104 protein-coding genes (2 of these 104 only partly in view) are annotated in these 115,343 nt (G+C 58.2%); 71 read left to right on the top strand and 33 right to left on the bottom strand.

The window, feature by feature from the left end; genetic code table 11:
- Positions 1–471: the 5' portion of a ribonuclease T gene (gene rnt, locus NAT21_RS09040; protein ID WP_250937533.1), read on the bottom strand. Its footprint begins 198 nt before the window's first position; 471 of the gene's 669 nt are visible here — the first part of the coding sequence; it begins with the start codon at positions 469–471; its stop codon lies off the left edge, out of view.
- Positions 472–692: 221 nt separating this feature from the next.
- On the opposite strand from rnt, the gene NAT21_RS09035 reads away from it, so the two are divergent.
- Positions 693–1,913, top strand: coding sequence for an argininosuccinate synthase (locus tag NAT21_RS09035; RefSeq protein WP_250937532.1), 1,221 nt, complete (start codon positions 693–695; stop codon positions 1,911–1,913).
- Between the two features lie 70 nt (positions 1,914–1,983).
- Here NAT21_RS09035 and lexA read toward each other — a convergent pair whose 3' ends face one another.
- Complete coding sequence (gene lexA, locus NAT21_RS09030; RefSeq protein ID WP_250937531.1) at positions 1,984–2,613, bottom strand: transcriptional repressor LexA; 630 nt, start codon at positions 2,611–2,613, stop codon at positions 1,984–1,986.
- Positions 2,614–2,711: 98 nt separating this feature from the next.
- Here lexA and NAT21_RS09025 point away from each other — a divergent pair, with 98 nt between their 5' ends.
- The 5 genes from NAT21_RS09025 to NAT21_RS09005 are packed head-to-tail and all read left to right on the top strand — an operon-like array spanning position 2,712 to position 7,049.
- Positions 2,712–3,377 (top strand): TetR/AcrR family transcriptional regulator, encoded by a 666-nt coding sequence (locus tag NAT21_RS09025; protein WP_250937529.1) that lies wholly within the window; start codon positions 2,712–2,714, stop codon positions 3,375–3,377.
- Positions 3,374–4,411: a beta-N-acetylhexosaminidase gene (nagZ, locus tag NAT21_RS09020; protein ID WP_250937527.1), complete on the top strand. Its 1,038-nt coding sequence runs from the start codon at positions 3,374–3,376 to the stop codon at positions 4,409–4,411. Before NAT21_RS09025 ends, nagZ begins: the two co-directional genes overlap by 4 nt.
- A gap of 25 nt (positions 4,412–4,436) precedes the next feature.
- Positions 4,437–5,690, top strand: a complete 1,254-nt coding sequence (locus NAT21_RS09015; protein ID WP_250937525.1) for a mechanosensitive ion channel family protein — start codon at positions 4,437–4,439, stop codon at positions 5,688–5,690.
- Complete coding sequence (locus NAT21_RS09010) at positions 5,683–6,267, top strand: hypoxanthine-guanine phosphoribosyltransferase (RefSeq protein ID WP_407658241.1); 585 nt, start codon at positions 5,683–5,685, stop codon at positions 6,265–6,267. Before NAT21_RS09015 ends, NAT21_RS09010 begins: the two co-directional genes overlap by 8 nt.
- A 26-nt stretch (positions 6,268–6,293) precedes the next feature.
- Positions 6,294–7,049 (top strand): S-methyl-5'-thioinosine phosphorylase, encoded by a 756-nt coding sequence (locus tag NAT21_RS09005; RefSeq protein ID WP_250937523.1) that lies wholly within the window; start codon positions 6,294–6,296, stop codon positions 7,047–7,049.
- Between the two features lie 78 nt (positions 7,050–7,127).
- On the opposite strand, the gene mfd is transcribed toward NAT21_RS09005, so the two are convergent.
- Positions 7,128–10,598 carry a transcription-repair coupling factor gene (gene mfd, locus NAT21_RS09000; protein ID WP_250937521.1) on the bottom strand — a complete coding sequence of 1,157 codons (3,471 nt, stop codon included), beginning with the start codon at positions 10,596–10,598 and terminating at the stop codon, positions 7,128–7,130.
- Positions 10,599–11,068: 470 nt separating this feature from the next.
- On the opposite strand from mfd, the gene NAT21_RS08995 reads away from it, so the two are divergent.
- The 11 genes from NAT21_RS08995 to NAT21_RS08945 all read left to right on the top strand — a co-directional run bounded on the left by NAT21_RS08995 (position 11,069) and on the right by NAT21_RS08945 (position 21,367).
- On the top strand, positions 11,069–12,514 hold the full coding sequence (locus NAT21_RS08995; RefSeq protein WP_250937519.1) for a glyceraldehyde-3-phosphate dehydrogenase: 1,446 nt from the start codon (positions 11,069–11,071) through the stop codon (positions 12,512–12,514).
- 286 nt (positions 12,515–12,800) lie between these two features.
- On the top strand, positions 12,801–14,147 hold the full coding sequence (locus tag NAT21_RS08990) for a Na(+)-translocating NADH-quinone reductase subunit A (protein ID WP_250937517.1): 1,347 nt from the start codon (positions 12,801–12,803) through the stop codon (positions 14,145–14,147).
- 3 nt (positions 14,148–14,150) lie between these two features.
- Positions 14,151–15,386 carry an NADH:ubiquinone reductase (Na(+)-transporting) subunit B gene (locus tag NAT21_RS08985; protein WP_250937515.1) on the top strand — a complete coding sequence of 412 codons (1,236 nt, stop codon included), beginning with the start codon at positions 14,151–14,153 and terminating at the stop codon, positions 15,384–15,386.
- Positions 15,386–16,168: a Na(+)-translocating NADH-quinone reductase subunit C gene (locus tag NAT21_RS08980; RefSeq protein WP_250937512.1), complete on the top strand. Its 783-nt coding sequence runs from the start codon at positions 15,386–15,388 to the stop codon at positions 16,166–16,168. Before NAT21_RS08985 ends, NAT21_RS08980 begins: the two co-directional genes overlap by 1 nt.
- Positions 16,169–16,170: 2 nt before the next feature.
- Entirely contained in the window at positions 16,171–16,839 is a 669-nt protein-coding gene (locus tag NAT21_RS08975) for an NADH:ubiquinone reductase (Na(+)-transporting) subunit D (RefSeq protein ID WP_250937510.1), read from the top strand.
- Positions 16,839–17,459 (top strand): NADH:ubiquinone reductase (Na(+)-transporting) subunit E, encoded by a 621-nt coding sequence (gene nqrE / locus NAT21_RS08970; RefSeq protein WP_250937508.1) that lies wholly within the window; start codon positions 16,839–16,841, stop codon positions 17,457–17,459. The genes NAT21_RS08975 and nqrE overlap by 1 nt, the downstream gene beginning before the upstream one ends.
- 36 nt (positions 17,460–17,495) lie before the next feature.
- Positions 17,496–18,728 carry an NADH:ubiquinone reductase (Na(+)-transporting) subunit F gene (gene nqrF, locus NAT21_RS08965; protein WP_250937506.1) on the top strand — a complete coding sequence of 411 codons (1,233 nt, stop codon included), beginning with the start codon at positions 17,496–17,498 and terminating at the stop codon, positions 18,726–18,728.
- Positions 18,728–19,246, top strand: a complete 519-nt coding sequence (locus NAT21_RS08960) for a hypothetical protein (protein WP_250937504.1) — start codon at positions 18,728–18,730, stop codon at positions 19,244–19,246. The genes nqrF and NAT21_RS08960 overlap by 1 nt, the downstream gene beginning before the upstream one ends.
- A gap of 120 nt (positions 19,247–19,366) precedes the next feature.
- The gene (gene nqrM / locus NAT21_RS08955; protein ID WP_250937502.1) at positions 19,367–19,627 is read left to right on the top strand and encodes a (Na+)-NQR maturation NqrM; all 261 of its coding nucleotides are present in this window, start codon (positions 19,367–19,369) and stop codon (positions 19,625–19,627) included.
- A 28-nt stretch (positions 19,628–19,655) separates the two neighbouring features.
- Entirely contained in the window at positions 19,656–21,047 is a 1,392-nt protein-coding gene (gene sthA / locus NAT21_RS08950; RefSeq protein ID WP_250937500.1) for a Si-specific NAD(P)(+) transhydrogenase, read from the top strand.
- A 38-nt stretch (positions 21,048–21,085) separates the two neighbouring features.
- The gene (locus NAT21_RS08945) at positions 21,086–21,367 is read left to right on the top strand and encodes a YrhK family protein (RefSeq protein WP_250937498.1); all 282 of its coding nucleotides are present in this window, start codon (positions 21,086–21,088) and stop codon (positions 21,365–21,367) included.
- A gap of 8 nt (positions 21,368–21,375) precedes the next feature.
- Here the strand turns inward: NAT21_RS08945 and NAT21_RS08940 are convergent, their stop codons facing one another.
- From NAT21_RS08940 to NAT21_RS08930, 3 genes are read right to left on the bottom strand one after another with little or no spacing between them, the layout of a single operon-like run.
- Positions 21,376–22,257, bottom strand: coding sequence for a DNA replication terminus site-binding protein (locus NAT21_RS08940; RefSeq protein WP_250937496.1), 882 nt, complete (start codon positions 22,255–22,257; stop codon positions 21,376–21,378).
- 49 nt (positions 22,258–22,306) lie between these two features.
- The gene (locus NAT21_RS08935) at positions 22,307–23,206 is read right to left on the bottom strand and encodes a carbon-nitrogen hydrolase (RefSeq protein WP_250937494.1); all 900 of its coding nucleotides are present in this window, start codon (positions 23,204–23,206) and stop codon (positions 22,307–22,309) included.
- A complete protein-coding gene (locus NAT21_RS08930) occupies positions 23,203–24,276 on the bottom strand; it encodes an agmatine deiminase family protein (RefSeq protein ID WP_250937492.1) in 1,074 nt (357 codons plus the stop codon). The genes NAT21_RS08935 and NAT21_RS08930 overlap by 4 nt, the downstream gene beginning before the upstream one ends.
- A gap of 160 nt (positions 24,277–24,436) precedes the next feature.
- Between NAT21_RS08930 and NAT21_RS08925 the strand changes: the two genes are divergently transcribed.
- Complete coding sequence (locus NAT21_RS08925; protein WP_250937482.1) at positions 24,437–25,681, top strand: lipoprotein-releasing ABC transporter permease subunit; 1,245 nt, start codon at positions 24,437–24,439, stop codon at positions 25,679–25,681.
- Positions 25,674–26,357 (top strand): ABC transporter ATP-binding protein, encoded by a 684-nt coding sequence (locus NAT21_RS08920; RefSeq protein WP_250937480.1) that lies wholly within the window; start codon positions 25,674–25,676, stop codon positions 26,355–26,357. The genes NAT21_RS08925 and NAT21_RS08920 overlap by 8 nt, the downstream gene beginning before the upstream one ends.
- 29 nt (positions 26,358–26,386) lie before the next feature.
- Here NAT21_RS08920 and NAT21_RS08915 read toward each other — a convergent pair whose 3' ends face one another.
- Positions 26,387–26,923: a DUF2062 domain-containing protein gene (locus NAT21_RS08915; RefSeq protein WP_250937478.1), complete on the bottom strand. Its 537-nt coding sequence runs from the start codon at positions 26,921–26,923 to the stop codon at positions 26,387–26,389.
- Between the two features lie 84 nt (positions 26,924–27,007).
- On the opposite strand from NAT21_RS08915, the gene NAT21_RS08910 reads away from it, so the two are divergent.
- From NAT21_RS08910 to murB, 7 genes are all read left to right on the top strand, one after another.
- Positions 27,008–29,326: a DNA internalization-related competence protein ComEC/Rec2 gene (locus NAT21_RS08910; protein ID WP_250937475.1), complete on the top strand. Its 2,319-nt coding sequence runs from the start codon at positions 27,008–27,010 to the stop codon at positions 29,324–29,326.
- 81 nt (positions 29,327–29,407) lie between these two features.
- Positions 29,408–31,174: a lipid A export permease/ATP-binding protein MsbA gene (gene msbA / locus NAT21_RS08905; RefSeq protein ID WP_407658240.1), complete on the top strand. Its 1,767-nt coding sequence runs from the start codon at positions 29,408–29,410 to the stop codon at positions 31,172–31,174.
- A complete protein-coding gene (gene lpxK / locus NAT21_RS08900; protein ID WP_250937470.1) occupies positions 31,171–32,154 on the top strand; it encodes a tetraacyldisaccharide 4'-kinase in 984 nt (327 codons plus the stop codon). The genes msbA and lpxK overlap by 4 nt, the downstream gene beginning before the upstream one ends.
- A gap of 16 nt (positions 32,155–32,170) precedes the next feature.
- The gene (locus NAT21_RS08895; protein ID WP_250937468.1) at positions 32,171–32,362 is read left to right on the top strand and encodes a Trm112 family protein; all 192 of its coding nucleotides are present in this window, start codon (positions 32,171–32,173) and stop codon (positions 32,360–32,362) included.
- Positions 32,359–33,141: a 3-deoxy-manno-octulosonate cytidylyltransferase gene (gene kdsB, locus NAT21_RS08890; RefSeq protein WP_250937466.1), complete on the top strand. Its 783-nt coding sequence runs from the start codon at positions 32,359–32,361 to the stop codon at positions 33,139–33,141. The genes NAT21_RS08895 and kdsB overlap by 4 nt, the downstream gene beginning before the upstream one ends.
- Positions 33,128–33,628 (top strand): low molecular weight protein-tyrosine-phosphatase, encoded by a 501-nt coding sequence (locus NAT21_RS08885; RefSeq protein WP_250937464.1) that lies wholly within the window; start codon positions 33,128–33,130, stop codon positions 33,626–33,628. Before kdsB ends, NAT21_RS08885 begins: the two co-directional genes overlap by 14 nt.
- On the top strand, positions 33,625–34,653 hold the full coding sequence (gene murB / locus NAT21_RS08880; protein WP_250938046.1) for a UDP-N-acetylmuramate dehydrogenase: 1,029 nt from the start codon (positions 33,625–33,627) through the stop codon (positions 34,651–34,653). Before NAT21_RS08885 ends, murB begins: the two co-directional genes overlap by 4 nt.
- An 89-nt stretch (positions 34,654–34,742) precedes the next feature.
- Here the strand turns inward: murB and rne are convergent, their stop codons facing one another.
- On the bottom strand, positions 34,743–38,270 hold the full coding sequence (gene rne / locus NAT21_RS08875) for a ribonuclease E (RefSeq protein WP_250937462.1): 3,528 nt from the start codon (positions 38,268–38,270) through the stop codon (positions 34,743–34,745).
- 637 nt (positions 38,271–38,907) lie between these two features.
- Here rne and NAT21_RS08870 point away from each other — a divergent pair.
- Genes NAT21_RS08870 through sppA form a run of 3 tightly spaced genes read left to right on the top strand, consistent with a single transcriptional unit; the run spans position 38,908 to position 41,647 of the window.
- Complete coding sequence (locus tag NAT21_RS08870) at positions 38,908–39,855, top strand: RluA family pseudouridine synthase (RefSeq protein ID WP_250937460.1); 948 nt, start codon at positions 38,908–38,910, stop codon at positions 39,853–39,855.
- Positions 39,856–39,903: 48 nt separating this feature from the next.
- Positions 39,904–40,566, top strand: coding sequence for an HAD-IA family hydrolase (locus tag NAT21_RS08865; protein WP_250937454.1), 663 nt, complete (start codon positions 39,904–39,906; stop codon positions 40,564–40,566).
- A 43-nt stretch (positions 40,567–40,609) separates the two neighbouring features.
- Positions 40,610–41,647, top strand: a complete 1,038-nt coding sequence (sppA, locus tag NAT21_RS08860) for a signal peptide peptidase SppA (RefSeq protein WP_250937452.1) — start codon at positions 40,610–40,612, stop codon at positions 41,645–41,647.
- A 15-nt stretch (positions 41,648–41,662) separates the two neighbouring features.
- Here sppA and NAT21_RS08855 read toward each other — a convergent pair whose 3' ends face one another.
- Positions 41,663–42,280, bottom strand: a complete 618-nt coding sequence (locus NAT21_RS08855) for a Maf family protein (RefSeq protein ID WP_250937450.1) — start codon at positions 42,278–42,280, stop codon at positions 41,663–41,665.
- 92 nt (positions 42,281–42,372) lie between these two features.
- Between NAT21_RS08855 and NAT21_RS08850 the strand changes: the two genes are divergently transcribed.
- The 15 genes from NAT21_RS08850 (at position 42,373) to NAT21_RS08780 (ending at position 55,417) form a co-directional block, all read left to right on the top strand.
- Positions 42,373–42,900, top strand: coding sequence for a YceD family protein (locus NAT21_RS08850; protein WP_250937448.1), 528 nt, complete (start codon positions 42,373–42,375; stop codon positions 42,898–42,900).
- Between the two features lie 28 nt (positions 42,901–42,928).
- Positions 42,929–43,105, top strand: a complete 177-nt coding sequence (gene rpmF, locus NAT21_RS08845; protein ID WP_250937446.1) for a 50S ribosomal protein L32 — start codon at positions 42,929–42,931, stop codon at positions 43,103–43,105.
- Between the two features lie 20 nt (positions 43,106–43,125).
- Positions 43,126–44,142: a phosphate acyltransferase PlsX gene (gene plsX, locus NAT21_RS08840; protein ID WP_250937444.1), complete on the top strand. Its 1,017-nt coding sequence runs from the start codon at positions 43,126–43,128 to the stop codon at positions 44,140–44,142.
- Positions 44,143–44,287: 145 nt separating this feature from the next.
- On the top strand, positions 44,288–45,247 hold the full coding sequence (fabD, locus tag NAT21_RS08835) for an ACP S-malonyltransferase (protein ID WP_250937442.1): 960 nt from the start codon (positions 44,288–44,290) through the stop codon (positions 45,245–45,247).
- Between the two features lie 9 nt (positions 45,248–45,256).
- Positions 45,257–46,000, top strand: a complete 744-nt coding sequence (gene fabG / locus NAT21_RS08830) for a 3-oxoacyl-ACP reductase FabG (RefSeq protein WP_250937439.1) — start codon at positions 45,257–45,259, stop codon at positions 45,998–46,000.
- A 95-nt stretch (positions 46,001–46,095) separates the two neighbouring features.
- Positions 46,096–46,329, top strand: coding sequence for an acyl carrier protein (gene acpP, locus NAT21_RS08825; protein ID WP_250937436.1), 234 nt, complete (start codon positions 46,096–46,098; stop codon positions 46,327–46,329).
- A gap of 257 nt (positions 46,330–46,586) precedes the next feature.
- The gene (fabF, locus tag NAT21_RS08820; protein ID WP_250937433.1) at positions 46,587–47,819 is read left to right on the top strand and encodes a beta-ketoacyl-ACP synthase II; all 1,233 of its coding nucleotides are present in this window, start codon (positions 46,587–46,589) and stop codon (positions 47,817–47,819) included.
- Between the two features lie 5 nt (positions 47,820–47,824).
- On the top strand, positions 47,825–48,649 hold the full coding sequence (pabC, locus tag NAT21_RS08815) for an aminodeoxychorismate lyase (RefSeq protein WP_250937431.1): 825 nt from the start codon (positions 47,825–47,827) through the stop codon (positions 48,647–48,649).
- 9 nt (positions 48,650–48,658) lie between these two features.
- Positions 48,659–49,666, top strand: coding sequence for an endolytic transglycosylase MltG (gene mltG, locus NAT21_RS08810; protein ID WP_250937428.1), 1,008 nt, complete (start codon positions 48,659–48,661; stop codon positions 49,664–49,666).
- A 2-nt stretch (positions 49,667–49,668) separates the two neighbouring features.
- On the top strand, positions 49,669–50,313 hold the full coding sequence (gene tmk / locus NAT21_RS08805; RefSeq protein WP_250937426.1) for a dTMP kinase: 645 nt from the start codon (positions 49,669–49,671) through the stop codon (positions 50,311–50,313).
- On the top strand, positions 50,304–51,296 hold the full coding sequence (locus tag NAT21_RS08800) for a DNA polymerase III subunit delta' (RefSeq protein WP_250937423.1): 993 nt from the start codon (positions 50,304–50,306) through the stop codon (positions 51,294–51,296). The genes tmk and NAT21_RS08800 overlap by 10 nt, the downstream gene beginning before the upstream one ends.
- A 36-nt stretch (positions 51,297–51,332) precedes the next feature.
- Positions 51,333–51,668 (top strand): PilZ domain-containing protein, encoded by a 336-nt coding sequence (locus NAT21_RS08795; RefSeq protein ID WP_250937421.1) that lies wholly within the window; start codon positions 51,333–51,335, stop codon positions 51,666–51,668.
- A gap of 95 nt (positions 51,669–51,763) precedes the next feature.
- Positions 51,764–52,639: a TatD family hydrolase gene (locus NAT21_RS08790; RefSeq protein ID WP_250937418.1), complete on the top strand. Its 876-nt coding sequence runs from the start codon at positions 51,764–51,766 to the stop codon at positions 52,637–52,639.
- A gap of 22 nt (positions 52,640–52,661) precedes the next feature.
- Positions 52,662–53,204, top strand: coding sequence for a DUF1285 domain-containing protein (locus NAT21_RS08785; RefSeq protein ID WP_250937416.1), 543 nt, complete (start codon positions 52,662–52,664; stop codon positions 53,202–53,204).
- The gene (locus tag NAT21_RS08780) at positions 53,201–55,417 is read left to right on the top strand and encodes an ATP-dependent helicase (RefSeq protein ID WP_250937414.1); all 2,217 of its coding nucleotides are present in this window, start codon (positions 53,201–53,203) and stop codon (positions 55,415–55,417) included. Before NAT21_RS08785 ends, NAT21_RS08780 begins: the two co-directional genes overlap by 4 nt.
- A gap of 58 nt (positions 55,418–55,475) precedes the next feature.
- Here the strand turns inward: NAT21_RS08780 and NAT21_RS08775 are convergent, their stop codons facing one another.
- Positions 55,476–57,131: an electron transfer flavoprotein-ubiquinone oxidoreductase gene (locus NAT21_RS08775; RefSeq protein ID WP_250938045.1), complete on the bottom strand. Its 1,656-nt coding sequence runs from the start codon at positions 57,129–57,131 to the stop codon at positions 55,476–55,478.
- Between the two features lie 357 nt (positions 57,132–57,488).
- Here NAT21_RS08775 and NAT21_RS08770 point away from each other — a divergent pair, with 357 nt between their 5' ends.
- The 8 genes from NAT21_RS08770 to NAT21_RS08735 all read left to right on the top strand — a co-directional run bounded on the left by NAT21_RS08770 (position 57,489) and on the right by NAT21_RS08735 (position 64,420).
- Positions 57,489–58,238 (top strand): electron transfer flavoprotein subunit beta/FixA family protein, encoded by a 750-nt coding sequence (locus NAT21_RS08770; protein ID WP_250937412.1) that lies wholly within the window; start codon positions 57,489–57,491, stop codon positions 58,236–58,238.
- Positions 58,238–59,164, top strand: a complete 927-nt coding sequence (locus tag NAT21_RS08765; RefSeq protein WP_250937410.1) for an electron transfer flavoprotein subunit alpha/FixB family protein — start codon at positions 58,238–58,240, stop codon at positions 59,162–59,164. Before NAT21_RS08770 ends, NAT21_RS08765 begins: the two co-directional genes overlap by 1 nt.
- Positions 59,165–59,361: 197 nt before the next feature.
- Complete coding sequence (locus tag NAT21_RS08760) at positions 59,362–60,177, top strand: DUF3450 domain-containing protein (RefSeq protein ID WP_250937408.1); 816 nt, start codon at positions 59,362–59,364, stop codon at positions 60,175–60,177.
- Complete coding sequence (locus tag NAT21_RS08755; protein ID WP_250937406.1) at positions 60,174–61,547, top strand: MotA/TolQ/ExbB proton channel family protein; 1,374 nt, start codon at positions 60,174–60,176, stop codon at positions 61,545–61,547. Before NAT21_RS08760 ends, NAT21_RS08755 begins: the two co-directional genes overlap by 4 nt.
- Positions 61,531–62,067 carry a MotA/TolQ/ExbB proton channel family protein gene (locus NAT21_RS08750; protein ID WP_250937404.1) on the top strand — a complete coding sequence of 179 codons (537 nt, stop codon included), beginning with the start codon at positions 61,531–61,533 and terminating at the stop codon, positions 62,065–62,067. The genes NAT21_RS08755 and NAT21_RS08750 overlap by 17 nt, the downstream gene beginning before the upstream one ends.
- Entirely contained in the window at positions 62,060–62,470 is a 411-nt protein-coding gene (locus NAT21_RS08745; protein ID WP_250937402.1) for an ExbD/TolR family protein, read from the top strand. Before NAT21_RS08750 ends, NAT21_RS08745 begins: the two co-directional genes overlap by 8 nt.
- On the top strand, positions 62,467–63,195 hold the full coding sequence (locus NAT21_RS08740; RefSeq protein ID WP_250937400.1) for an energy transducer TonB: 729 nt from the start codon (positions 62,467–62,469) through the stop codon (positions 63,193–63,195). The genes NAT21_RS08745 and NAT21_RS08740 overlap by 4 nt, the downstream gene beginning before the upstream one ends.
- A 4-nt stretch (positions 63,196–63,199) precedes the next feature.
- Entirely contained in the window at positions 63,200–64,420 is a 1,221-nt protein-coding gene (locus NAT21_RS08735) for a tetratricopeptide repeat protein (RefSeq protein WP_250937398.1), read from the top strand.
- Positions 64,421–64,426: 6 nt separating this feature from the next.
- On the opposite strand, the gene xthA is transcribed toward NAT21_RS08735, so the two are convergent.
- Together xthA and NAT21_RS08725 are read right to left on the bottom strand one after the other, a co-directional pair.
- The gene (xthA, locus tag NAT21_RS08730; protein WP_250937396.1) at positions 64,427–65,263 is read right to left on the bottom strand and encodes an exodeoxyribonuclease III; all 837 of its coding nucleotides are present in this window, start codon (positions 65,261–65,263) and stop codon (positions 64,427–64,429) included.
- Positions 65,264–65,265: 2 nt separating this feature from the next.
- Complete coding sequence (locus tag NAT21_RS08725; protein ID WP_250937387.1) at positions 65,266–65,508, bottom strand: hypothetical protein; 243 nt, start codon at positions 65,506–65,508, stop codon at positions 65,266–65,268.
- Between the two features lie 291 nt (positions 65,509–65,799).
- Between NAT21_RS08725 and NAT21_RS08720 the strand changes: the two genes are divergently transcribed.
- The gene (locus NAT21_RS08720; protein ID WP_250937385.1) at positions 65,800–67,113 is read left to right on the top strand and encodes a DEAD/DEAH box helicase; all 1,314 of its coding nucleotides are present in this window, start codon (positions 65,800–65,802) and stop codon (positions 67,111–67,113) included.
- A gap of 9 nt (positions 67,114–67,122) precedes the next feature.
- Positions 67,123–69,258, top strand: a complete 2,136-nt coding sequence (gene dinG, locus NAT21_RS08715) for an ATP-dependent DNA helicase DinG (protein WP_250937383.1) — start codon at positions 67,123–67,125, stop codon at positions 69,256–69,258.
- A 77-nt stretch (positions 69,259–69,335) separates the two neighbouring features.
- Here dinG and NAT21_RS08710 read toward each other — a convergent pair whose 3' ends face one another.
- Positions 69,336–70,409, bottom strand: a complete 1,074-nt coding sequence (locus NAT21_RS08710) for a 3-deoxy-7-phosphoheptulonate synthase (protein ID WP_250937381.1) — start codon at positions 70,407–70,409, stop codon at positions 69,336–69,338.
- 290 nt (positions 70,410–70,699) lie between these two features.
- Between NAT21_RS08710 and rpoE the strand changes: the two genes are divergently transcribed.
- From rpoE to NAT21_RS08695, 3 genes are all read left to right on the top strand, one after another.
- Positions 70,700–71,305 (top strand): RNA polymerase sigma factor RpoE, encoded by a 606-nt coding sequence (rpoE, locus tag NAT21_RS08705; RefSeq protein ID WP_250937378.1) that lies wholly within the window; start codon positions 70,700–70,702, stop codon positions 71,303–71,305.
- Between the two features lie 96 nt (positions 71,306–71,401).
- Positions 71,402–72,079, top strand: coding sequence for a sigma-E factor negative regulatory protein (locus NAT21_RS08700; RefSeq protein WP_250937376.1), 678 nt, complete (start codon positions 71,402–71,404; stop codon positions 72,077–72,079).
- A gap of 199 nt (positions 72,080–72,278) precedes the next feature.
- Positions 72,279–73,730, top strand: coding sequence for a DegQ family serine endoprotease (locus NAT21_RS08695; protein ID WP_250937374.1), 1,452 nt, complete (start codon positions 72,279–72,281; stop codon positions 73,728–73,730).
- 52 nt (positions 73,731–73,782) lie between these two features.
- Here the strand turns inward: NAT21_RS08695 and NAT21_RS08690 are convergent, their stop codons facing one another.
- Positions 73,783–73,971 (bottom strand): hypothetical protein, encoded by a 189-nt coding sequence (locus NAT21_RS08690; protein WP_250937372.1) that lies wholly within the window; start codon positions 73,969–73,971, stop codon positions 73,783–73,785.
- A gap of 366 nt (positions 73,972–74,337) precedes the next feature.
- Here NAT21_RS08690 and lepA point away from each other — a divergent pair, with 366 nt between their 5' ends.
- The 12 genes from lepA to NAT21_RS08630 all read left to right on the top strand — a co-directional run bounded on the left by lepA (position 74,338) and on the right by NAT21_RS08630 (position 89,377).
- The gene (gene lepA, locus NAT21_RS08685) at positions 74,338–76,155 is read left to right on the top strand and encodes a translation elongation factor 4 (RefSeq protein WP_250937370.1); all 1,818 of its coding nucleotides are present in this window, start codon (positions 74,338–74,340) and stop codon (positions 76,153–76,155) included.
- Positions 76,156–76,173: 18 nt separating this feature from the next.
- Entirely contained in the window at positions 76,174–76,926 is a 753-nt protein-coding gene (gene lepB / locus NAT21_RS08680) for a signal peptidase I (protein ID WP_250938044.1), read from the top strand.
- A gap of 69 nt (positions 76,927–76,995) precedes the next feature.
- On the top strand, positions 76,996–77,694 hold the full coding sequence (gene rnc, locus NAT21_RS08675) for a ribonuclease III (RefSeq protein ID WP_250937368.1): 699 nt from the start codon (positions 76,996–76,998) through the stop codon (positions 77,692–77,694).
- A complete protein-coding gene (gene era / locus NAT21_RS08670; RefSeq protein WP_250937366.1) occupies positions 77,687–78,640 on the top strand; it encodes a GTPase Era in 954 nt (317 codons plus the stop codon). The genes rnc and era overlap by 8 nt, the downstream gene beginning before the upstream one ends.
- A gap of 16 nt (positions 78,641–78,656) precedes the next feature.
- Entirely contained in the window at positions 78,657–79,379 is a 723-nt protein-coding gene (gene recO, locus NAT21_RS08665; protein WP_250937364.1) for a DNA repair protein RecO, read from the top strand.
- 32 nt (positions 79,380–79,411) lie between these two features.
- Positions 79,412–80,230 (top strand): pyridoxine 5'-phosphate synthase, encoded by an 819-nt coding sequence (gene pdxJ / locus NAT21_RS08660; RefSeq protein WP_250937362.1) that lies wholly within the window; start codon positions 79,412–79,414, stop codon positions 80,228–80,230.
- 63 nt (positions 80,231–80,293) lie between these two features.
- Positions 80,294–81,211, top strand: a complete 918-nt coding sequence (gene cysM / locus NAT21_RS08655; RefSeq protein ID WP_250937360.1) for a cysteine synthase CysM — start codon at positions 80,294–80,296, stop codon at positions 81,209–81,211.
- A 1-nt stretch (position 81,212) separates the two neighbouring features.
- Positions 81,213–82,580, top strand: a complete 1,368-nt coding sequence (gene rlmD, locus NAT21_RS08650; RefSeq protein ID WP_250937358.1) for a 23S rRNA (uracil(1939)-C(5))-methyltransferase RlmD — start codon at positions 81,213–81,215, stop codon at positions 82,578–82,580.
- A 64-nt stretch (positions 82,581–82,644) separates the two neighbouring features.
- On the top strand, positions 82,645–84,930 hold the full coding sequence (gene relA, locus NAT21_RS08645) for a GTP diphosphokinase (protein ID WP_250937357.1): 2,286 nt from the start codon (positions 82,645–82,647) through the stop codon (positions 84,928–84,930).
- Positions 84,927–85,754, top strand: a complete 828-nt coding sequence (gene mazG / locus NAT21_RS08640) for a nucleoside triphosphate pyrophosphohydrolase (RefSeq protein ID WP_250937355.1) — start codon at positions 84,927–84,929, stop codon at positions 85,752–85,754. The genes relA and mazG overlap by 4 nt, the downstream gene beginning before the upstream one ends.
- A 170-nt stretch (positions 85,755–85,924) precedes the next feature.
- Positions 85,925–88,576 carry a phosphoenolpyruvate carboxylase gene (ppc, locus tag NAT21_RS08635; RefSeq protein ID WP_250937353.1) on the top strand — a complete coding sequence of 884 codons (2,652 nt, stop codon included), beginning with the start codon at positions 85,925–85,927 and terminating at the stop codon, positions 88,574–88,576.
- A gap of 171 nt (positions 88,577–88,747) precedes the next feature.
- The gene (locus NAT21_RS08630) at positions 88,748–89,377 is read left to right on the top strand and encodes a superoxide dismutase (RefSeq protein WP_250937350.1); all 630 of its coding nucleotides are present in this window, start codon (positions 88,748–88,750) and stop codon (positions 89,375–89,377) included.
- 42 nt (positions 89,378–89,419) lie between these two features.
- Here the strand turns inward: NAT21_RS08630 and NAT21_RS08625 are convergent, their stop codons facing one another.
- On the bottom strand, positions 89,420–91,393 hold the full coding sequence (locus tag NAT21_RS08625) for a DNA topoisomerase III (RefSeq protein WP_250937348.1): 1,974 nt from the start codon (positions 91,391–91,393) through the stop codon (positions 89,420–89,422).
- 65 nt (positions 91,394–91,458) lie between these two features.
- Positions 91,459–93,360 (bottom strand): hypothetical protein, encoded by a 1,902-nt coding sequence (locus tag NAT21_RS08620; protein ID WP_250937346.1) that lies wholly within the window; start codon positions 93,358–93,360, stop codon positions 91,459–91,461.
- A gap of 175 nt (positions 93,361–93,535) precedes the next feature.
- On the opposite strand from NAT21_RS08620, the gene NAT21_RS08615 reads away from it, so the two are divergent.
- Complete coding sequence (locus tag NAT21_RS08615) at positions 93,536–95,356, top strand: SEC-C metal-binding domain-containing protein (RefSeq protein ID WP_250937344.1); 1,821 nt, start codon at positions 93,536–93,538, stop codon at positions 95,354–95,356.
- Here the strand turns inward: NAT21_RS08615 and NAT21_RS08610 are convergent.
- The 10 genes from NAT21_RS08610 to NAT21_RS08565 form a co-directional block, all read right to left on the bottom strand.
- Positions 95,353–96,540, bottom strand: a complete 1,188-nt coding sequence (locus tag NAT21_RS08610) for a nucleotidyltransferase family protein (protein ID WP_250937342.1) — start codon at positions 96,538–96,540, stop codon at positions 95,353–95,355. The two genes, NAT21_RS08615 and NAT21_RS08610, sit on opposite strands and share 4 nt — an antisense overlap.
- Before the next feature lie 26 nt (positions 96,541–96,566).
- Complete coding sequence (locus NAT21_RS08605; protein WP_250937340.1) at positions 96,567–98,051, bottom strand: WecB/TagA/CpsF family glycosyltransferase; 1,485 nt, start codon at positions 98,049–98,051, stop codon at positions 96,567–96,569.
- Complete coding sequence (locus tag NAT21_RS08600) at positions 98,048–99,079, bottom strand: glycosyltransferase family 2 protein (protein ID WP_250937339.1); 1,032 nt, start codon at positions 99,077–99,079, stop codon at positions 98,048–98,050. Before NAT21_RS08600 ends, NAT21_RS08605 begins: the two co-directional genes overlap by 4 nt.
- Positions 99,076–100,359, bottom strand: a complete 1,284-nt coding sequence (locus NAT21_RS08595) for an oligosaccharide flippase family protein (protein WP_250937338.1) — start codon at positions 100,357–100,359, stop codon at positions 99,076–99,078. Before NAT21_RS08595 ends, NAT21_RS08600 begins: the two co-directional genes overlap by 4 nt.
- Positions 100,346–101,584, bottom strand: coding sequence for a glycosyltransferase family 4 protein (locus NAT21_RS08590; protein WP_250937337.1), 1,239 nt, complete (start codon positions 101,582–101,584; stop codon positions 100,346–100,348). The genes NAT21_RS08595 and NAT21_RS08590 overlap by 14 nt, the downstream gene beginning before the upstream one ends.
- Positions 101,581–102,834, bottom strand: a complete 1,254-nt coding sequence (locus NAT21_RS08585; protein ID WP_250937336.1) for an O-antigen ligase domain-containing protein — start codon at positions 102,832–102,834, stop codon at positions 101,581–101,583. Before NAT21_RS08585 ends, NAT21_RS08590 begins: the two co-directional genes overlap by 4 nt.
- Complete coding sequence (locus NAT21_RS08580; protein WP_250937335.1) at positions 102,789–104,141, bottom strand: GumC family protein; 1,353 nt, start codon at positions 104,139–104,141, stop codon at positions 102,789–102,791. The genes NAT21_RS08585 and NAT21_RS08580 overlap by 46 nt, the downstream gene beginning before the upstream one ends.
- A gap of 95 nt (positions 104,142–104,236) precedes the next feature.
- Entirely contained in the window at positions 104,237–105,370 is a 1,134-nt protein-coding gene (locus tag NAT21_RS08575; protein ID WP_250937334.1) for a polysaccharide biosynthesis/export family protein, read from the bottom strand.
- Positions 105,367–105,753, bottom strand: a complete 387-nt coding sequence (locus NAT21_RS08570; RefSeq protein WP_250937332.1) for a hypothetical protein — start codon at positions 105,751–105,753, stop codon at positions 105,367–105,369. The genes NAT21_RS08575 and NAT21_RS08570 overlap by 4 nt, the downstream gene beginning before the upstream one ends.
- A gap of 124 nt (positions 105,754–105,877) precedes the next feature.
- Positions 105,878–107,104: an AmpG family muropeptide MFS transporter gene (locus NAT21_RS08565; protein ID WP_250937331.1), complete on the bottom strand. Its 1,227-nt coding sequence runs from the start codon at positions 107,102–107,104 to the stop codon at positions 105,878–105,880.
- Positions 107,105–107,468: 364 nt separating this feature from the next.
- On the opposite strand from NAT21_RS08565, the gene NAT21_RS08560 reads away from it, so the two are divergent.
- Positions 107,469–107,975 carry an FKBP-type peptidyl-prolyl cis-trans isomerase gene (locus tag NAT21_RS08560; protein ID WP_250937327.1) on the top strand — a complete coding sequence of 169 codons (507 nt, stop codon included), beginning with the start codon at positions 107,469–107,471 and terminating at the stop codon, positions 107,973–107,975.
- Here the strand turns inward: NAT21_RS08560 and NAT21_RS08555 are convergent, their stop codons facing one another.
- From NAT21_RS08555 to NAT21_RS08525, 7 genes are all read right to left on the bottom strand, one after another.
- Positions 107,976–108,620, bottom strand: a complete 645-nt coding sequence (locus NAT21_RS08555) for a lytic transglycosylase domain-containing protein (protein WP_322974099.1) — start codon at positions 108,618–108,620, stop codon at positions 107,976–107,978. It lies immediately after the preceding gene.
- On the bottom strand, positions 108,556–110,262 hold the full coding sequence (locus NAT21_RS08550) for a proline--tRNA ligase (RefSeq protein ID WP_250937326.1): 1,707 nt from the start codon (positions 110,260–110,262) through the stop codon (positions 108,556–108,558). Before NAT21_RS08550 ends, NAT21_RS08555 begins: the two co-directional genes overlap by 65 nt.
- Before the next feature lie 97 nt (positions 110,263–110,359).
- Entirely contained in the window at positions 110,360–112,072 is a 1,713-nt protein-coding gene (locus NAT21_RS08545) for an ABC transporter ATP-binding protein/permease (protein WP_250937325.1), read from the bottom strand.
- 93 nt (positions 112,073–112,165) lie between these two features.
- Positions 112,166–112,912 carry an RNA methyltransferase gene (locus tag NAT21_RS08540; RefSeq protein ID WP_250937324.1) on the bottom strand — a complete coding sequence of 249 codons (747 nt, stop codon included), beginning with the start codon at positions 112,910–112,912 and terminating at the stop codon, positions 112,166–112,168.
- 136 nt (positions 112,913–113,048) lie between these two features.
- Positions 113,049–114,692 (bottom strand): chaperonin GroEL, encoded by a 1,644-nt coding sequence (gene groL / locus NAT21_RS08535; protein ID WP_250937323.1) that lies wholly within the window; start codon positions 114,690–114,692, stop codon positions 113,049–113,051.
- Between the two features lie 55 nt (positions 114,693–114,747).
- A complete protein-coding gene (locus NAT21_RS08530) occupies positions 114,748–115,041 on the bottom strand; it encodes a co-chaperone GroES (RefSeq protein ID WP_250937321.1) in 294 nt (97 codons plus the stop codon).
- A gap of 157 nt (positions 115,042–115,198) precedes the next feature.
- A protein-coding gene (locus NAT21_RS08525) for an FxsA family protein (RefSeq protein WP_250937319.1) crosses the window boundary here: on the bottom strand, positions 115,199–115,343 show its end. Its footprint extends 332 nt past the window's final position; only the last 145 of its 477 coding nucleotides appear in the window; the start codon falls outside the window, past its right edge; it ends in the stop codon at positions 115,199–115,201.

The following is a 115,343-nucleotide window of genomic DNA, read 5'->3' as shown; positions in this document are numbered from 1 at the left end:
ACCCAGAGTAGCCGTGTCGAAGCTCGAGAAGGGATGAAAGGGATTGCGTTTGAGTCCCTGGCGTTCGATAGCGGCATTTAAAAAGCCGTGATCGAAGGCGGCATTATGACCTACCAGAATGGCTCGTGTGCAGTTATGTGACTTAATGGCCTTGCGTACAGGCTTGACCAGTGCATCGAGCGCTTCCTTTTCACTGACGGCAATGTCCTTTCGAAACGGGCTGTCCAGCTGAATGCCGGTGAAATCAAGAGCGGCCTGTTCGATATTGGCGCCCTCAAAGGGCGTGATATGAAATGCCCATGTTTCGTCGGGCATCAGGTTGCCCTGGTCATCCATGGTCAGGGTGGTGGCCGCAATCTCGAGAATGGCATCTGTTTTCGAGTTGAAGCCACCTGTTTCGAGGTCCATTACCACCGGCAGGAAGCCACGAAAACGACGAGCCATTAAAGCTGCCGGGCTGGCATCGGTCATAAAGTATCCTTACTGGGAGGCCGCGCTGGGCACACACATGAAACGTGAAGTGAAATGGGTTAGTGCAAAGTGTAACAGGTGATCATGGGGCCGTCTCACGTGCGTAGGCAGAAGCGGTGTTCGCCACGGGAGAGGGACGTTATAATCATTGAAACTGGCGCCTGCGCGTAATAAAGCGATACGCTATTTTCGTGAGCTTCATCATCAACGAGGAGAAAAGCATGTCCGATGTGAAGAAGGTCGTTCTTGCCTATTCAGGTGGATTGGACACTTCGGTAATTGTCAAATGGTTGCAGGAAACCTATGACTGTGAAGTGGTGACCTTCACTGCCGATCTGGGGCAGGGCGAGGAAGTAGAGCCGGCCAGGGCCAAGGCTGAAGCATTGGGCGTGAAGGAAATCTACATCGAGGATCTGCGTGAAGTCTTTGTGCGCGATTATGTATACCCGATGTTTCGCGCCAACACCATCTACGAGGGCGAGTACCTGCTGGGTACGTCCATCGCCCGCCCGTTGATTGCGCGTCGTCTGATTGAAATTGCCAATGAAACCGGTGCCGATGCCATTTCACACGGTGCGACCGGCAAGGGCAACGATCAGGTGCGTTTCGAGTTGGGTGCCTATGCCCTCAAGCCTGGCGTCAAGGTCATTGCGCCCTGGCGTGAGTGGGATCTGAATTCGCGCGAAAAGCTGATGGGGTATTGCGAAGAGCATGATATCCCGGTTGATTTTGCCAAGAACAAGAAGAAGTCACCTTATTCCATGGATGCCAATCTGCTGCACATCTCTTACGAGGGTGGCAATCTGGAAGATCCGTGGGAGGAAGCAGAAGAAGACATGTGGCGCTGGAGCGTCAGTCCGGAAGCGGCACCGGACACGCCGACCTATGTCGAGCTTACCTACGAGCACGGTGACATTGTGGCCATCGATGGTCAGCCGATGAAGGCGCATGAAGTGCTGTCCTGGCTGAACCGGGTCGGTGGCGAAAACGGCATCGGCCGCCTTGATATCGTTGAAAACCGCTATGTTGGCATGAAATCACGTGGCTGCTATGAGACACCGGGAGGCACCATCATGCTTCGTGCTCATCGGGCCATCGAGTCTCTGACGCTGGACCGTGAAGCGGCGCATCTGAAGGATGAGCTGATGCCGCGTTACGCCGAGGTGATCTACAACGGTTACTGGTGGAGCCCGGAGCGAAAAATGCTGCAGGCTGCAATCGATGAAACGCAGAAGGTAGTCAACGGTGTGGTTCGCCTCAAGCTCTACAAGGGGAATGTGATCGTGGCTGGCCGAAAATCGGACGACTCCCTGTTCGACGCCTCGATTGCCACCTTCGAAGATGATGCCGGTGCCTATGACCAGAAGGATGCTGAGGGCTTTATCAAGCTCAATGCCCTGCGTCTGCGCATTGCCGCTTCACGCGGCCGTGACACTGACTGAGTCGTGGTATGCCCTGTGTAAAAAAAGCCTCCCGGAAGGGAGGCTTTTTTATGCAGTCGGCAAGGGCAGGTCAGTGCAGCCCACCATTCTCACCGCCTCTGATGATGCCAACACCGATTCCTTCAATGGAAAAGCTGTGGGTTGTCGGATCGATGCAGATGGGGTCGAAATCAGTGTTCTCGGCCAGGAGATACACTGTGTCGTCGCGCCGATCCAGACGCTTGACGGTGACTTCATCGTCGATGCGGGCCACAACGATCTGGCCATTTCGTGCTTCGCTGGTACGATGAACCGCCAGTAAATCACCGTCCAGGATGCCGATATCCTTCATTGACAGGCCGCGGACACGAAGAAGGTAGTCTGCGCCGGGACTGAAGTAATTTGCCGGCAGGGGGCAGTAGCGGTCGATATGGGCCTCTGCCAGAATCGGTGAGCCAGCGGCCACTTCGCCGATGACCGGAAGGCCGCTCTCGGCCGTGTCCTCGGTCTGCGGCAGGCGAATACCGCGAGACGTACCCGGAATCATGTCGATGGCACCCTTTTTCTGCAGGGCGCGAAGATGTTCTTCCGCGGCATTGGCGGAACGAAAGCCCAGCGCCCGTGCAATTTCTGCTCGAGTGGGCGGGTAGCCATACTCCTGGAGTGTTCGCCTTATAAAGTCGTACACTTCCTGTTGTCGCGCAGTCAGCGGGCGTGCCATGGAAACTCCATATTGAAAGGGTGTACAGCCTGTGATTTTATCCAGTCCTTTACGCTCTGCCAAGCAACATTCAAGGGTGACAGGACGGAAAAGAACATATGGAGCAGACAACTACTTCGGAGCGGATCCTCGATGCCGCCGAGGCGCTCTTTGTGGAGCACGGGTTTACCGAAACCTCGTTGCGTGTGATCACGCGCAAGGCCGACGTTAATCTGGCGGCAGTGAATTATCATTTTGGTTCCAAGACGGCCCTTATCCAAGCGGTCTTTGCGCGCCATTTCGATCCGTTCGCCGAGTTGTTTGGCGCCGCTCTGGAGCGTTTGAAAGCTGATTCGCCGCCGTCTCTGGATGTGCTGATAGATACCCTGATTCACTGCGCGCTCAACACCTCCTCATCTCACGGTGATCTTCGCGTGTTCATGAAGTTGCTGGGAATGGCCTATACCCGCCATCAACCGAATCTGCGCGAGTACCTGCAGGATCATTATCGTCCACTGTTTGCCGACTTCATTGATCTGGTTACACAGGCAACTCCGAGGCTGCGGCGTGAAGATCGATTCTGGCGCCTGCATTTTCTACTGGGATCGATCGTGTTTACCCTGTCCAGTCTGGATACTCTGCGCGGCATGCATCCCGGTGAAACCGGCCATATGCCCGTACGTGCTCTGGCCGGCCAGGTTCGGCCAATGGTGCTGGCCACTCTGCAGGCACCTTCTACGGACTCCGCAGCCATTAGCCCCTTTTCTCAAGAGACTTCCTTATGACGTTATCCATTGGCCCGGTCATGCTCGATATCGCCGGTACGCAGTTGACTGACGAGGAGGCGACGCTACTGGCCTCGCCGGCAGTGGCGGGTGTCATCCTCTTTTCTCGAAATATTGATGACGCCTTTCAGGTGCGTGAGCTGTGTGCCTCGATTCGACAGGTCAATCCGGCACTTCTGATTGCCATTGATCAGGAGGGGGGGCGAGTTCAACGGCTGGTGACGGGGGTTACCCGTTTGCCGCCCATGGCAGGTTTCGGGCAGCTTGCACAACGGGAAGGGCAAACTGTAGCGGTGAGTGTGGCGCGTGATACCGGTTGGCTGCTTGGTATGGAAATGGCCGCTGTCGGGGTTGATTTTTCCTTCGCGCCGGTTCTGGACGTTGACAGCGACCGGTGCCCGGCCATCGGCAACCGCGCCTTTTCCGATGACCCCGATATGGTGGCTGCGCTGGCCGGAGCCTTCATCGAAGGGTTGCGTGAAGCCGGTATGGCCAGTGTCGGCAAGCATTTTCCGGGGCATGGTCATGTAGCACTGGATTCCCATTTGACCCTGCCGGTAGATGATCGGTCCTTCAAGGAAATCGAGTCCATCGATCTGGTGCCTTTCAGGCATCTGGCGCCGCATTTGACCGCCATCATGCCGGCACACGTCTGTTATCCGGCATTTGATGACCGGCCCGCCGGATTTTCGCCAAGCTGGCTGGGGCTTTTACGGGAAAGCCTGGGGTTCAAGGGTGTGGTGATTTCCGATGATTTGTCCATGAAAGGGGCGCACGGCGCTGGTACACCGCTGGCACGCGCGGAAATGGCACTGGCAGCAGGTTGTGACATGGTACTGATATGCAATGATCCTGACGGCGCTCGCCAGGCGGTTGCCGGCTTCGAGGGGCGTGAGCTGGGCGGTCGTGGTCTGTCCCGTCTACGGTTCGGCCGGGCCCGCCCTTCGCTGGAGGCGCTGGAAGCCCTTGGTCGATGGCGCAAGATTCATGCGCGGTTGGCTGCCATGTGCGAGCTCGCCGAGAGACAACACTAATGCTTGAGCAGGCGGGATGGATGGCATGGATGGTTTCTTTTCGATAATCAACGAGCTCCGGGGCTGGATAGACAAGGTAGGAGTGCCGGACTGGCTTGTTACGCCGCTGATCGCGCTGGGGCTGACCATACTGGTGGACCTTGTATTCTGGCTGTCGCTCAAGCCCCTTGAGCGTCGCCTGAAAGCCACCCCCAATCGTTGGGACGATGTGCTGGTGGCCGCTGTGCGTGCGCCGCTGCGCGCATGGGTATGGCTGGTGGGATTAACCATCATTGTCATGACCGTGGGGCTTCACTTTGACCAGAGCTGGCTGACCGAGCGTGCGCCCATGGTCAGCAAGTTGCTGACGCTGGTGCTGATCGGTTGGCTTGGCTGGCGATTTATCGGGCGCATCGAGCGGCGCATGGTATTTCCCCCCGGTAACAGCAAGGGCCGAGCGCTGGAAAAAACCACCACTGATGCGTTGACCAAGATATTTGGCGCAGTGCTTCTGACCATACTGGTACTGTGTGCGCTGAATGTGCTGGGTGTGTCGATTTCCGGGGTGCTGGCCTTTGGCGGGTTTGGTGGGCTGGTGGCAGGTTTTGCCGCACGGGACCTGCTGGCCAACTTTTTTGGCGGCATGGTGGTGCATGTGGACCGTCCCTTCAAGGTGGGAGACTGGATACGCTCGCCGGATCGTGACATCGAAGGGGTGGTCGAGGACATCGGGTGGCGTTTGACCCGGATAAAAACCTTTCCCGGGCCGCTGTTGTATGTTCCCAACGCAATTTTCAGCCAGGTCGTGGTTGAAAATCCCAGTCGGATGACCAATCGGCGGATCTGGGAAACCCTGAGCATCCGTTACGAGGATGCCGGCGTGGTGGATGCCATTACACATGACATCGATGAGATGCTTAATAACCTGGACGGCATTGATCGCAATGACGTGATCACGGTCAAGCTCACCGGCTTTGGCCCCTACTCGCTGGACATCATGGTGTATGCGCTCACCGAGATAACGGACTGGCAGCATTATCACGAAATCAAGCAGCATGTCCTGCTGAAGGTGCGTGATATTGTCGAGGAGCATGGTGCAGCGCTGGCGCTGCCTGTTTCAAGGATTCAGATGGCCTCGAATGTGGCTGTCGAGATGCCTGAGCGTTCCGATTCAAGTAAGATGGCCGGTTCTACACCATCCGCGCCTTCTTCTTCCCCTCGTGATCGCCAGCGTGGCGGGCAGGGCAGCGAGGCGCCGGATGATTCGACCACTTCACAGCAAGATGCCGATGATGCCTGATAACGATCTTACCCCGGACCATGAACGTCATTACATGGACATGCGTACCCTGATGGAGCAGTCGGACTGTCTTGTGACTCAATCACAGCTGGAAGCCGCTCTGGACAGCATGGCGCAGCAGCTTGAGCAGCAGCTGGGTGACAAGCTGCCGGTCTTTTACTGTGTCATGAATGGCGGGCTGATCACGACCGGTCATCTGCTGACGCGGCTCGGGTTTCCCCTTGAGGTGGATTACCTGCACGCGACGCGCTATCGCGGTCGTACCCGGGGGGGGGAGCTGTTCTGGCGTGTCTCGCCTGAAGTCCCCATGTCCGGGCGTCACGTGGTGATTGTCGATGACATTCTGGATGAGGGGACCACGCTGGCCGCCATTCTCAAGTACTGCCATGAGGCCGGAGCGCGCAGTGTGTCCAGCGCCGTGCTGGTTGACAAGCGCCATGACAGGAAGGCGGTGCCCGGGCTCAAGGCGGATTTCTGCGGGCTTGAAGTCGAAGACCGCTATGTGTTCGGATTTGGAATGGATTACAAGGGCTACTGGCGTAACGCGCCGGGCATTTTTGCACCCAAGGGGATGTAAGCCCCACGCTGCTACAGGAAAACGTCATGCTGGCCATCATTGGTGGTACCGGGCTTACGGAAATGCCGGGCCTTGATATTGTTGGACATTTCTCAAGTGAAACACCGCTGGGCACTGCCTCCAACGGAGTAACCCATGGCCGGCTTAACGGGCGTGACGTGTTGTTCATCGCGCGTCACGGCCATCCTCACAAGCTGCCGCCGCATCGCATCAACTACCGTGCCAATCTATGGGCCCTGAAGCAGGCCGGGGCTACCCGTGTTGTAGGTGTCAATGCGGTGGGTGGAATTGATCCGCTGTTGGCGCCCGGCACACTGGTGGTGCCTGACCAGTTGGTGGATTATACCCATGATCGTGAAGCTACCTTCTTTGATGGGCGCTTCAAGCCGTTGAAACATATTGATTTTTCATGGCCTTACAGCGCCGGGCTGCGTGAGGCGCTGCTGCAGGCCGGGCGTGATCAGGGGCTATCCGTAGTGGATGGTGGTATTTACGGCGCAACTCAGGGGCCGCGACTTGAGACAGCCGCTGAAATCAGTCGTCTTGCTCGCGATGGATGTACGCTGGTGGGCATGACCGGTATGCCGGAAGCGGCGCTGGCACGTGAGTTGGCACTGGAATATGCCTGTCTTTCTCTGGTGGTCAATCCTGCTGCGGGCGTCACGGATGCCGAAATCACCATGGCCGAGATCGAGGCCGCTCTTGAAGGCGCCATGGTTCAGGCGCGAGGGCTTCTGGAGCATCTTCTGGTCTGCTCGGATGCACCTGACCTTGAATCGTGATTGATATACCTTCGTGAAAAAGCCCGGCCTGTTGGCCGGGCTTTTTTGTACCGCATGTCGGCTGGTGGTCACAGGCCATCAGGCCGAAGCCGCCGATTTGGCATTCAGGTGCTTCAGCAGGGCTTCCACGGCATTGAAGCGGGCTTCAGCCGTGTTCAGATCCTGTTCAAAGCGCAGGGTGCTGGCGCCATCAAACTTGTAGATCAATGGGTTTTTCTGGATCAGGCTGACCAGCGTCATGGGGTCCACCTCGGTATGAGGGCTGAACTGCAGTCGGCCGCCCCGTTCCGAGGCATCGATGCGCGTAATGCCGAGCCGCTCGGCCCGTGGACGAAGTGCTGCCTGCCGGAACAGGTGCTTGGCTGACTCCGGCAATAATCCGAATCGGTCAACCAGCTCTACCTGTAGTTCGCGCAATTCGGCATCGTTGCGCGCGTTGCTGATGCGCTTGTACATCATCAGGCGCTGAGACACATCGTGCATGTAGTCGTTTGGCAGTAATGCCTGAACGTTCAGGTTGATATCCACCCCGTCATTGAGGGGCTGCTCGATATTGGGTGTCTTGCCTGCCTTGATCGCGGATACGGCCTGATCAAGCATTTCCATATACAGTGTATATCCGATGGTTTCGATCTGGCCGCTTTGCTCATCTCCCAGCAGCTCGCCGGCGCCTCGTATTTCAAGGTCGTGGCTGGCCAGAGTAAATCCGGCGCCCAGATCCTCGGCCTGGGAAATTGCTTCCAGGCGCTTTTTGGCATCCGATGTCATCTGTCGAGGAGGAGGGGTCAGAAGGTAGGCGTAGGCCTGGTGATGCGAGCGGCCTACGCGCCCCCGCAACTGGTGCAGCTGCGCCAGGCCGAACTTGTCGGCGCGTTCGATGATGATGGTATTGGCGGAGGGTACATCAATGCCGGTTTCGATGATGGTTGAGCAGATCAGGATATTGAACCGCTTGTGATAGAACCCGGACATGGCGTGTTCAAGCTGGCGTTCGGCCATCTGGCCGTGGGCTACGCCGATACGAGCTTCAGGTATGAGTTCACGCAGTTTTTCTGCGGTGGTCTCGATGCTCTTGACTTCGTTATGAAGGTAATATACCTGACCGCCACGCAGTAGTTCGCGGAGGATCGCTTCCTTCAGGATTCCTTCATTACGCTGCTGAACAAAAGTCTTGACCGACAGGCGCCGGGCCGGGGGGGTGGCAATGATCGACATGTCACGCATGCCACTCATCGCCATGGACAAGGTCCTGGGGATGGGGGTGGCGGTGAGGGTCAGAATGTCGACTTCGGCGCGCAGCTGTTTGAGGCGTTCCTTTTGGGATACCCCGAAGCGGTGTTCTTCATCAATGATGACCAGGCCAAGGTTATCGAAGTTCAGGTCACGGCCCAGCAGACGATGTGTGCCGATTACGATATCAGCGCGCCCTTCATTGATGCGTTCAAAGGTATTTTTCAGGGTCTTGCCGGTGGTGAAGCGTGAAATCAGCTCGATATTGATCGCTGTTTCGGCAAATCGGTTGATGAACGAGTCGTAATGCTGCTGTGCCAGAAGGGTGGTTGGCACCAGTACCGCGACCTGGCGCCCGGAGTGGACTGCCAGGAACGCGGCGCGCATGGCCACTTCGGTTTTTCCGAATCCCACATCGCCACATACCACCCTGTCCATGGGTTTCGGGGCGGTCATGTCATCGATAACGCAGTGAATGGCATGGCGCTGATCCGGCGTTTCCTCGAAGGCAAAGTTGGCTGCAAAGCGGGCATATTCCTCGCCCGGCGGCTGACAGGCATAGCCTTCGCGGGCTTCACGCCGCGCATAGACGTCGAGTAGCTCTGCGGCGGTATCACGGATGCGCTCGGCCGCCTTGCGTCGTGCCTTGCTCCATTGCTCCGAACCCAGCTTGTTCAGTGGCGCGCTGTCATCACTGGCGCCTGAATAGCGTGAAATCAGATGAAGGTGGTCTACCGGCACGTACAGGCGGGCCTCATTGGCATACATCAGCGTCAGAAACTCTGCCTGCTGTCCGCCGGTGGTGATCGTTTCAAGCCCCAGGTAGCGCCCTACTCCGTGTTGCTGGTGTACTACCGGTGAGCCTTCCTGCAACTCGGAAAGGTGGCGCACGGCCATTTCGTTGTCATCAGTGACACGCTCCCGGCGTCGGGATTGACGGACAATGTCCCCGAACAGTTCGGTCTCGCTCAATACCAGAAGCGAGGACGCTCCGTCGATCCAGGTGCCGGTGTCCAGTGAGCCATGGGTCATGGCCAGTGATGCATCCGAGGCCAGAAAGTCCTGCCATCCTGATACATTAACGATCGAGCGTTTGAGGGGTGTCAGGGTTTCCTGAAGGACTTCCTGGCGCCCGAGGGATTCGGTAACCAGCAGGACGCGTTGGTCGGGGTGGGCAGCCAGGGCCTCCTGCAGAGCCTTCAGGGGCTGAGTGCTGCGTCCATCAATGGCGACGTTCGGAAGGGCGCGTGTCGCAAAGAATTGGGCATGAGGGTGTTCTGCCGATGTCATCTGCACCCGTGGACGCTCATTGATGAGCTTGAAAAGCTCAGCTACCGGCACGAACTGGTCGGCGGGTGGCAGGAGAGGGCGCGTCGGATCCACTCCCAGGTTTTCAAAGCGTGAGGTGATGGAGTGCCAGTGGGCTTCTGCGGCCTGAAAGACACCATCAAGCAGGGCTACCGGTGTGTCGGCCGGCAGGTGGTCAAACAGCATGGATGTCTGTTCGAAAAACAGGGGCAGGTACTGCTCAAGTCCCGGGGCCGGTATGCCGCGCAGAGCATCTACATAAAGCGGGCATTGCCGCGGGTCGACATCAAAGCGGGTCTCGAACTGTTCTCGGAATCTGGCAATGGCTTCCGTAGTCAGCGGGTACTCATGGGCAGGCAGCAGGGCAACCTGCTCCACCTTGTCGATGGAGCGCTGGGTGTCCGGATCGAAGGTGCGTAGCGTGTCGATGTCATTGTCGAATAGATCAATGCGCAGAGGTGCCTCGCTCCCGACCGGATAGAGGTCAATAATGGCGCCGCGGAAGGCGTATTCACCCGGCTCGTAGACGGTTTCAACCGCGCGATAGCCGGCCTTGTGAAGCTGGTGGCGAAAATGCTCGCGGTCCAGCGTCTGTCCCTGGGTCAGGGTCATGGCCTGAATGGCGACGTAACCGGTAGGAGGCAGCCGCTGCATCAGGGTGTTGGCAGCCACAATGACTATGCCATCAAAGCCGACCTGTAACTGATTCAATAGCTTGAGTCGGGCGGACACAATGTCCTGATGCGGCGAAAAGCTGTCATAAGGCAGCGTTTCCCAGTCCGGAAACAGGGTGATGGCAGCGTCATGACCGGCATAGAACCGCAGGTTGTTTTCAAGCTGCTGGGCAGTGGCGGTATCCGGGGCAATGACGACGGAAGGCCCGGGGTGTCGGGCTGCCCAGTGAAATAGCGCAAGGGCACTGGCACTGCCATCAAGCGGGCCCCAGTAGCAGGTCTTGTCCCGTGAGGCAGGACACGGGGGAGAAAACGGACTGTAGGTGATATCTGTCACGAGGAAATAACCGCCTTGACTGTGTGCGTGAACGATTGAAGCCTTTTGTGCCGACACCGGGCGCGGACAGCAGGACATAACGTGGAGACGCTGGAGTGTAGTTTAAAGGTAGAAGAGCGACAGGGGCAGTTCTTCCGGCGTAAATGCCCGGTATGGTCCGGCTCCGAGGCTGAAGGATTCTTGTAGTTCAGTGACTGAAGTGCCGTCGAAGGGGCCTTGCAGGGCGCTGTTGTAGGGGCTCTCGTGTAGTCGTGTTACACCGGGGTCGACTACGCCGTGGTTGTCGCCGTTATAACGAATACGGATAATGCGCCCGTTGCTTGTTTTCCACGTTTTTTTGCGTTCCGCCCATGCGGGGCGCTGCTGGAGCCAATGCTGCGTTCACAAGCAGGCTATAACCCTGGGTTATAAGCGCTTCAGGCGAGAACAGGTGTCGAGAGAGAGAATTCATATTTCAGGAGAGGCAAGCCATGAGTCGTGGACCGGATGACCAGTGCTTTCAGGTCTGGCAGTCAAATGAGGCACTGGCCGAGGAAATGATTCCTCTGCTGGGAAGGTTGTATCGCGAATACCAGGTTATTCCGGTGATTTATGGACGCCCCCTGGCCCACCAATCAGTCATTCGGATCCTCAAGGATCACCGCTTTGTTCGCAAGGTGGAAGGCACCGAGCTGACCGTGCGCGATACGTTCCCGCTGGTCAAGCGTCTGCTCGAGCTGGCGCCTGGTCCTGCCGAGATCGATCTGGGGAAGCTGGCCGTTCGTTTCAAGCGTGAAGGGGCCAGCGACCCGTTGGCATTCCTGAAACAGCAGCTTGCACCGGTCGTTGGTCGCCATGACGCTGAAGCGCGCAAGGGCCAGTCGCCGCAGGATGTGGTGCTGTACGGGTTCGGCCGCATCGGGCGCCTTTTGGCACGTATCATTATTGAAACCGGTGATGCCAGCCAGATGCGCCTGCGAGCCATCGTGGTACGTGGCGCCGGAGGTGACCTTGAAAAGCGTGCCAGCCTGCTGCGCCGTGATTCTGTTCATGGCCCGTTTCAGGGCACGATTGCTCTGGATGAAGACAGCAATGCGCTGATCGTCAATGGACATCGAGTGCAGGTAATCTATGCCGACTCGCCGTCCTCCATCGACTACACGGATTACGGCATTAATGATGCCATTGTCGTGGACAACACCGGCAAGTGGCGTGATCGCGATGGACTGGCGCAGCATCTTGAAGCCAGGGGTGTAGCGAAGGTGCTGCTGACGGCGCCGGGCAAGGGCGATCTCAAGAACATCGTCATGGGTATCAATGATGACAGCGTGACTGACGGTGATGACATCATCTCGGCGGCCTCATGCACGACCAACGCGATTACACCGGTGCTCAAGGTGCTGAATGATCGTTTCGGGATCGAGCATGGTCATGTTGAGACGGTGCATTCCTACACCAATGACCAGAACCTGATCGATAATTTTCACAAGGCCGAGCGACGCGGGCGCAGTGCTGCACTTAACATGGTCATCACTGAAACCGGTGCAGCCAAGGCGGTTGTCAAGGCGCTGCCCGAGCTTGATGGCAAGCTGACCGGCAATGCCATTCGTGTGCCAACCCCCAATGTATCGCTGGCCATTCTTAATCTTACCTTGACCAGCGAAACCGATCGGGCCGAACTCAACGACTACCTTCGCGATATTTCCATCCACTCATCGCTGGGCCACCAGATCGATTACGTGTGCTCACCGGAAGTAGTGTCATCGGATTTTGTCGGTAATCGGCATGCCGGGATTGTCGATGGCGAGGCTACCATCGCGGAAGGGCGCCAGATCGTGCTGTATGTGTGGTACGACAATGAGTACGGTTACAGCTGTCAGGTAACGCGCCTTGTTCAGCGCATGGCCTGCCAGAAGTTGATCGAGCTGCCTGCCTGATCATACCTTTCAGGTGCAAGCCCTTTTAGACTTTAGTCTAAAAGGGCTTTTGTGTTTGTAACCCGGTTTAGGGATTGATAGCCTTTCGAGCGTTCCCTCTTTATAATAATCCGGTTTTTATCGGGCTCGTTTATCTCGGGTCTTCGCAACAACCATCTGATTAACAACGATATCGGGTTTCATCCGCGCCAGCGCCGGGTGTGATTATCTGTGACAGTGCTTTTCGAGCATGCTTTCCTCCCGCTATACCGTGCACAAAAATCAGAACCGACAATTGAGCGAGACTATGATTGAAGTCAAGCGAGGCTTGGACCTCCCGATCGCCGGTGCGCCGGAGCAGCGCATCGAGACCGGTCGTGATGTCCGTCACGTAGCAATTCTCGGCAGTGACTATGTGGGCATGAAGCCCACCATGCTGGTACGTGAAGGCGATAAGGTCGCATTGGGTCAGGCGCTCTTTTCGGACAAGAAAACCGACGGCGTCATGTATACCGCCCCTGCCTCGGGTGAGGTCGTGGCAATCAACCGCGGAGAAAAACGGCGCCTGTTGTCTGTGGTCATCCGCAAGGACCAGGGAATGGAGCCGGTACAATTCACTGCCTACAGTGATGACCAGCTTGCCTCCCTGTCTCGGGATGCGGCCGTAGAGCAACTGGTGGCATCCGGTCTGTGGACGGCCTTCCGTACCCGTCCATTCTCGCGTGTGCCTGCGTTAACCTCCGAGCCGGCCGATATTTTCGTGACCGCCATGGATACGCATCCGCTCTCGGCTGATCCGAGTGTGATCATTGATGAACGTGCCGGTGCCTTCAAGCGAGGGCTGCGCGTTCTCAAGCGGTTGACCTCAGGGCGCGTTATCGTCTGCAAGGCGCCTGACGGTCGAACCGGTGAAGACGAGAAGGATGTGTCCTATGCCTCCTTTGGCGGCAAGCATCCTGCCGGGTTGCCGGGAACACATATTCACTTTCTTTCTCCGGTTGGCCTGAATCGACAGGTCTGGCATATCGGGTATCAGGATGTGATTGCCATCGGTGAGCTGTTTCATGGTGGTGTGCTGAACAGCGAACGGGTTATTGCCATTGGTGGCCCGCGTGCCGAGAAGCCCCGTCTGATACGTACCTGCCTGGGAGCGAGCCTTGAGGAATTGCTGCAGGGTGAAATCATCAAGCCGGATGATACGCGGGTGATCTCGGGGTCTGTCTTTGGTGGTCGTACTGCGCGCGGCGCCGAGCATTATCTGGGACGTTTTCATACCCAGGCATCCCTGATCGAAGAGGGCGACAAGCACAGCTTCATGGGCTGGCTGTCACCGGGTGCCAAGCGTCACTCCGTACTGGGCATATACATGTCCCGCATTACCGGGCTGAAAGATTACCGGCCTACTACCAACACCAATGGTTCCGAGCGCGCCATGGTACCGGTAGGTGCCTACGAAACCGTCATGCCGCTTGATATTCTGCCGACCCAGCTGCTTCGCTCGCTGATCGTCGGGGATATCGAATCGGCCATGGAGCTGGGATGTCTTGAGCTGGATGAAGAAGATCTCGCCCTGTGCACTTACGTATGCCCCGGCAAGTACGAGTACGGACCCATTCTGCGTGACAATCTCGCGACAATTGAGAAAGAGGCTTAATAAATGGGCATTCGACAGGTTCTCGACAAGGTCGAGCCTCATTTCCATAGTGGTGGCCGGTACGAAAAGTTCTATGCGCTGTATGAAGCGGTAGATACCATTTTCTACTCGCCACCCAGCGTAACGCGGTCAACTTCTCATCTGCGTGACGGGATTGACCTCAAGCGCATCATGATCACGATGTGGATGTGTACGTTTCCGGCCATGTTCTTCGGCATGTACAACGCCGGACTTCAGGCCAATACAGCACTGCTGACCGAGGGCGTCTCGGCGCTGTCGGGCTGGCGTGACGCGGTCACGATGTCACTGGCCGGTGGGCACGATCCGGAAAGTATCTGGGCCAACTTCGTGCTCGGCGCCACCTATTTCATCCCGATCTATTTCATTACCTTTGCGGTAGGTGGTTTCTGGGAAGTACTGTTTGCCGTCAAGCGCGGCCATGAAATCAACGAAGGCTTCTTTGTAACGTCAGTGCTGTTTGCATTGACGCTGCCGGCGACAACGCCGCTGTGGCAGGTGGCACTGGGGATTACCTTTGGTGTGGTCATTGGCAAGGAAGTCTTTGGCGGTACAGGCAAAAACTTCCTCAATCCGGCGCTGACAGGCCGTGCCTTTCTCTACTTTGCCTATCCGGCTCAGATGTCTGGTGACTCTGTCTGGGTGCCCGGTGTCGATGGATACTCCGGTGCGACTGCACTTTCCACGGCGGCTCAGGGTGGTATGGCACAGCTGCAGCAGCAGATGAGCTGGAGTGATGCCTTTTTCGGTTTCATTCAGGGCTCGATGGGCGAGACTTCCACACTGATGATTCTGATCGGTGGGGCGGTTCTGCTGTGGACCCGCATTGCTTCCTGGCGGATCATTCTGGGCGTGTTTCTGGGTATGGTACTGACAGCCACGCTGTTCAACCTGATTGGTTCGCAAACCAATCCGATGTTTGTACTGCCCTGGTACTGGCACCTGGTAATCGGTGGTTTTGCCTTCGGCATGATTTTCATGGCAACAGACCCGGTATCGGCGTCGATGACCAACAAGGGCAAGCTCGCCTTCGGTGCTCTGATTGGCATCATGGTGGTGCTGATCCGTGTGGTGAACCCGGCCTTCCCTGAAGGCATGATGCTGGCAATCCTGTTTGCCAACCTGTTCGCCCCTCTGATGGACCATTTTGTGGTTCAGGCCAACGTCAAGCGTCGTCAGAAGCGGCTTGCTACTGCGACAGCCGGTAAGGAGACAGCCTGATGGCCAGTAATAACAACTCCATCAAGAAAACGCTGATTGTGGCGTTTTCCCTGTGCGTTGTATGTTCGGTAGTGGTATCGGCCGCGGCCGTTGCGCTGCGACCGATCCAGCAGACCAACCAGGAACTTGATCGGAAGACCAATATTTTGCAGGTGGCCGAGCTCTACAAGCCGGGTGATAGCGTGGCGGAGCAGTTCAGTCACATTACTCCCCGTGTTGTAAATCTGGATACGGGCAAATACTCCGACAAGTTTGATCCGGAGACCTTTGATCAGTTCGCGGCAGCCGCTGATCCGGCGACATCCCGTTCACTGGGCGGGAATGATCCGGCCGGTATCGGTCGTCGCGAAAACTTTGCCACCGTGTATCTGGTGGGCGATCCGGCCAGGCCGGATCAGATCATCCTTCCCGTGCGTGGCCAGGGGCTGTGGTCCATCATGTACGGTTATCTGGCCCTCAAGGGCGATGGCAACACGATCGTGGGTCTGTCCTTTTACCAGCAGGGTGAAACTCCCGGGCTTGGAGGAGAGGTTGACAACCCCAAGTGGAAAGCCCTCTGGGATGGCAAGCAGGTCTATGCTGATCAGAGCATGACGCCTGTTATTCGTCTGGTGAAGGGCGGCGTCGACGCGCAGACGCCCAATGCCGAAAACAAGGTGGATGCCCTGTCCGGTGCCACACTGACAAGCCGTGGTGTAACTCAGCTATTGCAGTTCTGGCTGGGCGATCAAGGATTTGCCAACTACCTGTCACGTTTTCGTGATCCGTCTCAAGGAGCATAATCATGGCTGCTGATACGCCGAAGGGCGTCCTGACGACGCCGATTTTTCAAAACAACCCGATTGCCCTGCAGATCCTTGGGGTCTGCTCGGCGCTGGCGGTTACCAACTCGGTGCAGACGTCGCTGGTCATGGGGCTTGCGGTTATTGCCGTTACTGCCTTTTCCAGCTTCTTTGTCTCGCTGATCCGTAACCACATGCCGTCGTCGATCCGAATCATCGTGCAAATGACGATCATTGCTTCCCTGGTTATTGTGGTGGATCAGGTGCTGCGCGCCTATGCCTATGAAATTTCCAAGCAGCTGTCGGTATTTGTGGGGCTGATCATCACCAACTGTATCGTCATGGGGCGTGCAGAGGCATATGCCATGCAGAACGGCCCGGGCATGAGCTTCCTTGATGGTGTTGGCAACGGTCTGGGCTATACCTTTGTTCTTCTGGTAGTGGGTGCGGTGCGTGAACTGTTTGGTTCAGGTTCCTTGATGGGGTACACCCTTCTGCATACCGTCAAGGACGGTGGCTGGTACGTCACCAATGGCTTGATGCTGCTGCCGCCATCGGCTTTCTTTGTGATCGGCCTGATGATCTGGGCGATCAGAAGCAGGAATCCGGAACAGGTTGAAGAAGCGGACTTCAAGATTACTGCCAATACTCGAGCGCAGGAGGCTGTCTGATGTTCGAACATTATCTGAGTCTGTTCATTAAGGCCGTATTTGTTGAAAACATGGCGTTGGCCTTCTTCCTCGGCATGTGTACGTTTCTGGCCGTATCCAAGAAGGTGCAGTCGGCGCTGGGGCTGGGCATCGCCGTTGTCGTGGTACTGATGATTACCGTGCCGGTCAACAACCTGATCCTGAACTATCTGCTCAAGGCGGGTGCCCTGTCATGGACAGGTATTGAAGGGGCAGAAAACATTGATCTGACGTTTTTGGGGCTGTTGAGCTATATCGGCGTTATCGCGGCGATCGTTCAGATCCTCGAGATGTTTCTCGACAAGTTTGTGCCGGCACTTTACAACGCGCTGGGTGTATACCTGCCGCTGATTACGGTGAACTGTGCCATCATGGGGGCCTCGCTTTTCATGGTGCAGCGCGACTACAACTTCGGTGAATCAGTGATTTATGGCGCTGGCGCCGGGGTTGGCTGGGCGTTGGCGATTACTGCTCTGGCTGGTATTCGTGAAAAGCTCAAGTACAGCGATGTGCCGGCCGGCCTGCAGGGGCTGGGTATCACCTTCCTGACAGTAGGGTTGATGTCGCTTGGCTTTATGTCGTTTTCAGGCATTCAGCTTTAAGACGCTTACAACTAGAACGCGATAGGGAACCTCGACATGGTCGATTCAACAATTATCCTGCTCGGCGTGGTCATGTTTACCGTGATCGTCCTCGGGCTGGTTGCCGTGATCCTTATGGCACGCAGCCGTCTGGTTTCCAGTGGTGACGTTACCATTGAAATCAACGATGATCCGGACAGCACGCTGACCACCCAGGCTGGTGGCAAGTTGCTGCAGACACTGGCAGCCAATGGCATATTCCTGTCTTCTGCATGTGGCGGCGGTGGCTCCTGCGCGCAGTGCAAGTGCCGGGTAGCCGAGGGCGGCGGATCCATTCTGCCGACCGAGGAAAGCCATTTCACCATGGGTGAAAAGAAGGAAGGCTGGCGCCTTTCCTGCCAGGTACCTGTCAAGCAGGACATGAAGATTCAAGTGCCGGAAGAAGTGTTCGGGGTCAAGAAGTGGGAATGTACCGTGGTTTCCAACCCGAACGTGGCTACCTTCATCAAGGAGTTGACACTGCGCCTTCCGGAAGGTGAAAACGTGGCCTTCCGCGCCGGCGGGTACATGCAGCTTGAGGCGCCTGCGTATGACATCAAGTTCAGCGATTTCGATATACCCGAAGAGTACCGGGGAGACTGGGATCGGTTCGGGATGTTCAATGTGACCGGGAAGACCACCGAGCCGGTGATTCGTGCCTACTCGATGGCCAACTACCCTGAAGAGCGTGGCATGTTGAAGTTCAACATCCGTATTGCCACACCTCCGCCGAATACGGACCATCCGCCCGGATTGATGTCGACCTGGGTATTCAGTCTCAAGGAAGGCGACAAGGTCACGGTATATGGTCCCTTTGGCGAGTTCTTTGCCCGGGATACCGATGCTGAAATGGTGTTTGTGGGTGGTGGTGCCGGTATGGCGCCCATGCGAAGCCATATCTTCGATCAGCTCAAGCGTCTCAATAGTGATCGCAAGATTTCGTTCTGGTACGGGGCGCGCTCCATGCGTGAATCGTTCTATAACGAGGAGTATGACCAGCTCGAAGCCGAAAACGAGAACTTCGAATGGCATCTTGCGCTCTCTGACCCGCAGCCGGAAGATAATTGGGAAGGTCCGACAGGCTTTATCCATAACGTTTTGTATGAAAACTACCTGAAGGACCATCCGGCTCCTGAAGACTGTGAATATTATATGTGCGGGCCACCCATGATGAACGCATCTGTCGTCAAGATGCTGACAGACATGGGCGTCGAGCCTGAAAACATCCTTCTGGATGACTTTGGCGGCTGATGCGCATTATCGGCTGCACTTTAATCGGGCTGGCCCTTGCGGGGCTGGCCCTTTTTTATGCTGAAACAGGCAGTTTTCGTCAATCGAATCGATACATCGGTGGGGTAACCCTGGCCTTGCCCTGGCGGCTGGCCGTGCCGGCGGACACCGTCTCGTCAGATGAGTTGATGCGGCTTGAAACCCGGTTGATTGCTGCGCCGCCATCGCTGGCCATCATGCCTGAGCAAGGCCTTGATCAACCGGTGGAGATACCGGCGCTGGCATTGATGGATGCCTTTGAGCATGAGCTTGCTGCACGCGGCATAACGCACTATCAGCTTGAAGTGTCGGGCTGGCTGGTAACGCGAAGCATGCTTTCCCCGGGGCCAGGAGAGCGTTCGGTGCGGCGGTGCCTTGTGAGTGTTGATGCGCCGATTACGCCACCGCTTGCATATCCATCTCGTCAGATGCCGCGGATGCTGACATCCTGTCAGCGACTGTCATCGACATCTGCTGATCAGACAGCGTCGTCACGGTAATCACCTCTCATCTGGTGAATATATTGCTGAGGTGCATGAATGAGCATCCCGGCGTACATATTTGATACAATGGGTTCAGGCCAACAGGCAGACGAGCATTCATCGTCCGGAGGAATAAACATGATGATTTGGGTTCTGGTATTTGCAGCCATGTTGCTGCTGGTGACAGCCATGTCCGTCGGTGTATTGATGGGACGCAAGCCGATCGCCGGCTCATGTGGCGGGCTCAATAACCTTGGGCTCAAGCAGGGGTGTGATATCTGTGGTGGCAAGGATGAAATCTGTGAAGAAGAGCAGAAAAAGCGAGCCGGTGTAGTTCCACGCGCCGCTGCCAGTGCAGACAGTTCGCTGGGTTACGACGCTACGCGCCGCCGTACCTGATATTCACGACAGGAGCTAATGGAACAAGATGGCTGTATATAATTACGACGTGGTAGTGATTGGTTCCGGTCCGGCCGGCGAAAGTGCGGCGCTTAATGCAGCCAAGCACGGCAAGCGCGTTGCAGTAATCGAGGCTCAGTCGTCGGTAGGCGGTAACTGTACCCACAAGGGCACCATTCCTTCCAAGGCGTTGCGCCACGCCGTCAAGCAGATCATTGAGTTCAATACCAACAAGCTGTTCCGGGAAGTAGGCGAGCCGCGCTGGTTTTCATTTTCGCGGGTGCTGGAGCATTCCCGCCGTGTTGTTGATCAGCAGGTGGAAATGAGGACCAATTTTTATGCCCATAATCGGGTAGACCTTTTTTTCGGTACGGCGCGCTTCCAGGATGAGTCCACCATTGTGGTACGGGATAACCACGATGGCGTCGAGGAACTCAAGACACAGCAGGTCGTCATCGCTACGGGCTCTCGCCCGTATCGTCCGGCAGATATCGATTTTCGCCATCCCCGTATCTACTGTTCCGACACCATTCTGGATCTGAGTCATTCACCCCGCACGTTGATCATCTACGGCGCCGGTGTCATTGGCTCCGAATATGCTTCCATATTTTCCGGGCTGGGCGTCAAGGTTGATCTGGTCGATACACGCGAGCGTCTATTGTCATTTCTTGATGATGAGATCAGCGATGCGCTCTCTTATCACCTGAGAAACAACGGCGTACTGGTACGGCATAATGAAGAATATGAGCGTGTTGAAGGGGATGAGGGTGGCGTTACGGTTTATTTGAAATCCGGCAAGAAACTGCGTGCCGATGCCTTCATGTGGGCCAATGGTCGGACCGGTAATACCGACCAGCTCGGGCTTGAAAATATCGGACTCACCGCCAATTCCCGTGGCCAGCTTCAGGTGGACGAGCATTATCGTACGGAATTGCCCCACATCTATGCGGCCGGGGATGTCATTGGCTGGCCCAGTCTGGCCAGTGCCGCCTATGACCAGGGACGTTTTGCGTCAGCGGATTTGTTGAATGACGATTTCCAGTTCGTGGATGATATCCCGACCGGAATTTATACCATTCCCGAGATCAGCTCCGTAGGCAAGAACGAGCGTGAACTCACCAATGCATGTGTTCCCTACGAGGTTGGACAGGTCTTTTTCAAGGATACGGCGCGGGCGCAGATTACCAACGACCGTGTCGGGATGCTCAAGATCCTGTTTCACCCCGAAACACTGGCCATTCTGGGAATCCACTGCTTTGGTGACCAGGCGTCCGAGATTATTCACATCGGTCAGGCCATCATGCGGCAAAAGGGCGAGGCTAATACACTGAAGTACTTCCTCAATACAACCTTCAATTACCCGACCATGGCGGAAGCCTATCGGGTCGCCGCCCAGAATGGCTACAACCGGATTTTCTAGGCGACTGTTGTCGATATACCAACGGAGGCATGTTGCAGATGCAGCGCGAAAAAAAAAGCGATGGTGATCTGACCTTTACCTTTGGGCACGATGAAATCGTGCTGCATCGCCGCTACGAAATCCTGAGCATGCTCAATGACATGATGATCGGGCTCTGGTTTCTGGTCGGTAGCTTCTGTTTCTTTTATGAAGGCACCCTGTTGACGATCGGTACCTGGCTGTTTGTCATCGGTAGTGCGCAATTGTTGCTGCGGCCTGGCATTCAGCTGGCCCGATCAATACACCTCAAGCACCTGCCTGCCCGGCCCGAGGATCTATAGCGCCTGATTTACTGTGAGCGATAGCGGTACAGTCTCAGACTGGGAATATAGGGATCATCCTCGATTCGGGTATCTTCCCGCCGTGCCCGGGTGCGGTGTGTCGGCGGCGTGGCGGGCGGCGTGTTGATCAGCGGTAACCGATCAGTGTGATCGGCCGGAATGATCAACGGAAGGGCCATGTTCAGGGCGCGTCGCGTATGGCCATCGGCCAGCGGCTCCTTGAAAAACAGATTGCCACGCATGACGGGTGCCTGGTGCTGAACCTGCGCCAGGATTTCGTCACTCGGCAGGGCGGCCAGCTTTTGCCACTGAATTCTGATGTGTGCCGCCTCATTGTTGAATGCTGCCAGTTTCTCCTGAGCCTGTTCCACCGTCAGGCGTTTAATGGAACGTCCGCTGGTATACCAGGACAGGTGCAGGCGGGCCAGCGGTGCTTCGGCAATTGGCAGGCGTCGCCATGTCTGTTTGAGGTGAAGCCTGGCCAGACCACGCTGCTCCAGTGGTGCTTCCACTGCAGGGTGTCGGCGTGGCAGGTGTACCTTCAGCTCGGCAACCGCGCTGGCAGATTGCTTGCGCAGTTGTCCCACCAGTGTACCAAAATGGTCCTTGCGTTCGTTCAGGGCCATGGCGAGTTCAAGAGTGGTATCGTCAGCGAGTACCACGCCAATATAGTTGCGCGTTGCGCGGCCATCCTGCCCGTCTTCATACCACATGTCCTCCAGAGCCTGGCGTAGCCACTGCGCGGGCGCTGACGTGTCACATAATGTCCACTGGCGAGGCTTTCTGGTGTCGACGGCATCACAGAATCGGGCAGTGGCTTCAACCACACCATCAAAGGCCTGTTCTATTTCAGCCGTCAATTGGTAACTGGAAAGCGGTTTGGTGGACATGGGGTTCCTGAAGTAATGCCGGGCAGAGTGCCCGGCGATGGGGATGGGATCAGTCGATGTAACGGCGGGTCAGATGCCCATATGCATCCACCCGGCGGTCCCGCAGGTAGGGCCACATGCGCCGTACCTGCTCGCTGCGCGCCATGCTGATATCGGTAATCAGTGTCGTGGGTTCTTCGCCGGCGTATTCAAGAAACTCACCCTGGGGCCCGGCGATGAAGCTGCCCCCCCAGAACCGGATGCCGGCACTCGATTGATCGGGCGCTGCTTCATGGCCAGTGCGGTTGGCGACCATGACCGGCAGGCCATTGGCAACGGCATGTGAGCGCTGAATCAGTGTCCATGCATCCAGCTGGCGCTGGTTTTCGCCGTCTTCTTCATCCGGATCCCATCCGATGGCCGTGGGATAAAGCAGTATATCAGCACCGGCAAGAGCCATGAGCCGGGCTGCTTCCGGGTACCATTGATCCCAGCAGACCAGAATGCCAAGTCGGCCGACCGAGGTTTCAACCGGGGTAAAGCCAAGCCCTTCCTGCTGGGCGGCATCCCCGGGGGTGAAATAGAATTTTTCATAGAAACCGGGGTCATCCGGAATGTGCATTTTCCGGTAGTGACCGACTCGGCCCTTCTTGCCGTCCAGTACGACGGCTGTGTTGTGATATACCCCGGCGGCGCGACGCTCGAAAATCGATCCCACGATCACGATGTCGAGCTCGGCAGCCAGCGCGGCCAGGCAGGTCGTTGTCGGGCCGTCCAGTGGCTCGGCCAGATCAAATAGATCGGCGTCTTCTGTCTGACAGAAGTAATGCGTAGCGTGCAGCTCCTGAAGAAGCACCAGTCGTGCTCCATCGGCGGCGAGGGCGCGGATGCCTTCTGCCGAGGCTGCCAGACTTTTCTGTTTATCCGGCCAGGCCGGTTGTTGTACAAGCCCTGCGCGAAGATGGGTCATGACAGCTCCTGTGTCTTGGCGTTGGCCTCTGCCGGTGCGAGCGTGCCTCGCGGCAGCTGCATGGTCAGGCAGTGAAGGCTGCCGTGTTGGCGTATTACTGTACGGCAGTCCAGAGGAATAATGCGACGTTCGGGAAAGACCGAGGCCAGAGTGTTCAGGGCCTCCAGGTCTGCCGGGTCAGCGTAGACGGGAACGAGTACTTCTTCATTGGTGATCAGGAAATTGGCATAGGTGGCCGGTAATCGATGGCCATCTTCCTGATCATGAACTGCCCTGGGCCAGGGCAGTGCAACCAGCTGCCAGGGGTCGCCATTGGGCTGACGCAGGGCCATCAATTCCTGCTCCATGGCCTGAAAGGCAGGGTAATGGCTATCCTGCGGGTCATCGCAGCGAACGTAGGCAATCGTGGTCTCGTTGCAGAAGCGGGCGAGGGTGTCGATGTGACTGTCCGTATCGTCTCCTTCCAGATCGCCCTGGGTCAGCCACAGGACCTGTGTGATTCCCCACTGGTCTCGGGCATGGGCTTCCCATTGCTCTCGCGTGGCTCCCGGCGTTCGATTGGCATTGAGCAGACAGGCTGTCGTTGTCAGCAGTGTACCGGCGCCATTACTTTCAATGGCTCCGCCTTCAAGGATATGGGCCTGCTGGTCGATGAGTGGCGCTTGCCAGACGCCCTGTTCCTGCAAGGCAATAGACAGGGCATTATCCTGTTGTGCCTCGAACTTGCCGCCCCAGCCGGTAAAACGGTAATCCAGCAGTTCAGGATGGCCATCGTTCAGGCGCGTAATCGGGCCATGATCCCGCGTCCAGGTATCGTCGGCTGAGGCCGTCACCAGGTGATATTGGTATGAAGGGACGCCAATGGACTCGAAGCGGGACGCCAGTGCCTGGCCTGTGGCATCGTTTTCCACCGTGATCAGAACCTGCTGGTAGCGCGTCACGGACAGCACCAGGGCTTCCAGCATGGCTTCCAGGCGGTCGCACAGTGGGCCCCAGTCGCTGGTACTGGCAGGCCAGGTCAACTGAATGGCGTCCTGGGGATACCATTCTGCCGGCAGGGAGTAAGTCATCGCTGTATATCCATCAACAGGGGCCTGCTTCGGGGCGAGCGGGCCAGGAGCGTGGGCGCGATAATGCCTCAAGCCACGGCGTTAGAAAAGTGGCTGGCTGATGCAGCGGTGGGGAAAAGTGCGTACCATGATCGCCTCCTCACGGACAGGAATGTTTCACATGCTGGACCGCCTCCCTTTTCTGATTGGTCTTCGCTATACGCGGGCCAAGCGTCGTAACGGTTTTATTTCCTTTATTTCCATGACTTCCATGCTGGGCCTGACGCTCGGCGTGGCGGTCATGATTCTGGTGTTGTCGGTCATGAATGGCTTTGATCATGAGTTGCGCAGCCGCATTCTTGGCATGGTGCCGCATACCCGGATAGAAGCCGTGGGTGGGGTACAGGACTGGCACAAACTGGCAGATACCCTGTCAGCCAAAAGCCCGCATATTGTCGGCGCTGCGCCTTATGTCGAGCAGCAGGGCATGTTTGCCAGCGGCGGCAACGCGCAGGGGGCCATGGTGAACGGGATTGATCCGGCCGCTGAGAAGAAGGTGTCCATTATCGGCCGTCATATGGCGCAGGGCTCGCTGGACTCCCTGTCGCCTGGCAGCTGGAATGTGGTGCTGGGCCAGCAACTGGCACGTAGTCTGGGCGTCGGGGTGGGCGATCGAGTGACCTTGATGATACCGGAAGCTTCGGTAACACCCGGCGGTATCTTTCCGCGCATGAAGCGGTTCAATGTCTCGGGCATCTTCAGTGTAGGTGCTCAGCTCGATGCCAATCTGGCGTATGCCAACCTCGCGGACATGGCGAAACTCGGGCGTGTCAACGGCGAGGCGCAGGGCATTCGTCTGAAACTGGACGATCTGTTCATGGCGCATGCGCTGACTCGAGAGATCATCAACGAGGTGCCGCCAGGCTATCGTGGCATCGACTGGACCTATACCCAGGGCAACCTGTTTCAGGCCATCCAGATGGAAAAGCACATGATCGGACTGCTGTTGTCGGTCATTGTGGCCGTCGCGGCATTCAATATCATTTCAACGCTCGTGATGGTCGTCACCGACAAGCATGCCGACATTGCGATCTTGCGTACCCTTGGTGCTACGCCGATGACCATCATGGGTATCTTTATCGTGCAGGGGCTGACCATTGGCGTGGTCGGTATCGTGCTCGGGGTGATTTTCGGCATCATCGGAGCATTGACCGTGGCGGATGTGGTGGCCTGGCTTCAGCAGGCCTTTGGCGTCACGTTTTTGGACCCAGGGGTGTATTTCATCAGTTATCTGCCGTCTCGGCTGGAAGGCAGTGATGTTGCTGTTATTACCGGAGTAGCGCTGCTGCTCAGTTTTCTGTCGACCTTGTATCCCGCCTGGCGTGCTGCGCGGATTCAGCCAGCGGAGGTATTGCGCTATGAATAAGGACATCATGCTGCAGTGCGAGGGCATTACCCGCACCTATCATGAGGGCCCTCAGGACCTGACGGTGCTTGATGAGTTGTCGTTGACCGTTCATGCCGGTGAGCGGGTGGCCATCGTCGGTAGTTCCGGGTCGGGAAAAACGACCCTGCTCAATCTGCTGGGCGGGCTGGATCGTTTGACAGCCGGTGATATTGTCATCGCCGGCCAGTCAATCAAGGGCATGTCCGAGACAGACATTGGCCGGTTTCGCAATCGTCATATCGGCTTCGTCTATCAGTTTCACCATCTGCTGGCGGAATTTACCGCGGATGAAAACGTGGCCATGCCCCTGGTTATCCGAGGCATGAAGCGCCGCGATGCCCGCGAGAAGGCCCGCGCCATACTGGCTCGAGTCGGCATGGACAAGCGCGCGGCTCACAAGCCCGGTGAGCTCTCCGGTGGCGAGCGTCAGCGTGTTGCCATTGCGCGTGCATTGGTGACAGACCCGAGTCTTGTACTGATGGACGAGCCGACCGGTAACCTTGATCAGACCACGGCAGGGCGCATTCTGGCGCTGATGGATGATGTGGCCTCCAGCAGCCGCAGTGCCTTTGTGATCGTGACGCACGATACCGGGCTCGCAGCGCACCAGGACCGGGTGATGCATCTTGATCAGGGGCATCTGGTTCAGCAGTGAACCTTTGTTCCAGCATGAAAAAAGCGCCTTCAGGCGCTTTTTTTTATGTGTGTTCGCCGCCGTCGCTGTCGGCGCTTCCATTGGCGCGACACGTGCCAGCGCCACAGCAGGCGTATCAAGATATTGGTGGTGACCCCGATAACCACACCACTGATCAATGAGCCGGTCAGCAGCGGCGGCAGGATGTCAGCCAACTGTTCGGCGATCCACTGTGCCGTGAAATGATCCGGCAGGGTGCGCGGTGGTGTATTCAATACCCAGGTACCGACCCGATACGTACCGTAAAAGATAACCGGCATGGTCAGCGGGTTGGTAATCCAGACCAGAACGACCGATAGCGGTAGATTGCATCGAAAGAGCCATGCTCCAACCGCCGCCACCAGCATCTGGGCTGGTATCGGCATGAAGGCACAGAAGATGCCGACCATGAAGGCGTTGCCAATCGTGCGTCGTGATACCTGCCACAGTGCCGGATTGGCAATGAAGTGGCTGACGCAGCGGAGCGACTTCTTGTTTTGAAGTGTCTCCGGGTCCGGCAGAAAGCGGTTGATCAATCGACGGGGCATGAGAGCGCCAGAGTCCGATGAAAAAGAATAGCGACGGAGTATACGGTGCGATTGACTCCAGTGCATGACTTGATGGTACAGGCAATGCGTTCACGGAGTGAAGCAGTTGCCGCCCGAAGATACCCTGACCTGCTGATCGTGCCTGGTATGGTGCTGTCCATGCTGGCTGTTTCCCTGCGTGAGGAGCTCCTCTGGTGGGTGGTGGGGCTTCTTGTGGTGGGCATCGTTTCGGGCTGGTTGCTAACGCGTCGATGCTGGTTGATGTGGCTGGCAGGTCTGGTGTTGTTTGCCGGCTGGCACCATGAGCATCAGACCCCTGTGCTGGCCGACACGCTGGCGGGTCGGGATATGAGGTTAATGCTCGAGGTTGATCGGGTTGATGCAGGGAGTGATCGTCTCCGGCTGGAAGGAACGGTCGCTGGCTGTGAGCCGGTGGCGACTGACATGGTTGAGTGCGGCCCGCTGAACCGGCTGCGTCTTGACTGGTACGATGCGCCTGCCGTGCTTGTGGGTGAACGCTGGCAACTGACGGCACGATTGAAGCCTCCCCATGGTTATCACAACCCGGGACGTTTCGATTACCAGGCCTGGTTACTGCGCGAGGGAATCTCTGCCACGGGCTATGTTCGCAGCCGTGCCGTGGCCAGGCGCATCCATGACGCGCCTCCATCGTTGCGCCAGGCGTTGCACGCCATTCTCGCAGCGCGCGACATCTCTTCCGATACGCAGCGCTGGTTGTCGGCACTGACGCTTGGCAACAGTCAGGCTCTGAGTCGTGACGAATGGGAAACGCTCGCGGCGCTGGGCATCACCCACTTGTTTGTGGTGTCAGGCCTGCATGTAGGGCTGGTGATTGCATTGATCTGGTGGGTAACCCGGCAGGTAGTGCGATGCGTGATGCCATCACGCTGGCGGGTTTCACCGATCCCATGGGTGATGGCCGCACTGGGGGCGGTTGGGTATGCGGCGTTGGTCGGCTGGACACCGCCTGTTACACGAGCTGCCATCATGGCGCTGATGGCATTATGGGTCCGCAGTGGTCGTCGCGCGCCCAGTCCATGGCAGGGCTGGTGGCTGGCCATGCTGCTGGTGCTGTGGCTGGATCCACTGGCAACCCAGCGCCAGGGCTTCTGGCTTTCCTTCGCTGCGGTCGGGTTATTGCTGATGGCCTGGGTGAACCGTCCGATCCCCGGGTGGTGGTGGGGTCAGTGGCGCAGTCAGCTGATACTGACGTTTGGCATGGGGGCACTGGTCGTGCTGGTGCTGGGCCAGTGGTCGGTTTTGTCACTGCCGGTCAACCTGGTCGCGATTCCGCTGGTCACCCTGATCATGGTGCCTCTGGCACTGGCAGGATGGATTGCCGGGCCCTGGTTTGGAGTCATGTGCTGGCAGATATTCGGCTGGGTAGCGCAGGTATTCTGGGATGCGAGCCACTGGCTGGCATCAGTATGGCCTGTGATTGTCGTGCCCGAGGCCTTGCGGGAAGCCCTGTCCGTTCTGTTGTTTATTGCGGCACTGACCCTGTGTATGCCGGGGGTGGGTCGTATGTTCAAGGTCGCAATCATGGCAGTGTTGCTTGCCGGCTCGGTGATTCATCTTGCCACGCCTTCGGACATCTCTCCCGGTCTGTCCATGCAGGTACATGATGTTGGTCAGGGGCTGGCAGTGTCGTTGATGGCGCCTGACTATCATGCGCTTTACGACACAGGCCCCCGTTTTCGTTCGGGCTTTGCGCCGCTGTCTACCCTGTGGGATCGCGCGCCTGTACTGGATGATGTCATCATCAGTCATGGGGATCTGGATCATGCCGGCGGTCTTCACTGGCTTGAGTCGTCCGGTGGTGTCATAGAACGGTTGTGGCGCCCCGCGTCAGTGCCCGTGAGTGCGACACCGTCGCGGCGATGTGTGGCGGGAGAAGGCTGGCAGAAGGGGGATGCACGGCTGACCTTTCTGTGGCCCGAACGCACATGGCGTGCCCCCACGGAAGATCGCAATGACAGTTCCTGCGTGCTGCTGGTAGAGACTCCAGCGTATCGTGCGCTCGTGCTGGGTGATGCCGGCCGCAGGGTGGAGCGCTGGCTTGTGCGCCGGTATGGCGCTCGGCTGGCAGATATTGATGTACTGATTGCCTCACATCATGGCAGTCGGACCGGCTCTGATCCCGAGGCGATACGTTTTTTTCGCCCTGATCACGTCATTTTCAGTGCAGGCTATCTGAACCGTTATGACCATCCACACCCGGAGGTGGTTCAGGACTTTCGTGCCACGGGCAGTTGCCTCTGGAGTACGGCACTGGATGGCGCGATTACGCTGACACCGGTTGCTGATGGGGTGACGGTCAGGGCGGCGGCGCGCCGTGGCGGTATCGAACCGGGCTGCCTTGGGGTAGAATCCGCGCCCTGAGCCTGGCTTGACGTGCCGGAGCATTTGATGGATGGCCTGACGGCGTGATGCATGCCGGCCTCACGTTATGAGTCAACGAAGATGGCGGGAGCAGACGTGAACGACACCAGTAGCTGGACGCTTTACAAGCGCCTCATGAAGTACGTGCGCCCACACTGGAAGGATTTTGTGGTGGCTGCAATCGGGTACGGCATTTATGCCGCGTCCAGTACGGCCTTTGCCAAGGTCATGGAATACCTGACCAATGGTATCCAGAACCCGGATGCTCAGTTTCGGCAGTTCCTGCCCATGCTGGTGGTATTGATGTTTGCCTGCCGTGGGGTGGGTACCTTCCTGGGTGGCTTTTTCATGCAGCGCGTTGCGCGCAATGTGGTGCATGCACTGCGTATCGATGTCTTCCGGCAAATGCTGCGCCTGCCCGGCCGATTTTATGATCAGCATTCCGGCGGCCACCTGCTGTCCCGCGTTACCTATCATGTCGAGCAGGTCACTGGTGCGGTAACCAAGGCCGTTACGGTCATCATGCAGGAAGGTTTTTACGTCATTGGCCTGACCTGCTATCTGTTCTGGACCAACTGGAAGCTCACACTGGTATTCATTGCCGTGACACCGTTGATTGCCGGTGTCGTGGCCTACGCCAGCCGGCGGTTTCGCAAGCTCGCCCGGCGCATTCAGCGCTCCGTGGGTGATGTCACCCATGTGGCGTCTGAAAGCATTACCGGGTATCGGGTGGTGCGTACGCATGGTGCCGAGGAGTTCGAGTACGAACGCTTTCGTCGTGCCAGCGAATACAATCGCGTGCAGAGCCTCAAGGAATCCCTCACCAAATCGGTCAGTGCGCCTGTCATTCAGACCTTGATGGCCCTGTCACTGGCTTTGCTGGTATGGCTTGCCCTCGCGCCGGATATCATGGGGGGCATGAATGCGGGCGAATTCATCGGTTTCATTACGGCGGCCTCATTGATGGCAAAACCCATCAAGTCGCTGACTGAAATCAGCGGCATGATTCAAAAGGGGCTTTCGGCAGTACAGGAGCTGTTTGCGATCACGGACCATCCCCCTGAGCCGGATCCCGGCCATATTGATCCAGGCCGGGTGCGTGGTGAGGTTACCTTTGATCAGGTGCGCTTTACCTACAACAAGGGTGACAGTGATGTACTGCATGGCGTCAGTCTTGAAGCCCGGGCCGGGGAAATGGTAGCCATGGTCGGGCGTTCCGGAAGCGGCAAGACCACACTTGTCAGCCTGTTGACGCGTTTTTATGACCCGACCGGTGGCCGTATCCTGATTGATGGCCAGGACATCATGACGCTGGAACTCAAGGCGCTGCGTCGTCAGGTTGCTCTGGTGAGCCAGCAGGTCGTGCTGTTCAACACGACCATTGCCAATAATATTGCCTACGGCCAGCCGGAGGCGACCCGCGAGGATGTGATAGCCGCTGCCCGCGCAGCCTATGTTGATGAGTTCATCGAGCGCCTGCCCGACGGGTATGACACCCTGATCGGGGATAATGGCGTCATGCTGTCCGGTGGTCAGCGTCAGCGTCTGGCCATCGCTCGTGCGATTTTCAAGGATGCCCCGATTCTGATCCTTGATGAAGCAACGTCCGCGCTGGATACCGAGTCCGAGCGCTATATCCAGAAGGCGCTTGAAGATGTATGCAAGGGGCGAACGACCTTCGTGATTGCACATCGCCTGTCGACCATCGAGCGGGCTGACCGCATTGTGGTAATGGATAACGGTCATCTGGTGGAATCCGGCAGCCATGATGAGCTGCTGGCTCGAGAGGGGGCCTATGCGGCTCTTCATCGGATTCAGTTCAGTGACACGGCGGGTACAGCGACATGAAGCGACTCGAACAAGCCTGGTACAATGGCTCGGCATGGCCTCTGATGCTGACACCACTTGAGGCGCTGTACAAAAGGGCAGTGGCACGCAGGCATCAACAGTTCAGGGCCGGCAGCAAAACGATCTGGGAAGGCTCCGTGCCCGTAATCGTCGTGGGCAATATTACCCTCGGGGGAACCGGAAAATCGCCATTGGTGGCCTGGCTCGTTCGCTGGCTTCAGCAGCAGGGCTGGCATCCCGGCATTATCTCACGAGGGTATGGTGGCCATGCCCCCCGGTATCCGCTGTATGTCGATGAAAGTACGGATCCTGCCCATGCCGGTGATGAGCCGGTAATGCTTGCCCAGCAGACCGGACTGCCTGTGGCGGTGGACCCTGATCGGCCAAGAGCCGCGCGCAAGCTGATCGCTGCCGGTTGCGATATTCTCGTTTCCGACGATGGCCTGCAGCATCTGTATCTGGGGCGTGATATCGAGCTGGTGGTGGTTGATGGGCAGAAGGGCTTCGGCAATCAGCATTGCCTGCCTGCCGGCCCACTGCGTGAGCCGCTGACGCGGCTTGCCACGGTAGATGCCGTGATTACCAACGGTGAGCTGGATTGCCGTGTTGATGCTTCCGAATACGCAATGACCCTGGTGCCCAGTGCCTGGCGTCATCTGAGCGATGGCGTATGCTATCCCGTGGATGCCCGGCCGTTCAGCGGCAAGGTGCACGCTACGGCCGGCATCGGTAATCCCCAGCGATTTTTCAGAACGCTGGAATCACTTGGGGTCGAGTTTGATCGCCATCCTCTGGCAGATCATCACCGGTTTACGGCAGAGGATCTGAAGTTTGCCGATAATCGGCCGGTTGTCATGACCGCCAAGGACGCCGTGAAGTGCCGGCGTTTTGCCAATGAGCGCTGCTGGTCCCTGGATGTGGAGGCGCACCCCGAGCCGGCCCTGATCGATTATCTGCGTCAGCGTCTGGCGCAGCTGTAACCTTTGGAGAGAAGACATGGACAAGGAACTGTTGGCAATGCTGGTATGTCCGCAAAGCCAGGCATCGCTTGAATACGATCGTGCTGCCAATGAACTCAAGTGTCGTCAGAGTGGCTTGGCCTATCCCATTCGTGATGGCATTCCTGTCATGCTGGTTGAAGAAGCCCGTGTGATGGACGCCGATGAGGTCATGGCCAAACCGTCATGAGCAGGTTCGTTACCGTGATTCCTGCCAGGTTCGGCTCGACGCGTCTGCCGGGCAAGCCGCTGGTTGATATCGAAGGCGAGCCCATGGTGGTTCGCGTGTGGCGGCAGGCACTCAAGTCATCGTCTTCCCGGGTGGTGGTAGCCACGGATGATGCGCGTGTCGGTGAAGTCGCTTCCCAGGCGGGTGCTGAAGTGATCATGACTCGGCCGGATCATCCGAACGGTACTTCCCGGCTGGCTGATGTCGCCGAGCAGCTCGGGCTTGATGCCGAGACCTGTATGGTCAACGTCCAGGGCGATGAACCCTTGATTCCACCGGAACTGATCGATCAGGTTGCGCATACCCTGCATGCCGTGCCGCAGGCTTCGATTGCCACTCTGGCCGAGCCGATCGATGCCATCGAGACGCTGGCCTCGCCGCATGTGGTCAAGGTGGTCTGCGATCGCTACGGCCGGGCCCTTTATTTTTCGCGGGCCCCCATCCCATGGCAGCGTGATGCCTTTACGCTGTCTGCCGAGCTTGCGCCTGCGCTGCCTGGTGCCGGCTGGCACCGCCATATAGGTCTTTATGCCTACCGGGTAGGGTTTTTGCAGGCATATGTGAACTGGCCGGAAGCGCCTCTGGAACAGTGTGAACAGCTGGAACAGCTACGGGCGCTGTATCATGGACATCACATTCAGGTCACCCTGTGTGAGGGAGCATATCCACCCGGAGTAGATACTCAGGAAGACCTTGAGCGTGTACGTGGCTGGATTCGGAGGTCGCATGGCGAACCGTGAACGCTGCATTCGCGTATTGTTCGTGTGCCTGGGCAATATCTGCCGGTCACCTACAGCTGAAGGCGTCTTCAGGAGCAAGGTGGCCCAGGCTGGATTGGCAGAGCACATTCTGATCGATTCCTGTGGTACCGGTGACTGGCATGTCGGTCAGCCGCCAGACCCGGGGGCCCGCCGTGCCGCCGCTGATCGAGGCCTGTCCCTGGATGATTTGCGAGCACGCCAGTTGGATGACAGCGATTTCGAGCGCTTTGACTGGATTCTGGCCATGGATAGCGCGAATCTGCGCGATATAAAGCGGCGTTCCCCACCGCATGCTCGTGCCCGAATTGCGCTTTTCCTGCCGTTTGCGCCACATCTTGATGTCACGGATGTACCTGACCCCTATGGGGAAGGCAATGAGGCGTTTGATCAGGTCTATGCACTGGTGGATCAGGCCAGCGACGCCTTTCTGAATGAACTTCAGCGAATGGCCCCGTGGCAGGCATGATGCGTCAGGATATTGATCTTGCGGCGCGCAATACACTGCGTCTGCCTGCTCGAGCGCAATGGTGGTGTGAGGTCGATACGATTGCCTCGCTGCGTGACACTCTTGCGATCGCGCAGTCACGACAGTGGCGTGTCCGTGTGCTGGGGGGCGGCAGTAATGTCATTTTGCCATCTGTAGTATCAGGCCTGGTGCTGAGATATACCGGGCAGGGCTGCTGGTTTGGCGAGTGGCTCAACGAGGCTGACCGGTTGCTGCATGTTGAAGCTGGTATCGACTGGCATGCGCTGGTGCTTCGTTGCTGTGATGCCGGGTGGTGGGGCATCGAGAACCTGGCGCTGATTCCCGGTACGACAGGCGCTGCACCTGTTCAGAATATTGGTGCCTATGGTGTCGAGCTGTCTGATGTCGTGCATGAAGTCCATTTGATCGAGCTGGAGAGCGGTGCCTATCGCATTCTGTCTTCGGCGCAATGCCTGTTTGGATATCGCGACAGCATTTTCAAGCAGGCGCTGGCCGGTCAGGTCGTTATTGTACGTGTCGTGCTGCGCTTGTCCCGCATGCCGTCTCCTCGCCTGGGCTACCAGGGGCTTACGCATCTGGCGGAGCAGGCTGCGCTTTCACCCCGTACTGTCGCAGATGCTGTAACGGCTCTTCGCCGATCCAAGCTGCCTGACCCGGCAGATATCGGCAATGCCGGCAGTTTTTTCAAAAACCCGATCGTGTCTCTGGACGTAATAGAGCGCTTGAAGCGCGACTATCCTTCAATACCCATCTATCCGGTGGATAGTGCCGGTGCAAAGGTAGCCGCGGCCTGGTTGATCGATCAGTGTGGTCTCAAGGGATTGAAGTGGCCGGAAGGCGTGGGCATTCATGATCGTCAGGCGCTTGTCCTGACCCATGATGGCCGTGGTAACGCGGAGGATGTGTTGGCACTGTCCGATTATATAGCCGAGACCGTGCAGGGTCGTTTCGGGGTCGTGCTGGAGCGTGAGCCTGGTTTCTGGGGTGAGCTATCGGCACATTGACCTTAAGATGATGCTATTTATCCTGCCTACCTATAAAAAAAGCCCCTCAACCGAGGGGCTTTTTGTGAGGGCACGTCAAGCGCCCCGGATCAGGTCTGACTGGCGTCCTGATCCTTCTGCTGCTGCCGTTGGCGACGCTTGACTTCCCGTGGGTCGTTGTAGGCCCGACCGCGGGATGTAAGCCCGGCGCCCTTGGGAGGCGCGGTATCGCTCCCGGCCTTGTCTGCATTGTCAGCGCTTTTGGCTGGCTCCACTGCTGTAGTGCCGGCGCGGGCAATGGCAGGTGTTGTGCCCGGTGAGGCTTTCTCTGCCAGAGTGTCTGCCGGTTTGGCGTTGGCTGACTCGGTCGCTTTTGCATCTGCCGGTTTGGCGCTGGCTGACTCGGTCGCCTTGGCATCTGCCGGTTTGGCGCTGGCCGATTCAGTCGCCTTGGCATCTGCCGGTTTGGTGCTGGCCGACTCAGTCGCTTTTGCATCTGCCGGTTTAGTGCTGGCTGATTCAGTCGCCTTGGCATCTGCCGGTTTGGTGCTGGCCGATTCAGTTGCCTTGGCATCTGCCGGTTTGGTGCTGGCTGATTCAGTTGCCTTGGCATCTGCCGGTTTGGTGCTGGCCGATTCAGTTGCCTTGGCATCTGCCGGTTTGGTGCTGGCCGATTCAGTTGCCTTGGCATCTGCCGGTTTGGTGCTGGCCGATTCAGTTGCCTTGGCATCTGCCGGTTTGGTGCTGGCTGATTCAGTTGCCTTGGCATCTGCCGGTTTGGTGCTGGCTGATTCAGTTGCCTTGGCATCTGCCGGTTTGGCACTGGCCGGCTTAGTGGCCTTGGCATCTGCCGGTTTGGCGCTGGCTGATTCAGTCGCTTTTGCATCTGCCGGTTTGGCACTGGCCGGTTCAGTCGCTTTTGCATCTGCCGGTTTGGCACTGGCCGGTTCAGCCGCCTTGGCATCTGCCGGTTTGGCGTTGGCTGACTCGGTCGCCTTGGCGCTGGCGCCTGCTGATTTGCTGTCGGCTGACGGTGCGTCGGCAGATTGAGTGCTGTCTTCGTTTCTTGACGTGCCACGTGAAGAGGGTGGTGTCTTGTGATACAGGCTGGGGGCACGTGTGCCCGTCTCTCCTGTAGCTTCCGTCCTGCCTTCCTTCTTCGTGGTGCTGTCAGGCGACTGGGCACTGGGTACCGATTCGGCAGTGGGGGTGCCATGAGTCGGCTTGCCCTGTGCGGGTGCCGTATCCGTTGATGGCGCAGCATTGTCTCCCTGCGCCTGCAGGGTTTCCTGCTCGGCAACAGCCTTGGGGTTCAGTGCCTGCTTGCGAGTGCGATTGCGCGGATTATTACGCGTACGCTTGGGCTTACCGGTCGGCTGTTCCTCCTGCGTGGTGCCTGAACCGCTGGTATCCGTCGCTGTGTGACTTGTGTCGGCGGCCTTGGAGTCTACCGGTTTGTTCTCGGCGGGCTTGTCCGAGGATTTATCGGTGCGATCCGCCTGGGATGGCTTGCGGTCGTTGCCATTATTGCTCTTCCGATTTGCGTTTCGATCATCGTTTTTGGCCTGGGGCTCACGTGTATCGCTATTGCCCTTGCCGTTTTTGCCGTTTCGACGGTCACGGTTGGAAGAACTGTTTTTGTCGTCACGCTCTCCATCCTGGTCACGGTTGGCATTGCGGCGCTTGTCAGGGCGTCCGTTGTTGCCTTCGCTGGCAGGCGTACGTTCGTTGTCATCCGACTTGCGCTCATTGGCAGCCGGCTTGCGCTCGGTGTCGGCTGTTTTGCCAGTGCGCGTACCGGACGATGCATTGCTGCCGTCCTTGCCGGTGCCGGCTATCGTCGGCCTGGTGGAGGCAGCCTGTTTTTCGCGAGTGGCCGGGCGGGCAGGAGGGGTCTCTGCGGGAATGTCAGACTCGGAACCGAGCAGTCTGCTCATGCCGCGGAACAGTCGACCCATGAAGCCTGTGGGCTGTGCCTGTTCAGGCTGAGCTGCTGGTGCAGCGTCATCGTTTTGCTTGAGTGAAGCAGGCGCAGGGGCATGAGCCACCATCTTGACGGCTGCCTCGGTACGCTGAATGGGTTTTTCAGCCGAAAGGGCATCATCATGAAGCTGGTGTTCGATTTCGGCCGAGAGCTCGAAGCTGGGCTTGCCGATATCATCTTCATCCATCTGATCGTCACGGAAGCGCTGCACTTCATAGTGAGGCGTGTCCATGTCCGGTTGTGGCAGAAGGACTACCTTGACGTTCTGACGCTCCTCGACGGCGGCCAGGACGCTGCGTTTTTCATTCAGAAGATAGGTGGCAACCGGCACCGGCAGAAGGGCACGAATCTGGGAGCTGCGTTCCTTCATGGCCTCTTCTTCAATCAGACGCATGACCGACAGCGACAGCGAGCGAACGTCACGGATGGTGCCCTGACCGTCACATCGCGGGCATACTACGCCACTGGTTTCACCCAGAGAGGGGCGAAGACGCTGGCGTGACATTTCCATCAGACCAAAGCGGGAAATGCTGCCGGTTTGCACGCGTGCACGATCAAGCTTGACCGAGTCGCGAAGACGATTTTCGACATCGCGGCGGTTGCGGGCCGGTGACATGTCGATGAAGTCGATCACGATCAGGCCGCCGATATCACGCAGGCGCAGCTGGCGAGCGATTTCTTCTGCCGCCTCAAGATTGGTCTGAAGGGCCGTTTCCTCGATGTCGCTGCCCTTGGTGGCACGGGCAGAGTTGATATCGATGGAGACCAGCGCTTCGGTATGGTCGATGACAATCGAGCCGCCGGAGGGCAGTTTCACATCACGCTGATAAGCCGTTTCGATCTGTGATTCGATCTGGAAACGTGAGAAGAGCGGAACGTCATCGGTATAGAGCTTGATCTTGCTTTCGTAGGTCGGCATGACCGTACGAACAAAGGCCAGTGCTTCTTCATGGATGCTGGGGCTGTCGATCAGGACTTCACCGATGTCCTGACGCAGGTAGTCGCGCATTGCCCGAATGATGACATTGGATTCGCGATAGATAAGAAACGGAGCCGAGCGCTTGCCGGCTTCTTCAGTGATGGCTTCCCATACCTGAGTCAGATACCTGAGATCCCACTGAAGCTCTTCTGCCGAGCGGCCGATACCGGCCGTACGCACGATCACGCCCATTTTCTCGGGCATGTCGAGCTTGCTCATGGCTTCCTTGAGTTCGGCACGTTCCTCGCCCTCGATGCGGCGTGAAATACCGCCGGCACGCGGGTTGTTGGGCATCAGTACCAGAAAGCGTCCTGCCAGGCTTACAAATGTGGTCAGGGCTGCACCCTTGTTGCCACGTTCTTCCTTGTCGACCTGAACAATGACTTCCTGGCCTTCGCGCAGGACTTCACGAATGTTGGGGCGACCGCTGACATCCTTCACGAAATATTCGCGAGAAATTTCCTTCATCGGCAGGAACCCGTGGCGGTCTGCACCAAAGTCGACGAAGGCGGCTTCAAGGCTGGGCTCGACGCGAGTAATCTTGCCGCGATAAATATTGGCTTTTTTCTGTTCCCGAGCACCGGATTCGATATCAAGATCGTAAATCCGCTGTCCGTCTACCATGGCTACCCGCAGCTCTTCCGGCTGGGTGCCGTTAATCAACATTCGTTTCATGGTGTCTCGCAAAACAAGAGCGCATCGAGAGACTGTCATGAACCACTACAGGGCCTTCATGTCACGGGTGAAGGCGAACAGTTGTTCAGGGATGCCTTGGCATCGATGACAAGTTGTCATTTTCGTGCCCTTCACACCGCGTGCAAAAAAGGCGTCAGTATGGGTTCAAAACATCAACGACGCCGAACGGGTCTGCAGTGTGTTGTGCTCAATGCATGTCGAGAATGCCTTGCATGCCTTTGACGGCCTTGGCCATCAGTACATGACGTGATCATGATGAGTACGCGGTAATATCAGGACATGTCGCGGTGATGTGTCATCTACCGGTCCTTGTTTCTATCACCAGACACCTGGCATTTGCCGATGCAACGCCGCCGGTCTTCGACACGGAGGTCATTATTTTCCCGAACTTCTAAAGAAAGCCGGGCATTACATAAACGGGTATTTCATACCGATCTTATTCGTTGCTTTGGCCTGCGTGTTCTCGAAAAAGTGCAGGCGCTTCAACAGGAAATAAAGGCCCTGTCCAAGCTCTGGCAATATATCAGTTAACCCCCACCCCAGCAATTCGCCCCCGTGGTCAAATTATCCGTTAAGATGGCCACCTTATCGATGTATCAAGCTACGAGGATGTCGGATGGCTGAAGGGCGTGACGTACAGTGGATAGAGATTGACAGTGGCCATGCCGGTCAGCGTCTGGACAACTTTTTGCTGACGCGGCTCAAGGGTGCACCGCGAACCCTGATTTATCGCATCATTCGAAAAGGTGAGGTGCGAGTCAACAAAAAGCGGGCGAAGGTAGATCAGCGCCTGGTTATCGGTGATCTGGTGCGGGTACCACCGCTGCGCCTGAAGCCCGAGGAAGCCGTTCGAGAAGTCAGTGATAATCTCAAGAATGTGCTGGCCGGCAGTGTGCTGGCCGAATCCGATGCCTGGCTGGTCATCAACAAGCCTTCCGGGCTGCCTGTCCATGGCGGCAGTGGCGTCAAGATCGGGCTGATCGAGGCTCTGCGACAGATCCGTACTGACCTGACCTTCCTTGAGCTGGTCCATCGGCTGGATCGGGATACATCAGGGTGTTTGCTGCTTGCCAAGACGCGTGATGCACTGGTAACGCTCAATGATGCCCTCAAGCAGAAGAAAATGGACAAGCGCTACTTGGCCCTGGTGGAAGGTCGCTGGCCGGCCCGACGCGACTGGGTGAGTGCACCACTGGATCGCTATGATGCCGGTAATGGTGAGCGTCGTGTGCGTGTCGACAAGAATGGCAAACGCTCCCGAACCCGCTTCAACGTGGTCGAGACCTTCGCAGGCATGACACTGATGGAGGCCGAGCCGATTACCGGACGAACGCATCAGATCCGTGTGCATGCCCAGCATGCTGGGCATTCCTTGCTGTCGGACCGGAAGTACGGTTCTCGGGAAGGTGAACAGATGGCCAGACGCATCGGCCTTGAGCGCCTGTTCCTTCATGCCCACCAGTTGAGCTTTCCTGACCCGACCAGTGGCCGGGAAGTTACCATCAAGGCGCGTATGGGCGATGAATTGACCTCGGCGCTGGCTCGAGCGCGGCTTTTAACCTGAGCATTTGTTTTCTTTACAGGTGAGTGGTGTTTTCCGGGCGGAGTAGAGATGAAATATCAACTGATCATTTTTGACTGGGATGGCACCTTGATGGATTCCCAGGCGCGCATCGTGAGCTGTATGCAACGAGCAGCCCTGGCGGCAGGAGCCGGCTCCCTGTCATCGGAGGCGGTGCGTCATATCATCGGGCTGGGGCTACCGGAAGCGATTCTTGTGTTGTGTCCGTCGTTGTCTGCTCCTCAGCGTGAGGTCATGCGGCAGTATTACGCCGATTATTTCGTGGCAGCCGAGACGCATGATGCCCCGATGCAGTTCTTTCCGGGCGTCAGGCAGGGCCTGGACCGGTTGCACCGACAGCCTGGTCTGACGCTTGCGGTGGCTACGGGCAAGAGTAGACGCGGGCTCGATCGGCAGTTCGAAAGCCATGCCTGTGGGCACTGGTTTGCAGCCAGTCGGACGGCAGATCTTACCGAGTCAAAACCCTCACCGCTGATGCTTGAAGAGCTGCTGGAACAGCTGAATGTGCCGGTTGACAGGGCCTTGATGGTCGGTGATACCTCCTATGACCTTGAAATGGCACAGCGACTGGGCATGGACCGTGTGGCCATGACCTATGGGGTTCATGCCCCGGAAGTGTTGCGGCGTCATGCCCCGGTGTATGAAACGGCTGATTTTGCAGCGCTTGTGAACTGGATTGAGCGCGCCGTGTGATGGCGCTTTTTTTGCGTTACTTCTGGCCAATGGAGTGTATGGCATGAGCGATCATGATTCGTCTGACCCCTGGGCGGAAGGCCGCGATGAGCGGCCTGCACCGTCACGTTCACGGAGTGCCCCGGATGATCAGGCGCGGTTGATGGATCGCTGGGTGCAGGAAATTACGCGGGAGCAGCGTCGATCACGGCGCTGGAGGATCTTTTTTCGCCTTGTTTATATCGGCCTGTTCGGTCTGCTGGTATTCGGGGTTTACCGGGGTGTGGGGTCGCTTGATGTTGACGCGGCAGCCCGAGGTGGCGGCGGTCCGCATGTGGCTACCGTGCGGATCAATGGTGTGATCGATGCCGAGGGGCCGGCCAGTGCCGATACCGTGATCAAGGGATTGCATGATGCCTTTGATGACGAAAAGGCCCGAGCCATCGTACTGCGTATCAACAGTCCTGGTGGGTCGCCGGTGCAGTCTCAGCGCATCTATCAGGAAATTCGACGGCTAAAGGGACACTCTCCCGACAGGCCGGTAGTGGCAGTCATCGAGGATATCGGGGCCAGTGGTGCCTATTACATCGCTGCGGCGGCCGATGATATCTATGCGGCGCCGGCCAGTCTGGTGGGCTCGATCGGTGTCATCTACTCGGGCTTTGGCTTCAAGGAGGCCATCGGTCGCCTGGGGGTAGAGCGGCGAGTCTTTACGGCGGGTGAAAACAAGGACCTGCTTGATCCCTTTCGAGATGTGACTCAGGCTCAGCGTGACTTCTGGAAAACCATTCTCGATACCACGCACCAGCAGTTCATCAATGATGTGAAGGCTGGTCGCGGTGATCGACTTGCCTCGGATCCTGCCCTTTTTTCCGGGCTGGTATGGACGGGAGAGCAGGCGCAGGTCAATGGCCTGACCGATGGAGTGGCCACCTTTGATCAGCTGATTCGTGACCGTTTCAGCGTGGAGAAGGCTGTTGACTATACCCTGTCACCGGATCCTCTTGAACGGCTGTCGCGCCAGCTGGGCCAGGTCGCGGCCCAGTGGCTTGGGATAGGCAGTCAGTCCACAGGGTCTCCTGTGCGTTATCAGGTGCCGTAAGCACTTTGTTCGCCGTCACGGCATGGCGAGCAGGGGGTCCATGCCGCTTTCGCGCAGCAGGCGGCACAGTGCAATGAGGGGCAGGCCGATCAGTGCGTTGGGGTCACGACCATCCAATCGTTCGAACAGCGTGATACCCAGCCCTTCCATGCGAAAGCTCCCTGCACAGTCAAGAGGGCGCTCACGGGCAAGATAGGCGTTGATTTCCTCTGCTGTAAGGTGTCTGAAGTAGACGTCAAAGGGCTCTGTATGGTGGCGCGCCATGCCGGCGGCATCGATGACGGTCAGGGCGGTCAGGAAGCGTACATGCTGGCCTGAAAATCGGCTGAGCTGGTCGAAGGCGGCGTCCATGTGGCCCGGCTTTCCGAGAATGCTGCCATCATGCAGGGCAATCTGATCACTGCCGACAATAATGCTGCCGGCATGATGAATGGCCGTTTTTTCTGCCTTTTGTCGTGCCAGTCGAGCGACCAGTACTTCCGGGGGCTCGTCCCTGTGGGGTGTCTCATCGATGTCCGGTGAATGGCACTCGAAGGACGATGTTAGTCTTTCCAGTAACTGACGTCGCCAGGGTGAACTGGATGCCAGCACCAAACGAGACCGTGCAGGGTGTGGGTCAGGGTGGTCGGTCATGGTATTTCCTTTTGAGGCGAATGCGCCCGGTGCCGGGGTTGAGCGCGATAGACTTTGACAGCGCCCGGGACAATCCCTATTATTGCGCGCCTATGTCAACCACACGATTGCCAAAGACCGTTGAGCCTTATCGGCTGGCCTCTCAGGGTGAACTCCTGAGCGGGTCTCTTCCGCTTGCCCATTTTTCGCGTTTGGTCGACGCGATTGGTGACCAGGTCAACGAGTGTCAGGTCGAACTGGTGTTCGGTATCGACATGCAGCGTCAACACTATATCGAAGGCCGGCTAAGGGCCGATGTTGATATGCGGTGTCAACGCTGCCTTCAGCCGCTTCCGGTATCACTGGACAGCTCGTTTCTGCTGGGGCTGGTGACCACTGACGAACTTGCAGCTCGCTTGCCGGGCCGCTACGAGCCGGTGTTTGTGGAAGACGAGCAGCTCGATCTGCTCCCGGTTGTTGAAGACGAGCTGTTGCTGACACTGCCTCAGGTCGTCTACCACGATGAGAGTGACTGCCCTGTTCGTCAGGAAGACCTCAAAAGTGGAGATGCCGATGCGGTCAGTGAAGAGACCAAACCCAATCCTTTCAGTGTGCTCGGCTCGCTGAAAGACAAACACTGATTTTTGTAATCACGACTGGAGACCTGTCATGGCTGTCCAAAAGAACCGCAAGACCCGTTCCAAGCGCGGCATGCGTCGCTCACACGACGCGCTGAGCGCACCTACCCTGACGGTAGACAAGGAAACCGGCACGACGCATCGTCGTCACCACGTCGCTCCTGACGGTTTCTACCGCGGGCGTCAGGTTGTCGAAATCGACGCATAATCGACACTGAGCGCACATCGGTGCGTATCGCTGTTGATGCCATGGGCGGGGACTTCGGTCCCCGCACTACTGTGCGCGGGGTGGCTCAGGCACTTGCCGCCAACGCCGAGTACAGCGCCACACTGTTTGGTCCCTCCGATGCCCTGTATCCCTTTCTGGAAGCTTTACCCGATTCGCTACGCGATGCACGTGAGCGCATGTCCCTTGTGCATGCCGAGCATGTGGTGGGTGATGATGTCCGGCCTTCTCGGGTCCTGAGAGCTCCTGATACGTCAAGCATGCATCAATGCCTTCTCGCACTCAGTGATGGCAGGGCGCAGGCGTGTGTCAGTGGCGGGCATACCGGCGCACTGATGGCGTTGGCCCGTCACTATATCGGCATGAGTGCCGGGTTGGAGCGACCGGCGATCAGTGCCGCCATCCCCTCGGAGCGCGATGGGCGCTGTTACATGCTGGACCTTGGTGCCAATGTCGACTCGCCTCCTCGAAATCTTGCACAATTTGCACGGATGGGTGCTGCCATGGCCAGTATTGTTGATGGGCTGGCATGTCCGAGAGTGGCGCTTTTGAACGTAGGAGTCGAGCCAGGGCGTGGCGAGCGCCGTGTGCGGGATGTTGACGCACTGCTCAGATCCTCACCCTCAAGCGGTTTTGATTATGTGGGGTTTGTGGAGGGGGACGCCATATTTTCCGGCAAAGTGGATGTGGTGGTGTGCGACGGAGCGGTAGGTAATGTCGTGCTCAAGAGCAGTGAAGGGCTGGCACGGATGCTGGGCCAGCGACTTCATCAGACATTCGAGCACAGCTGGCGTACGCGGTTGGTAAGCCTGCTGGCACGTCCTGCGCTGAGCCGCTTTCGCGAGGAGCTCGACCCGGTGCGCTACAATGGGGCCAGCTTTCTTGGTCTGGCCGGGACGGTGGTGAAAAGTCATGGCGGCGCGGATGCCCGGGGATTTTCCTTTGCGGTTCGTCGCGCGGCTCTGGAGGCCTCCCAGCGCTTGCCCGAGCGATTATCGGAGTGGCTTGTCGGGGAATAACGCAAGAACAAGGTTTTGCTCATGGGCAGGCTCGCGTATGATGCGCGCCGGTACGCTTTCCTGATCAATCAACTGATCAGGAAAGCGTATGGCGGGCCGCTGGCCCTGCTTCGGTATTCAACGAGAACAGATATAGGTGACTGTCATGACCAACTCTCTGGCCTTCGTGTTCCCCGGTCAGGGCTCTCAGCAGATTGGCATGCTCAGAGAGCTGGCCGAGCGCTACAGCGTGGTGCGAACGACCTTCGAGGAAGGTGCCCAGGCATTGGGCTATGACTTGTGGAACGTGGTTCAGGAAGGGCCTGCCGAGGCGCTTAACGAAACGGCCTGCACCCAGCCTGCACTGCTGACTGCCAGTGTGGCCATCTGGCGTGTGTGGCAGGAGCTTGAAGGTCCGCGCCCACATGTCATGGCGGGACACAGTCTCGGTGAGTACAGTGCCCTGGTCTGCTCTGGTGCTCTTGGCTTTGCTGACGCGGTTCGCCTGGTGCGCCGCCGGGGGGAGGCCATGCAGGCCGCGGTACCTCAGGGCGTTGGAGCCATGGCCGCCGTGCTGGGCCTGGATAATGCAACCGTGGAAGCGGCGTGTCACGATGCGTCTCAGGGTGAAATCGTTGCGGCGGTTAACTACAATGCGCCGGGTCAGGTAGTGATTGCCGGTAACCGTGCTGCCGTCGAACGTGCCATTGCCGCCTGTCAGGAGGCGGGTGCCAAGCGAGCCATCTCGCTGCCGGTCTCCGTACCATCCCATTGCGCGTTGATGGAGCCGGCCTCTCAAGTGCTGGCCGATGCCCTGGGTGACATGGATGTGCGGGTACCGCGTTACCAGGTGGTTCAGAATGTTGATGCGCTGGCGCCCGATAATACGGCGACGCTGTCCGACAATCTGGTTCAACAGCTTTACAAGCCGGTTCTATGGACCGACTGTGTCAATGCCATGGTAGAGCAGGGTGCCACGACCTTTATCGAATGTGGCCCCGGCAAGGTGTTGACAGGCCTTGGCAAGCGGATCAATCGTGGTATTCGCGGTCAGGCCATCAATGACCCGGAAAGTCTGGCCAGTGCGCTGGAGATGGCCCGGGAAAGCACAAGCGACAACAAGTGAGTCCTTCGAATGTCAGATGAACGCAAGGTAGCGCTGGTAACAGGTGCCAGTCGGGGTATTGGTCAGGCCATCGCCCGTCAGCTGGGGCAGCAGGGTTTCATCGTTATCGGTACTGCGACTACTGAAGACGGCGCTCGGCGGATCAGTGAGGATCTGGCTGCCCTGAATGTCGACGGTATGGGGCTGATGCTGGACGTTACCAGTGCCGAATCCATTGATGGCGTGCTGAAGCACATTGCCGAGACGCATGCTGCGCCGACGGTTCTGGTCAACAATGCCGGCATTACCCAGGACAACCTGCTGATGCGCATGAAGGAGCATGAGTGGGATTCGGTGATGGATACCAATCTCAAATCCGTCTACCGTGTTTCCAAGGCATGCCTGCGGGGCATGACGAAAGCACGATTTGGCCGTATTATCAGCATCAGCTCGGTCGTGGCCGCCTCTGGTAATCTGGGGCAGACCAACTATGCTGCCGCCAAGGCGGGCATGGAAGGGTTCTCCCGCTCGCTGGCGCGTGAAGTAGGCTCGCGGAACATTACCGTCAATTGCATTGCGCCCGGGTTCATTGCAACGGACATGACCGAGAAATTACCCGAAGAGCATCGTGAGGCGTTGTTGTCTCAGGTGCCGTTGTCCCGTCTGGGGCGGCCGGAAGAGATCGCGGCCGCCGTAGGCTTTCTTGCCAGTGATCAGGCAGGCTATATCACTGGTGAAACCATCCATGTCAATGGCGGCATGAATATGCGCTGATAACTGTGGCGGCGCGGTTGCGTCGTCCGGTGCCGGCCTATAAACTACCCGCTGATTTGAGCTAGCGGATTCGTCCTACTAGGAGTAACGAGATAATGAGTACCATCGAAGAGCGCGTAAAGAAAGTCGTAGCCGAACGGCTGAATGTCAAGGAAGACGAGATCCAGAACAGCTCTTCTTTCACCGAAGATCTTGGCGCGGACTCTCTGGACACCGTAGAACTGGTGATGGCGCTTGAAGAGGAATTTGATACTGAAATTCCCGACGAGGAAGCGGAAAAGATTACCACCGTGCAGGAAGCCATCGATTACATCAACGCTCATCAGTAAGCCGCGTTGAGCGCGTCGCTAGACGCCTGCAGGTGACGAAGCCGTTCTGGTAACAGAACGGCTTCGTCTTTATGTGGGCTTTAACGTGCGTGACAAAGGTCAATGGAATGGCTGTCATCCAGTAAATCGATGAGGGCTGATTATCCCACCAGGCACAATTATCGGTATAATGCGTGGTTTGCTGTCGGCAGTTGTTGCTGCATGACATTTTTTCGCGGCCTGGTCCCGCAATCACTGGGTAGTTTGGAGGAGTAGCAATGTCTCGCAGAAGAGTCGTGGTGACCGGCCTTGGCATGCTGACACCCGTTGGCAACACGGTCGACGAGACATGGGCCAACATCAAGGCCGGCAAGAGTGGTATCGGCCCGATCGAGCATTTTGATGCCACAGGCTTCAATACTCGCTTCAGTGGTCCCATCCGGAATTTTGATGCTGGTGCCTATTTCAATCCCAAGGATGGCCGCAAGATGGACCTGTTCATCCAGTATGGAGTGGCGGCTGCCACGCAGGCCATTCAGGATTCGGGCATCGTGTGCACCGAGGACAACGCAGAGCGTATCGGTGTAGCCATTGGTTCCGGTATCGGCGGTTTGCCGATGATCGAGAATAACCATAACGCCATGCTCAAGGGCGGTGCCCGTCGTATTTCGCCCTTTTTTGTTCCCGGCTCGATCATCAACATGATCGCCGGGAATCTGGCGATCATGCACGGCTTCAAAGGCCCCAATATCGCGATCACGACGGCCTGCACGACAGGTACCCACAACATCGGGTACTCCGCGCGCACCATCGCCTACGGTGATGCTGATGTCATGGTCTGTGGCGGGTCGGAAATGGCATCTACGCCGCTGGGCATCGGGGGCTTCGGCTCGGCGCGAGCCCTGTCCACCCGCAATGATGATCCGCAGGCCGCCAGCCGGCCCTGGGACAGGGATCGTGATGGTTTTGTTCTTTCCGATGGTGCCGGCGTCATGGTGCTGGAAGAATATGAACATGCGCGTGCCCGTGGCGCGACGATCTATGCCGAGTTGACGGGCTTTGGCATGAGTGATGACGCCTATCACATTACTTCACCCAACGGCACCGGGGCCGGCCAGGCCATGCGCAAGGCGCTTCTGGATGCCGGAATCAATGGTGATCAGGTGGATTACATCAATGCTCATGGAACCTCGACTCAGGCAGGCGATGCGGCCGAGAGTCAAGCCATTGAAGCAGTGCTGGGTGATGCAGCATCACGGGTAGCGGTCAGTTCGACCAAGTCCATGATCGGCCATCTACTGGGAGCAGCCGGCTCTGTCGAGGCCATTCTATCGGTACTGGCCATGCGTGATAATGTAGCGCCGCCGACCATTAACCTGGATAACCCGGGTGAGGGCTGCAATCTGGATTATGTGCCCCATACTGCGCGAGAAATGCGCATCGACCATGTGCTGACCAATTCCTTCGGGTTTGGCGGTACGAACGGGTCGCTGGTCTTCAGTCGGGTCTGATGAGCATGGGTGTTGTGGACGGGCCGTCCGGTGTCTCCTTTGGCGACCGTGGACTGGCTTACGGTGACGGGATGTTTGAAACCATCCTGGTACGTGACGGAACGCCCATGCTGTGGAAGTACCATGTCGCTCGCCTGCATGATGGCGGGCGCAGGCTGGGCATTTCACTGCCTTCTGAAAAGGCCCTGCACGACGCGATGGCCGCTGCCTGTAGTCAGGTGCAGGGCGATGCGGTCTTCAAGCTGATCGTGACACGTGGTGAAGGCGGACGAGGCTATCTTCCCCCATCGGTGGCCGAGCCGGCCTGGCAGTGTCGCGCCGTGCCTTTTGACGCGAATACTGCATGCTGGCAAGGCATCACGGCTCGCCTGTGTCATCTTGTGCTGTCGGACCAGCCTGCACTGGCAGGGATCAAGCACCTGAGTCGGCTCGAAAATGTCATGGCACGTCGAGAGTGGACGGACCCGCGAATTGCCGAGGGTCTGCTTCTTGATGCTCGGGGTGAGCTGGTGGAAGGCACCTGCATGAATGTAGCCTGGTGCGAGCAGGGGCAGTGGTTTACGCCCGGCCTTCGCCATAGTGGTGTTGCCGGTACGCTGCGAGCAGCGCTTCTGGATGCCGGCTTTTTGGCCATCAGTGCGATAGATACCGCTGGTCTGAGCCATAGCGATGCGGTTGTGGTTTTCAATTCGGTGCAGGGCGTCTGGCCCCTTGAGCGGCTCATGGGCAGTGATGGGCAGTTGCTTGCCGAGTGGAATGACCTTGCCCTGCATCGTACCTTTCAGCATGACGCCCACCCCTTTCTGGGTTATCCCTCCTTGATACAGTGATGCCGTCCCATGCGATTTCTCAAATGGTGTTTGATTATTCTGGTTCTGGCTGGATTGACCGGTGCCAGTGCCTATGGCTGGTGGCGTTTTGTGCTGTCACAGCCAATAGCCCTTAAAAGCCCGACCGTCTTTGAAGTGACCCGGGGTGAGGGAGCGCGTCAGGTGCTGTCATCGCTTGAGCAGCAGGACATCATCAGTGCCGTCTGGCCGTACAAGGTGCTGGGGCTGCTGGAGCCTGACCGCCTTCGCAGGCTGCGAGCCGGTGAGTTCGAGGTGACGCCGGACATGACGGCCTATCAGTTGCTCGACAGGCTATCAAGCAACGAGGTGGTTACCTATCGCCTGACGATCCCGGAGGGCTGGACCTTTCATCAGATGCGTCAGTTGATCAATGGTGCCGACAAGCTGGATCACTCGACTCGCACTCTGGATGACAACGCTCTGATGGCCGAGCTGGGTCATGAGGGAATGAATCCGGAAGGGCGGTTTTTCCCCTCTACCTACCGGTTCCACAAGGGCACCAGCGATTTACACCTGTATCGTCAGGCATTTGCCCGCATGTCCGATGTGGTCGACAAGGCCTGGGCGGAGCGCGACAAGGATCTGCCACTGACTTCGCCCTATGAAGCCCTGATTCTGGCTTCATTGATTGAAAAGGAAACCGGGGCTCCTGAAGAGCGACGTGAAATTGCTGGTGTGTTCGTGCGCAGACTTGAAAAGGGCATGCGGCTACAGACTGATCCCACGGTCATCTACGGGCTTGGAAAATCCTATAACGGGGATATTACCCGCGCGGATCTGAAGGGCATCACAGCATATAACACTTACGTCATCGACGGGCTACCGCCTACGCCGATCGCGCTGCCCGGCAAGGCGGCCATCGATGCAGCAGTACATCCGCTGCCTGGATCATCGCTTTACTTTGTCGCAAAGGGCGGCGGCCGGCATCAGTTTTCCGATACGCTGGCTGAGCACAATCGGGCAGTACGACGTTATCAACTTGGTCAGGGCCAATAGTCATGAGCGCAGCACACGGTGGTTTCATTACGCTTGAAGGCTCTGAAGGGGTCGGCAAGACCACCAACATGACCTTTGTCTGTGATTACCTGGCGGCACAGGGGCTGGAAGTGGTCAGAACCCGGGAGCCGGGAGGAACACCCCGGGCAGAGTCGATTCGTGCGTTGTTGCTTGATCCGTCGAGCGATGAGCCGCTGGATGACTGTGCCGAGCTGCTTCTGGTATTTGCCGCCAGGGCGCAGCATCTGAGCCAGGTTGTCCGTCCGGCCATGGCTCGGGGAGCCATTGTGGTCTGTGATCGTTTCACGGATGCGACTTACGCCTACCAGGGGGCTGCACGGGGAATGCCGAGCGCCTGGATTGATCAACTTCGTGGCCTGGTGCATCCGGCCCTGACGCCGGACATCACGTTCCTGCTTGATATGCCGGTTGCTGACGCCGCGAACCGGGTCGCTGCACGAGGCGGACAGACAGACCGCTTCGAGCAGGAGCGGGCGGCCTTTTTCGAGCAGGTTCGTCAGGGGTATCTGTCTCTTGCTGCACAGGAGCCTGGCCGCGTCAAGGTGATTGATGCGGCCAGGTCTCTCAAGGCCATCGAGCAGGACATCATGACCCATCTTGATCGACTGATACCGTCATGGACGTAAGCCCCTACCCCTGGCAGCAGCCGCTTTTTGATCATTTTGCCGACGTGCTCGGTGACGGGCGTCTACCTCATGCCATCCTGCTGACCGGCCCCGAGGGGCTGGGAAAATCACAGCTGGTAAATGCACTGTCAGCGCGGCTTTTATGCCGGCGTGCTCAGGGGCATGCCGTGGCCTGCGGGGCGTGCCACGATTGCCGTATGCTGCTGGCAGGGCATCACCCGGATGTATTGCGGGTTCATCCTGCCGATAAGGGCAAAATGATCCGGGTAGATGCCGTTCGGGACATCAGTGCCTTTGTATCCCAGACCGCCCAGCAGGGCGGTTATCGCGTCATTGATCTTTCCCCCGCCGAGCGCATGAATACGGCGGCCGCCAATGCGCTGTTGAAAAGTCTGGAAGAGCCTGGGGCGCGCACGGTATTTCTGCTCTCTGCTGACATTGTGTCACGGGTGATGCCGACGATCCGCAGTCGCTGCCAGCAGTGGAAGCTGCCCCTGCCCGAACGACAGCAGGGGCTTGAGTGGCTGACTCGGCATGGAGATATGGATGCAGAGGAGGCGCTGTTCTGGTGGGATGTGGCTGGTGGTGTGCCCCTTCAGGCCAGAATGCTGGCCGAACCGGAGCAGCGCCGATTGCGGCAGCAGCTTCAGGACAGCTTTGATGCCCTGATCCGAGGCGGAGACCCGGTAGCCGAGGCAGCCCGTCTTGACAAGGGGGCCCTGGGGTTGATTCTTCATTATGGGATTACCTGGCTTGAAGATCTGATTCGGCTGGGCACCTCGGGCGACGAAGCCGGGGTACGCAATCGGGATTTGATGCCGTTATATCGTCAGGCGATCAAGAATGGTCGCGTCAGAGACTGGTTCAAACTGCTGGACTACGCTCGCGAACAGCGTCGCCTGGTCGCTCGGGGCGCCAACCCCAATCCTCAGCTTGTGTATGAAGCCTGGCTGATTCGGTGGGCGGCGCTGCTGAGAAGCTGATGGCATCGTGACCACCGGATCATCAAGGAGTTTACCGTGAGCGCTCACAAGGCCCTGTCATTAACCTTTGATAGCCTGGATACCCTGCTGTCTGCCTATATGCCGTTTCTGGAGCGGGGTGGCCTGTTCGTGCCCACCAGGGACCGCTTTGAACTCGGCCAGCGTGTTTTTCTGTTGATTGTCCTTCCGGATACGGATAACCGTGTGCCGGTCTCCGGTACCGTAGCCTGGGTATCGCCGCCCGGAATGAGTGGCCGGCGCTTGCCCGGGATCGGCGTTCACCTGGATGCTTCCGAGCAGGGGCTGTGCAGTACGATCGAGCAGATGCTGGGTGACAGGCTCAACACGACTCACACCAGTTTCACGCTATAGCGCAATGTGCATCATGTCGGACGCGCCCGGGCCTGCGAGACGGCCTGCTGACCTGCTAGAATAGGGGCCTTGTTGAACAGCTAAAGGCCCGACTAATGACCCCTCAGGCGAACCCGATCACTCTGGTCGACTCCCATTGCCACCTCGATAAGCTGGATCTGACGCCCTATAACGGTGAGCTGGCCGGTGCGCTGGACGCCGCCAGGGACGCCGGTGTTCGACAGTTTCTGGCCATCGCCACGGATATTACCGATGCGCCGGCGATCGTCGAGATCAGTCGGGCTCATTCGGACGTGGTCTATGCCATTGGCGTGCACCCCCTGCGCACCCGTGATGAAGAAGCAAGCCTTGAGGCGCTCCGCGAGGCCGTGGATACCTTTGAGCCGGTTGCCGTCGGTGAAATCGGACTGGATTACATGGCGCCTGAAGGAAAGGCCCCTGGAGTACCGGTCGACGTTCAGCGTGAGCGCTTTGAACGCCATCTGGCCGTGGCACGTGAGGCGGAGCTGCCGGTAATCATTCATACGCGCGGTGCAAAGGAAGATACGCTGACGCTTTTGGAGAAGTATGTTGATCCGGCGGTGGGCGGCGTACTTCACTGCTTTACGGACGACCTTGATATGGCGCGGCGCGCCATACGGCTCGGATTTTATATTTCCCTGTCCGGCATCGTGACCTTCAATCAGGCCGATAACGTGCGGGAGCTGGCTCGGCAGCTGCCGCTGGATCGTCTGTTGATCGAAACCGACAGCCCCTATCTGGCTCCCGTTCCTCACCGAGGCACATCCAACGAGCCTCGGCACGTTGTCGAAGTAGCCCGGATGATCGCCGAGGTGCGAGGCATCAGCATGGATGAAGTGGCGATGCAGACTTCCGCCAACTTTTATCACCTGTTCCGACATGCAGTGCCGCAGATGCCGGAAGACGTACAGTCCCGCCTTGGCCACATCAATCACACCATGAGCGCTTGAACAACGAGGCAGGGCTATCAACATGCTGGAACGAATTATTGCGCACCTGGATGGCCAGCCGGCAGCGGCCATTCCGCCCCTGATGGACTGGAATCCTCCGTTGACCGGTGACATGCCCCTGATCATCGATCACGACGGCCAGTGGTATCACGATGGCACGCTGATGACGCGGGAACCCCTGCGCCGGCTGCTGGCCACCCTGATGCGCCGCGAGAGTGATGGTGAGTTCTATCTCGTTACGCCGGTGGAAAAGTTGCGTATTCAGGTTGAAGACACTCCGTTTTATATCATGGATGCCACCTGTCGGGATGAGGGGTGGGAAGTGACCACTGATGTGGGTGATCGCTTCGTGCTGGATGACTCATATTGTTTGATGCTGGACGATTCCGACCGACCGCCCACGATGCCGGTACGGTTTGGCCTGACGGCCAGAGTGCACCGCAATGTCTTTTATCGCTGGGTCGACGACGCCATCTTCCGGGAGACCGACAGCCTGACCGAGTGTGGCGTCATGAGTCAGGGCATCTGGCAGTGTCTCGGGCGGATGGTTGACGGCACGTCATGACAGATCATTCGCCTGCGCCTGAGCTGACCGCCGAGCAGCAGCGCGTTATCAACCATGGTGACGGTCATGCACGCGTCACGGCCGTTGCCGGGGCAGGCAAGACCTCCACGATGGTCGCCCGGGTTGATGCGCTGTTGAATGACGGCGTTCCGCCCGAACGATTGCTGATTCTGATGTTCAACCGACAGGCCCGCGATGATTTTGCGGCCAAGCTGGCCGCCCGACGCGGTCAGGCAAGCCGGCTGCCGCAGGTGCGGACCTTTCATTCCATTGGCCATCGCCTGACCCAGAGCCTGACTCGCTGGGGAGTGCTCGACCCGCGTCAGTTGCTTCAGGCGGACTGGCAGCGCGAGCGATTGCTCAAGCAGGCCGTCGGTGAGGCTATCGGTGATGATCGCGCCACCCTAGAATGGGCACTCGAGCCGGAACGGCTGGAGGAATTCGGCCAGTTCTGTGCGCTTGTCAAGGCAGAGCTGTTAAGCCCGTCTTCGTTGTTTGAACGTGATGGCTACAGCCGTGACAGCCGCTATTACATCGAGGCCTTTGACTACCTGCAGCAGCGCATGGCCGATCAGGGGCTCATGACCTATGACGACCTGCTGTATCGACCGCTGATGGCGCTGGAGGCGGACCCGGCGCTGGCTGCCCGGGTGCAGGGATTCATGGACCATATCATTATCGATGAATATCAGGACATCAATGAAGTCCAGCTACGGCTGCTCGCCAGTCTGGCCGGATCAAGGGCCCAGGTAATGGCTGTCGGGGATGCGGACCAGTGCATTTATGCCTGGCGCGGTGCGCGGCCGGACGCCATGCTGGACGGGTTTGCCCGGGTGTTTGGTGACAGCACGCCTTATGCCCTCTCCCGGACCTTTCGCCATGGCCACCGCCTCGCGCTGCTGGCCAACCATGCCATTCGTGCCAACGAGCGGGCTGATCGCCCCTTGTGCCTGGCGGCAGAGGGCACCCCGACAACCACGCTGGCCGTAGCCGGATCGCTGGATGCGATCATTGCCTCGCTGGGCAGAAGTGCAGCCTTCGAGCAGTGTGCGATTCTGGTGCGTCACTGGTCACTCAGTGTGCCTGTACAGCTTCAGCTGTTGCGGGCCGGTATTCCCTTCCAACTGGGGCGTCAGGAGCGATTCGTGTTTCGTCTGCCGCTGGTGCAGGCTCTGGCGGGATATATCGAGCTGGCGAGCGAGCCCTCGCTGCTGGCTGACCCGGCACATGTTGAATTGCTGTTTTCCCAGCCGACCCCCTTCGTGGCGCGAGAGCGACTGACCATGCTGTGTGAGGCTCTGGCCCGACGAGGTGAGTGGTTTGCGCGAAACGATGCCCAGCTGAGTGGGCTATCGCGCGGGCAGCAGCGCACGCTCAAGAAACGCTGGGAGCTGCTGGTGGAGCTTGCCCGGGTGGCGGGGCGCTGGACACCGGCGACGGTACTGACGCATGTCATTGATACACTGGATGCACATAAACTGCTGAAGCGCGCTGCGGCTCGCCCTGACAAGGGCGAGGAAGATGTGCGGCTACTGGAGGTACTGGTGGAGCAGGCTCAGGCCATGGCGGATGATCCGGCCGGCTTTGTCGCCATGCTCAAGGCACCGGTAGAAGATCAGCCCGGCGGAGTGATCATTTCCACCGTGCATGGGGCCAAGGGACTCGAGTGGGACCAGGTATTTGTGTATGGCCTCAACGAAGAGGACTTCCCCTTTTATCATCGCGAAAGCCCGTTGACGCCAGCGCGTCTTGAAGAAGAGCGTCGGCTTTATTACGTGGCAGTCACGCGGGCACGAGCGTCATTGATGCTGGTTCATGATGGTGTCGGTCATCGCCCGAGCCGGTTCATTGCAGAAAGTGCCTGGCAGGAGTGTGACCGAATCGGGGGATTGATGGCGCCTGATGCCGTGGTGCCTGATGAGCTTCCGGTCGAGGAGCCGGCTCTGGTAAGGCGCTATCTGGCTGTTTGTGGCATGGAAAAGCCTCATGTGGCACCCCATCCATCCACGGCCGACGGTAACCGGACAGTTTCCCTGCGCAATGATACTGACTGGCCCCCCGGACAGCGGGTGGATCATCGCATTTTCGGAACCGGGACCATTCAGCACGTGAGTGGGGAAGGGGAGCGCCGTGTATTGACGGTTCAGTTCGATACGGCAGGGACACGAAAACTGATCGCGGCGCAGGCGCCTCTGTCCCTCCTGTCGCCCTGAAACAGGGCATTGCTGCTCCGCCTGTAACGCCGTCAGGCGGGGCAGCATGCTCTGGGCCTCACATGTTGGGGTAGTTCGGACCTCCGCCACCTTCGGGCGCCACCCAGGTAATATTCTGGGCGGGATCCTTGATATCACAGGTCTTGCAGTGCACGCAGTTCTGGAAGTTGATTTGAAACCGTGGTGCGTCTTCGCTGTCTTCCACGACCTCATACACACCTGCCGGGCAGTAGCGGACCGCGGGTTCGGCGTACTCGGGCATATTGACCTGTATGGGAATGCTCGGGTCAGTCAGCTTGAGATGGCAGGGCTGGTCTTCATCGTGATTGGTGTTGGATAGATACACCGATGATGTCCTGTCGAAGGACAGGATGCCGTCCGGTTTCGGGTAGTCGATGGGTTCGCATCGCACCTGACGTTGCAGTCTGGCGTAATCCGGCGTGCGGTCATGCAGGGTAGGCAGCCTGCCATTGAGAGCCTGGTCCAGTGTATTGAATGCACCGCCCAGAACGGTACCCAGCCGGTGGATGGCCGGGCCGAAGTTGCGCGCTGTGTAAAGCTCTTCATGAAGCCAGCTTTGTTCAACGCGGGTCTTGTAACCTTCCAGTGTCCTGCCGCCGCTGTCTCCCTTGCTGAGCGCGTCGAAAACACTTTCGGCGGCCAGCATGCCGGACTTCATGGCGGTATGCAGCCCCTTGATCTTGGCAAAGTTCAGCGTGCCGGCGTCACAACCGATCAGCAGGCCGCCTGGAAAGGCCATGTCCGGCAGGCAGTTATACCCGCCCTTGGTGACTGCACGAGCCCCATAGGCGACACGTGTGCCGCCCCTGAGGTGCTTGCTGATGACAGGGTGGTGTTTCAGGCGCTGCATTTCGTCGAACGGGGATACCCAGGGGTTTTCGTAGTCAAGATCGACAAAGAATCCCACCATGACCTGTTGATTATCGCCATGGTAAAGAAACCCGCCCCCATGGGCATGACCTTCGGTAGGCCAGCCAGTGGTGTGAATTACTCGGCCCGGCTGGTGGTGCTCGGCCGGAATGTCCCACAGCTCCTTGATGCCAAGGGCATAATGCTGCGGATCCTTGCCGGCATCCAGTGCATAGCGGGATATCACCTGCTTGCCCAGATGGCCACGGGCCCCTTCGGCAAACAGGGTGTATTTCCCTCTAATGCCCATGCCCGGCATATAGGTCTCTCTGGGCTCGCCGGCCTGGTTCACTCCCATGTCGCCAGTCAGCACTCCCTGAACTTCGCCGTTTTCGCCCAGCAGAAGCTCCTGAGCGGCAAAGCCTGGAAAAATATCCACTCCCAGCGATTCGGCCTGTTCTGCAAGCCAGCGGCACAGGTTGCCTGCACTGATCACATAGTTGCCATCATTGAGCATGGTGCGTGGCACCGCTATATGGGGGAGGCGAGTGGCGTCCTGTTCATCCCTCAGCAGAAAGATGTCGTCGCTACTGACCGGGATGGTCAGCGGTGCCTGGCGGGCTTCCCAGTCAGGAAACAGCTCATCCAGCGCCCGAGGCTCGAATACAGCTCCGGAGAGAATATGAGCGCCTGTTTCGGCCCCCTTTTCCAGCACACAGACCGACAGCTCCGTCCCGGCTTCACTGGCCTGTTGCATCAGGCGACAGGCGGCCGATAACCCTGCTGCTCCGGCACCAATGATGACAACATCAAACTCCATGTATTCGCGTTCGGCGTCCAACAGGTGATCTCCTTGCCATGTGCGCTCTTGTCGGCATGGCATGTCTTTTATAATGAGGCACCTGCCCCCATTCGGTGTAAACGGCCTGTTAACCGGTGCCATGTTACACTTCAGGGCCATGACAATGGCGAACAGGCACAGCAGGCGTGCTCAAATAAGGTAAGTTGGTGTCATTGTGGCATTTTTTCTGATCGGGCGGGAGTGGCGGCGCGGCCCTGATGGCCGTTGCAAGGCCCTTTCCCGTCAGATGACAGTCGCCGATATCGGCTCGATGCGGCGTAATTTATTCGAGTTTTTCCCTCACGCTGGAACTGCTTTTCTTATAAGGCATTTCGGCCTACTTGAAAGAACGAGGACATCATGAAAGTACTCGTCGCGGTGAAACGCGTCATCGATTACAACGTCAAGGTGCGGGTCAAGCCCGATCATTCCGATGTGGATTTGACCAACGTCAAAATGGCGATGAACCCGTTTTGCGAAATTGCGGTGGAAGAAGCCATTCAGCTCAAGGAGCGTGGCGTAGCTTCCGAGGTTGTCGCAGTCACCATCGGCCCGAAAGCCGCTCAGGAGCAGTTGCGCACTGCCCTGGCGCTGGGCGCGGATCGTGCCATTCATCTGGAAACCGATGAGCGGGTCGAATCGCTGGCAGTGGCACGGCTGTTGAAATCGGTTATCGACGAAGAGCAGCCGGAACTTGTGCTTCTTGGCAAACAGGCCATCGATTCCGATAACAACCAGACCGGGCAGATGCTTGCCGCGCTGATGGACTGGCCGCAGGCTACCTTTGCTTCCAGAGTCCTCATCGAAGATGGCAAGGCCACGGTAACCCGGGAAATCGATGGCGGCCTGCAGACCATTGCGCTCGATCTTCCGGCGATCATTACGTCTGACCTGCGCCTGAACGAGCCTCGTTATGCCAAGCTGCCTGACATCATGAAAGCGAAGAAAAAACCGCTGGATGTTCGTTCCGTTGCAGATTCAGGGGTGGATATTGCACCGCGTACACGGCTTCTTCGGGTCGAAATGCCTGCGGAGCGCCAGGCCGGTGAGCGTGTCGAAAGCGTTGATGCGCTGCTTGATAAACTGAAAAACGAAGCAAAGGTGATTTGATGGCAACCCTGATTTTCGCAGAACACCTTGGAGGCGAGCTGGACCCGGCCACTGCGCGTGTAGTGGCGGCCGCGAAACGGCTGGGTGGTGACATCGATATTGTCCTGCTGGGGCAGAACATGACCAATGCCGCTGCGCAGGCCGCCGCGCTTGAGGGTGTATCACGCGTGCGTGTGGCAGACAATGAAGCCTTTGCCCATCCGCTGGCGGAAAATACGGCGCAGGTACTGGCGGGACTGTCGGATGAGTACAGTCACATCCTGGCTGCGGCCTCGACCAGCGGCAAGAACATCCTGCCGCGGCTGGCCGCGCTCAAGAACGTCGAGCCCCTGTCGGACGTCATCGATATCGAGTCCGAGGATACCTTCAAGCGGCCGATTTATGCCGGCAGCGCGATTGCCACCGTACAAAGCCTGGATGCTCTCAAGGTGCTGAGTATTCGTACGACAGCCTTTGATCCGGTGGGTGAGCAGTCTGCTGCGGCTATCGACACGCTGGCAGTGGTTGAAGTGGCCCGCGGCGTGCGATTCGTCGATGAAGTCCGCCCGGAAGGTGAGCGTCCGGAACTTGCAGGCGCCCGCGTTGTGGTTTCCGGGGGCCGAGGCATGGGTAATGGCGACAACTTCCGGTTGATCGAAGCCGTGGCCGACAAGCTTGGTGCTGCCATCGGCGCGTCACGTGCGGCCGTGGATGCCGGGTTTGTTCCCAACGACATGCAGGTCGGTCAGACCGGCAAGGTCGTGGCACCGGAGCTTTATATCGCCGTTGGTATTTCCGGGTCGATTCAGCATCTGGCCGGTATGAAGGATTCCCGCGTTATCGTGGCGATCAACAGCGACGATGAAGCGCCGATCTTCAACGTGGCAGATTATGGCCTGGTCGGTGACCTGTTTACCGTCCTGCCGGAGCTTGCCGAGAAGCTTTGAATAAGCTTCAGTGTTGAAAAAGGCATGCCCCCTGGGGCATGCCTTTTTTTTGCCTGCGTGGCCGAGATGACATTAATTATCGTGGTAATTGATAATTGTTATTGTTTGTATTAGCGTATCGACTGCTTGCAGGGAGCATCACGCGTACATCGTGATGCACGCCAGAATTTTTGATGACCATGAGTCGGGAGACGCACGTGAAGGGTCGTGTATTCAACGGGCAGATGCTTGCCCTGGTCGGCGCGCTGGGTCTTGCCACGCTGTCGATGCCTGCCGTGGGGGCACCGACCACATTGCGTGATGCGACATCGGCCCATCAGGCCGAGCAGCAGCGTCTGCAGCACGCGATCGATACCGCAGATGACAGCACTCGCGCCCTTTTGGTATCGCTTCGGGATGCCGAGCAGTCCATTCATCGTCTGGACAGCTACAACGCCTCGCTCGAGGCACAGGTTGAAGACCAGTCTCGACGTATTGCACGCCAGAAGGCCGAGTTGGCCCAGGCGGGGGATATCAGGGAGGCTCTTCCCGGGGAACTTGCCTCACTCACTCACAGGCTGCGTGCGATGGTCGCGGCAGACCTTCCCTTTCGCCACGACGAGCGTCTGGCACGCCTCGACAGCCTGGATAGCATGCTGGGCAGTGCATCAATGTCGGACGGCCAGAAACTCAAGCGCATCCTGAGTGTATGGCGCTCCGAGATCGATTACGGCAGTACGCTGGACAGCTGGCGTGGCAAGCTTGACGGTGCAGACAAGACCGAGCGTCAGGTGCAGTTTGTTCGTCTTGGGCGCGTCGGCTACTACTACCTGAGTCTGGATGGGGATGAGGGCGGTGTCTGGCAGGGCAAGGGCTGGCAGCCGCTGGACCATGAAGCCCTGTCCAGTCTGCGTCATGCCGTGCGCATGGCCCATGACCAGCAGGCACCCGAACTTCTGACGCTGCCCCTGTCGTTGCCGGTGTCTGCATCGACGGCCTCTACCGATACATCGTCTTCCGGAGGTGGTGCATGACGCGCCCAGGCTGGATGCTGCTGGCAGGCAGCGTACTCATGAGTATCAGTGTGGCGGCAACGGCCGCACCGAGTTCACTGGATGAGGCCATTACCCGCTTCAATCAACAGGCCGATGAGGCCGAGTCGCGGGACCAGGCGCGGCTGGATGCGCTGGTCGCCGACCGATCGAAACTGACGACGGCGCTTGAAAAGGCAAGGGCGGCTCGTGATCAGGCCAAAACGCGACAGACCGAGCTTGAGCGCCGCTTTGACAGCCAGCAGAAAACACTTGATGAGTTGCGTGATGAGCGAGCTGAAAAGGGGGCAGGCGTCAGTGAGGTCGCTCACACGCTGTCCGGCCAGATTGACAAGCTGGCAGGCTCGCTCAAGGGCAGCTGGGTAGTGGCACTCTATCCCTCACTGGTGCCTTCTCGTCCCGGCGACGATGCCCTGCCGAGCGCTGAAACCTTCCAGACCCTGGGTCAGCAACTGTCAGGGCTGATGGCTCGTACCGGTCAGGTCAGCCTGGCACCGCGGCCGGTCGCCGGGCCGGACGGCACCGTATCGGCGCAGCCGGTCATGCAGCTTGGCAACATCATGAGCTTCACGGCCGGGCACCTGCTGAGCCCACCTCAGTCAGGACAGCCGCTGATAGTCGCGCCTCGAACCCCGTCCGATGTGGCTGATCGACTGACCGCCTTCATTGATAAGCGTCAGGGCGCTGTCCCGGTGGATGCCTCCGGCGGTGACATCGTCAAGGCGCTGGCAGATCAGCCCGGGCTGATGGAGCGGCTGAAGCAGGGCGGTATCGTGGGATATATCACGCTGGCGCTGGGTGCCGTGGGGTTGCTGGTGGCGCTGGTGCAGTGGCTTTATCTACAGCGAATCAGTCTGGGCGTGCGGCGTCAGATCAAACAGCTCGACCAGCCGAAGGATGATAATCCACTGGGTCGAGTGCTGGCCCGCTTCAAGGGCGTTCATGCCGGCAGTGAGCCCGAGGCTCTGGAGGCGAGGCTGGATGAGCTGTTGCTGGCCGAGCAGCCGGTCATCGAACGAGGCCAGTCTCTGGTCAAATTGATTGCCGCCATCGCGCCCTTGATGGGGCTGCTGGGCACCGTGACGGGCATGATTGGCACCTTTCAGTCGATTACCGTGTTCGGCAGCAGTGATCCGAAACTGATGGCCGGCGGTATTTCCCAGGCACTTATCACCACGGTGATCGGTCTGGTGGTGGCGATTCCGGTGCTGTTTGCTCACACGGGCCTTACCTCGCGCAGTCGCAAGGTGCTGAATGTGCTGGAAGGGCAGGCCAGTGCCCATCTGGCCGAACGGCTTGAACGTCCTGCCGACCGAAATGCGACCGGGGGCGCTCATGTCCCCTCTGCTTGACCCGATTGCACGGTTGAGTGATGCCGGTGGCCCGGTGCTGGTATTGATCATGCTCGTGGCCATGTTGTTGTTTGCACTGGCGCTGGAGCGCTGGATCTACTGGCGTCTGGGGTATCGACGTGACCGCAGGGCTCTTCTGACACGCTGGCAGGCACGTCAGGACCACGTCAGCTGGAGTGCCCGTACACTGCGAACCTGCTGGAGCGACGAGTTGCTTGGCACCCTGCGTGGCAGTCTGCCCTGGCTCAAGGTGCTGGTGGCGCTGTGCCCGCTGCTCGGGCTGCTGGGCACGGTCACCGGCATGATTCAGGTCTTTGATACCTTGTCCCTGTCCGGGACCGGTCAGTCACGTGCGATGTCCGATGGCGTTGCGCGTGCCACCTTGCCGACGCTTGCCGGCATGGCCGTTGCGGTAGTGGGTCTGCTGTTTGCCGGCCATTTTGAACATATTGTCCGGCGTGAAGGCCAGCGGCTGCATGACCGCATGGCACGAGCCATCGAGGAGCGAGTAGATGCGTAGACGTCGTCGGCAGCTGCAGGAAGATACCACCGCCGGGGTCGACCTGACTCCGATGCTGGATGTGGTGTTCATCATGCTGATCTTCTTCATTGTGACCACAAGCTTTGTGAAGGAAAGCGGGGTAGATATCGAGCGACCTGAAGCCAGCGGGGCGACGGCGCAACCCAGTGCGCAGGTCATGGTGGCCATTACATCCGAGGGTGCGCTGTGGCTTGACGGTGAAACCATCAGCCCCGATCAGGTCGGCTCGGCGGTGGCTCAGGCCGTGAAGCGCAGTGGTGGTGGCGTCGTCGTACAGGCCGACCGGCGCTCTCGGACCGGCTTGCTGGTTGAAACCATGGATGCCATCCGTCAGGCCGGAGTCGATGATATCGCCGTTGCCGCAACCCGGAGTGGTTCATGATGGCAGGGCGTCGACTCGGTGCGCTGATCGGAGGGGCCGTTCTGGCGTTGTGCCTGTTCTATTTGCTGGCCCTGCTGGTGGCGCCGCCGGAATCTCTCAGTGAGCCGCCACCGCGTCTTTCGGTATCAATGGTAGAGGCACCGCAGGATCAAAAGGCCAGGGGAGACGCTCAGTCTTCGCGAGCGCAGCAACGGCCTGCGCCACCGCCCGCGGCGCCGCCACGTCCGGAAGCCCGGCCGGCACCGGCGCCGGATGTACAAAGTAGCGTATCGGTACCACCGACCCCGACGCCCCCGGTATCGCCCAAGGTGTCGCCTTCCAGAACAGCTGCGCCGTCGCTGAGTGTGGCAAAGGCGCCGCCCACGCCCAGCCCGTCACCTGCGCCTGCCCAGGATCCGTCACCTTCATCGGCGCCTGCCGCGGCAGCGGGCGGGCAGAAAAGTGACAGTACTGCCATGCAAAGCGGTGCCGCCGAGCCCACGCGCAAGGTGCTGCCGGATTACCCCCGCCGTGCACGGCTGCGAGGTACGGAAGGATATGTCGAACTGCAGTATGTGATCCTGCGCAGCGGGCGGGTTGATCGCGCATCCATCAAGGTGCTGGAGTCTCGACCGGGATCCACCTTTGACGATGCGGCGCTTGAGGCGGTGGCGCAGTGGCAGTATCCAAGGCGGCCACAGCCGATGCGTACCCGCCAGCGCATTGAATTCAAGTTGCGAGGTTGATCCGATGAAGGTGTTGCGCGTTGCATTGCTGCTGGTGGCCGGACTTGTCTGTGTCGGGCCGGTACTGGCAGACGGGCCGGCCCTGCCGGAGGCGACGGTGACCCGAATCCAGTCGCTTGAGGGCACGCTGGACCGCCATCCGGCGCGTGTCATTGAGCAGGCACGTCGAGCCCTCGGTGAGTTATCCTCCAGTCGTCAGGATCAATGGGTACAGGCGCTTTACTGGCAATTGATGGCCAGAGCCTTTGCTGCTCAGGGCAAGGCAGAGGAGGCGGCAGAGTATTTCAACCGGGCTCGCAACAATGACGTCGCGCCGATCGCACTGCGCAGGAACTGGCTGCGTGAGGCTGCACGCTGGACGCTTGCGGCCGGTGACACGGCGCGTGGTCGTGCCCTGTTCGAACGTTGGGCCGGTCAGAGTACGCCCTCCGCTCAGGATCTCTGGACCCTGGTTGAGCTGGCGGTACAGGCCAGAGACTGGTCTGGCGCTTCGCACTGGCTATCACGTGCGATGCAGGCCGGTATTGCAATGACGTCAGAACGTAGTGCACTTGCGCAGGCGATTTATCAGCACAGTAGCGATGCGGGCAATGCCCAGCGGCTGGTTCAGCGTGATATTGATCGCGCGCCTGATGACCCTATGGTATGGAAGCGTGGTGTGGCGCTTTACCAGCAGATGAATCAACCCGGCAGGGCTGCAGCCCTTTGGGAAGCCGGCTGGCGTCGGGGAGTGCTGAGCGGGGCCGATGCGCTGGAAACGCGGATCAGGTTGCACCTGGCGGGCGGGACGCCGGCACGCGCTGCCGAATATCTTCAGCAGGCTCTGAAGGAGGGCATCCTGCCCTCCGATGAGGCTCACTTGCGTCAGCTGGCGGATGCCTGGACAGCGGCCAGGGCCAGACATCAGGCGCTCACTGCCTGGCAGTCACTCTCCGAGCATACCCGGGCTCCAGCGGACTGGTCACAGATGGGCGAGCTGGCGTATCAGTGGGGGCAGTGGGACCTGGTCGTTACGGCCATGACCCGTGCACGTGCAGCCGGGCTTGAGCATGCGGGACGCAGCTGGTTATTGCAGGCCGTGGCCGAGTCTACAGCGGGCCGCCAGCAGCAGGCACTGGCCGCGCTTGATAAAGCCGTCAGCGCGGGTGACGGGGAAATCAGGCAGCAGGCGCTTGCCTGGAGAAAGGCACTGACGCCGTCTAAAAGCGGTGCCGGCAGTGCCTGACGTGGCTTACAGTGTCAGGTCCGTCCAGACCGGTGCGTGGTCAGAGGGTTTTTCCAGTGCCCGGCCCGCATAGTCAATGCCTGACGCGGTGACCCTGGTTTTCAGTGCCTCGCTGACCATGATCAAATCGATTCGAAGGCCCCGTTTCGGGTCTCGGTCGAACCCCTTCGAGCGATAATCAAACCAGCTGAAGTAGTCGGTGCTGTGTGGATGGCATAGGCGATAGCTGTCACTGAGGCCCAGTGCATACAGTCGGTCCATCCACGCCCGTTCCTCGGGCTGAAAGCTGGTCTTTCCTTCTCGCAGCCAGCGTTTTCGATTGGCTTCACCGATACCGATGTCCAGATCCTGCGGGGAGATGTTGTAATCGCCCATCACTATCACCCTGTCGTTTGGCTGGTGGTAGTGTTCCAGCAGGGCAAACAACTGGGAATAATAGCGCCGCTTGTGCGGAAACTTCTTCGGGTGATCCAGACTTTCGCCCTGGGGGAAATAGCCGTTCCAGATGGTAACCGGCCCATCCTCGGCAGACAGCGTAACGCCGATCATGCGGCGCTGATCATCACTTTCATGAGCACCGATGTCGGGTTTGATCGTGTCCGGGAAGCCATAGTGGACCTCCAGGGCCGGCTCGCGCGTCAGTAGCGCCACACCGTAATGGCCCTTCTGGCCGAAGTAGTAGACATGGTAACCCAGCGCCTCGATATGCTCTCGCGGAAACTCGCTGTCCTGCACCTTTGTTTCCTGTAGACCGATAACGTCCGGGTCCAGAGTATTCTTCAGGTGCTCGAGCTGATGCGGCCGGGCGCGTACGCCATTGATATTGAAGGAAACAACACGCATGGTCAGTGGCTTTCCTCGCTCGATGGCGTGTTGCCATGCAGAGGCAGGGTAAAGCCCTCGCGCTGCATCCGTTCCTGCTTGTTGACGGCCTGCGCCTTGCGCTGGCGAGCCTTTTTCTGAACATACCGCCGTGAGGAGGTGACTTCGTCCGGATTGTCGTGGCGCCACTGGCGGTAATCCTTGCGGCGGCCGGTTCGAATGGTCACCTTGTCCGCCAGCGAGCGGGTCTTTTTCTGTCGTGTCATGGCACTCTCACTAAACAAAGGGGGTGTAAAATGCAGTCGCCGCCATCTTACCAACTGACGCTCCCGACTGCTGCAGTAAAGTGTGGATCAGACCGGCCGGCAGGAGGAAGCGGTGAACGCGCGAGCCTGATACAATAATGCCCTTTCAGGGACTGTTTGTCCGATATTCGGTCCTGGTGAGACGCGCTCCGACCCACTGATTCCCGGCATCAGCCTGTGACAGGCAGGGGGAATGAAGGGCCTGGCGCCTTCTGCACCGGGTATTTTCAATCAACGAAGTGATGACTATTTATGAGCGAGTCGGAAAAGACCTCTCAGCCGACCCAGAATGAGTCGCGCCAGCCCAAGCGCAGACGCCGGAACAATCGTTCACGCCGTGGCAACGGTGCACGTCAGCAGCAGTGGGACCTGTCAAATTTCAAGGTTCCTGCTGTCGCGGGCAAGTGGCGGTTTCATGACTTTGACCTGCCGATTCCCCTGATGCGGGCGATCCACGAGCAGGGGTTTGAATACTGCACACCGATTCAGTTCGAGTCCTTGCAGAAAACGCTGCTGGGCGGTGATATCGTCGGCAAGGCGCAGACAGGTACCGGCAAGACGGCTGCCTTTCTGATCTCTGTGCTTGCCTATTTTCTGGAAGAAGAGCTGCCTGATGGCCAGAAAAACGGCGCGCCGCGAGCACTGATCATTGCGCCGACCCGCGAACTCGCCCTTCAGATCGAGAAGGATGCCAAGGCACTGATGCGCTTTACGCGCCTGAAAGTGGCCTGTGCGGTCGGCGGGATGGATTATCAGAAACAGAAAAATGCGCTGTCACGTCCACTGGATGTACTGGTCGCCACGCCGGGCCGTCTGCTTGATTTTCATCAGAAACGGGATCTTGATCTGTCTCAGGTAGAGGTTCTGGTGCTGGATGAAGCCGATCGCATGCTGTCCATGGGGTTCATCCCGGACGTGAAGCGCATTATCCGCGCGACGCCCAAAAAGGAAGATCGCCAGACATTCCTTTATTCGGCCACGTTTACGCAGGACATCATGAATCTGGCCACGCAGTGGACGCATGAAGCCTCCTACGTCGAGATCGCGGTGGATACCCAGACGGCCAACAATATCGAGCAGCGGGTCTATCTGGTCAGCGACAGTGAAAAACTGACGCTGTTGACCAATCTTGTGCGCGAGGAACAGGTCACCAAGGCCATTGTCTTTGCCAATCGACGTGACCATGTGCGCAAGCTCGATAGTCAGTTGCGTGCCGCCGGTGTCAAGGTCGCCATGCTGTCCGGTGATGTGCCGCAGCGTCAGCGTATCAAGACGCTCGAAGACCTGCGCTCCGGCGAAGTGGACATTCTGGTGGCCACGGATGTTGCGGGCCGGGGGATTCACATCGATGACGTCAGCCACGTGATCAATTATACGCTGCCGGAAGACCCGGAAGATTATGTTCACCGTATCGGGCGTACCGGCCGTGCCGGGGCCACGGGTGTTTCCATCAGCTTTGTCGGCGAGGAAGACGGGTTTGCCATGCCGGAAATCGAAGCCTACATCAATGACAAGCTGCCTTGTGTGCAGCCGCCGGAGCACCTGTGCAAGCCGATCGAAAAGTAAGCCGGCACCATGCTTGATGATGCACTGAAGGCTGAAATTCAGGGCGCCTACCGCAAGGTGGTGGAGGCGCTTGATCTGACGCCTCGCTACGGTCAGCGGCTGATGATGGCGGAAATCGCCCGAACCCTGGGAGATATCGAACAGGATGCTGACGGGCGTCGGGTAGGCAACGAGCACGTATGTGTGCTTGAGGCCGGGACGGGGACCGGCAAGACGCTGGCCTATCTCCTGGCAGCCCTGCCGGTGGCGCGGGCGCGGGGCAAGCGCCTTGTCATCTCGACGGCGACCATCGCGCTGCAGGAGCAGGTGCTTCATCAGGACCTGCCGATGCTTAAAAGGCACAGCGGCCTGAGTTTTGATTATGCTCTGGCCAAGGGGCGTGGCCGCTATATCTGCCTGACTCGGCTTGAACAGATTCTGGATGGCCACGAGGGCGGCCAGGCCAGCATGGCGCTGTTTGAACAGTGGGCTGACCCCGACAAGGATGTCAGCGATCTGGCGGCATCGCTGGCGGAGGCGCTGGGCAGTGGCGAATGGGCCGGCGACCGCGACAGCTGGCCGGATACCATTGACCCGGTGCACTGGCAGCAGCTGACGATGGACCACCGCCAGTGCACCAATCGCCGCTGTCCTCATTTCAGTGCCTGCCCGTTTTTCAAGGCAAGGCGTCGTCAGGAAGAAGTGGATGTGATTGTGACCAATCATGACCTTCTGCTGGCGGACCTTTCACTGGGCGGTGGCCTGGTGCTTCCGGCCCCGAAGGACAGCATTTACGTGCTTGATGAAGGGCATCACCTGCCGGAAAAGGCACTGGAGCACTTTTATCATCGCTCACCGGTCAACGGCACGCTTCGCTGGCTGGGGCAGTTCAGGAAGTCTTTACCGGAAGCCCTGACCGCGCTGGGGCATCAGACAACGCTGGCTCGCCTGCTGGAATCCCTGCCCGAGGCCCTTAACATGGCCGAAAGCGGCATCGGTGAGGCCGTGCAGGTGTCCCGTCAGCTGGCAGACTTTGATGAGCGTGCCACGGCGCAGTCCCAGGGCAATACGCGCCATTTCCGTTTTCCGCGTGGAGAAGTGCCTGTCGAGCTTCGCGATCAGGCCGCGCGGCTGGTTATACCGTTTGCCACCCTGTCGCGGGCGCTGGAAACAGTGACTGATATGCTGCGTGAAAGCCTGGACCCGGACAAGGCCACCGGGATCGAGCGGGAGCAGGCTGAAAGCTGGCTGCCGATGATGGCGCTGATTCATGGCCGTGCGCTGGACTGTCACGCCCTGTGGAAGGCCTTTTCCGAGCAGGATGATCCGCAGAAGCCACCACGGGCCCGCTGGCTGACCCAGTCAATCCAGAACATGGATGAAGGAGAGCTGATTTTTTCGGCAAGTCCTGTCAGCGCCGCGGATACTCTGGCGCGCCATCTGTGGGGCGCCTGCTTCGGTGCTGTCATTACCTCGGCGACCCTGACGGCGCTGGGACGGTTTGATCGGATTCAGGAGCGTGCCGGGCTGGCCAATCGCTACCGGTATCAAAGCCTGCCGAGCGCACTGGATTATTCCAGAGGGGTGCTGGCCGTGCCGAAGGAGGCAGTTGATCCTGCTCAGAAAGAGGCCCATGACCAGGCCATCGTGAGTTTTCTGTCGCGTCAGTCTGATACCGAAGCTCTGCTGGTGCTGTTTTCCTCACGAGCACAACTTAAAAGTGTCACTGATGCGTTGCCTGACTCTGTTGGTGAGCGGGTACTTTCACAGACCCGGCTTCCCAAGCGTGAGCTGCTGGAGCGCCATCGCAAGGCGGTGGATGCCGGTCAGGGCAGCATGATCTTTGGTCTGGCAAGCTTTGCCGAAGGCATTGATCTTCCCGGTAAGTACCTGACGCATGTGGTGATCACCCGCTTGCCCTTTTCGGTGCCGGATGATCCGGTCGGGGCGACGCTGGCGGAATGGATCGAGTCACAGGGAGGGAATCCGTTCATGCGGATTTCGGTGCCGGATGCCTCGATCAAGCTGATTCAGGCCTGTGGTCGGCTGATTCGCAAGGAAGGGGATGAGGGCACCATTACGCTACTGGACCGGCGTGTGCTGACCCGGCGTTATGGTCAGGCACTGCTGGACTCGCTGCCGCCGTTTCGGCGCGACATCGCCTGACTGATTCATTCCGCTGTCATGAAAAAGCCACCTTGCGGTGGCTTTTTTTATACCCGGCACATACCCGAGTTCGTGATTCAACGGGCGCGCCCGGGCAGTGTGTCCCGAAGCTTGTCGGCCATATCGGTCAGGGTTCGTTCGGTGGTCTCCCAGTCGATGCAGGCATCCGTAATGGAGACGCCGTACTTGAGCTCCTTGAGGTCGGCCGGGATCTTCTGACTTCCCCATTCGATGTGGGATTCGACCATCAGGCCAATGATGGAGGTATTGCCTTCCTGAATCTGCTGCGTGACATTATCAAGCACCAGTGGCTGAAGGTCCGGGTCCTTGTTGGAGTTGGCATGCGAGCAGTCAACCATGATGTTGGGCTTGAGGCCGTTTTTCTCTAGCTCACGCTCGGCCAGTGCCACGCTGACACTATCGTAATTGGGCTTGCCATTGCCGCCGCGCAGGACGATGTGGCCGTACTGGTTGCCGCGGGTGCGGGTAATGGCGACCTGGCCTGCCTTGTTGATGCCGAGGAAGTTGTGCGGGCTCGCCACGGACTGCAGGGCATTGATGGCCACGCCCAGACTGCCGTCGGTACCGTTTTTGAAACCGACCGGTCCGGACAGGCCCGAGGCCATTTCGCGGTGGGTCTGCGATTCCGTGGTGCGAGCGCCGATGGCTGACCAGCTGATGCAGTCCTGCATGTACTGGGGCGAAATCGGGTCCAGTGCTTCAGTGGCCAGTGGCAGGCCCAGCTCTGTCAGGTCGACCAGCAGCTGACGAGCCAGTTTGAGTCCGTGTTCGATATCAAAGGAGTCATCAATGTGTGGATCATTGATGAGGCCTTTCCAGCCGGTAGTAGTGCGCGGCTTCTCGAAGTAGACCCGCATGACCAGATACAGGGTATCGCCGACCTTGTCGGCCAGGGCTCTGAGGCGCTGCGCATAGTCCTTTGCGGATGCGATGTCATGAATGGAACAGGGGCCGATCACGACCATCAGCCGGTGATCCGTGCCATCCAGAATACGCTGAATGGTATTGCGTCCGTCGATCACGACCCGCTCGGCGGCTTCACTGAGCGGTATATCGCGCGTCAGTGTTTCCGGGGCAGTAAGAACGTCCTGAGACAGAATGTTGAGGTTATTGACCTGCTGTTCAGACATTGTGCAATGACACCTGCTTTATCCGTGGTAGAAATGCGCCTGCCTCGCGCGATGAAGGCATCTTACCATGCCATGATCGGTGGGAAAGGAGAACGATGCGTACGAAATTCAGGGTGTCTGCCTTGATAGCCGTGCCATAAACAGGAACACTAGCACCTTGTTGATTCGACCCAGCGCGTGCAGTGGTGATCCCCAGCTATGAACAAGTATGTACGGAACGAGAGCACCCTGGTTTCGCCGATTCCGGAAATGGCGGTCGCAATGGATTCAGGAAATACAAGGTCGGCGTCATGACGGAAAAGACTACCGATCAGCAGTTGGTCGCGCGTGCCCAGAAGGGCGATAACGCTGCGTTCGATCTGTTGGTCAGGAAATACCAGCACAAGATCATTGGCCTGATCAGCCGTTACGTGAACGATCAATCGGAAGTGCAGGATGTGGCTCAGGAGGCCTTTATCAAGGCCTATCGTGCCCTGGGGCGGTTTCGCAGTGAAAGTGCGTTTTATACCTGGCTATACCGCATTGCGATCAATACGGCCAAGAACTATCTGGTGTCCCGCGGCCGCCGGCCGCCGGGCAGTGATCTGGATATTTCCGATGCCGAGGTCGTGGATGTCAGTGGCCGGCTATCGGATACCGAAACCCCAGAGGCCTCCCTGGCTCGTGATCAGCTCGAGGCGGCTGTCTTCGAGGCGATCGAGAAGCTGCCGGAGGATCTGAAAACAGCCATTACACTACGAGAGTTTGAAGGCCTGTCCTATGAGGACATCGCCAGTATCATGCAGTGTCCGGTAGGTACGGTGCGCTCACGGATCTTCAGGGCCCGCGAAGCGGTCGATAATCACATCGCACCGCTGATGTCCGGACCGGGCGATGATACTGACGCTACGGCGTAGTGCATCGTTTTTTTCTGATGAAGTTAAACTTCCTGACAGTTGTGTGGTCCATGTAGGCAGGAAGCAAAAATCGTGTTCAGTATGAGGATGGGTGCAATGAACCAGGATCTGCGGGAATCGCTGTCAGCGGTAATGGATGACGAGGGAGATGAGCTGTCTCTTCCGCGTGTCCTTAAAACGCTTGAGCAACATCCTGAAGAAGCCGATACATGGCGGCGATATCATGTGGCGCGCAGCGTGATGAAGCGTGAGCAGCCCATCAATGTGTCGATGGATTTCTCGGCACAGATTCGTGCTCGAATCGAGCAGGAACACCAGGCGGCAGAATCCGAGAGCCAGCCTGCAGCAAATCGTCAGGGCAAGCGTCATGCGCCGTTCTCCTTCATGGGCAGCGCCGCGATTGCGGCGGCAGTCAGTTTGATGGTCATTACCGGTGTTCAGGTCTTTCGTGGCGGTGCCGAAGGTGGCGCTGAAACATCGTTGCCGGGCAGTAACGACTTTGCGCTGGATACCTCGCGTGTCAGTGCTTCAGGCAATGGCTCAATGAGGACCAATGTGTCTCTGGTCAGCCTGCCGCTTTTCGATACGCCTTCCGAAAGTGGCGCGACCAATGGGCCGATTCGCGTCAATGGTGCGTCTACATGGCTGATGTCCGGTGATGCCAGTGCCAATGACGATGATGCCCCCTGGGCCAGATACCTTGCCTCACCCGTGCAGGGCGCTGGATACAACCCGAATGCCGTAGCGGGTTATGATCAGGTGGCCGGACAATAGTCCTGCGTCTCCACTGAATGCGATGAGCAGGATCTGACATGGTCAGGTCCTGTTTTTTTTGGCCCTGGTCAGGCTGTTTAAGTTTCAGTTATGTTGTAACGGCAATGAACTAATTGTAAGTCTCGCCGTCAATGAAATGTGATGCCACCTGGCGTTTTTCGCCCTGTCTCCCTGATGCACCAGACCCCAGGAGTTTTTCATGGATGTTGTTTACCGACGCATGTCGACATGGCTGATGGCTACGGTCTTTCTCATTGCGGCTCATTGTGCGCAGGCCGCTGCGCCACTGGCGCAATTACCCGATTTTACCGGGCTGGTAAAAAGTGCTGCTCCGGCAGTGGTCAATATTTCCACCACGCGTGAAGTGAATACGGCATTCAGCCCCTTTGAACAGCAGCAGTTGCCGGACCTCTTTCGCCACTTCTTCGGCGATCAGTTTCCTCCAGGAGCGATGGGGCCGCAGCAGCCCAGGTCACCCGGTGGGCCTCGTCCAAAGGGACGTGAGCTCAGTTCACTCGGGTCGGGGTTCATCATCAGCAAGGATGGCTATATCCTCACCAATGCACACGTCATCGACGGGGCAGATACCATCAAGGTTCGCCTGAATGATCGCCGTGAACTGACCGGTAAGCTGATAGGCGAAGACAAGAAGACCGATGTGGCACTGATCAAGGTCGATGCCACCGACCTCCCAACGCTTGATATGGGGGATTCGGACTCGCTGGAAGTGGGGCAGTGGGTGGTTGCGATTGGTTCACCCTTCGGCTTTGACCATTCCGTGACCTCCGGGATTGTCAGTGCCATTGATCGCACGTTGCCGGATGACACTTATGTACCGTTCATTCAGACCGATGTGGCCATCAACCCGGGTAACTCCGGTGGCCCGCTGTTCAATTTGAACGGTCAGGTCATTGGCATCAATTCGCAGATTTATACCCGTAGTGGCGGTTTCATGGGCCTGTCCTTTGCCATTCCGATCAATGTGGCGATGGATATTGCCGATCAGCTCAAGAAGGACGGTCAGGTACATCGTGGCTGGCTCGGCGTTGTCATTCAGCCGGTGTCCAGGGATCTTGCCCGTTCCTTCGGCCTTGATCAGGAAACCGGGGCGCTTGTCGCTGATGTAGCACCCACCGGGCCAGCCAGAAAGGCGGGTCTGAAAGCAGGTGATATCATTCTTGAGGCCAATGGTGAAACCGTTGATTCCTCTGATGAGCTGCCGCGTATTGTCGGACACCTGACGCCGGGTGATACGCTCAGCATGAAGGTGCTTCGCAACGGACAACACACGACGCTCAAGGCTACTGTCGCTGACTGGCCGAAGGATGAGTCCTCCTCGATCGGAGACAGTGCCGACGAGCAACGGCACAACTCGCTGGGCCTTCAGGTGACACCATTGACGGATGCACTCAAGGGTCAGCTGTCCGTGGATCGGGGGGTTGTCGTTGAGTCGGTTGATCCCGATGGTGCGGGCGCCAGGGCGGGTATTCAGCCCGGTGATGTCATTACCAGCCTCAATGGCAAGGCCGTGGATGACGTGGCGGCGCTTGAGAAAGCGGTAGGCCATCTGCCGGCCGAAAAGCCGGTGCCACTTCGCATCAGTCGTGATGGGCAGCCCCTTTTTGTGGCTATCACGTTACCCAAAAAATGATCAGCCATGAAAAAGCCCGCGAAAGCGGGCTTTTTCATGGGCAGGTGGGTCATTACTCGACGTCAAGATGGCCGGCACGTTGCTGGCGCTTGAAGGAGATATGCCAGTCGACCATGGCATCAAACCGGGCGCGGTATGCGGTGTCACCGGACTGCATCCATTTCCACCAGGCGTGGAAGTTGGGGTCACACGGATCATTGCTGGTGGTTTGGGCGGTGTTCGGGGAAGTCGGCTTTTCCATGATATAAGTCTCGCATCGCTGCATATCGGGTCTGGGAGGCGCCGGTCATCTTGGCTGCGGGTGTGATCACGGATCACGGTGCATGTAGAGTCGACGCTTGATGTAGGTGCATGTTAGGGGAGCGGCGGGGCGGGTGATGTGCCGTATGTGTCGTCTCGGGTCTACATTTTATGCCGATCAGGCTTTTGGTCGGCAGGGCCGCTACAGCAGGAAATCCCCATGTCGATAACTACTGATTGATGCCGTGCTGATGGTGCGCTGTAACTCGCGTACCGATGTCGGTACAATGCCTGCTGTTTTTTCATCAGCCGCCGGTGGCCCGAGAAGCGGGTGCCGTGATGGCTTTTACAGGTGGATAAGTATTCCATGACGCAAGATGCAACTCGTCGCGACCTCAGCAAGATCCGTAACTTTTCGATCATTGCACATATTGATCACGGCAAGTCGACGCTTGCAGACCGTATCATCCAGGTCTGTGGCGGGTTGACCGACCGCGAGCTCAAGGAGCAGGTGCTTGATTCGATGGAGCTTGAGCGTGAACGAGGCATCACGATCAAGGCACAGTCTGTAACACTGGATTATCACGCCAAAGACGGACACATCTATCAGCTGAACTTCATCGATACACCCGGGCACGTGGATTTTTCCTACGAGGTGTCCCGCTCGCTGTATGCCTGTGAGGGGGCGCTGCTGGTGGTGGATGCTGCCCAGGGTGTCGAAGCGCAATCGGTAGCCAACTGCTATACCGCCATCGAGCAGAACCTGGAAGTACTGCCGGTACTGAACAAGATGGATCTGCCGCAGGCTGACCCGGAAAAGGTAGCTCACGAGATCGAGGAAATCATCGGTCTTGATGCTCATGATGCCGTTCAGGTCTCTGCCAAGAGCGGCCTGAACATTGACCTGCTGCTTGAACGGCTGGTGCGTGATATTCCTCCCCCCAAGGGAGACAGGGAAGGCCCGCTGCAGGCCCTGATCATCGATTCCTGGTTCGATAACTACCAGGGTGTGGTCTCGCTGGTTCGTCTGTTCGACGGCACCCTCAAAAAGGGTGACAGGATGCACATGAAATCCACCGGACGGGACTGGGAGGTCAATGACATTGGTTTCTTTACGCCCAAGCAGACGCATACCGGGATCCTGCGTGCCGGTGAAGTAGGCTACGTCATCGCCGGTATCAAGGACATTCATGGTGCGCCTGTCGGCGATACCATTACTCACACGAAAACCAGGGATGTGGCTCGTCTGCCGGGCTTTCAGAAGGTCAAGCCCCAGGTTTATGCCGGCATGTTCCCGGTCAGTTCCGATGACTACGAGGACTTTCGTGACGCGCTTGAAAAACTGGCGCTCAATGATGCATCCCTTGATTACGTGCCTGAAAACTCGGATGCACTCGGCTTCGGGTTTCGTGTCGGGTTTCTCGGTACGCTGCACATGGAAATCATCCAGGAGCGGCTTGAGCGCGAATACAACATTGAACTGTTGACCACGGCGCCGACCGTAAATTACGAGCTGGCCATGGATAACGGTGACATCACCTACATCTCGAACCCGTCCAAACTACCGGACATGGGCAATGTAAACGAGATGCGTGAGCCGATTGTGCGCGCGACCATTCTTGTGCCGCAGGAATTTGTCGGCAACGTGATTTCCGAGTGCGTCAATCGTCGTGGCAATCAGCTGGATATGCAGGTGCTGGGCAGTCAGATGCAGCTGGTGTATGAGTTGCCGATGGCGGAAGTGGTCATGGACTTCTTTGACCGGCTGAAATCCATCTCCAGAGGCTATGCTTCGCTTGACTACAGCTTTGAGCGTTTCGAAGCGGCCAAGCTGGTACGGCTGGACATCCTGATCAATGGTGATCGTGTAGACGCCCTGGCTTTAATCATTCACCGTGATCATGCCCACTCGCGTGGCCGCATTCTGGTTGAAAAGATGAAGGAGCTGATTCCACGCCAGATGTTTGATGTGGCAGTGCAGGCCGCCATCGGCGGGCACGTCGTGGCCCGTTCAACGGTCAAGGCCCTGCGCAAGAACGTCACCGCAAAATGTTATGGCGGCGATGTCAGCCGTAAAAAGAAACTGCTGGAAAAGCAGAAGCAGGGGAAAAAACGCATGAAGCAGGTCGGTCAGGTGGAAATTCCCCAGGAAGCCTTCCTTGCCGTGCTTAAAGTCAATGATTGATCCCGTAAGGAACGCATGATGGATTTTTCCCTGTTGCTGGTTGTCGCCGTGGCGGTCACGGGCCTTGTCTGGCTGCTGGACATTCTGGTGCTGAAGCGCTCTCGCCGTACGGCGGGCGGGACTGAAAAGGAACCCTGGTATGTTGATTATTCCCGGTCCTTTTTCCCGGTGTTACTGGCGGTTCTGGTCATTCGCTCCTTTATTATCGAGCCCTTCCAGATTCCGTCAGGCTCGATGCGCCCGACCCTCAAGGTGGGGGACTATATCGCGGTCAACAAGTTTGCCTATGGCCTGCGACTGCCAGTACTGAACACACGCTTTCTGAGTGTTGGCGAGCCGAAGCGAGGCGATGTGATGGTGTTCCGGTTCCCGGGAGATCCCGATGTTGACTTTATCAAGCGGGTCATCGGTCTGCCTGGCGATACCCTGCGTTACGCAGACAAGCAGCTCTACATCAATGACAAGCCGGTGCCCAAGGAACTGCTGGAAGCGGACGCCCCTGACAACGCCGGGGAACAGTTGTTTGAAGAACATCTGGGCGATGTCAGCCATCAAATCTACAACAACCCGAATGATGCCGGCCCTCAGACTCGCACGATTACCGTGCCCGAAGGACATTACTTCGTCATGGGGGATAACCGAGATCACTCCAATGACAGCCGGTACTGGGGATTTGTGCCTGAAGAGAACATCGTCGGCAAGGCCTTTGCCGTCTGGATGCATTGGCACGACGGATTGCCGAGCTTTTCAAGCGTGCGTCTGATCGACTGACACGCGTCCGGCAGAGGCTGCGTGGCAGCCTCTGCCCTTACACATGATACTGGATAAAACAGGAATAACGTGAGCAGTCCCTTGAATGTGCTCAGCCAGCGCGTCGGCTATACATTTACCGATATAGCGCGGCTTGAACTGGCAATAACGCACCGAAGCTTTGGTGGTGAGAACAATGAGCGTCTGGAGTTTCTCGGCGACTCGATTGTCAATTTCGTGGTGGGAGAAGCCCTGTACCGCCGGTTTCCCGAGGCTCGTGAAGGGCAGCTTTCGCGCTTGAGGGCCCGTATGGTCAAGGGGCAAACGCTGGCCGAGCTGGCGCGCGAATTCAAGCTGGGTGAATTTCTTCGTCTGGGGACGGGAGAGATGAAAAGTGGCGGTCATCGTCGCGACTCCATTCTGGCCGACGCGATGGAAGCCGTCATTGGTGCGATCTACCTTGATGGTGGCATGGAGGCCATCAAGGACCGAGTGCTGGACTGGTACGACAGTCGGCTGTCCGCGCTGGATCTCAAGGACACCCAGAAGGACCCGAAAACCCGTCTGCAGGAATATCTGCAGTCCAGACAACATGCTCTCCCGCGCTACGATGTGTTATCGGTCGAGGGAGAAGCACACGCCCAGACCTTTCTGGTGGCCTGTCATATCGAAGTATTGTCCAAACCTACCGAGGGGCAGGGGGCAAGCCGGCGTTTTGCAGAGCAGCAGGCGGCTGATCAGGCGCTCAAGAAGCTCGAATCCATGACCAAAGGAACACGCCATGAGTGATCAGACTCCTCCGACGAATGATCAGACTCCCCCGACTTCCCAGGAAGAGGCCCTGCGCTGTGGCTTTGTGGCCATTGTCGGTCGTCCGAATGTGGGCAAGTCGACCCTGATGAACCGCATTCTGGGACAGAAGCTGTCGATTACATCGCGGCGTCCCCAGACAACTCGGCACCAGGTGCTGGGGGTCAAGACCGAGGATCATCGTCAAACGGTCTATATTGATACGCCGGGCATGCATATCATGCACAAGGATCGCAATCGCGCGATCAACCAGTTCATGAACCAGGCCGCTACACAAGCGCTCAGGGATGTCAGTGCCGTTATCTTCATCGTGGACCGGGCCAAGTGGACGGCCGAGGATGATGTGGTTCTAAAGCGACTGTCCGGCGTGACCGCCCCGGTGATTCTGGTGGTCAACAAGGTGGACTGGATCGAAGACAAGTCGACCCTGCTGCCCTGGCTTGAAGAGCTGGGTACCAGGCGCGATTTCGCCGCTATCCTGCCGATTTCAGCGCGCCATGGTACTCAGGTGGATCAGCTTGAAGATGAAGTCGAGCGCTTCTTGCCTGAAAGCGAGCACTTCTTTCCGGAAGATCAGATTACCAACCGCAGCTCGCGCTTCATTGCCTCGGAGCTGGTGCGTGAAAAGGTCATGCGTCAGCTGGGGGATGAGCTTCCCTACCAGATGACGGTAGAGATCGAAGAATTTCGTACCGAACCGAACATCATCCATATCAGCGCCCTGATGCTGGTTGAGCGCGATGGTCAGAAGAAGATTCTGATCGGCGAGAAGGGGGATCGGATCAAGCAGATTGGCCGGGAAGCCCGTCTGGACATGGAGAAGATGTTCGACAGCAAGGTCATGCTCAAGCTGTGGGTCAAGGTGAAACGGGGCTGGTCTGATGACCAACGGGCCCTGAAAAGTCTCGGTTATAACCTGGACTAGGCGCGGGAGCCCGGCCATGCAGCTACAGCCTGCCTATCTTCTTCATCGGCGCCCCTATCGTGAAACCAGCGCACTGGTGGAGCTTCTTACCATGGAATATGGGCGTGTCCGGGCCGTGGCACGGGGCGTCATGCGACCGGGAAGCAAGGCAAGGCATCGACTGCAGCCCTTTTCGCCCTTGCATATTACCTGGGCAGGTCACGGGGACCTGAAGACCCTGAGGGTATTCGAGTCCAGCGGGCAGGGCGCAATGCTGGCTGGTGAAGGGCTTCTGTGCGGGCTGTACGCCAATGAAGTACTGGCTCGCTGCCTACCGCTCGAAGGCGCCGTCCCCGATGTCTTTGGTGCTTATGCGGTGCTGCTGGGTGCATTGCCATTCCCGGATCGTCGCCAGAGTGGGTTGCGTCGCTTCGAGCAGGCAGTGCTGTCAGCACTGGACGCCGATCCCGTCTTTGCCGATGGTGCAGGCTCCCCCCTCGACCCGCATTCGCACTATCTTTACGTGAAGGAAGCGCGCCACTTTCAGGTGGTGCCGATGGGCCAGGGGGTTGATGGCCGTTCCCTTCGTGCCATGGCCCAGGGCGACTGGGGCGAGCCGGCCAATGCCCGGGTCGCCAAATACCTGGCGCGCCAGGCGCTGGCGCCTTTGCTGGGCGACAGGCCTCTCCGCTCTCGCGAACTGATCCAGCAACTCGGTGACAAGCGGCGTCGGGCGGCCGTGCCTCCCATGTCGCACTGATGGTTTCCATTCCCTGTATTCAGGAGATTCGCATGTACGCGCCTCGCATCCAACTGGGTGTCAACATTGATCATATCGCCACGCTGCGTCAGGCGCGTGGCACCCGCTACCCTGATCCCGTTCAGGCCGCGCTGCTGGCTGAAGAAGCCGGGGCGGACGGGATCACGCTACATCTGCGTGAAGATCGTCGTCATATTCAGGAGCGGGATGTCGAGCTGATTGCTGCAGTGCTGACAACCCGCATGAATCTTGAAATGGCCGTCACGGAACCCATGCTTGCTCTGGCCGAGCGTATTGTGCCGCGCCATGTGTGTCTGGTCCCTGAACGGCGTGAAGAGCTGACGACCGAGGGCGGGCTGGATGTGGCCGGACAGTTTGACGTCATCGCTGCCGCCTGTCGCCGCCTGGCCGCAGCAGGCATTGATGTATCACTGTTCATTGATCCGGATCCTGAGCAGATTCAGAAGGCTTTTGAAGCTGGTGCGCCGACCATTGAACTGCATACCGGCGCGTATGCCGATGCCACAGGCGAGACCGCGCGACAGGCACATGCCCGACTGACTGCTGCCGCCGAAATGGCCTCCGAGCTTGGAATGACGGTCAATGCCGGTCACGGGCTCCACTATCATAATGTTGAAGCCATTGCTGCCATCGGCGGTATCCACGAGCTCAATATTGGCCATGCCATTATTGCGCGGGCTCTGTTTGTGGGACTCAAGGAGGCTGTGGCGGAAATGAAGCGATTGATTATCAGTGGCCAGGAAAATGGCCTCATGATGGCGCTTGAAGAACACGATCATGAGCATGGCAGCGGCGATGACCATGACGGTTGCTGCCATCACGATCACTGATAGACCGGTTATTGATGACACCAGACGTCCGCCAGAGAGCGGGCGCCGATGAGGAAGTAATCCATGGCATACATGACCCTGGAAGACACGGTAGGACAAACTCCCTTGGTACGTTTGAAGCGTATCAGCGCCGGTAACAACAATGTTCTGCTGGCCAAGCTTGAAGGCAATAATCCGGCGGGCTCGGTCAAGGACCGCCCGGCCCTGTCCATGCTGGCCCGGGCTGAGGCGCGCGGCGAGATAACACCGGGCGATACCCTGATCGAGGCCACGTCGGGCAATACCGGCATTGCGCTGGCCATGGCGGCCGCGATCAAGGGGTACAGGATGATCCTGATCATGCCCGACAGCGCCAGTAGTGAACGCAAGCAGGCCATGGCGGCTTATGGTGCAACACTTGTCGAGGTGACGCGTGAGGAGGGCATGGAAGGTGCCCGCGATCTGGCCGAGCGCATGATCAGTGAAGGGCGCGGCAAGCGCCTTGACCAGTTCGCCAATCAGGACAATCCGCTGGCGCATTATCAGACTACCGGGCCGGAGTTGTGGTCGCAGACCGACGGCCGCATTACCCATTTCATCAGTTCAATGGGCACTACCGGTACGATCATGGGGACGTCCAGATATCTGAAGGAGCAAAACGAAGCGATTCAGATCATCGGCCTTCAACCGGCGGACGGAGCCAGCATTGCCGGCATTCGTCGCTGGCCGGAAGCGTATCGCCCCGGCATTTTTGAATCGGCCCGTGTGGATCGCGTCATGGATATTCGTCAGGAAGAGGCCGAGGACAACATGCGTCGCCTGGCCCGTGAAGAAGGTATTTTGGCCGGAGTGTCCTCCGGTGGCGCGCTGGCCGGCGCGCTGCGTCTGGCTGAAGAGGTCGAAAATGCCGTCATTGCATTCATTGTATGTGACCGTGGCGACCGTTATCTCTCGACCGGGCTGTTTGCCCCGGAACACATTGATTCTCCGGGAGCGCACTGACGTGGCTCTATTAGGTCAGCGCCGGCAGAACCGGCCGGCAAAAAAGCGCGTACTGCAGTCCTCTGCGCCGGCATCAGGCCCTGTGGACGATACCCGTGTTCGCGTTGAGCGCCTGTCGCACGATGGCCGTGGTATCGCCCGCCATGCTGATGGCAAGACCATTTTCATTGATCGGGTTCTGCCGGGAGAATCGGTGGCCGTGGCGGTTCATCATAGCCATCGCCGCTTTGATGAAGCTCATCCGCGAGACATTGCCGATCCCTCCAGTGACCGGATTACACCGGTGTGTCCGCATTTTGGGGTCTGCGGTGGGTGCGACCTTCAGCATCTGGCGCATGCAGCGCAGCGACGTCACAAGGCCGATACGCTTGGTGAGCTGTTTGCACGTCATCAGATGACATTGCCCGAGCCCGAGATACTGGACGGCGACGCGATAGCCTATCGGCGTCGTGCCCGGCTCGGGGTCCGTGTAGATCGCGATGGGCAGGTCATCATGGGCTTTCGAAAGCGGGGCACTGATCGGTTGTTTGCCGTATCGGAGTGTCCGGTACTTGTGCCGTCACTGCAGGCGCTGCTGGCACCGATGAAGACGCTTCTGGATACGCTTGATGCGCCGCGTCACGTCGGTCATGTCATGCTGGTTGCCAGCGATGATGGCGTGCACCTGACCGTTCGGCTGCTGCGCGCCGTGGCGTCGGATGAAGCGCGGTGGCAGGCCTTTGCCTCTGTTCAGGGGCTTCACCTCGAGTTGCTCAAGGGGCGTGAGGCACCACTGGTACGTGAAACGGTTACGGGTAGCGGGAGTGGTCACTATCTGCTGGACATCGGTGTGTCCGAGCCGTTGAGTATCGGGTTTGAAAACGGTGATTTCCTGCAGGCCAATGCCGAGGTCAACCAGGCCATGGTATCGCGTTTGCTGGCATGGTGTGGTGATGTGAAAGGCCGGACCGTGGTCGACTTTTTTGCCGGAATCGGCAACTTCTCACTGCCGCTGGCGGCACGGGGCGCCAGGGTCATTGCGCTGGAAGGGCAGGCACACATGGTGAATCGTCTGAGTGCCAATGCCGCCAGGGCCGTGCCCGATGGCAACGTTGAGGCGCGTCAGGCCGATTTATCGCGACCGCTTACACACTTGCCTGATGCCGACCTTGCCGTACTGGATCCGCCCCGCGCCGGTGCCGAGGCGCTATGTCGTCAGCTCGCGACTGACGGGCCAGAGCGCATTGTCTATATTTCCTGTGATCCAGCCACACTGGCGAGGGATGTGGTCTACCTGATGGAAGGTGGCTATCAGCTGCAGGCATCTGCCATGGCTGATATGTTTCCGCAGACAGCGCACCTGGAAAGCATGGTACTGCTGGCACGTTGATGGCCTGCAGCGGTTAAAAGAAGGCCCGTAACACAAGGGGGCACCGTCAGGTGAGAATCAGGCAATGGTAAAGGTACGCGACGATCAACCACTGCAGGATGATGGGCATATCGATGTGACAGCCTGGTTGGCTGTCTTCGAGTCTCATGTCCGGATGAAGGAGCCCGAGCGGTTTCGGCAGGCATGTTTTCTGGCGGAGCAGCTGGCACGTGCTGCCGAGCTGCGCCATCCCGACAGTGCCTGGCGAAACCCGGGGGCCAGCCTGCATATCGGCCTTGAAATGGCCAGTATTGTCTCCGAGCTCAAGCTTGATGAGGATGCCCTGATTGCTGCGGTGCTCTATCGCTGTGTGCGAGAAGAGCTTGTGACGCTTGAGGCGGTGCGCAAGCGCTTTGGAAGCGAGGTCGCCGGGCTGATTGACGGGGTGCTGAAAATGGCGGCCATCAGCCAGCTTCAGGCACCTGCTCAGGGGCTTGAGCAACATAACCAGCATGACAACCTGCGTCGCATGCTTGTCACCATGGTGGATGACGTGCGGGTGGCACTGGTCAAGATTGTCGAGCGTACCTGCATGCTGCGTGAAGTGCGCAACAGTTCGCGAGAGCGTTGCCTGCGAGTGGCTCAGGAGGTCTTCGATATTTATGCCCCCTTGGCGCATCGGCTTGGAGTAGGGCATATAAAATGGGAGCTGGAGGATCTGTCCTTCCGCTACCTGCACGAGAATGACTACAAGGCCATCGCCCGGCAGCTGGCTGAAAAACGGCTTGACCGTGATCGCTATATCAGCGAAGTGCTGGTGCTTCTGGAAAACATGTTGAGCGAGCAGGGCATCACGCCCTTTGATGTCACCGGCCGCGCCAAGCATATCTATTCCATCTGGCGGAAGATGAAGCGCAAGGGTATCGACTTCTCCGAGGTCTATGATGTGCGCGCCGTACGGATTCTGGTGCCTCGCATCGCCGACTGTTACACCCTGCTCGGGCTGGTACATTCCCGCTGGCACCACGTGCCCAACGAGTTCGATGACTATATCGCCAATCCCAAGAAAAACGGGTACCAGTCTCTTCATACGGCCGTGATCGGTCCCGAGAACAAGGTACTCGAGATTCAGGTGCGTACCTTCGACATGCACGAGGAGGCCGAACTCGGCGTCTGTGCGCACTGGCGTTACAAGGGCACGGATGTTGATTCCCGCAGCCGAGGCTATGAAGAGAAGATCGCCTGGTTGCGTCAGGTGCTCGAATGGCAGGATGAAGTGGGTGATCTGGGAGACCTGGGCCATGGACTGCGTTCTGATGTCGCCCCGGACCGGATTTACGTCTTTACGCCCGATGGGCATGTGATCGATCTGCCCAGTGAAGCCACTCCGATCGACTTTGCCTACCGGGTTCACACTGAAGTGGGGCATCTGTGCCGAGGTGCCAAGATCAATGGACGAATCGTGCCGCTGACCTATCTGCTCAAGACCGGCCAGCAGATCGAAATTCTCACTGCGACGCGCGGCGGCCCCAGCCGCGATTGGCTTAATCCTGCGCTCGGGTTTGTTAAAACCTCCAGGGCACGGGCCAAGATTCAGGCCTGGTTCAAGTTGCAGGCCCGCGAGCAGAACCTCGAGGATGGTCGTACTCTGCTTGAAAAGGAATTCCGGCGTCTGGATCTTGAAAACCTGGATCGGGATCGGCTGGCACGTGCGGTCAATTACACTGCTGTTGATGACATGTATGCCGCCATCGGTGCCGGTGACCTGCGAGTAGGGCAGGTTCTCTCTCAGGCGCAGCATCTGTTTGGCGAGGACGATGCGGAAGAGGAACAGCACAAGCTGGATCGTCTGCTGACCCGACCTCGCAAGGGGAGCCCCCATGAAGCGTCCAGTGGCCAGGTCATGGTACTGGGTGTCGGAAACCTCAAGACGCAAATGGCCAACTGCTGTCACCCGGTTCCCGGAGACCAGATTGTCGGGTTCATTACTCATGGTCGTGGTGTCACGATCCACCGCCAGGATTGTCCCAACATCCTGCAGCTGAAGAGTGACGAGCCCCAGCGCATTGTGGAAGTGGACTGGGGGGATCGACCGGATACCCAGTACCCTGTGGATATCGAAGTCCAGGCGTGGGATCGCAGTGGTTTGTTGCGCGATGTCACTACCATTCTTTCAGGGGAAAAGGTCAATGTGTTGTCGGTCAATACACGCACTGATCAGATGGATAACATGGCCACCCTCAATATCACCCTGGAAGTATCCGGTATTGAAATGCTTGGGCAGTTGTTCAGCCGCATTCAGCAGCTTCCCAATGTCATGGACGTCAAGCGTCTGCGTCAGGGTGGCGACAAGGCAGGAGACAGGTTGTGAGTGATGCACCTTATACACTGGAGGATTTGCGTTATCTGATGCAGACCCTCCGTGACCCGGAACAGGGATGCCCCTGGGATCTTCGTCAGCGCTTTGACACGATCGTGCCGCATACGATCGAGGAGGCCTACGAAGTGGCGGATGCCATCGAGCGCGAGGCATGGCAGGAGCTTCCCGGCGAGCTGGGTGATCTGCTCTTTCAGGTGGTGTTCTACGCGCAGCTGGGGCAGGAAGCGCAGCAGTTCAATCTCGACAGTATTGTTGATGGCCTGACAGGCAAGATGGTTCGGCGTCATCCCCATGTGTTTGTCGACGGCACGCTTTATGGGCGCAAGCGTGGCGCCGGCGATGATCCGGCCAGTGATGCGATCAACCAGCGCTGGGAAGCGCTCAAGCAGGAAGAGCGGGATTCACGCCAGGCCACTTCCCTGCTGGATGATGTTCCGATCGGTCTCCCTGCACTTACTCGAGCTGGCAAGTTGTCAAAACGTGCTGCCCGCAGTGGCTTTGACTGGCCAACGCATCATGGAGCGCTCGACAAGGTACGCGAAGAGCTTGCCGAAGTGGAAGAGGCCATCGAGCGCCAGCATGCCGACAGCATTGAGGACGAACTGGGTGATGTGCTGTTTTCGGTCGTCAACCTCGCGCGCAAGCTGGGTGTAGATCCTGAGCAGGCCCTGCGGCGTACCAATGGCAAGTTCGAGCGTCGCTTTCGTAGCGTCGAAGCCGCAGTCAGGGCGGATAACGGCCGGATGGAAGAGACCTCGCTTGAGGTCATGGAAGCGCACTGGCAGGCAGCCAAGGCGCAGGAATCATCCGATTGAAGTATGCATCAAGACGTGACGCAGAAAAGGGGCCGTGGGCCCCTTTTTCAATGCTGAAGCCCGTGTCGGGCAGATGTCATCATGAGGTGGCGCATCATGTCGTTATTGCTCATCCATTTCGCAGCGTACCTGCTAGTCTTGAATCAACAATGTGACAAAAGGGGGGCGTCATGAGTCATGATCTGCATGAGTCGTTAAGAGATAACGTACGTATCCTCGGCGACAATCTGGGGCACACCATTGCGTCCGACATGGGCGATGAATTTCTTGGCCGTATCGAGAGGATTCGAGCGCTGGCCAAAAGTGGCCGCCAGCATGGCAGTGAAGGGCGCAGCGAGTTGATAGATTACCTGCGTCATCTGCCGGAAAACGAATTGCTGCCGGTGACGCGGGCATTCAATCAGTTTCTCAATCTGGCCAATCTGGCCGAACAGCATTATCGGGCACGATCTCGCCGTGTGGAGGATTATCGGCCGGGCAGTCAGCCTGAGCTTGGGGAGCTGCTGGAGCGGATCCACCGGAAGGGGCACGACCCCGAGGCAATTCTGGAAGCATTCAGCACCATGCGCGTCGAGCTGGTACTGACAGCACATCCGACCGAAGTAGTGCGCCGTACCTTGATTCAAAAATACGATGCCATCGATGAATGCCTCACTCAGCTTGAGCAGTCAGCGGACCATCCCGAGCTTGAAAACCGAATGCGCGGGCGCCTGAGTGAACTGGTCAGCCAGGCGTGGCACACGGATGAGATACGGCGCGAACGGCCGACGCCGGTAGACGAAGCCCGCTGGGGGTTCGCTGTCATCGAAAATTCATTGTGGCAGGCCGTTCCGGAATTCTATCGGGATCTGGATACCCTGCTGGTGGATCTGGCAGGTGAGCGACTGCCGCTGGATGCATCCCCGCTTCGCTTTGCTTCCTGGATGGGTGGAGACCGGGATGGCAACCCCAATGTCACGGCCGAAGTGACTCGCGAAGTGCTGTTGCTCGGACGCTGGATGGCGGCTGATCTTTATACGCGTGACCTTGATCAGCTCAAGCGCGAACTATCGATGTGGAAGGCCACTTCAGCCCTGCGTGCGGAGACCGGCGATGCATCCGAACCCTATCGGGAACTGATCAAACGGCTTCTCTGCCGTATGGAAGCGACCCGGGACTGGGCCAAGGCACAGCTGGATGGTGAGCCCTGGACCAGTGAAACACCCATCATCGAAACCCGGGAACAGCTTTATGCGCCGTTGCTGACCTGCTACCGCTCACTGTGCGACTGCGGGCTGGATACCATCGCCAATGGCGCCCTGCTGGATACCCTGCGCCGTGTGGCCTGCTTTGGTGTGACCCTGACCAAACTGGACATTCGTCAGGAGGCTTCCCGCCATGCTCAGGTCATGGATGAACTCACGGACTGGCTTGGCATGGGTCGGTACAACGACTGGGATGAAAGCGAACGGCAGGCCTTCCTGTTGAAGGAACTGGTCTCGCGTCGGCCGCTTATTCCGCCGCATTGGGAATGCTCGGAAGATGTTCAGGAGGTGCTGGAAACCTTTCGGGTCGTCGCGGAAGAGCCGCCTGAAGCATTGGGCTCCTACGTCATTTCAATGGCGGGTCATCCCTCGGACGTGTTGATTGTCGCGCTGTTGATGAAGGAGTTTGGCGGAGAGGTCAAACTACCGATTTCACCCCTGTTTGAAACCCTGGATGATCTTAACCGTGCCGGCACGGTCATCGATGATCTGTTGTCCTTTCCTGAATACAGAACGCGTATCGATGACTGTCAGGAAGTGATGATCGGTTATTCGGATTCTGCCAAGGACGCCGGACAGCTGGCGGCAGCCTGGGCCCAGTATCGGGCTCAGGAGGAGCTTGTGAATGTCTGCGCGGCTCATGACGTATCACTGACCCTGTTTCATGGCCGGGGCGGGACTGTCGGACGTGGGGGTGGCCCGGCTCATGCCGCGATTCTCTCGCAGCCTCCCGGCTCGGTGCAGGGCAGCCTGCGAGTCACGGAACAGGGGGAGATGATCCGGTTCAAGTTCGGCCAGCCAGGCATTGCAGTGCGATCCATGGAAATCTATGCCTGCGCTGTGCTTGAAGCCTCGCTGTTGCCGCCGCCTCAGCCACGACAGGCCTGGCGTGACGAAATGGATGCTCTGGCTGAATGCGCGCATGGAATATATCGAAGTGTGGTGCGGGAAGACCCGAATTTCGTACCTTATTTTCGCGCAGTCACTCCGGAAACGGCACTGTCGCGTCTGCCACTGGGCTCGCGGCCTGCCAAGCGCCGTCAGGATGGTGGAGTGGAAACCTTGCGCGCTATCCCGTGGATCTTTGCCTGGACTCAAACGCGGTTGATGCTGCCGGCATGGCTTGGCAGCGGTGAAGCCTTCGCTCGGCGCGTCGAGCAGCCTGGCGGGCTTGAGGTGCTGCGCGAAATGATGGATGAGTGGCCGTTTTTCGGTACTTATGTGGACATGCTGGAAATGCTGCTTGCCAAGGCGGATATCGATATCAATGCCTATTACGAGCAGCGTTTGATTGATGAGGCGCCGCTGCGTGCGCTGGGCAATAGTCTGAGGGAGCGTTTCGAGGTGCTGGTGACCGTGCTGCTTGATATTCGCGGGCAGGAGCATTTACTGGAACACGCGCCGCTGATCCGGCAGGCCATCGAGGTACGTAATCCGTATCTTGACCCCCTGCACGGCGTACAGGCGGAATTGTTGCAGCGTAATCGAGACGCCGACGGTGCAATTTCTTCGGAGCTTTCTCGTGCGCTGCTGGTCAGCATGGCAGGTATTGCAGCCGGGCTTCGCAATACCGGGTAGGGTGACGCTGATTTTTTTATGGGCCAGCCCTTGAAATGTCGAACATCACACCTAATGTTGTGGGGTAGACAAGGCGTTGGCCTGCTTTTTTTCGGGTCATCGCCAGCCCGGTTTCATGAAACGCACCTACGCGTTTTTACGCAAAAAACCGTTTGAAAAAGGAGTTTTTCAATGGCTTATCAGCTTCCTGAACTTCCGTATGCCTATAACGCGCTCGAGCCGCATTTCGACGCGATGACAATGGAAATTCATCACACCAAGCACCACAACACCTACGTGACCAACGTCAACGGCGCGCTGGAAAAGCTGCCGGAAGAACTTTCCGGTCTGCCCGTTGAAGAACTGGTGCAGAAAATTGGTGAAGTGCCGGAAGCACAGCGTACTGCTGTTCGTAACAACGGCGGCGGCCATGCCAATCACAGTCTGTTCTGGACGGTTCTGTCTCCGAACGGTGGTGGTGAGCCGACAGGTGATGTGGCATCAGCCATCAAGGAAACCTTTGGCAGCTTTGAAGCCTTTCAGGAAAAGTTTGAAACGGCTGCGAAGGGTCGCTTCGGTTCCGGCTGGGCCTGGCTTGTCGTCAAGAATGGCAAGGTTGAAGTCATGTCCACTGCCAACCAGGATAGCCCGCTGATGTCCGAGGAATTCGGCGGCGCAAGCGCTACGCCGATTCTGGGTCTGGATGTCTGGGAACATGCTTACTACCTGAACTATCAGAACCGTCGTCCGGACTACATCAAGGCGTTCTGGAGTCTGATCGATTGGGAAGAAGTTGAAAAACGCTATCAGGCTGCAAAATAACAGCGCTGACAGTATAAAAAACCCGGCTTCGGCCGGGTTTTTTCATGTCGGTGACTTGCCGGTAGTCCGAGAGCGGCCTCCAGAGGATTTGCGCGTGCGGCGCCGCGTTCCCGTTGCCTTTTTCCCTGGCGGGGCTGGCAAGGCAGAGAAGTCGGTAAACGACTGATTGCCCAGAGTCTCGATCAGTGGTGTGAGCTGCTCGACGAGCTGCGTCATGAAGCCCTGATAACCGGCTTCACGGCGGCTGATGGCATTAAGTTCCGCTTCCCAGCGAGCGGTCATGTCAGGCGTTGTCATGCTGGCAGGTAACTGGCTGACCAGTGCCTTGCCTGCCTCACTGGCTCGAATGGACTTGCCGTCCCGACGAAGAAAGCTGCGTTTGAACAACAGTTCGATGATGCTGGCCCGGGTGGCTTCGGTACCCAGTCCGTCGGTGTCACGAAGTACCTTTCGCAGTTCGGCATCCGTTACAAAGCGGGCAATATTGGTCATTGCTGACAGGAGCGAGGCATCGGTGAACGGGGCGGGTGCCTGCGTGGTCCTGTCGAGGCGCTCACCGCGCAGGCACCATAGTGTTGCCCCTTCTTTGATATCATCCAGAGCGCCCGGGTTGGCCTGAGTGCCGCTGTTCGGCGTCTCCTGTGTAGTTTCCTTTTGAAACAGGGCCTTCCAGCCTGCGGTCTGCCAGATACGCTCGTTGGCCACGAATGTACCGCCTTCGATACGCAATTCAATACGGGTATCCTGAAAGCACCAGGCTGGATGGAATTGTGCAATGTACTGTCGGGCGATCAATTCAAAAAGTCGCTGCTCGGCCTGACTCAATTTATCGGCATCCAGTGTGCGGCCAGTGGGAATGATGGCGTGATGCGCACCCACCTGACGTGTATTCCACGCCTTGCTTTCCCTGCTGCTGTCTGCCCCCTTGAGTGCGTCACGAAGCGATGGTGCACTGTCGGCCAGCGATGCCAGAATGCCGGGCGCATTCTCGTGTTGATCCTTTGGCAGGTAGCGACAGTCCGAGCGGGGATAAGTAATCAGGGTATGACGTTCATACAGTGCCTGACAGGTATCCAGTACCTGTTGCGCGCTCATGCCGAAGCGCTTTGCAGCGTCGATCTGCAGGGTGGATAGATTATAAGGCAGCGGCGGCCCCTGCCGTTTCTGCTTGCGATCCACACCGGATACGGTAGCGGGCTGGTTGGTAATGGTGGTAGCCACATGGTCAGCCAGTCTGGCCGAAAGAACATGGCCCTCTTCATCGCACCAGGCTTCACAGGCCTCGCTGGGCTGCCATCGCGCACGAAAGGCTTCGGCACGGCCCTGGGCCATGGCCATGCACGCATCCACCTCGAAATAATCATGAGGTGAAAAAGACGCGATGGAGGCATCTCGTTGTACTACCAGGGCGAGCAGGGGGGTCTGAACCCGTCCGATCGATAGTACTCCCTGATAGCCCGCCTGTCGGCCCTTTAGCGTGCAAAGACGTGTCATGTTGATGCCGTACAGCCAGTCGGCACGGCTGCGGGCCAGCGCGGATACCGACAGGGGGATGAACTCGCTGTTGGGACGCAGGGCCTTGAGGGCGCGGGTGATGGCGGCTGGCGTCAGATCGCTGACCAGTAGCCGCTGAACCTGTTGCTGCCGGGCAGCGCCAAGTCTGAAGGTACTGATGACTTCATCGACCAGCAACTGACCTTCGCGGTCGGGGTCTCCGGCATGTACCAGCTGATCCGATTCCTTTGCCAGTTTTTTGATCAGGCTCAGCTGCTTGCGTGCATCGGCACGGGGCTTGAGTTGCCATTGATCGGGAATAATGGGCAGATGTTCCAGATGCCAGCGCTTGTAACGCGGGTCGTAGGCCTCCGGCTCGGCCTGCTCGAGCAGATGCCCGAAACACCAGGTGACCCGGGTGTCTCCGCAATCGATATAGCCATCCTGGCGACGGCCACTGCCCGGCAGGGCCTGGGCGATGGCTCGCGCAAGGCTGGGTTTTTCGGCAATAATCAGGCGCATGAGAAAAGTCTGTTTATTTGTACAGTGTCATGGTACCTGCAGAGGGCGAGAGCCGTCGAGACTGATCAGCCCAGAATACGGCGCGCTCTGACCAGCGCCCGGTACCACCGCCGCGGGCGCTTGCCCGTCACCGGAGGCCTGTGGGTCAGCAGGCTGACCTGTGGGCGATCATTGCTGTGCGAGCCGGCAATCATGTTCAGCGTTGCTTCACGGGCCTGATAGTGCTCGATGAGGAACTCAATGGCACCATCATCGAGTGGAACTCCGTAGTGGCGCACCAGTGCCAGGGCCAGTGACTCTGCCGAGCGTGACAGGTCCGATTCAATGCTCTTGACCATTGCCACGCCGAGCGCAGCCTTGGTCGCTGCCGACAGGTTGGGTTCGAGTTGACCGAAATAGGCTGCATTGGTCGCATTGATGGCACGTTGCACTTCAGGACGGGATAAATAAATGTGCGGTTCCAGCGCCAGTGCAATATCAATGGCAAAGCGTTTCAGTGTATCGGCGCCATGATCAAGCAGGGTTTCCCGGCTGTAGGGCGTATGGCGTGGATGCCCCCAGTGACGTATCGGCAAGGTCTTGAGATGTCTGGCCAGCACCTTGCAGACCTGGGCCTTGGCCGCGTCGTCCAGGTGAATGGTGTCTTCACGGATGCGCAGGCCGCGTCGTCCTCGGCCGGTACGAAGAGTGGTTTCCGTATCGCTGTTGGCGCGTTCCCAGCGCTCGGACAGTTTCAAGAGCTGCGCGTGGCTTCGCCCGGCGTTTTCGTAGGCGTCCTGAACGGATTTGAACAGTTTCATTGCATTGGCAAGAATATCGGACCGTTCACGTATCCGGTTGCGTAGCTGTCCCTTGTCCGGTGATTTCTCGAATCGGCGCGCATCGCTGACAATCTGATCGGCCAATGCGTCCATGGCTTCTCTGGACCGTGCAACCAGTACATCAGCGCGAAGTCCGGAGGCGGCATCTTCCACCAGCGTGACCGATTGCTCGGCCAGATAGACAGCCAGTGCCTTGACACGCGACAGCCCGGTTGCCTGGGCGATGCGGTAACGGGCACGTGCGTGTTCAAGCTGGTCCAGGGCCCGTGCCAGATGCCACTGCCCCCGATACTCGAATGTCAGCATGGTAATCGAGCGGCCACTGATCAGTTCGAAGGCCAGAATCAGCATCTCCTCCACGTCCTGAAGGGTCATCAGCAGGTCGTTGTCCTGCTCGATGGCCGCCATGATACGTTCGATGAAGTTCTCGTCCCGAGCGACCCCGAGGTGCAGGTTGGGTGCCACGCCTTCGAACCTGTCTCGCAGAAGGCCGATGACTTCCGGAGCCAGTTCCATTTGTTCATGAAGCTGTGGTTCGATGGTTTCCCGGTGCAGGGCATTCAGATCCCGGATGCGGGCATACATGCCAACGCGACGATAAACATCGATACGGGAGATGATCTGCGCAGAATCCGGGTCGTTCAGCAGTTCAAGTGCAGCGAGTTCGACGCCTTCCGGCGACAGGTCCTGCTTTCGTAGTAGCATGGCTGCCGCTTCCCGTCGCCGGGCATCGCCGTCCAGACTCTCGACGATCAGGTTGCGGGTCGACAGGATCAGTTCCGGCAGGACATCAATGACGCGGGCTATCTTGGCTTCGGTACGCTCATACTGACGGCCTCGGGTCAGGTTATGTACCAGGTTTGCCAGAATACCGGCAACCCCGGTGATCACCGTATACGAGATAAAGAAGATATAGTTGTCAATGGTGGGCGCCTTGCCGTAGCCCATCAGATAGCCGCCCCAGGCGCCAATCAGGGTTACCGGGCCGGCAGTCCAGAGAATCTGCATCAAACTGATGGACCAGGGCACCTTTTCGACCGCGCTGGTGATGCGACGAATCTCGTCGCGACCCTGCCGTTCGAGATTAATCGAACTGCCGGAAGTATCGCGTTGGTCGCGTCGTTTGAAAACCGGAAGAGGCAACACAGTAAACCTGCTGAGCGAGGGATGTATCGGGGGCGCTATACTACCGTTTCGGTATGGTCCGGAGAAAGCGTCTTCGGCGGTAAATCAGCCCCTTACAGGCTGATTATCGGCCGTAACCATGACAAGTGAAGTACACGTGATCAAATATCAATGACAGGGATGCAGGGAGCCGTTGATGCTGGCAGGGTGGGTTGATCAGTTACTCGGGTTTGCCGACAGGGCGCGGGCCACGATTCAGAGCAGTGAGCAGTATCCGGAGTTGATCCGGTGGGCGCGTAATGAAGGGGCTTCATTACTGGGTGGGGATCTGGCACTGGCGCAGGCGCTGACACCACAGCTGTGGAACCAGATGCCGCTGGTCCGGTGTAACTATTCCCCCGAACCACTGGCCGAGCCCGATCCACTGGAGCCTTGCTGGTGTGATTCCGGCAGGCGGTATCGCGATTGCTGTGGTGCCGTGGTGCTGCCGGGCCCGATTCCTTCGAACCTGATGTGGATGCTGGCACTCAAGGAATGGCGCGGCGAGCGACTGCGCCAGGCCCTTGATGCTGGCAAGGCACCACCGCAGGCGCTGCTGGAGGCCGCTATCATCAGTGCCGAAACCGGGCAGCTTGGCCGTGCTCAGCGCATTCTGGAGGCATTTTTCCGTCTGGAAGACTGGAGCGCTGTGCCGGAGGCATCCGAGCCGGCCTTCGAACTGCTGACGGATGTGTATCAGGAGCGGGGCTTTACGCGCAAGAAGGCTGACTTTGTGGATCAGGTGGTCGATAGAGGCCCACCGTTTCTCAAGGGCGCAGCGCTTGAGCGTATCTGCCTGGCCTTCATTGATGCCGATAATCTGGCAGATGCCCGTGCCGCCTTCTTGCGCGCCTTGAAAACCATTCCCGATGCACCGTCGCTGGCCTATATCGAAACCATGCTGTTATTGCATGAAGGCCGCAGGGAAGAGGCCGGCAGCCGTGCTGATTTCTGGTTGAGACGATTATCACGTCGGCCGGATATCGATCCTGACTACATCGGCTTTCTGGAAGTGCTGGCGGATGATCCGGTGGCAGCACTGGCAGAGCAGATGGTCAATTCGGAAGAAGAGCTGGCCGAGCCGCTGGCGATCCTGCAGGACATGCTGGAGGAGTTGCCCACGGCTGAGCCATTGGACTACGAATACAATATCGAAGGGCGGCTTGAGTACCATGTATCCGAGCGTCACGAGGATGACTACACCCGGTGGCAGGACTTCTTCGGTATTCAGGAATCCCAGGACAGTATTCACGAATCCGTGACCGATCCCTGGCCCAACGCGCAGGAATGGCTGGGAGAGCTGTGCCAGCACCCCCGCTGGCTGGACTCTCCCATGGTGCTTCAGGAGCTTGCCATGGCGCTGGCCGTGCGTTTTGGCAACCTTCCCTGGATGATACCCGCCTTTTTCGTGCCGATCGCCACGCGCCTGGATACCTGGCTTGCGCCGGTGGAGGCCGCCAATGAGTCATTTCTGTGGCAGGACGGGGATAACGAAGTGCTCTTCAGGCTTGGCCTGTCACTGGTAATCGGCATGGAGCGCGGAGATGTGATGCGCTCCAGAACACTGGCTCAGCGGCTGTTGCGGCTGGACCGAGATGATAACCTCGGGCTTCGAGAGCTGTTGCTGGAGCAATTGCTTCGTGAGGGCGACAACGAACAGGCGCTGGCCATGGTTGAAGCCCTGTCCGATGACGAGCAGCACTGGCCGGGTCTGACCATCGGCAAGGCACTGGTCATGTATCGGCTGGGTCGTCTGGACGATGCCGAGCAGAGCATCATGGCGGTGCACCGTTACAACGAACACCTGCCGGGTCTGATGATGCAGGCCAGCCCTCGGCGGGAAGTGCACACCGACAATGTGCCGGAACCCGGATCACGAGGCGAAGCCTGGCAGTATCGCGTTCTGATGCGTGATCAATGGGTATCTACTCCCGGGGCCATCGACTTTCTGAAACAGGTCATGCGTCGCCTTCGCTAGCGTGTTCTGAGCAGCCTGAACCAGCCGGACAGCGCATTGCGCAGCCGAGGCTTTTCACTCAGATGAATGGAGTCGATACAGTCTGCAATCGGGTCCGGCGAGCGTCGCCGGACCGGCGCTGTAAATACGCCACGCGTGACACGCGCGGCATAGCCCAGCAATTCAGGTGACTTGCTGGGAACCGGACCGATCAGCCGCTGCTCACCGCGAGCAACCTCCATCAGCGCCTTGTACTTCTCGCGTCCAAAACGGCCTGTCAGCCCGTAGCACATCGCCAGCACGCCGCCGATGGCCCGCTCGGTATGGCTGGGACGATGGGGCGGTGTGAAGGACACTCCCCGGGTCACCAGCGTACCTGCCTGTCGGCGGTCCTTCTTCCAGTACCCCAGATTGCTGTCGAGAAGAGTGCCCTCGAAAAAAATACCGTTTTTAAGGCGTTGGGCACCATTGACGTGGGTAAAGGGCATGATGATGACATCTTCCAGTTCAGCGCCTTCCTCGACATAGCAACCGGTTTCCAGTACGCATCGGCTGTGTAGCCAGGCGCCCTTTTCCACGTGAGACACGGGCCCCATGAAACCGTGATCCAGCACGGAAATGTCCGGTGTTGCCGTACCCGCCGAGCCCCAGAGTCCATCAAGGATCAATGTTCCGTGGGGAGCGACCGGCTGTGAAGTACTCAGCACGCTCATGGTCAGTTCATGATAATGCGACAGCGACGCCAGCAGAGAAGGGCCAAGCATCAGATTTTCCCGTAGCGCTGACCAGCGCAGACGATTGAGCGCCGGGTCCTGAGGACCCCTGGCGATCACAACGGGAGCATGCAATACCGGGTGATCGATCCACTCTCGTTCCAGCAGTACATCACCCCGAACCACCAGGCAGGGATAAACGATGCGACCGCCAAGGCGCAGCATGTGTTCCCTGGGCTCCCGCTCGCCGATTACCGGATAAAGTCGAATGGGAATGCCCCACCGATCGTCCTGATGGCACACGGCTCGGAACCATTCGGGGGACCGCCCGTATAATACAGTGGCCGTCTGTACATCGGGGTGGTCGGCCAGCATGTCCAGATTACGTTCAAGAATGCTTCTCCCTGCCAGGGGAAGCAGGGCGGGAGGATAACGCTGATCCATCGGCGCCATTTCCTGTCCCATTCGATCTGCCAGTATCACAACCTGCATGGGGTAGCTCTCTCTGTTATGGGAACTCAGTAGGCACCGCGGCCCTTGAGTACGGCCGGAACGGTTCTGAACAGCAGTTTGACGTCCTCACGGATGCCCTGGCGGTGAAGGTAAAAAAGATCCAGGTTGATCTGTTCTTCAAAGGACAGGTCCGAGCGGCCGGATACCTGCCACAGACCGGTCAGCCCCGGGCGGGCATCAAGGCGCATTCGGGCGCGTGCCTGATAAAGTGCGACCTCCCTGGGCAGTGCCGGGCGCGGCCCGACCAGCGCCATGTCACCCTTGAGGATGTTCCAGAGTTGAGGCACCTCGTCGATCGAAAACTTGCGAATAAACCGCCCGGGTCGTGTAACCCGTGGGTCGCTTTTCATCTTGAACAGTACATTGCCTTCGGATTCGTTACGGGCCTGAAGCTCGCGCAGACGTTCTTCCGCGTCGATGTACATCGAGCGGAATTTCCACATCTTGAAGGTCTTTCCACCCTTGCCGACACGCACCTGGTTGAAGAAGATCGGCCCACGTGAATTGACCTTGATCCAGCAGGCCACGAACAGAAGCAACGGGCTTGCCAGTCCGAGAATGAACACTGACATGCCAATGTCCATCAGGCGCCGCAGCCTGGGGCCATACCAGCGCCGGAAATGCCACCAGCTGCGCCGCCGCAGTGAGCGCAATCGATACATAAGTGGGTAATTGCCTTCCAGATAATTGGCGAGCCGCTTGTTGGTATGGCGTCCGTATCGGGTAATGCTGAGCAAAAACAGAGGGTTGCCCAGCACATAGCGGCGCCACATGCGGCCGGGCTCCTGCAGGAGACGCCAGCTCCATTCCATGCCGATCCGTCTCAGCCACAGGGGCGCTCTGGATACACGATCGGCATTGAAATCAAACAGGCCACCGACTCCCATGGCGAGTTTCACATTCAAACGGTGCCGATGTTTCTGCAGCCACAGTTCCTGGCGTGGTACGCCGAGCGCGACACACAAGAGATCCGGCCTGGCCGCATTGATCTTGTCGATGACCTGATCGGTACCGACGGTTCCAAAGAAGCCGTGCTGAACACCGACAATCTTCAGGGTCGGAAACTGCTTTTTGAGCTTGAACTGCATTTTTTCCGCAACGCCTGGAGAGGCGCCCAGCAGAAACAGGCGCAATCCTTCCTCGGCCATGCGTTCACAGATCAGCGGAAATAGATCCGTACCATTGAGGTTGGCCTTGAGGGTTGTGCCTACTCGTTTGCAGGCAATTGCCACGCCACTGCCATCCGGCAGGATCATGTTGGCGTTCAGAAGGGCCTGATAGTACTTGGGATGATTCTGTGCCACGTTGGCGCAGTGAGCATTGATGAAATGTACCGTGGCGCTGGTATGAGGAGAGCGCATGTAGTTCATGAGCTGCTCCAGAGCCGTTTCCCGATCGATGTTGACGAAGGGAATACCCAGCACCGTGACCGTTGGGCAGGCCATCGGGGACGTTTTTTCCTGCCAGCTGGATGCGTGAGACAGGCTCATCGAGTCTCTCCTGCATTGATGCGTTTACGCTGAAAGTGTCCGATGACACCCTGGGCAATTTTTTCCAGAAACAGATAAATGCGTTTGGGTATGGTGCCAAGCAGTAGTGCCGCACCAGTGGTTGCCAGCGTACGCCCCGGTTCATCCAGCCAGATCCCTGGCCAGCTTCTGGTCGCTCTGGTGATATAACGCAGGGCAAACGAGCCATCGCGCAGGCGAATCGCCTGACGCGCCAGATAGCGAAGCTGATATGCCTGAGCCCTGGGATACCATTCCTTGATGAATTCGGGTGCGTAGTGCCGAGTATGCTCGACAATGCTTTGCCAGGAGGCGTACTGCTGGTCCAGCGAGGAAGACAGCCCGCCGGCATTGAGGCGGTACAGGGTCAGCGGCTGGTTGATGCCTTCAATGCGCCATGTTGTCTGAAGCGCAACTCGTACCCAGCACTCGATGTCTTCACTGCGCCGAAGGCGCTCATCGAAATAGCACACCGCATTTTTTTCACCGCTGATATCCGCCCGATAGGCGATGCCCTCCAGTGCTTCCCGACGAAGTACCGGTGCTGACCCGTTACCCACCGGGTTGCGACAGAAAAGATAGCCGGCAGTAATATTGGTGAGCTGTGGCATCTGGTAGTAGTTCATGGGATGGCCTCCGGCATCAATGAAGGCAGAACGCGAAAAGGACAGACCAACGTCCGGGCCATGTTCAAAATGAGCCAGATGCCGAGCCAGCTTTTCCGGCATCCAGATATCATCCGAATCGATAAAGGCCATGAAGCGGCCACGGGCTTCACGAATGCCGGTATTGCGTGCTCCGGCCAGACCACGGTTGACAGGATGAGTCACGATGCGAATGCGCGAGTCGTCATACTGCTCACAGATCCGGCGGCTGCCATCGTTACCCAGATCGTCGATGATCAGCAGTTCGAAATCACCCAGCGTTTGCGCCAGTACACTGTCGATGGCTTCAGCAACAAAGGCCTCTACGTTGTAAATCGGCATGATGACGGAAAACAGGGGAGTCATGGCTTGTGCACCTCGGTGGCCAATGGCAGCGTTAATCGTTTTTGGGTGATGATGCAGGCCGGTATGGCCGCCAGCGTGGCACTCACCAGAATGCCGGTAGCGATGCCGTTAAGCCCCCAGGGCATGCCGCAGGCCATGCCGGTGGCGAACAGCACCGTGGTCATGATCTGCAGCTTGAGATCCAGCCCGGGGAGGCCGGCAGCGCGCAGCCCCTGAGCGCAGGTATCCAGCACGATGCGCGGCAGGGCCGAAAGACAGATCAGAATCAAGACCGGCAAGGCACCTCGCTCCAGCCAGTCCGCGCCAAACAGGATCGGAACATAAATAGGTGCTAATAAACATTGTGCAAGAATGATCGGTACGGCAAAGCGGGCAAAAAGCCACATTCCCTGTCGCATTTTGACGCCTTGGACGGCCTTGTCCTCGGCACACAGGTGGGGGAAAAGGGCGGTCGAATAAGCGCGTAGCAAACCCATGCTGAGCCCCAGACCTGCATTGAAGGCGAAGTAGTAAATGCCCAGTACATCCATGCTGAACAGGAGGCCGATCAGCAGATAATCCATGTGCTGGCGCAATACATTGACCAGCTCGATACTGATCATCGGTAACGAGTAACGGGTCAGGGCGGGAGGTATCCGCCATTCGGAAGGCCGAGTGGGTGTCCAGTCATCGGCGCGGCGATAGACCCAGGTCCAGTAGGGTGCCATCAGCAGCTTTGGCAATACCAGCGCCCAGACCCCCGCACCCGCGACGGCCAGTACGGCAATCAACAGGGCTTCACCAATGCTTTGTCCCATTTCGGCCCTGGCAACCACATTAAGCCGGTTGGCGCGCAGCACGCGAGCTGCCTGAATCGTGCCGGGGGGCAGGCATAAAAAACTCAGTGACAGCAGGGCAATGGGCCAGAAAAGAGCGGGGTCATAGACCTGGCTGGCCCCCCATCCAACCAGTACCTGAACCAGCATCAGGGCCACACAGATCAGCCAGTTCAGCCGATAGGCATGCTGGCACAGGCGTTCCAGTCGCTCCCTGGGCGCCTGCACCAGTGCCGGTACCACAGCAGAATTGGTGAAGGCATGCATCAGTTCATGCACGGTCAGCACGATGGCGGCCAGCCCAAAGGCTTCCGGCATAAGCAGGCGCGCTGCCGCCAGCGTTGCCGCCAGGCGGGCTATGCGGTGAATGCCCTGAGTCATCGCCATCCAGAGCATATTGCCTGCAAACCGATTACCGGCCAGCCGGTCTTTAAGGGCCATTTTCAGGCGGCTATAAATCACCATCCGGGATGTCCTTTGCAAGGGCCTTTTTGCCCGGCGGGCTGTTGGCGTAAAGGGCTTCAAGCGTGTGTGCCAGCGTTTCCCAGCGGTATCGGGTCTGCAGGCGCTGATGGCCTGCCTGTCCCAGACGTCGTCTCAATGCCGGGTCGTCAAGCAGGGCCAGAATGTGTTCGGCCAGGTCACTTCCGTCTATACGGCCGAGCAGGCCACCTTCTTGATGGCCGATGACTTCCCGAAGTACCGGCAAGTCCAGTGCTACAACCGGTTTGCTGAAGTGCCAGGCTTCCAGATACACCACGCCGAGCCCTTCCAGCAGTGAAGGCACACATAGCAGGGTGCATGCGGCCAGGGCAGAGGCCTTTGCTTCCTGGCTCGGTGCCACGATGCGAATCAGGCGCGGGTCATCACTGTGATCGGCATTCAGCCGACACTCTCCCTCCGGGCCCATCATCACGACTCGAAGCTCTGGTACGCTTTTCCACAGTGTCTCCAGCGCATCATGCAGGAAGTGGACTCCCTTATGATTTTCATGACGGCCCAGAAAAAGCAGGATCGGCCGGTCGCCGAGGTCATGTTCCTGTCGGAATGCCCTGGCGTCGTGGGTCGGTGACAACAGGGTGGAAACCGGCAGCACATGGGTTTTCTCCGGTATTGCTCCCTGTTCAATCAGCCAGTCCCGTTCGAAATTCGTGAGCGTAATACACCCATCTGCGCGCCGATAAAGCCGTTTGAAGCGTGGCGTGGTCCAGGCGGACGGCACGCCGACGTCACCACACAAGGGGGTCAGGAAGAAGGCGGTACCGGTCTCACGAGCACAGTCTGCTGCCAGCTCGGCCAGACCGGTCAGGCCGTTATAGATGTAGTGAACGATGTCATGTTGGGCAGCCAGTGCCATCAGCTCGGCTCGAAGGGCCTGTTTCATCAATCGGGTATATAGCGGCCTGGCCCATCGGTGATGCTCGACCCGCCTGCCCAGCAGGCGAAGGCCCAATTGGTAGGATGGCGGGGCATGAAGCCTGATAACCGGTGGCCCCTGCGGATCCCGAATAATCGGCGTGTTCTCGCCCAGAGCCACCTCAAGCGATGTGCCGGCCTGTTGAGACACACAGGCGACGCTGGCGGACAGGGTACGGGTGTAGCGTAACAATTCACGGGTATGCAGCTCCGCGCCGCCCACGGCGGGCCAATAGCGCGGGATGATGAACAGCACCTTGCGAAGGGAAGTCATGAGGATGCTCCTGCTTCCTGGTGGGCCTTGCCGATCAGCATCAGGCCCGGCCAGATCAGATAGGCGAGTATTTCCAGGTTCTCGCCAAAGGAATACACCACCAGCAGTCCCACCATGATCAAGCCACTGCGAGCGATCGGGTAGCGCGGGGCGTGATACAACAGATGCAAAAAGCTCAGGGCCATGGGGACGGCCAGTGCGTAAAACCCCACGATGCCCTTGACGAACAGCAGTCCGTACCAGCTGTGGTGGGAGCCGATCGGCATGTACTCCACCAGATGTGGTCCGCGCTCCACCACACCATGGCCCCAGGTGGGCGCCTCGGTCTTCCAGCGATGAACGGCGATGCGTCCCAGGGCCGCGCGGACCCGGGTTGAATCGGCCCGGGAGTTCTTGAAGCCCGTGATGAAGGCGTCCACGGCATTGATGATGGTTTCCCCGACAAATCCCAGAAACAGGGTGGCGCCGCTGATACTGAACCAGAGTCCTGGTCTTGACAGGCGAGTCAGAAAAAACTGGCCGGCAATGATCAGGACAATGGCGACCAGGGCCATGCGCGACCCGGACATCAAAATCATCAAAATGCTGCCGAACATTCCGATGGCCTTCCAGCGTCGATCGGTTTCCATCAGGGCAAACACGAAGTAGATATTGGCCACAAACCCCACCGCGGGTGCCCAGGGGGTAAACAGACGCCATCGGGGGAGGCCGGACCCCGGGTCTATTTCATAAAGTGACAGGGCAAAGAATTCAGGCCCGGGCCCGCCAATGGCCTTCAGCGGCGAGACGTAGGGAGTATGGGGAAGGCCTGCCGCCCAGGCTCCGACAAATACCGGCAACAGCAGGATGGTGTAAAGACATACCTTCATGCTGGCCCGTACGATGATTTCAGGGCGTACCGGCAGACAGCCCAGAAGCGGAAACACGGCCAGCAAGGCCCATCCCTTGGCCCAGCCGATCGAGGACTTGATGGTAAGGCCTGTACTGAGCCCGTTGAGCATGTGACCCATCAACAGGGCCACTTCCATGACCAGCATGCCCAGTATCCAGCCCCAGATGGGCCAGGCAATGCGCGGGAAATGCGCCTGATGCCGAAGGCACTTGAGGACGAAATAGCCCAGCAATGACCATGACATGACCGGAGCCAGCACATAAAGCCCGCCAACGACATAAATGGGATAGGTCGCGGTGATCGACCACCAGATTACTCGCTCTTCCGTAGTTTCCGGATATACGGTTTTCGAATCCATAGAAGCACAAGTCCAATCGTGGCAAAGAAAGAGGACCCGATGGCCCCCAGCATGGCGAGCTTCTTGCCCAGCTTGTCCGGGTTGTCCGGTGCCACCGGGGCGGACAGCAACTGCAGCATGGGATAACTGGTAAAGGGGTCGATCTTGCCGATATCAATCTTGGCAAGTGCGGTGGTATAGACGGCAGCGGCTACCTGTTGCTGGCGCATCAATGCCTGAAGTTGCGCTGCATCGGCCATCGAGCCGTTGATCTTTTCCTCGCGCCTGGCATGGGCCTCGATGAAGCTTTCACGCTGGCTGGCAAGCCCCTTGATCTTGATCTCCAGCTCAACGATGCGCTGAATCATGGCCTCCTGGGTTCCCCGGTTACCGGCACTGACGATGGCTCGAAAATCTCCCATGGACAGGGTCGGGGAGAGCAGTATTCGTGCGCGGCTGAACAGGGCCTGATTGAGGGCATCCACGCCGGCCTGACTGGTCATGACTTCCGGATGGCGATCACCCCATTTCCCCGCCTGTTCGGTCAGGACGGCCTGAGCCTTGGTGCGCTCGGTCAGCAGGGACTGGAAGCTGGCGTCACGCTGCAGTAGCATGGCCTGGCTGGCGGCGTCGCCGTCAATGCCCAGCCGGGCCATCAGTGTCTGGCGCTGGATTCGAGTCGCCTTGAGCTCTGCCGTGGTCTGTTCGATTTTCTCTTTCAGGGTTTCTATCGCCAGTGTCATGGACTGAAACTGATCCATCGAGATCAGACGCGAGTTCTTTTGAAAATCCAGTAACTCCTGCTGGGAGGTGTCCAGCGTACGCTCATAGGTCTCGATCGATAGACGGGATGCGTTTTCCCGCGTGGCAAACTCATCGCGCCGTAAATGCTCAAGCGTGGCTCGAAACGCTGCAAAATGCGCCTCTGCCTTGGCCAGTGCCTGTTCGGCCGTATCACCGGAAATACTGAAATCGATCAATGCTGTCTGATCCACCAGTTTGATCTTGAGTGATGAAAACGCCTCGGTGCTCATGTTGCTGCGCCGTGCTGCATCAATAATGACCGGGTCGCTGGTAGCAATGGCCTGGTAATTGACCTTGGGGTCTACCGACGTATTGGTATAGGGCGAGCTGGACTGGGAGCTGGCCTGCCCGATGCTTTCCAGGCTGACGGCCAGCCCCGCGCCACTGCCGGGCAGAATAATGACCCAGCGCGTGGTGTACTGAACCGGTGACTTTGCAATCACGATACTGGCGAGAATACCGATAGCTGCCCAGACAGAGATCAGAATGCCGAGATAAATGGCCAGCCGACGGGCCCGGCGCATGTTTGATCCGTAGGCCAGCCAGCGCCATATCCAGCCGCTGATCCTTTTGTGTAGCGTGATTTTCCTGAGCCATCGTCGCATGGGTAGTTTCCGCACTAAAACAGACTGAACGGAACGACGATTTCCGTCAGCACTTTAGCGATATCGCGCAAATTGGTGACGCCCGAGTCATAGCAGCTCAGGGTGTCGCCCGGCATGAGCCAGGGGTTGATGCCGGCATCATTCGAGTGGGCCATCAGCGCATCGGAGTTGCGTGACAGGATGACCGGTTTCCGGGTCATCGGGTTTTCGCTGATCAGAACGATATTACGGTTACCCGAGGTCGTCTGAATGCCGCCGATGCAGTTGGCCTTGATTGCCGCCTGCAGCAGGCGAGTGCCATAGGGGAAGGCCATGGCATCTTCCCCGAGATTTGAATTGCCGTTGCTTGAGGCCGGCTGGGTCAGGTTCGAGGCAAAGATCTTGATCCCCGGCAGCGTAATGGGCATGGGCCGCATCAGGGATGACGAAAAATGCCCCGTGCTGCCAATGACCAGTCGATCACCGTCGCGCAGGAAGGGGTCGATCACCCGGGTGCCATCAATGAAACCGGCCAGGTCCAGAGAGTAGGGTATGTCGTTGCGAATCAGGACCACGCGGGTAATGTCGGCATCCGGACGGATGCCGCCGGCAGCCGCCAGTGCGTTCGAAAGCCGACGACCGGTGCCGGCTTCACCGGAAGCGACACTCTGGCGTTCACTACGATCCAGTGCAGAACGGGCGCTGATATCCACCCGGCCGGGATTGAACACGGCGCCCTCGACACGCACGCTGATCGGTGCCCAGCTATGAAGCTGAACCGTCACATAGGCAAGCCCTGAGCGAAACATGCCTTCCGATTCCAGTTGGTGACGAATGGCTTCGGCAAGTTCAGGCGCACTTTTGCCGACCGCCTCTATCGGGGTCAGCCATGGCAGTCGCAACCGGCCATCGTGATCGATCTCGTAGCGGCCGTTGAAGTTATCGCCTGCTGCCACGGTAATGGTAATACGATCCCCCGCCGACAGGCGCTGAGCGTTGAGCTGTTCAAGCCGAGCGGGCCGGGAGGGAATCTGCTCCACTTCACTGGACCATAGGCGGCTATGTTGCCAATGATCCTTCGGCGACACGCTGGCCCGGTCCACGGGAGTACATCCCCCCAGTATCATCGCCATCAGTGCTAGGAGGATGGGCACGTAGCGGGCATTCATGGGTGAGCTCGCAGGGAAGATTCCTGCAACTCGTCCGGACGCGTCACGACACCAGTGAGCAGATACTTGCGATCGAAATAAATATCAAAGTGTTCAAAAAGCCTCAGTGATTCCAGGGTGCGTGTCAGCGCTTCGGAAGGTTCCAGCAGTGTCAGAGGGGCGGGGGCCAGCAGGGAATGAATGGCCACCATGGCCGAGAGGCCATCGGCATCAATACGGGTAATGGGCCGTGCATCCAGATAGATGCGGGTAGCAAGCACCGAGGGATTACAGCCCAGGTAATCGGAGATCATGGCCCTGAACGTACGCGCATCATCACCGGTAAACTGCTCGGGTGGTACCAGGAGAGTGTTGTTATCGTCCAGAGAAAATATATATCGCATGGGGTGGCCTCATGAGAGACGTAGCGGTAGCTACGGGTCCGAGACACAGCATGCTGGATTTTCTATTTAAGTATTCTAATGAAAAAGGGCCGAATGTTGAGGTTGTTCGGGTGACGCGGAAGCTTCAGGTGCGCGGCACGCTGTCCTTGATCATGATCAACAGCCACAGTCCAGGCAGGGCTACAAGCGTACAGACCAGAAAGAACCCGTCCCAGCCTGCTGACTGGGCGAGATAGCCGCTCGGTGCAGCAATGACCACGCGTGGCAGTCCCATGATGGAGGACAGCAGGGCATATTGACCGGCGGTAAATCGCTTATCGGTCAGTGAGGCCATGAAGGCGGCAAAGGCCGCTGTGCCCATGCCGGCTGCCAGATTTTCAAAGCTCACTACTCCGGCCAGCCAGGCAATATCGTGGCCCTGGTGGTTGAGCACGATAAAACCGGCTGTCGAGAGCATTTGCAGCACACCAAACACGACCAGCGAGCGATAGATTCCCCACCGCATGATCAACAGGCCGCCAATGAAAATACCTCCCAGCAGGGGCCAGAGGCCGAAAATCTTGACCGTGGCACCGATTTCGGCGTTGGAAAACCCGATGCTCTTGTAAAAGGGCGTGGTGAGGTTGCCCGCGACCGAATCCCCAAGCTTGTATAGAAGGATAAGCAGCAGCAGCGCCCATGCCTTTGGGCGGGCCATGAAGTTGACGAGCGGGTCGATGAATATCTGATGCAGATGGCGTCTTTCAAGCGGGGCAGCGGCTTCCGGTTCGGGGGCCCAGAGTGTGACCAGCATTGCCACTGCCAGACAGCCTGCCATCAGCAGGTATGTTGATGTGAAGCCGATCACGTCAGCCAGCATCAGCCCGCCGCCGGAAGCCAGAAGCATGCCGATGCGATAGCCATACACGTAAAAGCCCGAGCCCAGTCCCAGTTCATTGTCGGGCAAATGCTCACGGCGATAGGCATCAATCACGATGTCCTGGGTGGCACTTAAAAAGCTGACTGCCAACGCGATCAGCCCGACCAGCAGCGGCGTCACGGCGGGGTTGGACAGCGCCAGCATCACCAGCATGCCGACCAGGGCGGCCTGTGTCAGAAACAGCCAGCCGCGACGGCGACCAAGAAAGGGCAGCGAAAAGCGATCAAGCAGCGGTGCCCAGGCAAACTTCAGCGTATAAGGCAGTCCGATCAGCGCCAGCAAGCCGACATTCTCAAGAGAGATGCCGGCATCGGTCATCCATGCCTGCAGTACACTACCAGTCAGCAGCAGTGGCAGCCCGGACGCGAACCCCATTAAAAAGGTAATGGCATGACGGCGAAAAATGCCCAGATGCTTGCTGAACCCGACCAATGCAGACTCTCTTTTCAGGGATGGAGGAAACGGCTGATGCGCAGGACGTGCAAAGGTCGCACGTCACTCACGCTGGCGCAAGCAGGCTGTTCGGCCGCGATTTTTCCAGATGGCGGACAGGCTACGGCAGCATCAGGCGGCAAATGATCATATTGGCATAAAAAAGCAGCCTCAAGGCATGGTCTGGCATCGAAAGGTGGCTGAAGCCGTGCCATTATTGCCACCGTGATGATCAACACCCGTCGGCCCTGTCGCCGTCATCATCATGACCGCAGCCAGAGGTCTCTTTTCAATAACATGGCAATCTCGCATTACGCAGCGAGTCAGAGCTCACAAGAAGTTCATTTTCAACTGAAGGTACTGCATGTCACTCATAACGTCCCATCACATTGTCGGTTTTCATTATGTATTGCGTGATGAAAATGGGCAGGTCATTGATGATTCCTGTCAACGCGAGAAACCCCTGTATTATCTCCATGGCCACGGCAATATCATGCCGGCGCTTGAAGAGGCCATGACAGGGCGTACCCCGGGAGACCGGTTCGAGCTTGAGCTGTCGCCTGCCCAGGCCTATGGCGAGCGTAATGAAGCGCTGACGCAAACGGTTTCGCGGGGGGCCTTTGGTGCCAGCGAACTCGAGCCCGGCATGCGGTTTCAGGCCAATGGTCCGGATGGGCCGCGGACGGTGACCGTGGTCAGCATCGATCAGGACAACGTGACCGTCGATGCCAATCATCCCTTGGCGGGCAGGGCATTGAATTACAGTGTCGAAATCCTCGATATTCGTGATGCAACCCGCGCCGAGCTGGCCAAGGGGCACCCGCTGGAGCCCGGCGTTTCCCACAGCGAAGTGGAAGATCGCAAGCAGTAATCAACGAATGACCCACCATTGATTGTTCCAGGCCTGCATGACCCGTTCCGGGTACCAGGTCTGGCCCAGGCTGCCGTTGTAGCGGGCCAGTGCATCAGTCATGTCGCCTTTTTCAGTGCTCAAGTAATGGGCCAGAATGGTACAGCCATAGGCGAGGTTGGTCTGTGGGTCGAACAGATCGTCTTCCGGCTTGCCAATGATCTTCTTCCAGAATGGCATCACCTGCATCAGCCCGATGGCACCTGCCGGCGATACCGCCCTGGCATCAAATCGACTTTCCACCTGAATGACGGCCATCACCAGCTCCGGTGACAGCCCCGCACGGGTTGCTGCCTGCATGACCTTTTCAAGCAGGGGGCGGCGCATGGTTTTCGTGGTAATGAACCGGCCCAGTCGATAGTCCATGTCCAGCCACCAGACCTGCGCATCAAAGGGGTCATTGATGCCGGCACGGGCGGAGGGTGAGTCGCTGTAGGTGGTCAGTTCGGAGGGGGAAGAAGCGTCAAGGGCTGGCAGGGTGGGTGGCGTCCAGGCCCCCGCGGGGGCCTGGACCAGCAACAGTACAAGTCCAACAGCCGTTCTAGCGACCCAGCTGCTGGCGCAGCTGATCCACCAGTGCGTCAACCGGCACCATGGTGGAGTCACTGTCCTTTCTTCCCTTGTACTCGTATTCGCCATTCTTGAGACCTCGATCGCCGATGACTACGCGATGAGGGATGCCCATGAGCTCCAGATCGGCAAACTTGTTGCCGGGCCGTAGGTCACGATCATCCAGCAGGACATCAACGCCGGCCTCGACCAGCTGGTTATACAGCGTCTCGGCAGCCTCGCGCACATTGGGGAACTTGTGCGCGTTCATTGGCACCAGCGCGACTTCAAACGGTGCCAGCGCTTCCGGCCAGATAATGCCCTGTTCATCGTGGTTCTGTTCGATGGCGGCGGCCACGATACGGGTAATGCCAATGCCGTAGCAGCCCATCGACATGGGGACGGTCTTGCCATTCTCATCCAGGACGGTGGCATTCATGGCCCTGGAGTATTTCTGCCCCAGCTGGAAGACATGCCCGACTTCAATACCCCGAACGATGGACAGGGTGCCCTGGCCATCCGGCGCGGTATCGCCCTCTACCACATTCCGAATATCGGCTACCTCAGGCAGCGGCAGATCCCGTTCCCAGTTGATACCGAAGTAGTGTTCGCCTTCCTGGTTGGCTCCCGCGACAAAGTCGGAAATGACCGCCACATCCCGGTCAATAACGACCGGCATGGGCAGATCTACAGGCCCAATGGAGCCAAATCCGGCACCGATGGCATCACGGACTTCTTCATCGCTGGCCATGGTCAGCGGGGCGCGAACAAGCGGGAGGTGCTCGGCCTTGACCTCGTTGAGCTCGTGGTCACCACGAACCACCAGCGCGACCAGTCCTTCTTCACCATGAACAATCAGGGTCTTGACGGTTTTTTCGATGGCGACATCGTGCTGTTCAACCAGCGCCTTGATGGTCTTGGCGTTGGGTGTGGGCACTTTGCGCAGCGTTTCGCTACCGGCAGGGCGGGTCTGTTCGGGGTCACCTGCCGTGGCCTTTTCAAGGTTGGCTGCGTAGTCGGAGCCACTTGCAAAGGCGATGGCATCTTCGCCGGAATCGGCCAGTACGTGGAATTCATGGGACCCTTCACCGCCAATCGAGCCGTTGTCGGCGATCACCGCACGAAAGTCCAGACCCAGCCGAGTGAAGATACGGATGTAGGCGTCGTACATGCGTTGGTAGGTTGCCTGAAGCGATGCCTGATCCAGGTGGAAGGAGTAGGCGTCCTTCATGATGAATTCCCTGGAACGCATGACGCCAAAGCGCGGGCGGATTTCGTCCCGGAACTTGGTCTGAATCTGGAAGAAATTGACCGGCAACTGCTTGTAGGAACGCAGCTCGCGACGGCACAGGTCGGTAATGACCTCTTCGTGGGTGGGCCCGATGCAAAAATCGCGCTGGTGGCGATCCTTGACGCGGAGCAGTTCAGGGCCGTATTGCTCCCAGCGACCTGATTCCTGCCACAGCTCGCCTGGTTGTACCGCGGGCATTAAAACTTCCTGAGCGCCTGCACGGGTCATTTCCTCACGGACGATACGCTCAACCTTGCGAAGTGTGCGTACGCCCATCGGTAGCCAGGTATACAGCCCGGAAGCCAGCCTGCGAATCATGCCGGCTCGCAGCATCAGCTGGTGGCTGACTACCTCGGCGTCTGCCGGTGTTTCCTTGAGGGTCGAAATCAGCAGTTCAGTGGCGCGCATCAGCCCGCATCCTTTTCATTAAGTAGTTGAAAGCCAGCAATCTGGATGTGGGCATTGTACGGTTTAACCTGCGCCCCGGCAAAGCGGGGCGCAGGGCTCAGGCACTGATATCGCGCAGGTCAATGACGCGGTCGTGGAAGGCATTCAGGCTGGCGCGGTGAGCGATGCTGATGAGCGTCGTCCGGGGGAGCTGTTCCTTTATCAAGGCATAAAGGTGTTGCTCGGTATCAAGGTCCAGCGCGGAACTGGATTCATCCAGAAACAGCCAGTCGGGCTGTTTTAAAATTGCGCGGGCAAAGGCCAGTCGCTGCTGCTCGCCGGGTGACAGCAGGTGGGCCCAGTGCCGTTCGATGTGTAGCTGGTCCTCAAGCTTTTCAAGCCGACACTGGCGCAGCAGCGCCCTGAGGGCATCATCATCGTGATCGCTGTGCCTGTCCGGATAGCTCAGTACATCTCTTAACGTGCCAATCGGCAGATAGGGTGTCTGAGGCAGAAACAATTGTGATGTACCGGCCTTTACGGTGCCGGACCACCAGGGCCAGATCCCTGCCAGCGTTCTGAACAGTACACTCTTGCCGCTGCCTGAAGGGGCGTGGATCAGAGTATGCTCGCCGGCGTTGAATGTGAGGCTGTCGATATTCAGCAGGCGTGTGCCATCGGGTACCCTGAGCACTACCTGATGAAGCTCGATGTGATTCGTCGTTTCGTGAGTATAGTGCTGTCCGTCACGTTCGCCGGGTGGTACCAGGTTATCCATGTTTTCATTCATGGTGGTAAGTCGGTCAACGACGGAGCGCCAGGCCGCCAGGCTGGCGTAATTATCGACAAACCAGCTCAGTGCATCCTGCACGCGGCCAAAGGCGCTGACGACACGCATCAACCCGCCCAGCTGCATGGCTCCACTGAAATAGGCTGGTGCTGCAATCAGCATGGGGAAAATGATGGCAATCTGACTGTAGGCGGATGTAAAACCGATCAGTCGCTTTTGAGTGCGCATGATGCGCCAGAAGTTTTGCCAGACCATGTTGAAGCGCCCACGAAGCAGGCTCTTCTCGGTTTCTTCAGCCCCATAAAGTGCTACTCGCTCGGAGTTCTCCCGCAGGCGAGCCATCGAAAAACGAAAGTCGGCTTCGTAACGCTGCTGCGTGAAGTTGAGGCGAATCAACCGCCGACCGACATAATGCGTCAGGATGCTTCCGAGACCGGCGTACAGCAGGGCGGCCCACAGCATGAAACCAGGAATATCGACATGCAGCGGGCCAATATCAAAGGCCACGGCCTGCGACAGGGTCCAGAGAATGACGGAAAAACTGACCAGCGATACGACCGACCGCAGCAGGCCGATGGTGAGGTTCAGGGTGGCGTCCGTGAAGCGATCTATGTCTTCTGAAATACGCTGGTCAGGGTTATCTGATTCCTCGTGGCGCATTTCCATCAGGTAATACGCGTGACCATCCAGCCAGCGGTCGAAATAGACGTTGGTAAGCCAGCGGCGCCAGCGAATCTGCAGGATGGAGGTGACGTAGTACTGGTATACCGCGGCAATGATATAGATCGTGGCCAGAATCGAGAATTCCCCGATCAGGTGCCAGAAGGCATCCAGATCCTTGTCCTGAATGGCGTTATAAAATTCGCCGCTCCATCGGTTCAACAGAACCGTCAGATAGACGCTCCCCAGAGTCAGCGTCAGAATCAGGATCAGAAACCCCCAGGCACTCCATTTTTCCTCGGAGCGCCAGTAGGGTTTGGTCAGCGCCCATACCTTGGCGAGAAAGTGATCATGCTTGCGGGTAGGGAGCGGTGATGACACAAACAGAATCTCCAGGGCAAGGCAGTAAACCTGCAGTTGATGGGTAATGGTTGTCGATAGGAAAAACAGAACCGCCAAAGGTTCCCTGAATTATTATTTGTTCGACGGGCCGTTGTCTCTCGGCGTGGAAAACGCACTCAGCATGCCGCGCAGCAATGACAGTTCCTTTTTGCTGGGCTGGGCGCGAATGTAAAAGGCATGCAGCCGCTCAAGCGTGCGTGAGTGTGGCTGATTATGAAAGCCGGCATCTTCAAGGGTGTGATCAAGATGTTGCAAAAAGGCCTGAAGCTGCTGCTGTGTAGGGCGCGTGGACTGTACCGGCGCAGGAGCGCTGTACTGATTTTCCGGGTTCTTGCGCCAGACAGTGAACAGTTCATGGGCACATACCTGAACGGCCTGGGCAAGGTTCAGGATAGGGTAGTCCGGTGCAGCAGGAAGCGTCATTTGGTGCGTGCAGCACTGAATTTCTTCATTCGTGAGCCCAAAACGCTCTCGGCCAAAGACCAGTGCGACCGGGGCGCTGGCTGCCTGCGTCATGACGTGTTCGGCCATCTCGTCTGGTTCACAGAAATGAGGCAGGGGCATGTTTCTAAGGCGTGCACTGGCCCCAATCACGCTGACACACTCTCCAACGGCCTCATCCAGTGTGTCCACCACTCGAGCATTTTCCAGTACATCCGTGGCACCGGCCGCCATGGCGGTGGCTTCATCATCTGGAAAACGACGCGGAGCCACCAGGATGAGTCGGCTCAGTCCCATGGTTTTCATGGCGCGTGCAGCCGCGCCGATATTGCCGGGATGGAAGGTTTGAACAAGCACAATCTGGATATTGGAAAGCATGGGATGGCCGGAGATTAAACAGTCGGAAAAAGAGGGTCGTATCAAGGGGGGTCAGCTTATAGAAGAATGGACGAGAAGGCCACGCGCATAAAAAAGCCCCGCATGCGCGGGGCTTCTTATCAGGTGGGGCAGGCGATTACATCATGCCGCCCATACCACCCATACCACCCATGTCACCGCCGCCTGCGGAAGTATCCTTGTCTTCCGGGTCGTCAGCAATCATGGCTTCGGTAGTGATCATCAGACCACCGATGGAGCCGGCAGACTGCAGGGCTGTACGGGTAACCTTGGCCGGGTCGAGTACACCCATCTCGAACAGATCACCGTATTCGCCGGTAGCAGCGTTGTAGCCGTAGTTGCCTGAACCGTCCTTGACCTTGTTGACGATCACGGAGGCTTCTTCACCAGCGTTGGTGACGATCTGGCGAAGCGGAGCTTCCATGGCACGCAGGGCGATCACGATACCGTGGGTCTGATCTTCGTTATCACCGCGCAGGCCGTGCAGGTTGGTGAGGGCACGGATCAGGGCAGTACCACCGCCAGGAACCACACCTTCTTCTACTGCCGCACGAGTAGAGTGCAGCGCATCTTCAACGCGTGCCTTCTTCTCTTTCATTTCCACTTCAGTCGCGGCGCCAACACGGATAACGGCAACGCCACCGGCCAGCTTGGCAACGCGTTCCTGCAGTTTCTCGCGGTCGTAGTCAGAGGAAGTTTCCTCGATCTGAGCACGGATCTGGTTAACGCGGGATTCGATGTCTGCTTCAACACCGGCACCATCGATGATGGTGGTATTTTCCTTGCTCATGGTGATGCGCTTGGCAGTACCCAGGTGATCCAGGGTGGCTTCTTCAAGCGTCATGCCCACTTCTTCGGAAATAACGGTACCGCCGGTCAGGATGGCGATATCCTGCAGCATGGCCTTGCGACGATCACCAAAGCCTGGTGCCTTGACGGCAGCAACCTTGACGATGCCACGCATGTTGTTGACGACCAGTGTTGCCAGCGCTTCACCTTCGATGTCTTCAGCAACAATGACCAGTGGCTTGCCGGCCTTGGCGACAGCTTCAAGCGTCGGCAGCAATTCACGGATGTTGGAGATCTTCTTGTCGACCAGCAGGATATGCGGATCTTCCAGCTCGACCGCCATGGTGTCCTGGTTGGTGACAAAGTACGGTGAGAGGTAGCCGCGATCGAACTGCATGCCTTCGACCACTTCCAGCTCGTCTTCAAAGCCGCGGCCTTCATCAACAGTGATGACGCCTTCCTTGCCTACCTTTTCCATCGCTTCAGCGATGATGCGGCCGATGTTGCTGTCGCCGTTGGCAGAGATGGTACCTACCTGAGCGATGGCCTTGGAATCGGTGCAGGGCACAGCCAGTTTGCGTACTTCTTCGACTGCCGCGATGACGGCCTGGTCGATGCCACGCTTGAGGTCCATCGGGTTCATGCCTGCGATGACACCTTTCAGACCTTCGTTCACGATGGACTGGGCCAGCACGGTCGCTGTAGTTGTACCGTCACCGGCAGCGTCAGACGTCTTGGAAGCAACTTCCTTGACCATCTGGGCGCCCATGTTTTCGAAACGATCCTTCAGTTCGATTTCCTTCGCAACACTTACGCCGTCCTTGGTAACGGTCGGTGAGCCAAAGGATTTTTCAAGAACAACGTTACGGCCTTTCGGGCCCAGCGTGGTCTTGACGGCGTCGGCGAGAACGTTGACGCCACGCGCCATGCGTTTACGAGCGTCGTCAGAGAAGCGAATATGTTTAGCTGCCATGATGTTTAATGCCTCGAAACAATGTCTTTACAGAAAAAAATGAGCTGGAACTGAATCAGCTTTCGAGTACGCCAAGAACGTCACTTTCGCTCATGATCAATACTTCCTGGCCGTCGATGTTCTGCTTCTCGACGCCGAAACCGTCCTTGAAGATCACGGTATCGCCTACCTTGACGTCAAGCGCGCGAACGTCGCCATTTTCAAGAATACGGCCATTGCCCACAGCCAGGATTTCGCCCCGCGTCGGCTTTTCTTTCGCATTACCGGGCAGAACGATGCCGCCGGAGGTTTTTTCTTCTTCTTCAACGCGACGGACGACGACGCGATCGTGCAGGGGACGAATGTTCATTGCTCACGTTCTCCTGATGGTTGCATGGACTTGAGCGAGTGATGCTCGCTCGAAAGGTATGGCACCTTCGTTCAAAGACCAGACATGTCTGTCTGATGGTCGTGCCTGCTTAATGCGGTCATCAAAGGAAGTTTCAAGGGAGGCGATGAAAAAATTCTTACCGTTTTTCGTCATCGCGTGCGACGTAATCACCGTCGATGGTGGTACCCGAGCGTTCTTCTCCGTGAATACTGCCTTCCTGACGCGGGTTGTGGCCGGAAATGTCAGCATCCTGCCAGGTTGTGCCCGGACGACGTTTGCGA

Origin of the sequence: Larsenimonas rhizosphaerae, from assembly GCF_023700005.1 — a bacterium.
Classification (GTDB): Bacteria; Pseudomonadota; Gammaproteobacteria; order Pseudomonadales; family Halomonadaceae; genus Larsenimonas; species Larsenimonas rhizosphaerae.
Note: the sequence above shows the minus strand (reverse complement) of the source record. Positions and strands in the feature narration are given on the sequence as shown.

Excerpts from the sequence above, each read along its gene's own strand:
- NAT21_RS08995 (WP_250937519.1), top strand. The coding sequence starts at position 11,069 with ATGAGTCGTGGACCGGATGACCAGTGCTTTCAGGTCTGGCAGTCAAAT.
- NAT21_RS08580 (WP_250937335.1), bottom strand. The coding sequence starts at position 104,141 with ATGCGCCGGGCCCGTCGGCTGGCCATTTATCTCGGCATTCTGATCTCT.
- NAT21_RS08930 (WP_250937492.1), bottom strand. The coding sequence starts at position 24,276 with ATGACTTACTCCCTGCCGGCAGAATGGTATCCCCAGGACGCCATTCAG.
- murB (WP_250938046.1), top strand. The coding sequence starts at position 33,625 with ATGATGCGTCAGGATATTGATCTTGCGGCGCGCAATACACTGCGTCTG.
- NAT21_RS08560 (WP_250937327.1), top strand. The coding sequence starts at position 107,469 with ATGTCACTCATAACGTCCCATCACATTGTCGGTTTTCATTATGTATTG.
- NAT21_RS08710 (WP_250937381.1), bottom strand. The coding sequence starts at position 70,409 with ATGTCTGAACAGCAGGTCAATAACCTCAACATTCTGTCTCAGGACGTT.
- NAT21_RS08765 (WP_250937410.1), top strand. The coding sequence starts at position 58,238 with ATGGCAACCCTGATTTTCGCAGAACACCTTGGAGGCGAGCTGGACCCG.
- groL (WP_250937323.1), bottom strand. The coding sequence starts at position 114,692 with ATGGCAGCTAAACATATTCGCTTCTCTGACGACGCTCGTAAACGCATG.
- fabD (WP_250937442.1), top strand. The coding sequence starts at position 44,288 with ATGACCAACTCTCTGGCCTTCGTGTTCCCCGGTCAGGGCTCTCAGCAG.
- NAT21_RS08695 (WP_250937374.1), top strand. The coding sequence starts at position 72,279 with ATGGATGTTGTTTACCGACGCATGTCGACATGGCTGATGGCTACGGTC.
- NAT21_RS08720 (WP_250937385.1), top strand. The coding sequence starts at position 65,800 with ATGAGCGAGTCGGAAAAGACCTCTCAGCCGACCCAGAATGAGTCGCGC.
- NAT21_RS08925 (WP_250937482.1), top strand. The coding sequence starts at position 24,437 with ATGCTGGACCGCCTCCCTTTTCTGATTGGTCTTCGCTATACGCGGGCC.
- NAT21_RS08740 (WP_250937400.1), top strand. The coding sequence starts at position 62,467 with ATGATGGCAGGGCGTCGACTCGGTGCGCTGATCGGAGGGGCCGTTCTG.
- NAT21_RS08975 (WP_250937510.1), top strand. The coding sequence starts at position 16,171 with ATGGCTGCTGATACGCCGAAGGGCGTCCTGACGACGCCGATTTTTCAA.
- xthA (WP_250937396.1), bottom strand. The coding sequence starts at position 65,263 with ATGCGTGTTGTTTCCTTCAATATCAATGGCGTACGCGCCCGGCCGCAT.
- recO (WP_250937364.1), top strand. The coding sequence starts at position 78,657 with ATGCAGCTACAGCCTGCCTATCTTCTTCATCGGCGCCCCTATCGTGAA.
- NAT21_RS08690 (WP_250937372.1), bottom strand. The coding sequence starts at position 73,971 with ATGGAAAAGCCGACTTCCCCGAACACCGCCCAAACCACCAGCAATGAT.
- kdsB (WP_250937466.1), top strand. The coding sequence starts at position 32,359 with ATGAGCAGGTTCGTTACCGTGATTCCTGCCAGGTTCGGCTCGACGCGT.
- NAT21_RS08920 (WP_250937480.1), top strand. The coding sequence starts at position 25,674 with ATGAATAAGGACATCATGCTGCAGTGCGAGGGCATTACCCGCACCTAT.
- nqrF (WP_250937506.1), top strand. The coding sequence starts at position 17,496 with ATGGTCGATTCAACAATTATCCTGCTCGGCGTGGTCATGTTTACCGTG.
- NAT21_RS08595 (WP_250937338.1), bottom strand. The coding sequence starts at position 100,359 with ATGGTGATTTATAGCCGCCTGAAAATGGCCCTTAAAGACCGGCTGGCC.
- fabF (WP_250937433.1), top strand. The coding sequence starts at position 46,587 with ATGTCTCGCAGAAGAGTCGTGGTGACCGGCCTTGGCATGCTGACACCC.
- cysM (WP_250937360.1), top strand. The coding sequence starts at position 80,294 with ATGGCATACATGACCCTGGAAGACACGGTAGGACAAACTCCCTTGGTA.
- NAT21_RS08700 (WP_250937376.1), top strand. The coding sequence starts at position 71,402 with ATGAACCAGGATCTGCGGGAATCGCTGTCAGCGGTAATGGATGACGAG.
- NAT21_RS08870 (WP_250937460.1), top strand. The coding sequence starts at position 38,908 with ATGGCTGAAGGGCGTGACGTACAGTGGATAGAGATTGACAGTGGCCAT.
- NAT21_RS08630 (WP_250937350.1), top strand. The coding sequence starts at position 88,748 with ATGGCTTATCAGCTTCCTGAACTTCCGTATGCCTATAACGCGCTCGAG.
- NAT21_RS08985 (WP_250937515.1), top strand. The coding sequence starts at position 14,151 with ATGGGCATTCGACAGGTTCTCGACAAGGTCGAGCCTCATTTCCATAGT.
- mltG (WP_250937428.1), top strand. The coding sequence starts at position 48,659 with ATGCGATTTCTCAAATGGTGTTTGATTATTCTGGTTCTGGCTGGATTG.
- NAT21_RS08575 (WP_250937334.1), bottom strand. The coding sequence starts at position 105,370 with ATGAATGCCCGCTACGTGCCCATCCTCCTAGCACTGATGGCGATGATA.
- rpoE (WP_250937378.1), top strand. The coding sequence starts at position 70,700 with ATGACGGAAAAGACTACCGATCAGCAGTTGGTCGCGCGTGCCCAGAAG.
- NAT21_RS08940 (WP_250937496.1), bottom strand. The coding sequence starts at position 22,257 with ATGTCCACCAAACCGCTTTCCAGTTACCAATTGACGGCTGAAATAGAA.
- NAT21_RS08945 (WP_250937498.1), top strand. The coding sequence starts at position 21,086 with ATGCAGCGCGAAAAAAAAAGCGATGGTGATCTGACCTTTACCTTTGGG.
- NAT21_RS08800 (WP_250937423.1), top strand. The coding sequence starts at position 50,304 with ATGGACGTAAGCCCCTACCCCTGGCAGCAGCCGCTTTTTGATCATTTT.
- relA (WP_250937357.1), top strand. The coding sequence starts at position 82,645 with ATGGTAAAGGTACGCGACGATCAACCACTGCAGGATGATGGGCATATC.
- NAT21_RS08885 (WP_250937464.1), top strand. The coding sequence starts at position 33,128 with ATGGCGAACCGTGAACGCTGCATTCGCGTATTGTTCGTGTGCCTGGGC.
- NAT21_RS08865 (WP_250937454.1), top strand. The coding sequence starts at position 39,904 with ATGAAATATCAACTGATCATTTTTGACTGGGATGGCACCTTGATGGAT.
- NAT21_RS08750 (WP_250937404.1), top strand. The coding sequence starts at position 61,531 with ATGTCCCCTCTGCTTGACCCGATTGCACGGTTGAGTGATGCCGGTGGC.
- NAT21_RS08610 (WP_250937342.1), bottom strand. The coding sequence starts at position 96,540 with ATGCAGGTTGTGATACTGGCAGATCGAATGGGACAGGAAATGGCGCCG.
- NAT21_RS09035 (WP_250937532.1), top strand. The coding sequence starts at position 693 with ATGTCCGATGTGAAGAAGGTCGTTCTTGCCTATTCAGGTGGATTGGAC.
- NAT21_RS08550 (WP_250937326.1), bottom strand. The coding sequence starts at position 110,262 with ATGCGCGCCACTGAACTGCTGATTTCGACCCTCAAGGAAACACCGGCA.
- NAT21_RS08735 (WP_250937398.1), top strand. The coding sequence starts at position 63,200 with ATGAAGGTGTTGCGCGTTGCATTGCTGCTGGTGGCCGGACTTGTCTGT.
- NAT21_RS08790 (WP_250937418.1), top strand. The coding sequence starts at position 51,764 with ATGACCCCTCAGGCGAACCCGATCACTCTGGTCGACTCCCATTGCCAC.
- ppc (WP_250937353.1), top strand. The coding sequence starts at position 85,925 with ATGAGTCATGATCTGCATGAGTCGTTAAGAGATAACGTACGTATCCTC.
- NAT21_RS08770 (WP_250937412.1), top strand. The coding sequence starts at position 57,489 with ATGAAAGTACTCGTCGCGGTGAAACGCGTCATCGATTACAACGTCAAG.
- NAT21_RS08990 (WP_250937517.1), top strand. The coding sequence starts at position 12,801 with ATGATTGAAGTCAAGCGAGGCTTGGACCTCCCGATCGCCGGTGCGCCG.
- NAT21_RS09015 (WP_250937525.1), top strand. The coding sequence starts at position 4,437 with ATGGATGGTTTCTTTTCGATAATCAACGAGCTCCGGGGCTGGATAGAC.
- rpmF (WP_250937446.1), top strand. The coding sequence starts at position 42,929 with ATGGCTGTCCAAAAGAACCGCAAGACCCGTTCCAAGCGCGGCATGCGT.
- lexA (WP_250937531.1), bottom strand. The coding sequence starts at position 2,613 with ATGGCACGCCCGCTGACTGCGCGACAACAGGAAGTGTACGACTTTATA.
- nqrM (WP_250937502.1), top strand. The coding sequence starts at position 19,367 with ATGATGATTTGGGTTCTGGTATTTGCAGCCATGTTGCTGCTGGTGACA.
- NAT21_RS08780 (WP_250937414.1), top strand. The coding sequence starts at position 53,201 with ATGACAGATCATTCGCCTGCGCCTGAGCTGACCGCCGAGCAGCAGCGC.
- NAT21_RS08725 (WP_250937387.1), bottom strand. The coding sequence starts at position 65,508 with ATGACACGACAGAAAAAGACCCGCTCGCTGGCGGACAAGGTGACCATT.
- NAT21_RS08910 (WP_250937475.1), top strand. The coding sequence starts at position 27,008 with ATGCGTTCACGGAGTGAAGCAGTTGCCGCCCGAAGATACCCTGACCTG.
- sppA (WP_250937452.1), top strand. The coding sequence starts at position 40,610 with ATGAGCGATCATGATTCGTCTGACCCCTGGGCGGAAGGCCGCGATGAG.
- lepB (WP_250938044.1), top strand. The coding sequence starts at position 76,174 with ATGGATTTTTCCCTGTTGCTGGTTGTCGCCGTGGCGGTCACGGGCCTT.
- NAT21_RS08530 (WP_250937321.1), bottom strand. The coding sequence starts at position 115,041 with ATGAACATTCGTCCCCTGCACGATCGCGTCGTCGTCCGTCGCGTTGAA.
- rne (WP_250937462.1), bottom strand. The coding sequence starts at position 38,270 with ATGAAACGAATGTTGATTAACGGCACCCAGCCGGAAGAGCTGCGGGTA.
- NAT21_RS08785 (WP_250937416.1), top strand. The coding sequence starts at position 52,662 with ATGCTGGAACGAATTATTGCGCACCTGGATGGCCAGCCGGCAGCGGCC.
- NAT21_RS08605 (WP_250937340.1), bottom strand. The coding sequence starts at position 98,051 with ATGAGCCTGTCTCACGCATCCAGCTGGCAGGAAAAAACGTCCCCGATG.
- NAT21_RS08915 (WP_250937478.1), bottom strand. The coding sequence starts at position 26,923 with ATGCCCCGTCGATTGATCAACCGCTTTCTGCCGGACCCGGAGACACTT.
- sthA (WP_250937500.1), top strand. The coding sequence starts at position 19,656 with ATGGCTGTATATAATTACGACGTGGTAGTGATTGGTTCCGGTCCGGCC.
- nqrE (WP_250937508.1), top strand. The coding sequence starts at position 16,839 with ATGTTCGAACATTATCTGAGTCTGTTCATTAAGGCCGTATTTGTTGAA.
- tmk (WP_250937426.1), top strand. The coding sequence starts at position 49,669 with ATGAGCGCAGCACACGGTGGTTTCATTACGCTTGAAGGCTCTGAAGGG.
- NAT21_RS09005 (WP_250937523.1), top strand. The coding sequence starts at position 6,294 with ATGCTGGCCATCATTGGTGGTACCGGGCTTACGGAAATGCCGGGCCTT.
- era (WP_250937366.1), top strand. The coding sequence starts at position 77,687 with ATGAGTGATCAGACTCCTCCGACGAATGATCAGACTCCCCCGACTTCC.
- NAT21_RS08895 (WP_250937468.1), top strand. The coding sequence starts at position 32,171 with ATGGACAAGGAACTGTTGGCAATGCTGGTATGTCCGCAAAGCCAGGCA.
- NAT21_RS08755 (WP_250937406.1), top strand. The coding sequence starts at position 60,174 with ATGACGCGCCCAGGCTGGATGCTGCTGGCAGGCAGCGTACTCATGAGT.
- NAT21_RS09010 (WP_407658241.1), top strand. The coding sequence starts at position 5,683 with ATGCCTGATAACGATCTTACCCCGGACCATGAACGTCATTACATGGAC.
- NAT21_RS08745 (WP_250937402.1), top strand. The coding sequence starts at position 62,060 with ATGCGTAGACGTCGTCGGCAGCTGCAGGAAGATACCACCGCCGGGGTC.
- NAT21_RS08590 (WP_250937337.1), bottom strand. The coding sequence starts at position 101,584 with ATGACTTCCCTTCGCAAGGTGCTGTTCATCATCCCGCGCTATTGGCCC.
- dinG (WP_250937383.1), top strand. The coding sequence starts at position 67,123 with ATGCTTGATGATGCACTGAAGGCTGAAATTCAGGGCGCCTACCGCAAG.
- NAT21_RS08960 (WP_250937504.1), top strand. The coding sequence starts at position 18,728 with ATGCGCATTATCGGCTGCACTTTAATCGGGCTGGCCCTTGCGGGGCTG.
- acpP (WP_250937436.1), top strand. The coding sequence starts at position 46,096 with ATGAGTACCATCGAAGAGCGCGTAAAGAAAGTCGTAGCCGAACGGCTG.
- NAT21_RS08570 (WP_250937332.1), bottom strand. The coding sequence starts at position 105,753 with ATGCGATATATATTTTCTCTGGACGATAACAACACTCTCCTGGTACCA.
- NAT21_RS08625 (WP_250937348.1), bottom strand. The coding sequence starts at position 91,393 with ATGCGCCTGATTATTGCCGAAAAACCCAGCCTTGCGCGAGCCATCGCC.
- NAT21_RS08585 (WP_250937336.1), bottom strand. The coding sequence starts at position 102,834 with ATGGATTCGAAAACCGTATATCCGGAAACTACGGAAGAGCGAGTAATC.
- lpxK (WP_250937470.1), top strand. The coding sequence starts at position 31,171 with ATGAAGCGACTCGAACAAGCCTGGTACAATGGCTCGGCATGGCCTCTG.
- NAT21_RS08600 (WP_250937339.1), bottom strand. The coding sequence starts at position 99,079 with ATGACTCCCCTGTTTTCCGTCATCATGCCGATTTACAACGTAGAGGCC.
- pdxJ (WP_250937362.1), top strand. The coding sequence starts at position 79,412 with ATGTACGCGCCTCGCATCCAACTGGGTGTCAACATTGATCATATCGCC.
- pabC (WP_250937431.1), top strand. The coding sequence starts at position 47,825 with ATGGGTGTTGTGGACGGGCCGTCCGGTGTCTCCTTTGGCGACCGTGGA.
- nagZ (WP_250937527.1), top strand. The coding sequence starts at position 3,374 with ATGACGTTATCCATTGGCCCGGTCATGCTCGATATCGCCGGTACGCAG.
- NAT21_RS08850 (WP_250937448.1), top strand. The coding sequence starts at position 42,373 with ATGTCAACCACACGATTGCCAAAGACCGTTGAGCCTTATCGGCTGGCC.
- NAT21_RS08935 (WP_250937494.1), bottom strand. The coding sequence starts at position 23,206 with ATGACCCATCTTCGCGCAGGGCTTGTACAACAACCGGCCTGGCCGGAT.
- NAT21_RS08540 (WP_250937324.1), bottom strand. The coding sequence starts at position 112,912 with ATGCTTTCCAATATCCAGATTGTGCTTGTTCAAACCTTCCATCCCGGC.
- NAT21_RS08615 (WP_250937344.1), top strand. The coding sequence starts at position 93,536 with ATGCTGGCAGGGTGGGTTGATCAGTTACTCGGGTTTGCCGACAGGGCG.
- msbA (WP_407658240.1), top strand. The coding sequence starts at position 29,408 with ATGGCGGGAGCAGACGTGAACGACACCAGTAGCTGGACGCTTTACAAG.
- NAT21_RS08980 (WP_250937512.1), top strand. The coding sequence starts at position 15,386 with ATGGCCAGTAATAACAACTCCATCAAGAAAACGCTGATTGTGGCGTTT.
- lepA (WP_250937370.1), top strand. The coding sequence starts at position 74,338 with ATGACGCAAGATGCAACTCGTCGCGACCTCAGCAAGATCCGTAACTTT.
- fabG (WP_250937439.1), top strand. The coding sequence starts at position 45,257 with ATGTCAGATGAACGCAAGGTAGCGCTGGTAACAGGTGCCAGTCGGGGT.
- NAT21_RS08855 (WP_250937450.1), bottom strand. The coding sequence starts at position 42,280 with ATGACCGACCACCCTGACCCACACCCTGCACGGTCTCGTTTGGTGCTG.
- NAT21_RS09025 (WP_250937529.1), top strand. The coding sequence starts at position 2,712 with ATGGAGCAGACAACTACTTCGGAGCGGATCCTCGATGCCGCCGAGGCG.